This window comes from Enterobacter sp. 18A13 (assembly GCF_007035975.1).
Taxonomy (GTDB): Bacteria; Pseudomonadota; Gammaproteobacteria; order Enterobacterales; family Enterobacteriaceae; genus Enterobacter; species Enterobacter vonholyi.
The window spans coordinates 1,261,823-1,377,165 of sequence record NZ_AP019634.1 but is presented as its reverse complement, the minus strand read 5'-3'; the positions used below and the strand labels follow the sequence as shown (position 1 = coordinate 1,377,165).

Genomic DNA, 115,343 nt, shown 5'->3' with positions numbered 1-115,343 from the left:
CGGTAATGCAACAAAAGTTAGAGCTTTTAAACTTCGCTACTATACGCGCGGGAAAGAGGGTTGGGAATGGGGGAAAGTAAACGGAGAGTAAATTTTTATGGGCTCGGGTAAGCCCATAACGTTAACGGACATTTCTTATTCAGAAGAAGAAGAAAATCAAACCGGCGAGAAGCACCAGATCGGCAATCAGCGGGCAGAAAATTCCCTGCCAGTGAACGGCTTTCGGACGAAAGCCCACGCCGTGGATCACACCTGCGCACACCGCCCACATAATAAGGAAGCCGTGCCAGATTTCAAGCTCGCTGGTTTTCGCTGCAAAGCGCGAAGGGTCCCAGAAGATACAGCCTGCCAGCAGTAATGCCATCACTAAAGAAAGCGCCCGTAACGGGCGCTTATCCATTACCGCGTAAAGTTTCGCGATAATATTCATCAGTGTTTTTCTTCACCCGCTTTGGTCGCTTCAACGTGCTCAAGCGCCAGGGCAGTGATGACACCAAATGCACAGGCAAGAAGCGTCCCTAAAATCCATGCGAAATACCACATATTCAGCTCCTTACTTAGTACATAGAGTGGGTGTTGCTTTCGATATGTTCTTTCGTGATGCGACCGAACATTTTCCAGTAGCACCAGATGGTGTAGGCCAGAACGATCGGAACGAACACACAAGCAACATATGTCATCAGGTTCAGCGTCATATGGCTGGACGTTGCATCCCACATGGTCAGGCTAGCATTCAGCATGGTGCTGGATGGCATGACGAACGGGAACATCGCAATACCCGCCGTCAGGATGATGCACGCCAGGGTCAGTGATGAGAACACGAACGCCAGAGCGCCTTTCTCCAGACGAGACGTCAACACGGTCAGCAGCGGCAACAGCACGCCCAGAGCCGGGATCGCCCACAGCACAGGGGTATTGTTGAAGTTCACCAGCCATGCGCCAGCCTGACGAGCCACTTCTTTGGTCAGCGGGTTAGACGGTGCAGTGTGGTTGATTGCAGAGGTCACCACGTAGCCATCAATGCCGTACACCACCCACACGCCGGCCAGCGCGAAGCAAACCAGCGTTACCAGCGCAGCAACCTGAGCCGTCGCGCGAGAACGCAGGTGCAACTCGCCCACGGTACGCATCTGCAGATAGGTTGCGCCCTGAGTGATGATCATCGCCACGCTCACTACGCCGGCCAGCAGACCAAACGGATTCAGCAGCTGGAAGAAGTTACCGGTGTAGTAAAGACGCATGTATTCGTCCAGGTGGAACGGTACGCCCTGCAGCAGGTTACCAAACGCCACGCCGATCACCAGCGGTGGAACGAAGCTACCGATGAAGATGCCCCAGTCCCACATGTTGCGCCAGCGGGTATCTTCAATCTTCGAACGGTAGTCGAAACCGACCGGACGGAAGAATAAAGAGGCCAGCACCAGAATCATCGCCACATAGAAACCGGAGAACGCAGCCGCGTAGACCATCGGCCAGGCAGCGAACAGCGCGCCGCCTGCGGTGATCAGCCACACCTGGTTACCGTCCCAGTGCGGGGCGATGGAGTTGATCATGATTCGACGCTCGGTGTCATTACGACCGAGGAAACGGGTGAGCATCCCCACCCCCATGTCGAAACCATCCGTGACGGCGAAACCGATCAGCAGAACGCCGACCAGCAGCCACCAGATAAAACGCAATACTTCATAATCGATCATTTGATGACTCCTGTCTTAGCGTGCCGGCTGAGTAGTCGCAGTGGACTGCTCGTAGTGATAGCGACCGGTTTTCAGGCTGCTTGGGCCAAGGCGCGCGAACTTGAACATCAGGAACAGTTCAGCCACCAGGAACAGGGTGTACAGACCACAAATCAGCAGCATGGAGAAGATCAGGTCGCCTGCGGTCAGGGACGAGTTCGCCACCGCCGTTGGCAGTACCTCACCGATCGCCCATGGCTGACGGCCATACTCCGCAACAAACCAGCCGGACTCAATTGCGATCCACGGCAGTGGAATACCGTAAAGCGCGGTGCGCAGCAGCCATTTTTTCTCGCCGATGCGGTTGCGAATCACAGACCAGAAGGACGCCGCAATGATCAGCAGCATGATGATGCCGCAGCCCACCATGATACGGAATGCGAAGTACAGAGGCGCAACGCGTGGAATCGAGTCTTTGGTTGCCATCTGGATCTGCGCTTCCGTCGCATCAGAAACGTTCGGGGTATAACGCTTCAGCAACAGGCCATAACCCAGATCTTTCTTCACGTCGTTAAACTGGTCGCGGACGGTCTGGTCTGTAGAGCCAGCACGCAGCTGTTCCAGCAGCGAGTAGGCTTTCATACCGTTACGAATACGCTCTTCGTGCTGAACCATCAGCTCTTTCAGACCCGTCACCTGCTTATCAACAGAACGAGTGGCAATGATACCCAGCGCGTAAGGAATCTGAATGGCAAAGCGGTTTTCCTGCGCGTCCTGATCGGGAATACCGAACAGCGTAAAGGCAGCAGGCGCCGGCTGGGTTTCCCATTCGGCTTCGATGGCGGCCAGTTTGGTTTTTTGCACGTCACCCATTTCGTAACCGGATTCATCACCCAGAACGATAACAGAGAGGATGGCAGCCATACCGAAGCTTGCAGCGATAGCAAAGGAGCGCTTAGCAAACGCGAAGTCACGACCACGCAGCATATAGTAAGAACTGATGCCCAGCACAAACATCGCGCCGCACACGTAGCCAGAAGCGACGGTGTGAACGAATTTAACCTGAGCAACCGGGTTCAGGACCAGCTCGGCAAAGCTGACCATCTCCATACGCATGGTTTCGAAGTTGAAATCAGACGCGATAGGGTTCTGCATCCAGCCGTTCGCAACCAGGATCCACAGCGCGGACAGGTTCGAACCTAATGCCACAAGCCAGGTCACCGCCATATGCTGGACTTTACCCAGACGGTCCCAACCGAAGAAGAACAGACCTACAAAGGTGGATTCGAGGAAGAATGCCATCAGACCTTCAATGGCCAGCGGCGCACCGAAGATATCCCCTACATAGTGGGAATAGTAAGACCAGTTAGTCCCGAACTGGAACTCCATGGTCAAACCGGTTGCCACGCCCAGTGCGAAGTTGATACCAAACAACTTGCCCCAGAACTTGGTCATATCTTTATAAATCTGTTTGCCGGAGAGAACGTATACCGTTTCCATAATGGCCAGCAGGAACGCCATACCGAGCGTCAGTGGCACAAACAGGAAGTGGTACATCGCGGTCAAGGCAAACTGTAAGCGCGACAGTTCGACTATATCTAACATCATGACTCCTTGCTCATCGCATGAAGACTCCGAGAGTGGACCCCGTCAGAAAGAGATCCACACGCATGCCCCAATACAAATTATTCGCATCCTTGTCGTCGTTATTACCCTGAGGGAGGATAAAAACGATGACGTGAGGTTACAAATACGTTAATAAAAAACTCAAATTGATCCCGCAAATATAATACGCTGCAAAACCCTTACAATAAACAGGTTTTTATTGAATCACATTTACGTTTTTCGACGGCGATCAATTTATAGCAAAATTACCACTTTTCGGCCATTTTGATCGGGAACAATTTAGCGCTTTTCAGCGCCTTTTTCCAAGGATTAAACATTGATTTAAATCAAAAACAATTCTTAATGTTAATTGTGTTTTGATGTGGTGAACATGGTAAAAACCATGTTAAAGATATGTATATGAAATACAATTAAGGTTATCGAATCGACGGATGAATATAAACAGAAGTGATTTTTATTAACTCAGTTACGCTTAATGACTGATTTATTCAGGACATAAATTTTAGTGCGTTTTTTATTTTTTTCCATCTGCTCTCTTAAAGGCAAATAAATAACAATTATTTTACTTTTACATCCTCTCTAATTAACACCCAATTGTGACTATTGCATGACGCCCGGCAGGCAATAAAAAAGGCCGCTTTACAGCGGCCAACCATGTCGAAACGGACATTTTTATACTGCAACGCCCCCCTTTCGGGGAGCAGAGAGGACTTACTTAATGATGGATTTCAGTGCTTCGCCGATATCCGCCAGGCTGCGAACGGTTTTCACGCCTGCGGCTTCCAGCGCTGCGAATTTCTCATCAGCCGTACCCTTACCACCGGCGATGATCGCGCCTGCGTGACCCATACGCTTGCCTTTCGGCGCAGTCACACCCGCGATGTAGCCCACAACTGGCTTGGTCACGTGTTCTTTGATGTAAGCAGCCGCTTCTTCTTCCGCGCTACCACCGATCTCACCGATCATCACGATCGCTTCGGTCTGTGGATCTTCCTGGAACAGCTTCAGGATGTCGATGAAGTTAGAGCCCGGAATCGGGTCACCGCCGATGCCCACGCAGGTGGACTGGCCGAAACCGTAGTCGGTGGTCTGCTTAACCGCTTCATAGGTCAGGGTACCGGAACGGGACACGATGCCCACTTTACCCGGTTTGTGAATGTGGCCCGGCATGATGCCGATTTTGCATTCGCCCGGGGTGATAACGCCTGGGCAGTTCGGGCCAATCATACGCACGCCAGCTTCATCCAGCTTCACCTTCACGGTCAGCATATCCAGCGTCGGGATGCCTTCGGTGATGGTGATGATCAGTTTGATGCCTGCGTCGATCGCTTCCAGAATAGAGTCTTTGCAGAACGGTGCCGGAACGTAGATCACGGTCGCGGTGGCGCCCGTCGCTTCTACGGCTTCACGCACGGTGTTAAACACCGGCAGGCCCAGGTGGGTGGTGCCGCCTTTACCTGGCGTAACACCGCCAACCATCTGCGTACCGTAGGCAATTGCCTGTTCGGAGTGGAAAGTCCCCTGGCTACCGGTGAAGCCCTGGCAGATAACCTTGGTATCTTTATTAATTAAAACTGACATTATTTCCCCTCCACTGCGGCAACAACCTGCTGAGCTGCATCCGTCAGACTTTTCGCTGCAATAATATTCAGGCCGCTGTCAGCCAGTTTTTTCGCGCCGAGTTCAGCGTTGTTACCTTCCAGACGCACAACCACCGGAACGTTAACACCCACTTCTTCTACCGCACCGATGATACCGTCGGCGATCAGGTCGCAACGTACGATGCCGCCGAAGATGTTAACCAGAACGGCCTTCACGTTGTCGTCAGAGAGAATGATTTTGAACGCTTCGGTTACGCGCTCTTTGGTTGCGCCACCGCCTACGTCGAGGAAGTTTGCTGGCTCACCGCCGTGCAGCTTAACGATGTCCATGGTGCCCATTGCCAGGCCCGCACCGTTAACCATGCAGCCGATGTTGCCGTCCAGCGCCACGTAGTTCAGTTCCCACTGCGCAGCCTGTGCTTCACGCGGATCTTCCTGAGACTGGTCGCGCATTTCGCGCAGATCCGGCTGGCGGAACAGCGCGTTGCCGTCAGCGCCCAGCTTGCCGTCGAGGCAGATCAGATCGCCCTGGGTGGTGATCACCAGTGGGTTGATCTCGATCAGCGCCAGATCGCGCTCCAGGAAGATAGTTGCCAGACCCATGAAGATCTTGGTGAACTGCTGAACCAGTTTACCTTCCAGGCCCAGCTTGAACGCCAGCTCGCGACCCTGGTAAGGCATTGGGCCTGCCAGCGGATCGATAGCCACTTTGTGGATCAGGTGCGGGGTTTCTTCCGCCACTTTTTCGATTTCCACGCCGCCTTCGGTAGACGCCATGAACACCACGCGACGGGAGCTACGGTCAACAACCGCGCCCAGATAAAGTTCTTTCGCGATATCGGTCGCCGCTTCCACCAGGATCTGGTTAACCGGCTGGCCGTTCGCATCTGTCTGGTACGTTACCAGACGCTTGCCGAGCCAATGTTCAGCAAACGCACGAATCTCTTCTTTGCTCTTAACAACCTTCACACCGCCCGCTTTACCACGGCCACCAGCGTGAACCTGACACTTAACTACCCAAGGGCCGGAACCGATTTTAGATGCGGCTTCTTCTGCTTCACGCGGGGTAGTACAGGCATAACCCACCGGAGCCGGTAAGCCATACCGGGCAAACAGCTGTTTGGCCTGATATTCATGTAAGTTCATGTGTTCTATCCATCCTTCAGGTAATCGTTAGGTCGTGCTTTTATTGGCCCGGCAGCCATACGCCGCCGGGCAAGACTGCAAAACTAGACGTCCAGCAGCAGACGGGTTGGATCTTCCAGCAGCTCTTTAATCGCAACCAGGAAGCCCACGGACTCGCGGCCGTCGATCAGGCGGTGATCGTAAGAGAGCGCCAGGTACATCATTGGCAGGATCTCAACTTTACCGTCTACCGCCATAGGGCGATCTTTGATGGCATGCATACCCAGGATCGCGCTCTGCGGCGGGTTAATGATCGGGGTAGACATCAGCGAGCCGAATACGCCGCCGTTGGTAATGGTGAAGTTACCGCCGGTCAGGTCATCTACGGTCAGCTTGCCGTCGCGGCCTTTCACGGCCAGCTCTTTAATGTTCTTCTCGATGTCAGCCATACCCAGGGTATCCACATCACGCAGAACCGGCGTTACCAGGCCGCGTGGAGTAGAAACCGCCATGCTGACGTCGAAGTAGTTGTGGTAAACCACGTCATCGCCATCGATGGACGCGTTCACTTCCGGATAGCGTTTCAGCGCTTCAACTACCGCCTTCACGTAGAAGGACATAAAGCCCAGACGGATACCGTGACGTTTTTCAAACGCATCACCGTACTGCTTGCGCAGGTCCATGATTGGCTTCATGTTCACTTCGTTGAAGGTGGTCAGCATCGCGGTAGAGTTTTTCGCTTCCAGCAGACGCTCGGCTACGCGTTTACGCAGGCGAGTCATCGGCACGCGTTTTTCGCTGCGGGCACCCAGTGCAGGCTGCGCTGCTGGCGCCGCCGCAGGGGCTTTCGCTTCGGCCTGAGCAGGCGCTTTCGCCAGATGCTTGTCGATGTCTTCACGGGTCAGACGGCCGCCCACACCGGTGCCTTTAATGGCTGCCGGGTCGAGGCTGTGTTCCGCCAGCAAGCGACGGATCGCCGGGCTGAGAGCGTCGTTAGACTGCTCTTCCAGAGAAGCCTGCTGGCGCTGCGCTGGCGTAGAGGCTTTCTCTTCAGATTTTGCGCTGGACTCTTTGCCCGCGCTGTTGCCTTCACGCAGGCGACCCAGGATCTGACGAGAGGTGACGGTAGTACCTTCATCTTCCAGCACCGCGTCCAGAACGCCATCCGCCGAAGCCGGTACTTCCAGTACCACTTTGTCAGTTTCGATTTCTACCAGCACTTCATCGCGCTTAACGGCATCGCCTGGTTTTTTGTGCCAGGTAGCGACGGTCGCATCTGCTACGGATTCAGGCAGGTCGGGAACAAGAATATCTACGCTACTCATTATGTATCCTTTAATTAATCGACGTTCAGCGCGTCATTGACCAGATCTTGTTGCTGCTTCTGGTGAACGGACATATACCCTACCGCCGGAGAGGCGGAGGCCGGGCGACCTGCATAACGCAGGGCTGACCCAAATGGAATCACTTCACGGAAATGATGCTGGCTGCAGTACCATGCGCCCTGGTTAAGCGGCTCTTCCTGGCACCAGACAAAATCATGAACGTGAGCGTACGGTTTCAGCGCTTCCTGCACCGCCTGGTGCGGGAACGGATAAAGCTGTTCGATACGCACGATGGCGACATCTTTCTGATCGTTCTTACGGCGCTGTTCCAGCAGGTCGTAATAAACCTTACCAGAACACATCACCACACGCTTCACGGCCTGCGGATCCAGCTCGTCAATTTCACCGATGGCCGGCAGGAAGGTGCCATTTGCCAGTTCATCCAGGCTCGACACAGCCAGCGGGTGACGCAGCAGGGACTTCGGCGACATCACCACCAGCGGACGACGCATACCGCGCAGCGCCTGACGACGCAGCATGTGGTAGACCTGCGCCGGGGTGGACGGCACGCAGACCTGCATGTTCTGCTCGGCGCAGAGCTGCAGATAACGTTCCAGACGCGCGGAGGAGTGCTCCGGCCCCTGACCTTCATAACCGTGCGGCAGCAGCATTACCAGACCACACATACGGCCCCACTTCTGCTCGCCGGAGGAGATGAACTGGTCGATAACCACCTGCGCACCGTTAGCGAAGTCACCGAACTGCGCTTCCCAGATGGTCAGGGTGCGTGGTTCAGCGGTGGCATAACCGTATTCGAAGGCCAGTACCGCTTCTTCAGACAGCACGGAGTCCCAGACCTTGAACTGGCCTTGACCGTTGTGCACGTGCTGCAGCGGGGTGTAGGTTGAACCGTTGGACTGGTTGTGAACAACCGCGTGACGGTGGAAGAAGGTCCCACGGCCCGCATCTTCGCCGGACAGACGAACAGGAATGCCTTCGTCAACCAGCGTTGCGTAGGCCAGCGTTTCCGCGCCGCCCCAGTCGAACAGCTTCTCGCCTGCCGCCATGGCCTGACGGTCAGCATAAATTTTCGCCACGCGAGACTGCATCTCGATAGCGTCCGGCACGGTGCTGATGCGTTTAGCCAGCTCCTGCAGGCGCTTCATCTCAACCTTATTCGGGTAGCTCTCATCCCACTCGTGGTTGAGGTACGGCGACCAGGTAAAGGAGTGCATGTTCATCGGACGCAGCTCTTTCACTACGCATTCGCCCGCATCCAGCGCGTCGCGGTAGAGGTTGACCATTTCGGTCGCATCTTCCAGCGTCGCCACTTTGTCGCCTTCCAGCTTGTCAGCATAGATTTTGCGCGGAGTCGGGTGTTTTTTGATTTTCTGATACATCAGCGGCTGGGTTGCACTTGGCTCATCCGCTTCGTTGTGGCCGTGACGGCGGTAGCAGAAGAGGTCAATGAACACATCGCGTTTGAAGGTATTACGGAAGTCCAGAGCCAGACGGGTCACGAAAGCCACGGCTTCCGGGTCATCCGCGTTAACGTGGAAGATCGGCGCCTGCACCATCTTACCGATGTCGGTGCAGTACGGGGTAGAACGCGCGTCCAGCGGGTTAGAGGTGGTGAAGCCCACCTGGTTGTTGATCACGATGCGAACGGTACCGCCCACTTCATAACCACGCGCTTTGGACATGTTCAGGGTTTCCTGCACCACGCCCTGCCCTGTTACCGCCGCATCACCGTGGATGGTAATTGGCAGAACTTTATTGCTGCTTGGCTCGTCCAGACGATCCAGACGCGCGCGCACGGAACCGATAACCACCGGGCTGACGATTTCCAGGTGTGACGGGTTAAACGCCAGCGCCAGGTGAACCAGACCGCCTTCGGTTTCGATATCCGACGAGAAGCCCATGTGGTACTTCACGTCGCCGGTGCCGAGGTGTTCTTTATGTTTGCCCGCGAATTCGTCGAACAGGTCCTGCGGTTTTTTACCCAGCACGTTGACCAGCACGTTCAGACGACCACGGTGCGCCATGCCCAGCACCACTTCACGGGTGCCGCTCTTGCCTGCATGACGAATCAGCTCTTTCAGCATCGGCACCAGGGCGTCACCGCCTTCCAGCGAGAAGCGTTTTGCGCCCGGGAACTTCGCGCCCAGATAGCGCTCAAGGCCTTCCGCTGCGGTCAGTTCGCTGAGGAAGCGTTTTTTCTCGTCAGCCGAGAAGGTCGCGTGGCCCGCTACGGATTCGATGCGCTGCTGGATCCAGCGCTTCTCTTCGGTAGAGGTAATGTGCATGTATTCCGCGCCGATGGAGCCGCAGTAGGTTTGCTTGAGCGCGTCAATCAGATCGCCCAGCTTCATCGTGTCTTTGCCGATGGCAAAGGAACCTACGTTAAAGCTTTCCTGGAAATCGGCCTCGGTCAGATCGTGATACGCCGGATCGAGATCGGCCACACGGTCTTGTTTCCACAGTCCCAGCGGATCGAGATTCGCATGCTGGTGACCACGGAAGCGATAAGCGTTGATAAGCTGCAGGACTTTAACCTGCTTCGCATTGGTGTCAGGGTCGGAAATCGCAGAAGAGTAACGTGAGGCATCCTTCGCCAGACGACGGAAATAATCACGTGTTTTGGAATGGAATTGATCCGGTTTGACCCCTGTACCAGGCAACTGCTGGAACATGGAACGCCAGTTTGCGTCCACTGAGTCAGGATCGGTTAAGAAGTCTTCATAGAGCTGTTCTATCCAGCTCTGGTTGGCACCAGAGAGGTAAGAAGAGTCCAGCCAGGCTTTCATTGCGCCGTTCTGCATCGTGATCCCTTAAGCATTTTTATGCTTACTTTCGCCGTAGAAACTACCACGCACACCACGTGTACGTGCCGGGGTTCACCTGCGAGCTCTTTGTGGCCCGCGAAGGAACCTTTAGAAACTGTCTAGACTTCAGGGCAGTTTTTAAAGGTTTCTGCAATCTATGCCCTCTCCCTGTGGGAGAGGGGTAAGGCGAGGGGAACAGCGCTCCCCTCTCACTACTTACGCACTGCGCTGCAGCAGCATCGACTTAATATGGCCGATGGCGCGCGTCGGGTTCAGACCCTTCGGACACACACTGACGCAGTTCATGATGCTATGGCAGCGGAATACGCTGAAAGCGTCGCTCAGTCCTTCCAGACGGCTGTCGGTTTCGGTGTCGCGGCTGTCGATCAGGAAGCGATAGGCAGCCAGCAGACCGGCCGGACCGATAAACTTGTCCGGGTTCCACCAGAACGACGGGCAGGACGTTGAACAACATGCGCAGAGAATACACTCGTACAGACCATCGAGTTTTTCACGCTGCTCAGGAGACTGTAAGTGCTCACGAGCCGGTGGATTTTGCCCATTATTCAATAAGTAAGGCTTAATCTTCTCATATTGTGCATAGAATTGCCCCATGTCTACCACCAAATCACGCACGACCGGCAGGCCTGGCAGAGGACGGATAACAATTTTCTGACCAGGACGCTGCAACGCCGATATTGGCGTGATGCAGGCCAGGCCATTTTTGCCGTTCATGTTCACACCGTCAGAGCCACAAACCCCTTCACGGCAGGAGCGGCGGAACGACAGCGTTGGATCTTTTTCTTTCAGCTGGATTAAGGCATCCAGCAGCATCATGTCGCGACCTTCTTCCGCTTCCAGGGTGTAGTCCTGCATGCGCGGAGCGTCATCAACATCCGGGTTATAACGATAAACTGAGAATTCGAGTTTCATTATCCTGTCTCCGCATTAGTAAGTACGAATCTTCGGCGGGAACGCCGGACGCAGTTTCGGTTCCATGTTGACGCTACGACGCGTCATGGTTTCCGACTCTGGCAGATACAGGGAATGACACAGCCAGTTTTCGTCATCACGCTCCGGGAAGTCAAAGCGGCTATGGGCGCCACGGCTTTCGGTACGGAAGTTTGCCGACATCGCGGTCGCGAACGCGGTTTCCATCAGGTTATCCAGCTCCAGGCACTCAACGCGCTGGGTGTTGAACTCGCTGGAGGTGTCGTCCAGACGGGCATTTTTCAGACGCTCGCGGATCGCTTTCAGCTGCTCAAGACCTTTGGCCATCGCGTCGCCTTCACGGAATACCGAGAAGTTGTGCTGCATGCATTCCTGCAGCGCTTTGCGGATTTCCACCGGATCTTCGCCGTTACGGTTGCCGTTCCAGCGGTTGAGGCGCTCAAGAGAGGCATCAATTTCGTCGTCGGTTGCGTCACGCAGCGCGCCCTGCTCGGCAATGGATTCCTGCAGATGCAGACCCACTGCGCGACCAAACACCACCAGATCCAGCAGGGAGTTGCCGCCCAGACGGTTAGCGCCGTGTACGGATACGCAGGCAATTTCGCCCACCGCGAACAGGCCAGGAATGACCACGTCTTCGCCCTGCTCGTTCACGGTCAGCGCCTGACCGGTCACTTTGGTCGGAATACCACCCATCATGTAGTGGCAGGTTGGGATAACCGGAATCGGCTCTTTCACCGGATCGACGTGCGCGAAGGTGCGGGAAAGTTCCAGGATGCCCGGCAGACGGGACTCCAGAACTTCTTTACCCAGATGGTCGAGTTTCAGCTTCGCGTGCGGACCCCATGGGCCGTCGCAGCCGCGGCCTTCACGGATTTCGATCATGATGGAACGCGCCACCACGTCACGACCCGCAAGGTCTTTCGCATTCGGGGCATAACGCTCCATGAAGCGTTCGCCGTGTTTGTTCAGCAGGTAGCCACCTTCACCGCGGCAGCCTTCTGTTACCAGAACGCCTGCACCGGCGATACCGGTTGGGTGGAACTGCCACATCTCCATATCCTGCACCGGCACGCCCGCTCGGATAGCCATACCGACACCGTCACCGGTGTTGATGTGGGCGTTGGTGGTGGACTGATAGATACGGCCTGCACCGCCGGTCGCCAGCACGGTAGCGCGCGCTTTGAAGTAAACCACTTCACCGGTTTCGATGCACAGCGCGGTACAGCCAACAATCGCGCCATCGGCGTTTTTCACCAGATCCAGCGCATACCACTCGGAGAAGATGGTGGTGTGATTTTTCAGGTTCTGCTGATACAGGGTGTGCAGCAGCGCGTGACCGGTACGGTCAGCCGCCGCCGCGGTGCGTGCCGCTTGCTCGCCGCCGAAGTTTTTCGACTGGCCGCCAAATGGACGCTGATAGATAGTGCCATTTTCCAGACGGGAGAACGGCAGACCCATGTGGTCCAGCTCCAGAATCGCTTCCGGACCGGTTTTACACATATATTCGATGGCATCCTGGTCGCCGATGTAATCGGAACCTTTTACCGTGTCATACATGTGCCATTCCCAGTTATCTTCATGGGAGTTACCCAGCGCAACGGTAATACCGCCCTGCGCGGACACAGTATGGGAACGGGTCGGGAAAACTTTAGAGAGCAGCGCACAGGTTTGGCCGCTCTGGGAAATTTGCAGTGCGGCACGCATACCTGCGCCACCGGCACCAATTACAACAGCATCAAATTCTCTGACTGGCAGTTTCATTACACACCCCACACCACAACGAATCCATAAATAACGTAAACCACCAGTGCAACCACAATGGCCAGCTGCAGTGGGAGGCGAATCGCCAGCGGTTTAACGTAATCGGTCAACACCTGCCACATGCCAATCCATGCATGAATAAGGATAGAGAACAGGGCCAGCAGGGTGAACACTTTGGTGAAGGCGGATCCGAAGAACCCACTCCAGATTTCCCACGTCAGCGTGCCGCTGGTCGCGAAGAAACCGATCATATAGATGATGTAAAGAGTGAGAACGATGGCGGTAGCACGGACCAGAATGAAGTCATGTACGCCGTTGCGTCCTAATGCGGAGGCGTTGCTTACCATACGAGAACTCCTGCGAGAAGTGAAAGCACGACAGTAATCACAAATGAAATGTTAGCGGAGCGTTTCCCGGCTTCGAAAGTCTCTTCCAGGTAGCCAAAGTCCATCAGCATATGGCGAACACCCACGACGACGTGGTACGCCAGCGCGGTCAGAATGCCCCACATGATGAATTTCACGAAGAAGCTGTTCATGATGGCAGAGGCCTGGAGGAATCCTTCAGGGGAAGAGAGGCTGGTGCCCAGTAACCACAGCAGAATACCGACCGCCACAAACGTAATCACACCAGAAACACGGTGCAGAATGGACGCTATTGCTGTTACGGGGAACCGGATCGTTTTGAGATCCAGATTGACAGGTCTTTGTTTTTTCACATTTCTTATCATGAATAACGCCCACATGCTGTTCTTATTGTTTCCTTCCTCCGGACTGCGATGCGGGTCAAGCAGCGTTCCTTTTCTATAACTGCGCGTCATGCAAAACACTGCTTCCAGATGCTTAAACGACACGTTACAACGCTGGGTGGCTCGGGATTGCAGGGTGTTCCGGAGACCTGGCGGCAGTATAGGCCGTTCACAAAATCATTACAATTAACCTACATACAGTTTGTCGGGTTTTCTCTGGAACAGTGATCAGGGTCACGATAACAACATCTTTTTAATTTTTAATCATCTGATTTGACAAATGTTAAACAATATTGTTACAAACGTCATCAGAAAAGGCATATAATGCGCAAAAGTTATGAGGTCTCTCTTTCACCTGACAAATAGTTATGTAACAGTGTGATGGTATTGACCGAAGTTATCAGGACAGTTATTAGTGATATACAGGTTTGAATAATTCGGACTGCAAAAACGCTGATTTGCTGTTGTTTCACTGATATTTCATTCGTTTACCTGCAAGGCGCCATAGCTCTGTACCCTGGTTTGTCCTCGTGAGCTGAGCGGTAAGCCAAATAACAATCTGGTAACGGTGATTAACAGCTGAAAGCAAATCCGGTAAAGCGCAGTCTTAAGCATAAGGCGCTAAGGAGACCGTAAATGGCTGATACAAAGGCAACGCTCACCCTAAATGGTGACACTGCTATTGAACTGGATGTGCTAAAAGGCACGCTCGGTCAGGATGTTATTGATATCCGTACGCTGGGTTCCAAAGGGATGTTCACCTTTGACCCTGGATTTACCTCTACCGCATCTTGCGAATCCAAAATCACCTTCATTGACGGTGACGAAGGTATCCTGCTCCATCGCGGCTTCCCTATCGATCAGTTAGCCACCGAATCCAACTACCTGGAAGTGTGCTACATCCTGCTGAACGGCGAAAAACCGACGCAGGCCCAGTTCGATGAATTTAAAACCACCGTGACCCGTCACACCATGATCCATGAGCAGATTACCCGTCTGTTCCATGCGTTCCGTCGTGACTCTCACCCAATGGCGGTGATGTGCGGTATTACCGGTGCGCTTGCAGCGTTCTACCACGACTCCCTTGACGTGAATAACCCGCGTCACCGTGAAATCGCCGCTTACCGTCTGCTGTCCAAAATGCCTACCATGGCGGCGATGTGCTACAAATACTCCATCGGCCAGCCGTTTGTGTATCCGCGCAACGACCTCTCCTACGCGGGTAACTTCCTGCGCATGATGTTCTCCACGCCGTGCGAAGAGTACGAAGTGAACCCGGTTCTGGAACGCGCGATGGACCGTATTCTGATCCTGCACGCTGACCACGAACAGAACGCCTCTACCTCTACCGTCCGTACCGCGGGCTCTTCAGGCGCGAACCCGTTCGCCTGTATCGCTGCGGGCATCGCCTCCCTGTGGGGACCGGCGCACGGCGGCGCGAACGAAGCGGCACTGAAGATGCTGGAAGAGATCAGCACCGTTGAGCACATTCCTGAGTTCGTGCGTCGCGCGAAAGACAAGAATGACTCCTTCCGCCTGATGGGCTTCGGTCACCGTGTTTACAAAAACTACGACCCGCGCGCCACCGTGATGCGTGAGACCTGCCACGAAGTGCTGAAAGAGCTGGGTACCAAAGATGATCTGCTGGAAGTGGCGATGGAGCTGGAACACATCGCGCTGAACGACCCGTACTTCATCGAGAAGAAACTCTACCCGAACGTCGATTTCTACTCTGGCATTATTCTGAAAGCGATGGGCATTCCGTCTTCCATGTTCACCGTGATCTTCGCTATGGCGCGTACCGTAGGCTGGATTGCGCACTGGAACGAAATGCACAGCGAAGGTATGAAGATCGCGCGTCCTCGTCAGCTGTATACCGGCTACGAGCAGCGTGATTTTAAGTCTGACCTGGAGCGCTAAAAGATGTTGGGTGCGGCCTGATGCCATCACCCCGGCCCTCTCCCACAGGGAGAGGGTGAAAACATTAAAAACGGTAACCCAAGGGTTACCGTTTTACTTTTATTTCTGGCAGTGCGGGCACCAGTAAAAGGGTCTTGAAGAGAGCATCATCCTGTCGATAATCCCGCCGCACCGCTCGCACTTTTTCCCCGCCCGATGAAACACCTTAAAGCGGAACAGCGCCCCGTGATGCTTGTTTTCATCCACTACGCCACGCGTGTTGTACGACAGCCGCGGGATGTCCAGCAGCGCGTGGGACAGCGCCTCCAGCTGTTCATCGCTCAGCTGAGAGGCTTTATGCTGCGGCGCCAGCCCGACTTCCCAGAGGATTTCCACCCGCAGGTAGTTGCCAAGCCCGGCCAGAAAGGCCTGGTCAAGAAACAGGCCGGAAAACTGCCGGTTGCGGAATGCAGGCGATAACAGCCGGGCCTTCACATCGCTCGCCGTCAGGCGCATATCCAGCACGTCCGGCCCAACCCGCTGTAAGAACGGGTGCGTGAGCACCTGCTCAGGCGTTAACATTTCGATATCAGAGGCGCTATAGAGCAGGATCGCCTTATCGGCCGTTTGCAGCCTGACGCGCAGCACGCGGGTAGTCTGCGGCTGTTCACCCGCCTCCACCACGCGCCAGACGCCGTAAAGCTGGTTATGGCTGTATAACGTCAGGTTATGGGAAAAATGCGTGAGCAATGCTTTGCCGCGCGTTTCAATATGCGTTACCGACTGCCCCACCAGCTGTGATTCAAACGGTTTCAGTTGAGGAAAAGCAAACCAGGCCTCCGTCAGCGGTTTGCCCTTTATCGCCGCCTCGAGGCTATCCGCCGCGCGGCGGATCTCCGGGCCTTCTGGCATTTTTCTATCCTTTTATGATTAATCTGCGCTGACAAGAATGCCCTCTTCAGCGAACGCGGCCCGCAGGCGGCGCGCGAACTGGAGCGCATGCTCGCCATCGCCGTGCAAACATACCGTATCAGCCTGAACGTGCGCCGTTGTGCCATCCACGGCGGTCACTCGCCCGTAGCGCACCATCTCCAGCGTCTGGGCCAGCGCTTTCGCTTCATCGGTAATCAGCGCACCGGCCTGCGTACGCGGTACAAGGCTGCCATCAGGCATGTATCCCCGATCGGCAAACACCTCCTGCCGCGTGGTCAGCCCCAGCCGTTCTCCGGCACGAATAAGCTCGCTGCCCGCCAGGCCGATCAGAATCAGCTGCGGATTAGAGTCCCGCACCGCACGGGCTATAGCGTCCGCCAGCGCCGGATCTTTTGCCGCCTGGTTATAGAGCATGCCGTGCGGCTTCACGTGGCGCAGCACACCGTTCTCAGCGCGCACCATCGCCTCCAGTGCGCCGATCTGGTAGAGCACCTGAGCGTAGACCGTCTCAGGCGGCAGGTCCATCACGGTGCGGCCAAAGTTTTCCCGGTCAGGGAAACTCGGGTGAGCGCCAATCGCGACGCCGTTTTTGATGGCGTTACGCACGCTCTCCAGCATGGTTTGCGCATCGCCCGCGTGAAAGCCGCAGGCGATATTGATCGAGGAGACCAGCGTCATCAGCGCCGCATCGGCGCTGCCGCCCTCGCCCAGATCGGCATTCAAATCAATCTTTACCATCGAGCCTCCACACCAGCTGTTCGAGATAGCGCTGCTGATCCTGCCGCGCCTTTAGCGCCTCCTCCAGCGAACATTGAACGAAGTGAATCGGCTGTCCGAGGGGAATTTGCGCCAGATGGTAGCGATCGGCTTCAATGATGCAGGCAATTCGCGGGTAGCCCCCCGTCGTCTGCGCGTCGTTCATTAAGACGATCGGTTGCCCGTTGCCCGGAACCTGAATAACCCCTGGCAATAAACCGTGGGAGAGCAGTTCTCTGTCGGTCGTCCGGATCAGCGGCTGCCCCTGCAGACGATAACCCATACGGTTACTCTGCGGACTGAGCTTCCACGGCGAGCGCCAGAAGGACTCTTTTGAGGCCTCGTCGAACTCATGATATTCCGGCCCCGGTAAGGCGCGGATCTGGTTTCCCCAGAGGAGTTGTTTTACCCCCTGAGCCGTCGAGAAGTGACGCGAAGAGGGCTTAATCGCCAGGCGATCGCCATCGCGCAACAACCGTCCTTCGTGACCGCCAATCCCGGCTTTCTGATCGGTACTGGATGAGCCCAGCACGTCAGGCACATCAATGCCGCCAGCCACCGCAAGATAGCTACGCACGCCGTGCAGAGGACGCTTTAAGGTCAGACGCTGTCCAGCTTTCGCCCGCAGACGCCAGCCGGTCCACACCGCTTTGCCGTCCAGCGTGGCATCACAGCCTGCGCCGGTGAGCGCGAACCAGGTCTCCTGACCAAACTCAATGACACACTGGCCGAGCGTAATTTCGAGCGCCGCCGTGCTGCCGGGGTTGCCCACCAGCACGTTAGCGATTTCCAGCGCTGGACGGTCCAGCGCGCCACAATAGCTCACGCCGGACTGACGCATGCCAAAGCGCCCGGCATCCTGTACGGAGGTGTAAAGCCCGGCGCGAATAAGCGTTAACATACCCCCTCCTTCTGCGGGATAAAGCGAAGGGTGTCGCCGGGCCGCAGGAGTATCGGCGTCTCCAGCCCGGGTTCAAATAACGGGGTGGCGGTATGCCCGATAAGCTGCCATCCACCGGGCGATGTCAGCGGATAAACGCCGGTCTGCTCGCCACCAATCGCGACCGTCCCCGCCGGTACGCTCAGGCGCGGCTCAGCGCGGCGCGGCGTATGCAACCGGGGAGATAATCCCCCCAGATACGGGAATCCGGGCTGGAATCCCAGGAACCAGACGACGTAATCAACCGAGCTGTGCAGCTCAACAACCTGCTTTTCTGTGAGTCCGCAGTGGTCTGCGACCACACCAAGATCCGGTCCCCCCGTACCGCCATAAACGACCGGGATCTCAATGGCACGCGATTCCGGCTCCAGCGCCTCGCTCTCTTCCCACCAGCGCTGTAAACGTTCAATGGCATCCAGCGCCAGCGTATGCGGACTACGCAGCACCACCGTGATGTTATTCATCCCCGGAATGGCTTCAACCACATCCGGCAGATCGACCAGACGCTGGGTTAGCCGCCAGATACGCTTTTGCGTGGCAAGGGTCACCGGCGGCTCGAGTTCCAGAACCACTGCCGTTTCTCCCAGAAGATAACAACGCGCTCGCTGCACTCAGGCACCTCTCATCAGGCCGGGTTAGGAATATCAATAAAGGTCACATCCAGATCGGTATTTTCCGTCAGCCACTCGCTGAGGGCGCGAATGCCGCCGCGCTCGGTGGCATGATGCCCGGCCGCGTAGAAATGCAGCCCCTGTTCACGCGCCGAATGAATGGTCTGCTCGGAAACCTCGCCGGTGATAAAGGCATCGACACCGAAGCGCGCGGCGCTGTCGATAAAGCCCTGCCCGCCTCCGGTGCACCAGGCAACACGCTTCACCGTATCCGGACCGGTATCGCCGCTCCACAGCGGACGACGCCCCAGGCGCGCTTCAATCCAGGAAGCCAGTTCCAGCCCCGGAACCGGCATCGCCAGCTCGCCCCACGGCACCAGCGGCTCGATTTCGCCCATTACGGTAATCCCCAACAGTCGGGCAAGCTGAACGTTGTTACCAAGCTCCGGATGTGCGTCCAGCGGCAGGTGGTAACCGTACAGGTTGATGTCATTTGCCAGCAACGTTTTCAGGCGGTTGCGCTTCATGCCGCGAATAATCGGTGATTCGTTTTTCCAGAAGTAACCGTGATGGACAATCACCGCATCGGCCTCCTGACGGACAGCCTCGTCCAGCAGCGCCTGGCTTGCCGTGACGCCGGTGATAATTTTCTGCACCGTTTCGCGCCCTTCTACCTGCAGGCCATTAGGACCGTAGTCGCTAAAGGAGGCGGTATTGAGTTTTTCGTTAATCAGGCGTTCCAGTTCGCTGTTTTTCATCTTTATGCTCTCAAACTTTTCTGGCGGCTTCGTACGCTTCCAGCGTGGCGACACGCGCCTGTTTATGGTCAACAATCGGGCGGGGATAATCGAGCTTTACGCCCTGTTTATCCGCCCATGCCCACGGGTCGTGGATCGCTTTCGCAGGAACGTTCCTGAGCGCGGGCAACCAGCGGCGGATAAAGTCGCCGTTGGCATCAAATTTTTGTCCCTGAGTGGTTGGATTAAAAATCCGGAAATAGGGAGCCGCATCGGTGCCCGTAGAGGCAGCCCACTGCCAGCCGCCGTTATTCGCGGCGAGATCGCCATCGATCAGCTGAGAGATAAAATAGCGCTCTCCGATACGCCAGTCGATAAGCAGATCCTTCACCAGAAAGCTGGCGGTAATCATTCGCAGGCGGTTGTGCATCCACCCGGTTTCATTCAGCTGGCGCATGGCAGCATCAACAATCGGATAGCCCGTCTCCCCTTTTTGCCAGGCCTGTAAAAGTGCCTCATCGTGCTGCCATTTTACGTTGTCGGTCCAGGGAATGAACGGACGATGCTTACAGAGATCGGGATGATACGTCATCAGATGCCGATAAAATTCACGCCAGATAAGTTCGTTCAGCCACACCGACCCCGCTCCACCGTCCATTGCCTGCGGCTGCTCGGCCAGAAGACGGTGTAGACACTGACGAGGAGAGAGCACGCCCAGCGCCAGGCTTGCCGATAAGCGGCTTGTCCCTTCAATCGCCGGGAAATCCCTGCGCGCCTCGTACTCTCCCGCGCCCTGTTTGCAAAACTGGCGCAGCTTCGCAATAGCGGCCTTCTCGTTTGCGGGGAACAGAAGCTCATCGAATGCCTGTTGGGGATAGTTAAACGTTAATTCAGGCAGCGTGGTTATGGCTTCCCCTCTGGCTGCGGGTGCGGGTACGCACTCCGGCAGCGCCTCTTTCAGACGTTTAACAAAAGCATTTTTAAACGGCGTGAACACTTTATACATTTCGTGGCCGCCGGTCATGACGCTGCCCGGTGCCAGCATTACGCTGTCATCAAATCCTTCACAAACCACCTCGCCCAGAATGTTCTCCAGTTGGCGATCCCGCAGCCGTTCGTTCAGCTCGTACTGGTAGTTATAAAAAAGATGCGTGACGCCGTTCTGCTGACATACCTCCCGCAACATCTTAAGCTGCGCGGCAAAGTCACTGACCTCTTTGTAGATCAGGGGGATACCTTTTTCAGCAAGTGAGTGTTGCAGATCGTTCAGATGCGATTTGAGGTAAGCGGCCTGCCGCGGGGCCATATCATGCTGCTGCCACTGTTCGGGCGTAGCGATAAACAGCGCCAGCACGCTGGCGTCATCGGAACGGCAGGCTGCCGCGAGTGCGAAGTTGTCATGTACGCGCAGGTCCGCGCGAAACCAAACCAGATGGGTGGGCATAAAACTCCAGGCAAATATACATTATGTCCGTAAGGGCACGCCGTAAAAGGAAAAAGCATGCATTGAACTACTTTGCCATGAAGTGTAGACCGGATGAAATAAAAAAGGCCGCCCGAGGCGGCCTTAACGCTACTTGTCCTGCGCTATCGTGGTAAATGCAACAAACCCGATCGGTTCATCACTTTTGACAACGAGTACGCTGGCGACAATGAACGCGATGCAAAAATAGCGTTTCATTATGCGGTCCCAGCTGCTAACCGCTCCACCGTTCACCACCGGTGATAAGTCGGTGGACACAAGCCCGGGTAGGCGGACTGCTTTACGGCTGTAAAAATACCTTTCCCAGGACCGATGCCCATTTGCGAGATGGCGGAAAGGGACGCCGCATCATAATGAACATCCGCTGCAAAGGTAAGATACTCGAAGAAAATTAGGATTTTATAAAGGCTTACAGGGATTGCCATCTGCTTACAGGAGGGTATGATAAAAATCCCGGGTAGGGGCTGCAAGACCACCCAACGGACCGCGAATCCGGAGGGACAAAAAAACCGCCACATTGCTGTTGGCGGTTTTTTTTTATTGCTGTGTGTAATCTTAGTAGAAGTCGCAGGTCGCTTTCTCGGCCTGATCCATCCACACCGGCTTCTCGCTGGTTTTCGCCCAGACGCGGTGCAGATAGCTATAAAAACGCGCACGATCTTTCCAGAACAGCATCACCGGCAGAGCCAGCACGCCAGCCACTACGGCGAAAGCGCGGCGCATGAACACGATATGAGCCGGAAACTCTTTATAAAGATCCATATTTTTCTCCCCTATAGTTGGCCGGAAACGTTATCCGGAAAATTCAAAATCTGTGACCTGGCTAAAATAATATCGCTTTGTTTGTAATTTTACTACTCATCCGACCACTTATTTTCGTCCGTTTAGCGAAAATTTACATTCACGCCGTAATTAAGTTACAAAAAAGTTAACGATTTACTTATCAATAGTTAAATTGTGGGCTTTGCCATTTTTATACTTTTTTTACACCCGCCCTTCTCATTTTTGCGAAATCTTTGCGCCAGAAATCCTACCGTTAGCACAACAACAAAAGTCACCCGGAGGTGGATTGTGAGTGCAGGTCTTATTGCCGGCATCGTGCTGGTGTTCCTGTTATTGGGTTATCTGGTTTATGCCCTGATTAATGCGGAGGCATTCTGATGGCTGCTCAGGCGTTTTTGCTTATTGCCAGTTTCTTAGTGGTGTTGTTCTTTCTGGCAAGGCCACTGGGCTCGGGGCTGGCACGGCTAATCAATAACGTTCCCCTGCCCGGCACGGGAGGCGTTGAAAAAGGGATCTGGCGCGTACTGGGTATAGACGATCGGGAAATGAACTGGCGTGACTATCTGATCGCCATTCTGCTGCTGAACATCGTCGGGCTCATTGCGCTTTTTGCCATGCTGATGCTGCAGGGTATCCTGCCTTTGAATCCGCAACAGTTGCCGGGCCTGTCCTGGCATCTCGCGCTGAACACGGCAGTCAGTTTTGTCACTAACACCAACTGGCAGTCCTATGCTAGTGAAACCACGCTCAGCTACTTCAGCCAGATGGTCGGGCTAACCGTGCAGAACTTCCTCTCTGCCGCCAGCGGTATTGCGGTGATCTTCGCGCTGACGCGTGCGTTTGCGCGTCAGAAAGTGAGTACGCTGGGTAACGCGTGGGTAGACCTGACGCGCATTACGCTGTGGCTCCTGCTGCCGATTGCGCTGCTGATCGCGCTGTTCTTCATTCAGCAGGGCAGCCTGCAAAACCTGCTGCCTTACGCGCCATATACCTCGCTGGAAGGCGCAAAACAGCTCCTGCCGATGGGGCCAGTGGCGTCGCAGGAAGCCATCAAAATGCTCGGAACGAACGGCGGGGGCTTCTTCAACGCCAACTCCTCGCACCCGTTTGAAAACCCGACCGCCCTGACTAATTTTGTGCAGATGCTGGCAATTTTCCTGATCCCCGCCGCGCTCTGCTTTGCCTTTGGTGACGTAGTTAACGATCGCCGTCAGGGCCGTACCCTGCTCTGGACCATGTCGCTGATCTTTGTGGTCTGTGTTGCGCTGGTGATGTGGGCCGAATGGCAGGGTAACCCGCACTTCCTCTCACTCGGTGCCGATAGCGCGATCAACATGGAAGGTAAAGAGAGCCGCTTTGGCATTCTCGCCAGCAGCCTGTATGCGGTGGTCACCACGGCAGCTTCGTGCGGGGCCGTCAATGCCATGCATGATTCCTTTACGGCGCTGGGCGGCATGATCCCGATGTGGCTGATGCAGATTGGCGAGGTGGTGTTTGGCGGCGTGGGCTCCGGTCTTTACGGCATGCTGCTGTTCGTGCTGCTGGCGGTGTTTATTGCCGGTCTGATGATTGGCCGCACGCCGGAATATCTGGGTAAAAAAATCGACGTTCGCGAGATGAAATTAACCGCGCTGGCGATTCTGGTCACCCCGGCTCTCGTGCTGCTCGGCACCGCGCTGGCGCTGATGACCGAGGCCGGACGCAGCGGCATCTTTAACCCCGGCATTCACGGTTTTAGTGAAGTGCTGTATGCCGTCTCCTCGGCCGCCAACAACAACGGTAGCGCCTTTGCGGGCCTAAGCGCCAACTCACCGTTCTGGAACTGCCTGCTGGCGTTCTGCATGTTTGTGGGCCGCTTCGGGATCATTGTGCCGGTTATGGCGATTGCCGGATCGCTGGTGAATAAAAAAATCCAACCGACCACCACCGGGACGTTACCGACCCACGGCGCGCTGTTTATCGGCCTGCTGACGGGCACCGTGTTGCTGGTCGGCGCCCTGACCTTTATCCCCGCCCTCGCGTTAGGCCCGGTCGCGGAATACCTCTCTTTACGCTGATTTTGCGGAGAAATTGTCATGAGTCGTAAACAACTGGCCCTGTTCGAACCGTCATTAGTTCGCCAGGCGCTCATGGATGCGGTGAAAAAGCTGAGCCCGCGCGTGCAGTGGCACAACCCGGTGATGTTTATCGTCTGGGCGGGAAGCGTCCTGACCACCGCCCTGGCGATTGCCATGGGAACGGGCCATATGCCGGGAAATGCGATGTTTACCGGCGCCATCAGCCTGTGGCTGTGGTTTACCGTGCTGTTCGCCAACTTTGCGGAAGCGCTGGCGGAAGGCCGGAGTAAAGCCCAGGCCAATAGCCTGAAAGGGGTGAAAAAAACCGCCTTCGCGCGCAAGTTACGTGAACCGAAATACGGTTCCCAGATGGACCACGTTCCGGCAGATGAACTGCGTAAAGGCGATGTGGTGCTGGTTGAAGCCGGTGACATCATCCCTTGCGACGGCGAAGTCATTGAAGGGGGCGCATCGGTGGATGAAAGCGCCATCACCGGGGAATCCGCGCCGGTTATCCGTGAATCCGGCGGCGATTTCGCCTCCGTGACGGGCGGGACGCGCATTCTCTCCGACTGGCTGGTGATCCAGTGCAGCGTTAACCCGGGTGAAACCTTCCTCGACCGGATGATCGCCATGGTGGAAGGCGCACAGCGCCGTAAAACGCCAAACGAGATTGCCCTGACCATCCTGCTGGTGGCCCTGACCATTGTCTTCCTGCTGGCAACCGCGACGCTGTGGCCGTTCTCTGCGTATGGCGGTACCGCGGTCACCGTCACGGTACTGGTGGCGCTGCTGGTTTGTCTGATCCCCACCACCATCGGCGGCCTGCTGTCGGCCATCGGCGTGGCCGGCATGAGCCGTATGCTCGGTGCCAACGTCATCGCCACCAGCGGGCGTGCTGTAGAAGCCGCCGGTGACGTGGATGTCTTGCTGCTGGATAAAACCGGCACCATTACCCTTGGTAACCGTCAGGCGTCAGATTTCCTACCCGCCCCGGGCGTGGATGAAAAAACGCTGGCGGATGCCGCGCAGCTCTCCTCGCTTGCTGATGAAACCCCGGAAGGCCGCAGCATTGTGATCCTCGCCAAGCAGCGCTTTAACCTGCGCCAGCGCGACGTTCAGAGCCTGCACGCCACGTTCGTACCCTTCACGGCGCAAACCCGCATGAGCGGCATCAACATCCAGGATCGCATGATCCGTAAAGGCTCGGTTGACGCGATCCGCCGCCACATCGAGGCCAACAACGGTCACTTCCCACCGGAAGTGGACAACCTGGTTGAAAGCGTGGCCCGTCAGGGGGCAACGCCGCTGGTGGTGGCCGAAGGCGCGCGCGTACTCGGGGTGATTGCGCTGAAGGATATCGTCAAAGGCGGCATCAAGGAGCGCTTTGCCCAGCTGCGTAAGATGGGGATCAAAACGGTGATGATCACCGGGGATAACCGTCTTACCGCCGCGGCGATTGCCGCCGAAGCGGGCGTGGATGATTTCCTTTCCGAAGCCACACCGGAAGCCAAGCTGGCACTGATTCGTCAGTATCAGGCGGAAGGCCGTCTGGTGGCGATGACCGGTGACGGGACCAACGATGCTCCTGCCCTCGCGCAGGCCGACGTGGCGGTGGCGATGAACTCCGGTACCCAGGCAGCCAAAGAGGCGGGCAACATGGTCGACCTCGACTCTAACCCGACCAAACTGATTGAAGTGGTACACATCGGCAAGCAGATGCTGATGACGCGCGGCTCGCTGACCACGTTCAGTATCGCTAACGACGTGGCGAAGTATTTCGCCATCATTCCGGCCGCGTTTGCTGCGACCTATCCGCAATTAAACGCCCTGAACGTAATGCACCTACATTCTCCGGCCTCGGCCATTCTGAGCGCAGTGATCTTTAACGCCCTGATTATTGTCTTCCTGATCCCGCTGGCGCTGAAGGGCGTGAGCTATAAGCCGCTCACGGCGGCCGCCATGCTGCGCCGCAACCTGTGGATTTACGGCCTGGGCGGGCTGGTGGTGCCCTTCGTCGGTATCAAGGTTATCGACCTGCTGTTGACGCTGTTCGACCTGGTTTAAAAGGTGAATCAAATGACGATGTTACGCCCCGCTATACTTCTGTTTATTCTGCTGTCTCTCATTACCGGCGGGCTGTACCCGCTGGTGACCACCGCGCTGGGCCAGTGGTGGTTTAAGGATCAGGCTAACGGCTCGCTGATTATGCAAAACGGTGAAAACCGCGGGTCTCGCCTGATTGGTCAGAACTTTACGGATGCCCGCTACTTCCAGGGACGCCCTTCCGCCACTGCCGAAAGCCCGTATAATCCGATGGCATCCGGCGGCAGTAACCTGGCGGGCAGCAACCCCGAGCTTGATAAAGCCGTTACTGAGCGCGTGGCTGCCCTGCGTGCCGCGAATCCACAGGCCAGCCGTGACGTTCCCCTGGAGCTGGTGACCACCTCGGCCAGCGGGCTGGACTACAGCCTGACGCCAGCAGCCGTGGCATGGCAGATCCCGCGCGTCGCCGCCGCCCGTCAGCTGACCGTCGAACAGGTGAGCCAGCTGGTTGCCGAGCACACGCAAAAGCCGCTGGTCAGCTTCATCGGCATGCCCGTGGTAAATATTGTTGAGCTGAATCTGGCGCTGGACGCGCTAAGGAAAAACTAAATGACCGACGAGCCCATGCGCCCGGATCCGGACAGGCTGCTTGAACAGACGGCTGAAGCCCATCGCGGCAAACTGAAAATTTTCTTCGGCGCCTGCGCGGGCGTCGGGAAAACCTTCGCCATGCTGACGGAAGCCCAGCGGCTTCGGGCGCAGGGGCTCGATATTCTGATCGGCGTGGTTGAAACCCACGGACGTAAAGAGACGGCATCACTGCTGAAGGGGCTGGCAACCCAGCCGCCCCGCCGCATCAGCCATCGCGGTCGGTTAGTCACGGAATTCGATCTCGATGCCGCCCTCGCCCGCCGTCCTGCCCTTATCCTGATGGACGAACTGGCGCACAGCAATGCGCCAGGCTCGCGCCACCCTAAACGCTGGCAGGACGTTGAAGAATTACTGGAAGCCGGCATCGATGTGTTCACGACGGTTAACGTTCAGCATCTCGAAAGCCTGAACGACGTGGTCAGCGGCGTGACCGGCATTCAGGTGCGCGAAACGGTGCCCGATCCCTTCTTCGATTCCGCAGACGAGGTGGTGCTGGTCGACCTGCCGCCCGATGATTTGCGCCAGCGCCTGCACGAAGGCAAAGTCTATATCGCCGGTCAGGCCGAGCGCGCCATCGAACATTTCTTCCGTAAAGGCAACCTGATAGCCCTGCGCGAGCTGGCCCTGCGCCGAACCGCCGACCGGGTGGACGATCAGATGCGCGCCTGGCGCGACCTGCAGGGCCAGGAACGCGTCTGGCACACGCGGGATGCCATCCTGCTGTGCGTGGGCCACGGCAGCGGCAATGAAAAGCTTGTCCGCACCGCCGCGCGCCTGGCTGCCAAATTTGGCAGCGTCTGGCATGCGGTGTATGTCGAAACGCCGCAGCTGCACGCGCTGCCCGAAAACCAGCGTCGCGCGATCCTGAGTTCGCTGCGCCTTGCGCAGGAGCTGGGTGCGGAAACCGCCACCCTTTCCGATCCTCAGGAAGATAAAGCCATTCTGCGCTACGCGCGCGAGCATAACCTGGGGAAAATCGTCATTGGCCGTCGTCAGCATCGCCGCTGGTTTAGCCGCGAATCCTTTGCCGACAAGCTGGCCCGTCGCGCGCCGGATCTGGATCTGGTGATCGTGGCGCTGGACGACAAACCTACACCCTTACCCAATCGTGCGCCAGACAGCCGCACCTTCAGCGATAAATGGCGCATTCAGCTTCGCGGCTGTCTTGTCGCCGTCGTGCTCTGTGCCCTGATTACCGTGATTGCCAGCCAGTGGCTGATTGCGTTTGACGCCGCCAACCTGGTGATGATCTACCTTCTCGGCGTGGTGGTGGTGGCGCTCTTTTACGGGCGCTGGCCGTCGGTCCTGGCGACGGTGATTAACGTCATCAGCTTCGATCTGTTCTTTATTGCTCCCCGCGGGACGCTCGCCGTCTCGGACGTGCAGTACATCCTCACCTTTGCCGTGATGCTCACCGTCGGGCTGGTGATCGGCAATCTGACGGCGGGCGTGCGCTATCAGGCGCGTATCGCCCGCTATCGCGAACAGCGCACGCGCCATCTCTATGAGATGTCGAAATCGCTGGCGGTGGGCCGCACGCCGCTGGATATCGTACAGACCAGCGAGCAGTTTATCCGCTCGACGTTTCATGCCAGCAACCTGATTTTACTTCCGGACGAACACGGCAAGCTGCGCCCGCTGACGTCGGCCTCAGGCATGACGCCCTGGGACGAAGCCATCGCGCGCTGGAGCTTTGACAAAGGCTTACCGGCGGGCGCAGGGACCGACACCCTCCCCGGCGTTCCCTATCAAATTCTGCCGCTGCGCAGCGCCGATAAAAATCAGGGGCTGGTCATCGTGGAGCCTTCCAACCTGCGCCAGCTGATGATCCCCGAACAGCAGAGACTGCTGGAGACCTTTACCCTACTGGTGGCCAGCGCGCTGGAGAGGCTGGCCCTCACCGCCAGCGAGGAACAGGCCCGTCTGGCGAGCGAGCGTGAAAGCATTCGTAACTCGCTGCTGGCGGCGCTGTCTCACGATCTGCGTACCCCGCTCACCGTCCTGTTCGGCCAGTCAGAAATTCTGACGCTGGACCTGGCGGCGGAAGGCTCTAAACATGCCCTTCAGGCCAGCGAGATCCGCCAGCACGTGCTGAATACCACGCGCCTGGTGAATAACCTGCTCGACATGGCGCGTATCCAGTCGGGCGGTTTTAACCTCAAAAAAGAGTGGCTCACGCTGGAAGAGGTGGTGGGCAGCGCGCTGAAAATGCTCGAACCCGGTCTGGGCGGGCGACATATCGCGCTGAACATGCCCGAGCCCCTGACCTTAATTCATGTCGATGGTCCGCTGTTTGAACGGGTGCTGATCAACCTGCTGGAAAATGCCGGCAAATATGCGGGCGCCAGTGCTCAAATTGGCGTTGATGCGACAGTGGAAGATGGCGCGCTTCGCCTTAACGTCTGGGATACAGGCCCCGGCATTCCAGCCGGGCAGGAGTTGGCTATTTTCGAGAAATTCGCACGCGGCAATAAGGAGTCGGCCATTCCGGGCGTGGGGCTGGGGCTGGCAATATGCCAGGCGATCATTGACGTCCACGGCGGGTCCATTTCCGCAGTGAATCGTCCCGAAGGCGGCGCGCGGTTTTGTGTTACACTTCCTCTGGAAACCCCGCCAGAACTTAATGAATTACCAGAGGATTTGTGATCAACGTTCTGATTGTTGAAGATGAGATCGCCATTAGCCGTTTTCTGCGCGCTGCGCTGGAAGGAGACGGTCTGCGCGTTCATGATGCGGGTACGCTTCAGCGGGGTTTAATTGAGGCCGCCACCCGCAAGCCGGACCTGGTGATCCTCGATCTTGGACTCCCGGACGGCGACGGCATCGATTTTATTCGTGAAGTCCGCCAGTGGAGCCAGATGCCGATCCTCGTGCTCTCCGCCCGTACTGAAGAGACGGATAAAATCGCCGCGCTGGATGCCGGGGCGGATGACTATCTGATTAAACCGTTTGGTATCGGCGAGCTTCAGGCTCGCCTTCGCGTGGCGCTGCGTCGCCACAGCGCCACCACGCCTGCCGATCCAACCTACGCGTTTGGGGATATCCGGGTTGACCTGGCCGCGCGGCGCATTTTGCGCGGCGAAGAGGAAATTCATCTTACGCCCATTGAGTTTCGCCTGCTCGCCGTGCTGCTCAACAACCACGGCAAGGTTCTCACCCAGCGCCAGTTGTTAAGTCAGGTGTGGGGACCCAACGCCGTGGAGCATAGTCACTATTTACGCATATATATGGGACATCTTCGTCAGAAACTCGAAGTCGACCCCGCTCGCCCTCGCCATTTATTAACTGAAACCGGTATCGGTTATCGGTTTATGCTTTGAATAACTATTCATTTTATTTTTAAATAAAACCGAAATACCTCAGACAATATTTCATAAATAACCCATACGTTATTTTTACGGGCTATTTTTGCTCATTTAAAACATTGATAATACAACCTGTTAACGCAACACCAACAAATCAGAGTTTTGATCTGCGATATTCATCCAAAACGAATATTTATTTCTGATTTGATCGGTTAACGGTGATCTTGTTCACAGTTAATCGCTTTTTCCTGGATAAAATGACCATGCTTTCAATTACTGAAAGGAAAATGAAACATGGAAAACAACAATCGCTTAATGCCCCATATAAGGCGGACAACGCATATCATGATGTTTGCCCACCGAAACTGCTTTGACTTTCATCTCTTTAATGCCCGGTAGTCCTTCGACTTCTGGCGCACTCGCTTACAGGTTATCCTGAAACATCTTATTTTACAGGTATTTGCCTGTGAACTCGTGCGCTCATTCATCTTGATTCAGACTCATCCGCACCGGGCGGACTGAATTTCAATCTTCAAAAAAGCAATGTACTGATTTTAATCAGCGGCCACCCTTTGCTTTTTTTCCGGAAAATTATCGATTTCTTTCTTGCAAGAAATCGAGGGACGCTTATTACCTAAAATAAAGAGAGAAAGATGAAAAGTTTAAAAATCGCAGCCAGCCGCGCTTGTCCTGATTGCTTTACCACCCAGCGTGAACTGGTAGATATCCGCGCCTCTGATTATATTGATGTTGCCGCCATTGTTCTGGCGGTCACAGATATTGCCAGCGGCATACTGGACGAAATAGAAGCCACCGGTTTTGGCATTCCCGTATTTGTCGCGACGCAGAAAGAAGAGTTCATTCCGGCAGACTATTTATCGCGCATTCATGGCGTATTTGAGTATTCAGACACCAGCAACGACTTTTATGGACGCCAGCTGGAAGCAGCGGCCCAAAAGTATGAAACCCAGCTGCGCCCGCCGTTTTTCCGCGCCCTGGTCGACTACGTGAAGCAGGGCAACAGCGCGTTTGACTGCCCGGGCCATCAGGGCGGCCAGTTCTTCCGCCGCCATCCTGCCGGCAATCAGTTCGTTGATTTCTTTGGCGAGACGCTTTTCCGCTCCGACCTGTGTAACGCCGACGTGGCGATGGGCGATCTGCTGATTCACGAAGGCGCGCCGTGCATTGCGCAGCAACATGCGGCGAAGGTCTTTAATGCCGATAAGACCTACTTCGTGCTGAATGGCACCTCGTCATCCAACAAAGTGGTGCTTAACGCCCTGCTCACCCCGGGCGACCTGGTGCTGTTCGACCGTAACAACCACAAATCTAACCATCACGGTGCCCTCCTCCAGGCCGGTGCAACGCCGGTCTATCTGGAAACCGCGCGCAACCCGTACGGCTTTATCGGCGGCATTGACGCCCACTGTTTTGAAGAAAGTTATCTGCGCGAGCTGGTGGCGGAGGTGGCGCCGAGCCGTGCACGCGATGCGCGTCCGTTCCGCCTGGCGGTGATCCAGCTGGGTACCTACGATGGCACCATCTATAACGCCCGTCAGGTGGTGGATAAGATTGGGCATCTGTGTGATTACATCCTGTTTGACTCCGCCTGGGTGGGTTACGAGCAGTTTATCCCGATGATGGCCGACTGCTCTCCGCTGCTGCTGGAGCTGAACGAAAACGACCCGGGGATTTTGGTTACCCAGTCCGTGCATAAACAGCAGGCGGGCTTCTCCCAGACCTCGCAAATCCACAAGAAAGATAGCCACATCAAAGGACAGCAGCGCTATGTCCCGCACAAGCGGCTGAATAATGCCTTTATGATGCACGCCTCCACCAGCCCGTTTTATCCGCTGTTCGCTGCGCTGGACATTAACGCCCGTATGCATGAAGGCCAGAGCGGCCGCAACATGTGGATGGACTGCGTGGTGAACGGTATCGAAGCGCGCAAGCTGATTCTGGAAAACTGCCATTATCTGCGCCCCTTCGTGCCGGAGACGGTGGATGGCCGTCCGTGGGAAAGCTGGGACACGGCGGAAATTGCGACCGATCTGCGCTTCTTCCACTTCGTACCGGGTGAAAACTGGCACGCCTTTGAAGGCTACGCCGAGCATCAGTACTTTATCGACCCGTGCAAGCTCCTGCTAACCACGCCGGGCATTAACGCCCGCACCGGGGAGTATGACGACTTCGGCGTGCCCGCCACTATCCTCGCTAACTTCCTGCGTGAAAACGGCATCGTGCCGGAAAAATGCGATCTCAACTCGATCCTGTTCCTGCTCACGCCTGCGGAAGATATGGGCAAACTGCAGCAGCTGGTGGCGCAGCTGGTGCGCTTCGAAAAACTGCTCGAGAGCGATGTTCCGCTGAAAGACGTCCTGCCTTCTCTCTACAAACAGCATCCGGAACGTTACGCGGATTACACCCTGCGCCAGATCTGCCAGGAGATGCATGACCTGTATGCCCGCCACAACGTGAAGCAGCTGCAGAAAGAGATGTTCCGCAAGTCCCATTTCCCACGCGTGATGATGAGCCCGCAGGACGCCAACTACGCCTATCTGCGCGGTGAAGTTGAACTGGTTTCACTGCGCGACGCGGAAGGCCGCATCGCCGCGGAAGGCGCCCTTCCTTATCCGCCGGGGGTATTGTGCGTGGTCCCTGGGGAGGTCTGGGGCGGCTCCGTGCTGCGCTACTTCGCGGCGCTGGAAGAAGGCATCAACCTGCTGCCGGGCTTCGCGCCGGAGCTGCAGGGTGTGTACGTCGAAGAGTGCGAGGGCCGCAAACAGGTTCGCTGTAACGTCATCAAACAACCCGCCACTCAGCCCGCGCTGCTGAAAGGAGAGAAATTATGAGTAAGTCCAATAAGATGGGCGTGGTGCAGCTAACTATCCTCACCATGGTGAACATGATGGGCTCCGGGATTATCATGCTGCCAACCAAACTGGCTGAGGTGGGTACCATCTCTATCATCTCCTGGCTGGTGACCGCCGTAGGCTCAATGGCGCTGGCGTGGGCGTTTGCCAAGTGCGGGATGTTCAGCCGCAAGTCAGGCGGCATGGGGGGCTACGCCGAGTATGCCTTTGGTAAGTCTGGCAACTTTATGGCCAACTATACCTACGGGGTGTCACTGCTGATCGCCAACGTGGCGATTGCCATCTCCGCCGTGGGCTACGGTACGGAGCTGTTTGGCGTGACGCTCAGCCCGGTACAGATTGGCCTGGCCACAATCGGCGTGCTGTGGATCTGCACCGTGGCTAACTTTGGCGGGGCGCGTATCACCGGACAGCTCTCCAGCATCACCGTCTGGGGGGTAATTATTCCCGTTGTCGGCCTGTGCATCATCGGCTGGTTCTGGTTCAGCCCGACCCTGTACGCCAACTCCTGGAACCCGCACCATGTGCCGTTCTTCAGCGCAGTCTGCTCTTCTATCGCCATGACGCTCTGGGCCTTCCTCGGTCTGGAATCCGCCTGCGCGAACGCAGAAGTGGTTGATAATCCGGAAAAGAACGTCCCGATTGCGGTCCTCGGCGGTACGCTGGGCGCGGCGGTGATCTATATCGTCTCGACTAACGTGATTGCCGGGATTGTGCCAAACATGGATCTTGCTAACTCTACGGCGCCGTTCGGACTGGCCTTCGCGCAGATGTTCACGCCGGAAGTCGGGAAAGTGATTATGGGTCTGATGGTCATGTCGTGCTGCGGTTCACTCCTTGGCTGGCAGTTCACCATCGCGCAGGTGTTTAAATCCTCGGCTGATGAAGGGTACTTCCCAAAAATCTTCTCCCGCGTGACCAAAGCCGATGCGCCGGTGCAGGGCATGCTGGCGATTGTCATCTTCCAGAGTGGATTGTCGCTGATGACCATTAGCCCGTCGCTGAACAGCCAGTTTAACGTGCTGGTCAACCTGGCTGTCGTGACGAATATCATTCCGTATATTCTGTCGATGGCGGCGCTGGTGATCATTCAGAAAGTGGCGAAGGTGGATCCGCGCAAAGCGCGCGCGGCCAATATCGTGGCGCTGATTGGCGCGATTTACAGCTTCTATGCGCTCTACTCATCGGGCCAGGAAGCGATGCTCTACGGGGCAATGGTAACCTTTATGGGCTGGACGCTGTACGGTCTGGTGTCACCACGGTTTGAATTGAAGAACAAGCACAGTTAGGTCAAAGCAAAACGGCAACCCAAGGGTTGCCGTTTTATTGTTTTCTCCCTCTCCCTTCGGGAGAGGGTCAGGATGAGGGCATCAGCCCGCACCCAAACCGCACTTACGCGTTTTTCAGCACTTCGCTGACAATCTCTACCGCTTCTTTCTCAATCTGCTGACGATGCTCAGCGCCGAGGAAACTTTCGCAATAGATTTTATACGCATCTTCCGTGCCGGATGGACGCGCGGCGAACCAGCCGTTTTCGGTCATCACTTTCAGTCCACCAATGGAGGCGCCGTTACCCGGTGCCGCCGTCAGACGTGCGGTGATCGGGTCGCCCGCCAGGGTGCTTGCGCTGACCATCTCCGGTGAGAGTTTGGAGAGGGCCGCTTTCTGGGCTGACGTCGCGCTGGCCTGAATACGGTTATAGCTTGGTGCACCAAAGCGTGCCGCCAGCTCGTTGTAATGTTCCTGCGGGTTCTTACCGGTGACCGCGGTGATTTCCGCCGCCAGCAGGCACATGATGATGCCGTCTTTATCGGTTGACCATGGCGTGCCGTCGAAACGCAGGAAAGATGCGCCCGCACTCTCTTCACCGCCGAAGCCGAAGCTGCCGTCGTGCAGACCGTCAACAAACCATTTGAAGCCCACCGGCACTTCCACCAGCTTGCGGCCCAGCGCCTCAACCACGCGGTCGATCATCGCCGAGGAAACCAGCGTTTTACCGACAGCCACCTCTTTGCCCCACTGCGGACGGTGCTGGAACAGATAGTTAATTGCGACCGCAAGATAGTGATTCGGGTTCATCAGCCCGGCTGGGGTGACGATACCGTGACGGTCATAATCGGGGTCGTTAGCAAACGCCAGATCGAATTTATCACGCAGCGCCAGCAGGCCCGCCATCGCGCACTCGGAGGAGCAGTCCATACGGATCGCGCCGTCTTTGTCCAGATGCATAAAGCGGAAGGTCTGATCGACGTGATCGTTCACGATGGTCAGATCCAGCTTGTAGTGCTCGGCGATACGTTTCCAGTATTCGATACCGGAGCCGCCCAGCGGATCCACGCCCAGCTTGAGGCCGGCTTTCTGGATGGCCGCCATATCGACGATATCCGCCAGGCCTTCCACGAACGGCTGAACCAGATCCAGCTCTTTCACGTGGCCGGACGCCATGGCCGCATCCAGAGAGATGCGCTTCACGCCTTTCAGGTCATCAGCCAGCAGCGCGTTCGCGCGATCCTCCACCACTTTGGTGACGTTGGTATCTGCCGGGCCACCGTTAGGCGGGTTATATTTGATACCACCGTCTTCCGGCGGGTTGTGGGATGGCGTGATAACGATACCGTCAGCCAGCGCGCCACCTTTTTTGTTGTGCACCAGGATGGCGTTAGAGACCGCAGGCGTTGGGGTGAAGCCGTTGTTCTCCTGAACAATCACATCGACACCGTTTGCCGCCAGCACTTCCACAACAGAGATGAACGCCGGTTCAGACAGGGCATGGGTATCTTTCCCCACGTAGCACGGACCGGTAACGCCGTTTTTAGCGCGCTCTTCCGCAATGGCCTGAGCAATGGCCAGAATGTGCGGTTCGTTAAAGCTGTGGCGCGCCGCGCTGCCGCGGTGACCAGATGTACCAAACTTCACTGCGTGTTCTGCGTTGCCCACGACCGGCTTCAGCACGTAATACTGCGCGGTCAGCTGAGCGACGTTAATCAAATCGCTTTGTTGTGCAGGTTGGCCTGCACGGCTGTGATTTGCCATTACCGGGTCCTTCTGATGCAAGGGTTAAATTGTACCGCAAACCTTTTCAATCAATTCCGCCGGGAACTGCATGGACTGCATGATGTGTTCAATCATGCTGCACTTGCGGCCCGTATTGGTATTGGTGATCACCCAGTACGGGGTGCCAGGAACATGTTTGGGTTTGGTTTGATTGCCATTTTGCAGCAGCGTCTGCTCGTCGCCCGCGAAATAGACGCGAGTACGACCGTGCAGCGACTCGGTCGCTTCAGCAAACGCTTTGTTATCCAGTGAGTAAAGTGTAGACAGCACCAGCATAAAGCGGTTAACCGCCTTTTTCTGCTCCGCGTATTCATCGGAAAGGAGCAGCTCGCGCATCGCGCGCACTTTATCTTTTGCCGGCGTCACGGCAGGTTTTGCTTGTGCAACAACGCTTGGCTGAGACACGACATCTTTGGTGACTGGGGTAGCAGGCTGTGAAGCGGCGGAAATTTTAAGCATGCGCCGTAAAATGTCGGACGCGCTCTCCCCGATATGCCGCGTCTGGCTGGCAATATACTGATAGAGTTCGTCATCAACTTCGATTGTTTTCATCTTAATCCAGTGCGATATCTTATCTGAATACAAGTCATTGGGATTATAAGGTCAAATCCCAACAGCGGATAGCGTCAAACCAGGTTGGCGGCAAAAGTCAGATTAAACTGGAACCTTGCAGCCGGGCGGCAGAATGGTCAACATGATACCCTAACCTGACATACGTAAAAAAAGAACTTTGCCATGAAATTGAATACCCGAGCGCAAACTGCACAATCGCCGAACAATAATTCTCCCATCGTACTGGTTCACGGGCTTTTTGGCAGCCTGGATAACCTGGGCGTGCTGGCGCGCGATCTGGTTACTGACCACGATATTTTACAGGTCGATATGCGCAATCACGGTCTTTCCGGCCGTTCCGACGAGATGACCTACGCGGCAATGGCGCAGGATCTGCTGGATACGCTGGATGCCAACGACCTGCAAAAGGTGACCCTCATCGGGCATTCAATGGGTGGCAAAGCAGTGATGGCCCTGACGGCACTGGCCCCGGAGCGTATTAACGGCCTGATTGTAATTGATGTTGCGCCCGTGGATTACGACGTCCGCCGCCACGACGAAATTTTTGCCGCCATCAATGCGGTCACCGAAGCGGGCGTCGCGACTCGCCAACAGGCGGCTGCCGTCATGCGTGAGCATCTTGATGAAGAAGGCGTAGTCCAGTTCCTGCTGAAGTCGTTTGTTGACGGCCAATGGCGTTTTAACGTGCCGGTGCTCTGGAACCAGTACAACAACATCGTGGGCTGGGAAACCGTCCCCGCCTGGCCGCACCCTACCCTCTTTATTCGCGGCGGTAACTCTCCTTACGTTACCGACGCGTACCGCGACACGCTGCTGGCCCAATTCCCGCAGGCTCGCGCCCACGTGATTGCCGGTGCCGGACACTGGGTGCACGCAGAAAAACCCGATGCCGTGCTGCGCGCCATTCGCCGCTATCTCGCTGATACGACAAATTGATTAAAAAGAAAGCGACTGGAAGGCTGCGGGCTTCCAGTCGTTGGCGTGCCGTTTTTGGTGATGTATGATGGCGCGCTTATCGCCCGGGCATTAGCAGGGCGGCGTGTTTCCCCCGAAGTCTCAGAATCATGGCCAAAGAACAAACGGACCGTACGACACTAGATCTGTTCGCGAATGAGCGTCGCCCGGGACGACCGAAGACGAATCCGCTTTCGCGCGATGAACAGCTGCGTATCAATAAACGCAATCAGCTTAAACGCGATAAAAATCGCGGGCTTAAGCGTGTCGAACTGAAGCTTAACGCCGACGCCGTCGATGCGCTGAACGAGCTGGCTGACGCGCGAAATATCAGCCGCAGCGAGCTCATTGAAGAGATGTTAATCGCCCAGCTTGAGACGTTGCGCAGCCAGGCATAAGTCTGAAAATCCCCTTTATTACCCTTTTCATGTAGCACAGAGTGCAGTCCTGCGCGATAGCTGTTTCCGCAGGGTTGCCAGTTCTGCTATTATTGCCCTTATCCGTGGCCGAATTGCGCCACCATACTATTAAGTTTCAAGAGGTTATTTTACTCATGGCAATCATCGGCATTTTCTTTGGCAGTGATACCGGCAATACCGAAAATATCGCAAAAAACATTCAAAAACAGCTCGGTAAAGACGTTGCTGATGTGCATGACATTGCCAAGAGCAGCAAAGAAGATCTGGAAGGCTATGATATTCTGCTGCTGGGTATCCCAACCTGGTACTACGGTGAAGCCCAGTGCGACTGGGATGATTTCTTCCCGACGCTGGAAGAAGTGGACTTCAACGGTAAGCTAGTTGCCCTGTTTGGCTGCGGTGACCAGGAAGACTACGCTGAGTATTTCTGTGACGCGCTGGGTACCATCCGCGACATCATTGAGCCGAATGGCGCGGTTATCGTAGGCCACTGGCCGACCGCTGGTTACCACTTCGAAGCGTCTAAAGGCCTGGCCGATGACGATCATTTCGTGGGTCTGGCCATCGACGAAGACCGTCAGCCAGAACTGACCGCAGAGCGCGTTGAGAAATGGGTTAAGCAGATCCGTGAAGAGCTGCACCTGGACGATATTCTTAACGCCTGATTTTTCTCGCGGCGCAACGGCGGTTGCGCCCGTGCACCAGGTCAAACCGATTAAATTAATTGCTACAATCTTTTAACTTTTTCGCCCAGACCTGTACAATGTCTCCCTGATAAAATGTGGTTTTCCATCGAGCAAGTTTGTTGGTGATACCCCATTTTTATAAGCATATTTTGCCTGAGACTTGCAGTTTTCATTTAGCCATGGCAGTTCTATAATGAGACGCATTATCCCAGGTGCATTTTCTGTCACTTCCTACAGAAGTGAATCGTTTAGCAACAGGACAGATTCCGCATGACTGACAACAATACCGCATTAAAGAAGGCTGGCCTGAAAGTTACGCTTCCTCGGTTAAAAATCCTCGAAGTGCTTCAGGGTCCAGACAATCACCATGTCAGTGCGGAAGACCTTTATAAACGTCTTATCGACATGGGTGAAGAGATTGGGCTGGCTACCGTCTATCGCGTGCTGAACCAGTTTGATGACGCGGGCATTGTCACCCGTCATAATTTCGAAGGCGGTAAATCTGTTTTCGAACTGACCCAGCAGCAGCACCACGATCATTTGATCTGCCTCGACTGCGGCAAGGTCATTGAATTCAGCGATGATTCCATCGAAGCGCGCCAGCGTGAAATCGCCGCGCGTCACGGTATCCGCCTGACCAACCACAGCCTGTATCTTTACGGTCACTGCGCTGAAGGCGACTGCCGCGAAGATGACCACGCGCACGACGCAAAATAATCAAGTGTTCATACTCTGAGCCAGCCGAAAGGTTGGCTTTTTTTTGCCAGAAAAAAGCCCGGTAAGCGCAGCGCCACCGGGCGTAAAGCAACTTATTTATTATTGTTGCGTATCTCGTTCCAGATCTTATCGCAACGCTTGGTCACTTCCTGATCGTTACCGGTTTTACGCGCCTGGATACAGGCCTGGTAATCCATCACGCGGACATTCTCCCGCGTCGCAAACTGCTCATGCGCTTTCTCTTTCTTCAGCACGTTCAGCACGCTCTGACAGGCGTCAATTTTCTCCGGCGATCCTTCTGCTGTATTAATACAGGCGCTATAGGCCTCCTTCAGCCGGGAATCTTCTTTCGGTGCCTCACTCTGAGCACACGCCACCAGCCCTGATGCCAGTAACGCGACGATTACGATTTTTTTCATCATATGCAGTCTCCGGTCCGGCGGGATCTAACCCGCCGGAAGATTCATCAGAAGATAGTGAACGGTGCGATAACCATGAATTTCACGTCACGTTCATCCTGGAAGATGTTGCCGTAACCGCCCGCGTAGCTCGGGATATCGGAGTGGTTGTCATATTGAGTGAAGTGCAGTTTGAACATTGTGCCTTTCGCGCGGCCATCCTGCAGGGTATAGATAGCATCGAGGCTGTAAGAAGACTCTTTCAGGCGATAGTTGGGATCGTAGTATGCGTCCGGAGTTGCCATATCGGCAGGTTTTGCATCCCAGGCGTAAGCGTAAGAAGCGCCCACCGCCCAGCCAGGCAGGTTCCAGTTTTTCAGGTCGTACATTGCGCCGAAGAAGACCGCTTTCTCGCCGTCGGCGTTGAAGTCTGAGCGGTTATCCCACCAGATATCAAGACGACCGTTGGATGAGGCATAGGTCGGGGTCATACGCTGCAGGAAGTAGCCCTGCTGCCCTTCCGCCTTCACCCATGTTCCTTCCAGACGTAAATCAACCTGACCGACCTTATAGCCGAAGGTTAGCGCCTGCAGCCACGCGGTGCCATCATAAATGTCATTGACGCCACCGTTGCTGACTTTGTCGCGCGTACCGTAGAACTGATAGCTGGTACTCAGCGGGCTACCCGCGACATCAAACTTATAGCTGGCCTTGGCAAAGTACTGATCGATATACCCTTGCGCCTGGCCAAATGCTGCTTCGAGAACCAGATCGTTTTTGAAGTCGTATTTCGCCCCCAGCGAGTGGAGATAATCGACTTTGGTTTTCTTATCGTTCTGGTAGAACTTGTCCATCTCGATGTGCCAGGGTGCTTTGTACTCGTTGGTCCACATATAGGAGAAGCTCAACGCACCCGCATCACCGTAGTCAAAGTTCGCCCCGGCTTCCGCACCCTGATAGGTACCCGGCATAAAACTCCAGTGCGGTGCTAACAGGGTCTGGCCAGTTGGCTGAATATAACCACCGCGCGCCCATACCGGACCGTATTTAAATTTTGCAGCGGCTTTGTACAGGCTGATGCCGCTCTTATCCCCGGACCAGTCTTCTTTATACGCTTTATTGCTGGAGGAGAAGGCAATTTCGTTCGGGTGGGCGCTGTCGCCGTTTTCCGCCATTTCAATCGCGGTAAACGCAGCAATATCCAGACCGAACATATCCGCGGCATAGCCTGACTGGAAGTCCAGGTTGGCGTTCCAGGTGGAATGAGAAAGGTTGGTTTTGTATTTGTCTTCGGTGACGTCTTTACGGTCACGTTCACGCTGCCAGTAATAGATACCGCCCGTGAGGGTAGAATCGTCGATGAAGCCCGCCGCTTTCGCCTCTGGTGTCACCACCAGGCCCGACATTGCTGTCACACCGGCAATAGCCAGCGCCAGCGCACTACGTTTGCCACTGAACGTACGCATAGATTATTCCTCTTTGACGAATTAAAACGCCTGAAACGGCGTAAATAAAAAAGACCAAATGGTCAGGGGTAGTTTTAAATACCCTCGAATTAACTACCGTCGTTAGATTATTTTTCGCGACGCGAATTATCAATGCTTTTTAGCGGACAAAAGTCAGGATTATGACGAAGTGCACATAATCAGTAGTGCTTTGTAACATTTGCAGGGAGGCGAGGAATGGCGGGGAATTTTCAATTATTTCAGTGGCTAGACGAGAAACATCTTCCCTTTCTTATAACCTTTTTGTTTTTCCTAATGACACAAACTTTTTTTTGAAAAATAAGTAGCACCTCATTGACCTGATATTTTTATCACACCTTTTTAGGCCCTGGCTTAATACCCTGATCGTTAAATAAAAAAACGCCGCATAGTGCGGCGTTTGTCTCTCATTGACCAGACCAGCAATATTATTCGCCGATCTTCGTCCAGGTATCACGCAGACCTACGGTACGGTTAAATACCGGTTTTTCTGCCGTGCTGTGACGGCTGTCCAGGCAGAAGTAACCTTCACGTTCGAACTGGAACGCTTTGCCTGCTTCAGCGTTTTTCAGAGAAGGCTCCGCATAACCCTGCTTAATCACCAAAGATTCCGGGTTGATGGTCGCCAGGAAGTCTTCCGCAGCACCAGGGTTAGGCACGCTGAACAGACGATCGTACAGACGAATTTCTACCGGCAGCGCGTGGGATGCGCTCACCCAGTGGATAACGCCTTTCACCTTGCGGCCATCCGCAGGATCTTTGCTCAACGTTTCAGCATCATAAGAACAGAAGATGGTGGTGATATTCCCTTCTGCATCTTTCTCAACGCGCTCGGCTTTGATGACGTAGGCATTACGCAGACGCACTTCTTTACCCAGCACCAGACGCTTGTACTGCTTGTTGGCTTCTTCGCGGAAGTCAGCGCGGTCAATCCAGATCTCGCCGCTGAACGGCACGTCACGGCTTCCCATTTCCGGCTTGTTCGGATGGTTAGGCATGGAGACCAGCTCGCTTTCACCCTGCGGATAGTTTTCGATAACCAGTTTCACCGGATCGATAACCGCCATCGCGCGCGGAGCGTTTTCGTTGAGATCTTCGCGAATGCATGATTCAAGAGACGCCATCTCGATGGTGTTGTCCTGCTTGGTCACGCCGATACGTTTGCAGAACTCACGAATAGAGGCGGCAGTGTAACCACGACGACGCAGACCAGAAATGGTAGGCATACGTGGATCATCCCAGCCCTCAACGTGCTTGTCGGTCACCAGCAGGTTCAGCTTACGCTTGGACATCACGGTGTATTCCAGGTTCAGGCGAGAGAACTCGTACTGGCGCGGATGCACAGGAATGGTGATGTTATCCAGAACCCAGTCGTACAGACGACGGTTGTCCTGGAACTCCAGCGTACACAGGGAGTGCGTAATGCCTTCCAGCGCATCGCTGATGCAGTGGGTAAAGTCGTACATCGGGTAGATGCACCACTTGTTGCCGGTCTGGTGGTGTTCCGCAAACTTAATGCGGTACAGCACCGGATCGCGCATCACGATAAACGGAGACGCCATGTCGATTTTGGCACGCAGGCACGCTTTGCCTTCTTCGAAGCCACCGGCACGCATTTTTTCAAACAGCGCCAGGTTCTCTTCCACGCTGCGGTCGCGGAACGGGCTGTTTTTGCCCGGTGCGGTCAGCGTACCGCGATACTCACGGATCTCGTCAGCAGACAGCTCGTCGACATACGCCAGACCCTTGTTGATAAGCTCTACCGCATAGGTGTACAGCTGATCAAAATAGTCAGAGGAGTAGCAGATATCGCCAGACCAGTTGAAGCCCAGCCATTGCACGTCGTTCTTAATGGACTCAACGTATTCGATGTCTTCTTTTACTGGGTTGGTGTCATCGAAACGCAGGTTGCACTGTCCCTGGTAGTCTTGCGCAATGCCAAAGTTCAGGCAGATGGACTTCGCATGCCCGATATGCAGGTAGCCGTTCGGCTCCGGCGGAAAGCGGGTATGAATTGTGGTGTGCTTACCACTGGCCAGATCTTCATCGATGATCTGACGAATAAAGTTACTCGGGCGGGCTTCAGCCTCACTCATCGTGGATTCCTCAAAGCGTAAACAACGTATAACGGCATATGATCTTATAAGCCGGACGTAGTGACAACCCTTAAAACGTCTCTGAAGAAAATAATGGGGGCATTTGCTGCAAAAAAAAGCGGCGGAGGATCTCCCCCGCCGCTTAAGGCATGACTCTACTCAGGAGCGATTACTTGCCTTTAATCTCGTACAGCGGTGTTTGACCCGCAACAACCTGACCTTTCGCCTGAATGACCAGGCCGCTGAAGTCGTCGATGTTGCTGCAAACGACCGGACTTATCATGGAGCGCGCGTTGGCGTTCAGGAAGTCCAGATCCATTACCAGAATCGGCTGCCCAGCCACCACTTCAGCGCCCTCTTCCACCAGACGAGTAAAGCCCTGGCCGTTCAGCGCAACGGTATCGATACCCATATGGACAACGATCTCCGCGCCATTTTCGGTTTCGAGGCAGAACGCATGGTTGGTGTTGAAGATTTTCACGATGGTACCGGCAGCCGGAGACACAACGGTTTTGTCCGTTGGTTTCACCGCCACACCGTCACCGACCGCTTTGCTGGCGAAGGCTTCGTCAGGCACCTGCTCAATCGCAACGACTTCACCGGTTACCGGTGAAACCAGCGCGGCTATCGTTTTGGCGTTGGGTACCGCCTGCGGTTTTGCAGCCGCTGGCGCGGCGGCAGGTGCGACAGAAGCTTCTGCTGCGGCTACCGGGCCGGTAGTTTTCATGGCATTAGCAATTTTCTCTGCCACAAAGCCAACGATAATCTGCACGCTGGTTTTGTTCAGGCGGATAACACCGGACGCGCCCAGACGTTTGGCCAGCGCTTCGTTCACCAGGGAAGAGTCTTTGACGTTCAGACGCAGACGAGTGATACAGGCATCGATACCGGTCAGGTTGTCAGAACCGCCTACTGCGGCGATGTACTGACGCGCCAGACCTGAAACGTCCTGGTCCTGAGCACCGCTCACGTTCACATCCTGACCATCCGCTTCGCTACCGGCCACGGCCAGTTCACGACCCGGTGTCATGAGGTTAAATTTGGTGATAGTGAAACGGAACACTACGTAGTAGATCGCGAAGAACACCAGACCTTGCGGGATCAGCATCCACCAGTGGGTCGCCAGCGGGTTACGGGACGAAAGCACCATATCCACCAGACCGGCGCTGAAGCCGAAACCGGCAATCCACTGCATGCTGGCAGCGATGAACACGGAGATACCGGTCAGCACGGCGTGGATCACATACAGAACCGGCGCCACGAACATGAAGGAGAACTCCAGCGGCTCGGTGATACCGGTGAAGAAGGCCGCGAACGCGCCCGCCATCATGATACCCAGCACTTTCGCTTTATTCTCTGGACGCGCGCAGTGGTAGATAGCCAGCGCAGCACCCGGTAGACCAAACATCATGATCGGGAAGAAGCCCGCCTGGTAACGACCGGTGATACCGACAACCGCTTTACCTGCTTCGATGGACTGTGCGCCACCCAGGAAGTTAGGGATATCGTTAATACCGGCAACGTCGAACCAGAACACGGAGTTCAGCGCGTGGTGCAGACCAACCGGGATCAGCAGACGGTTGAAGAACGCGTACACGCCCGCACCGACAGAACCCAGTTTCTGGATGTGCTCACCGAAGTTCACCAGACCGTCGAAAATCATCGGCCAGACGTACATCATGATGAACGCGACAACGATCATCACAAACGAGGTCAGGATAGGGACCAGACGGCGGCCGCTAAAGAAGGAGAGCGCTTTTGGCAGCTCTACGCTGCTGAAGCGGTTATACAGTTCGGCAGAGATGATACCCACAAGGATACCGACAAACTGGTTGCTGATCTTACCGAATGCCGCCGGAACCTGGTCCGCCGGAATTTTTTGGATCATGGCCACTGCTGCAGGTGAGCAGAGAGTGGTTAAGACGAGGAAACCGACAAAACCGGTCAGCGCAGCGGCACCGTCTTTGTCTTTGGACATACCGTAAGCCACACCAATCGCGAACAACACGGACATATTGTCGATAATGGCGGAACCTGACTTGATAAAGAACGCCGCCAGCGCGCTGGTATTACCCCAGCCGTTGGGGTCGATCCAGTAGCCGACACCCATCAGGATGGCTGCGGCAGGCAGCGTGGCGACCGGCACCATAAGTGCGCGGCCAACCTTTTGTAAATAACCTAGAATACTCACTTTCTTCCCCCTATGAGACCCCGTTTAAGGCATGTTCTCAGCTCTGTTTTTTATTGTGTCACGAACTATAGATACAGTTGATGCTTCACTGGCATTGTGAGTGTGTGAAAAATTAATTCGTATCGCAAATTAAACGCGTACTTTTTGTGATTTTTGTCACCAAATATCGTTATTAACCCTCCCTTGCACTGGCTAACAGTGAAAACTTATTTTATCATTCAAAAAATCAAGACGGATTGATCCGGCCTGAAAGTTTCCAGGTTACGCTTAAGTATCAGGTTCCGATAGCTATCCGCCCACTCTTCTACTTTAACTCTTGAGGTGAACAATGAGACTGATTCCCCTGGCAACTGCTGAACAAGTTGGTAAATGGGCCGCTCGCCATATCGTTAACCGTATCAACGCCTTTAAACCAACTGCCGATCGTCCTTTCGTTCTTGGACTTCCGACAGGCGGCACACCGCTGACTGCCTACAAGGCGCTGGTTGAGATGCATAAAGCAGGCCAGGTTAGCTTCAAGCATGTTGTGACATTCAACATGGATGAATACGTTGGCTTACCGAAAGACCACCCGGAAAGCTACCATAGCTTTATGCACCGTAATTTCTTTGATCACGTTGATATTCCAGCTGAAAATATTAACCTGCTGAATGGAAACGCGCCTGATATTGACGCAGAATGCCGTCAGTATGAAGAAAAAATCCGTTCTTACGGTAAGATCCACCTGTTTATGGGTGGTGTAGGTAATGATGGTCACATCGCGTTTAACGAACCGGCGTCATCTCTGGCTTCCCGCACCCGTATTAAAACGCTGACCCATGACACGCGCGTGGCAAACTCCCGCTTCTTTGACGGCGATGTTAACCAGGTTCCAAAATACGCCCTGACCGTAGGCGTAGGCACCCTGCTGGATGCTGAAGAAGTGATGATTCTGGTGCTGGGCAGCGTGAAAGCCCAGGCGCTCCAGGCTGCCGTTGAAGGCAACGTAAACCATATGTGGACCATAAGCTGCCTGCAGCTGCATCCGAAATCAGTCATCGTCTGCGACGAACCATCCACGATGGAGCTGAAGGTTAAAACGCTGAAGTACTTCAACGAGTTAGAAGCTGAGAACATCAAAGGTCTGTAATTGAATAACCGCCTCTTCATCAAGAGGCGGCCGCTTTTTTTAACCGGGGGTAGTTATGTACGCTTTAACCCACGGTCGGATTTATACCGGCCATGAAATTCTGGATGACCATGCGATTGTTATCGCTGATGGCCTGATTGAACGTGTTTGCCCGCTGGCAGAACTGCCGCCGGAGATTGAACAGCGCTCACTCAATGGAGCAGTAATCTCCCCCGGTTTCATCGACGTGCAGCTCAACGGCTGCGGCGGTGTGCAATTCAATGACACCGCGGATGCGGTGACGGTAGAAACTCTGGAGATCATGCAGAAAGCCAACGAGAAATCGGGCTGCACCAGCTATCTGCCAACGCTCATCACCAGCAGTGATGACCTTATGAAGCAGGGTATCCGCGTGATGCGAGAATACCTGGCCAAACATCCTAACCAGGCGCTGGGTCTGCACCTTGAAGGGCCATGGCTGAATATGGTCAAGAAAGGAACGCATAACCCGGACTACGTGCGTAAACCTGATGCAGAGCTGGTTGACTACATGTGTGCCAACGCCGATGTGATCACCAAAGTGACGCTGGCGCCTGAAATGACGGGTACGGATGTAATCAGCAAGCTGGCCGCCGCCGGGATTATCGTTTCAGCAGGCCACTCAAACGCAACGCTGAAAGAAGCGAAAGCCGGTTTCCGCGCGGGAATTACTTTCGCAACTCACCTTTACAACGCCATGCCGTATATCACAGGCCGTGAACCGGGTCTGGTCGGGGCGATTCTGGATGAGCCAGACGTCTACTGCGGCATTATTGCTGACGGCTTACACGTCGATTACACCAACATTCGCAACGCTAAGCGGCTGAAAGGTGACAAGCTTTGTCTGGTGACGGATGCCACCGCACCGGCAGGTGCAAATATTGAGCAGTTCATTTTTGCCGGTAAAACAATATACTACCGCAATGGACTGTGTGTGGATGAAAACGGTACGCTGAGCGGTTCCTCTTTGACCATGATTGAAGGGGTGCGTAACCTGGTAGAACATTGCGGGATTGCGCTTGATGAAGTCCTGCGTATGGCAACCCTGTATCCGGCTCGCGCAATGGGCGTGGATAAACAGCTCGGCGGAATTGCACCAGGTATGGTTGCAAACCTGACGGCATTCACACACGATTATAAAATTATTAAGACCATCGTTAATGGTAACGAGGTCGTCACTGAGTAAGTAAAAGTATGACACCTGGCGGACAAGCTCAAATCGGTAATGTCGATCTCGTTAAACAACTTAACAGTGCGGCGGTATACCGCCTGATTGACCAGCACGGCCCCATCTCGCGGATTCAGATAGCCGAACAAAGCCAGCTTGCTCCCGCCAGCGTGACAAAAATTACCCGCCAGCTCATTGAGCGCGGTCTGATCAAAGAAGTCGATCAGCAGGCCTCCACCGGGGGCCGCCGCGCCATCTCTATTATTACCGAAACCCGCAATTTTCAGGCTATTGGCGTCCGTCTGGGCCGCCATGACACTACCCTCACGCTGTACGATCTGAGCAGTAAAGCCATTGCGGAAGAACACTACCCTCTTCCGGAACGCACCCAAGAGACGCTGGAACATGCGCTGCTCAATACCATCGCGCAGTTTATTGAAAGCTGTCAGCGCAAGATCCGCGAACTCATCGCCATCTCCGTGATCCTGCCCGGCCTGGTCGACCCGGAAAGCGGCGTGATCCGCTATATGCCGCACATTCAGGTTGAAAACTGGGGGCTGGTCGACGCGCTGGAAAAGCGTTTTAAAGTGACCTGCTTTGTGGGTCACGACATCCGCTCTCTGGCGCTGGCAGAGCACTACTTTGGTGCGAGCCAGGACTGTGAAGACTCTATTCTGGTGCGCGTCCACCGCGGTACGGGTGCAGGCATTATCTCTAACGGCCGGATTTTTATTGGGCGCAACGGTAACGTCGGAGAGATCGGCCACATTCAGGTTGAACCCCTCGGGGAGCGCTGCCACTGCGGCAACTTTGGCTGCCTTGAAACGATCGCCGCCAACACGGCCATCGAGCAGCGCGTTCGCCATCTGCTTGAACAGGGTTATCAAAGCCGCGTCACGCTGGACGACTGCAAGATAGGCACCATCTGCAAAGCCGCTAATAAAGGCGACGCGCTGGCCTGCGAAGTGATCGAGCAGGTTGGACGTCATCTGGGGAAAACCATCGCCATCGCCATTAACCTGTTTAACCCACAAAAAGTGGTGATCGCCGGTGAAATTGTGGAAGCGGAAAAGGTTCTGCTCCCTGCGATTGAAGGCTGTATTAACACCCAGGCGCTGAAAGCATTCCGCCAGAATCTTCCGGTGGTTCGTTCAAAGCTTGACCATCGCTCGGCGATTGGCGCGTTCGCGCTGGTCAAACGCGCCATGCTCAACGGAATTCTGCTCCAGCATTTGCTGGAAAGCTGATCGAACCTTATAGTAACGCCTTCTTTTTTTGATGTCGGAATATCCATGACCATTAAGAACGTAATTTGTGATATCGACGGTGTGCTGATGCACGACAACGTTGCCGTGCCGGGTGCTGCGGAGTTTCTTCACCGTATCATCGACAAAGGAATGCCACTGGTTCTGCTCACGAACTACCCTTCTCAAACCGGTCAGGATCTGGCAAACCGCTTTGCCACGGCGGGCGTCGACGTCCCGGACAGCGTGTTTTATACCTCGGCGATGGCCACGGCGGATTTTCTGAAGCGTCAGGAAGGAAAGAAAGCCTACGTGGTGGGTGAAGGTGCGCTGATACACGAGCTCTACAAAGCAGGCTTTACCATCACTGACGTGAACCCGGACTTTGTGATTGTCGGCGAGACGCGTTCCTTTAACTGGGAGATGATGCATAAAGCAGCATACTTTGTCGCCAGCGGTGCGCGCTTTATCGCCACCAACCCGGATACGCATGGCCGTGGTTTTTATCCGGCCTGCGGCGCGCTCTGCGCCGGTATCGAGAAAATCTCAGGGCGTCAGCCGTTCGTGGTCGGTAAACCGAGCCCGTGGATCATTCGTGCCGCGCTCAACAAGATGCAGGCCCACTCTGAAGAAACCGTTATTGTCGGCGACAACCTGCGCACCGATATTCTGGCCGGTTTCCAGGCGGGTCTGGAGACGATTCTGGTCCTGTCCGGCGTCTCTCAACTTGATGACATTGATTCGATGCCGTTCCGGCCGAGTTGGATTTACCCCTCCGTCGATGAAATTGACATCATCTGATACCGAACCACGCCTCAGGGCGTGGTTTTTCATTTATGGCCTTCACAAATAAAACTCCATCTAACAAAAAGCACATTTCATTGCATAATCATCAATAAAAGAACTCATGGCGTACTCTTTTTTCACTATTCCGCAATCACTATTGCACTATTTCCGTTTTCACCCGTAAAACGCTTGCGCGCCCTGCCCCTTTGCGGCATTTTCATAAGCAAGCAACATTACAAAGCAACAGGGTTAACGGAGAAGGTTATGTGTTCAATTTTTGGCGTACTGGATATTAAAACTGACGCGGGCGAACTGCGTAAAAAGGCACTCGAACTGTCCCGCCTGATGCGCCATCGCGGCCCGGACTGGTCAGGCGTTTACGCCAGTGACAAAGCAATTCTGGCTCACGAACGTCTGTCTATTGTTGACGTCAACGCCGGTGCACAGCCGCTGTATAACGAGAAAAAAACGCATGCGCTGGCTGTCAACGGTGAGATCTACAACCACCAGGCGCTGCGCGCCGAATACGGCGACCGCTACGCATTCCAGACCGGTTCTGACTGTGAAGTGATCCTGGCGCTGTATCAGGAGAAAGGTCCCGAGTTCCTGGACGACCTGCAGGGTATGTTTGCTTTTGCCCTGTACGACAGCGAAAAAGACGCTTATCTGATTGGCCGTGACCATATCGGTATTATCCCGCTGTACATGGGTCACGATGAGCACGGCAACTTCTACGTGGCCTCTGAGATGAAAGCCCTGGTGCCGGTCTGCCGCACCATTAAAGAGTTCCCGGCAGGCAGCTATCTGTGGAGCAAAGACGGCGAGATCCGTCAGTATTACCAGCGTGACTGGTTCGACTACGACGCGGTAAAAGACAACGTCACGGACAAAGCCGAGCTGCGTCAGGCGCTGGAAGATTCCGTGAAAAGCCACCTGATGTCAGACGTACCTTACGGCGTGCTGCTCTCCGGCGGCCTGGACTCCTCCGTGATCTCGGCCATTACCAAGAAATTTGCGGCTCGTCGCGTGGAGGATCAGGAGCGCTCAGAAGCCTGGTGGCCACAGCTGCACTCTTTTGCCGTGGGTCTGGAAGGGGCACCGGATCTAAAAGCCGCGCAGGAAGTGGCAAACCACCTCGGCACCGTGCACCACGAAATTCATTTCACCGTGCAGGAAGGTCTGGATGCGATCCGCGATGTGATCTATCACATTGAAACCTATGACGTGACCACCATCCGAGCCTCAACGCCGATGTACCTGATGTCGCGTAAGATCAAGGCGATGGGCATCAAGATGGTGCTCTCCGGTGAAGGTTCTGACGAAGTGTTTGGCGGCTACCTGTACTTCCACAAAGCGCCAAACGCTAAAGAGCTGCATGAAGAGACCGTGCGTAAGCTGCAGGCGTTGCACATGTTCGACTGCGCGCGTGCCAACAAAGCAATGTCTGCCTGGGGCGTAGAAGCGCGCGTGCCGTTCCTGGATAAGAAATTCCTCGACGTGGCAATGCGCATCAACCCGCAGGACAAGATGTGTGGCAACGGCAAAATGGAAAAACATATCCTGCGTGAATGTTTTGAATCCTACCTGCCGGCGAGCGTGGCATGGCGTCAGAAAGAGCAGTTCTCCGATGGTGTAGGTTATAGCTGGATCGACACCCTGAAAGAGGTCGCTGCGAAACAGGTTTCTGACCAACAGCTGGAAACCGCAAGCTTCCGCTTCCCGTACAACACGCCGGGCTCGAAAGAAGCGTATCTCTACCGTGAAATTTTTGAAGAATTGTTCCCGGTGCCGAGTGCTGCGGAGTGCGTACCGGGTGGCCCTTCCGTCGCCTGCTCTTCTGCCAAAGCGATTGAATGGGATGAATCGTTCAAATCCATGAACGATCCATCAGGACGCGCGGTAGGCGTTCACCAGTCAGCCTACAAATAATCACCTAGATCGCAATCAGGCCCCTCAGGGGCCTGTTTTTTTTGCCTCACATTTCACCGCCTAAATCTGATTAATAACCAATAATTGCCGAATATTCGGTCACGCTGTTCGCAACCTAACCAAACAGTCACATTCCGGCTATTTTCGTTGAAAAAGGTGTTGACGCTGCAAGGGTCTATACGCATAATGCGCCCCGCAACGCCGATAAGGTAACGCGAAAAAAGATGGCTACGTAGCTCAGTTGGTTAGAGCACATCACTCATAATGATGGGGTCACAGGTTCGAATCCCGTCGTAGCCACCATCTTTTTTGCGGGAGTGGCGAAATTGGTAGACGCACCAGATTTAGGTTCTGGCGCCGCAAGGTGTGCGAGTTCAAGTCTCGCCTCCCGCACCATTCCCGGGTAAGCGTTGCACGGATGGGGTATCGCCAAGCGGTAAGGCACCGGTTTTTGATACCGGCATTCCCTGGTTCGAATCCAGGTACCCCAGCCATATTTCTTCGATTTTGCGGTTCTCTGCGGTATTGGGGTATCGCCAAGCGGTAAGGCACCGGTTTTTGATACCGGCATTCCCTGGTTCGAATCCAGGTACCCCAGCCATCGAAGATTGCAGTACTGGCTACGTAGCTCAGTTGGTTAGAGCACATCACTCATAATGATGGGGTCACAGGTTCGAATCCCGTCGTAGCCACCAAATTAAGATTGTCGATTTTTCGGTAATCAAGACAAATTGTTGGGGTATCGCCAAGCGGTAAGGCACCGGATTCTGATTCCGGCATTCCGAGGTTCGAATCCTCGTACCCCAGCCAATTTAAAAAGTCGTTAAGCAGTTTGTTTAACGCAATTGGGGTGTCGCCAAGCGGTAAGGCTCTGGTTTCTGATACCAGCATTCCGGGGTTCGAATCCCTGCACCCCAGCCACTTAGTAACAAACAAGCCCGCTCTGCGGGCTTTTTTGTTTTTGTTGTTCAGAATCGAGTAGCCTGATGCCCTCTCCCACGGGGAGAGGGCATAAATATTAAAGTCCCAGGGCGTATTTCAGCGCCTGACGCTTCAGACCACCGGCACGCTCCGCTGCCATTAACCCAATATTACGCAGAATGCGCACCGGGGCTAAATCATTGCTGAACCCGGCATAGAACAGATCCATTCCCGACTGCATGATAAAGTTATCCGCCATGCGTCGCGTCTGATAACGCTTCAGGACCTGATGGCTGGCCCAGTTTTCCGCGTGTTCGCGGGCGCTGCCCAGCACATCCAGTAACGCATCGACGTCACGATATCCCAGGTTCACGCCCTGCCCGGCCAGCGGATGAATGGTGTGTGCCGCATCGCCCACCAGCGCCAGCCCTTCACGGGCATACTGCAACGCATGACGACGCGTGAGCGGGAATGCCCCTGCGGCGACCGGCGTGACGTTGCCCAGACGGCTCGGGAAATGCAGCAGAATTTCCCGCTGCAATTGTTCCATTGAAAGCCCCTGCAGCTGGCGAATGCGCGCCGGTTTGTCGTACCACACCAGCGACGCCCAGTTATCGAACAGCGGTAAAAAGGCGTGCGGGCCGTTCGGGGTAAAGTGCTGCCAGGTACTCTCGCCCGGCGCATTCTCGCACTGGACGGTAATCAGCATGCAGGACTGCTCGTACTGCCAGGCATGCCCCCCGATACCCGCCATCTGTCTGACCTGCGAGTTGGCGCCGTCCGCCCCGATAACCAGCTTCACGGCCAGCTCATCGCCGCTATCGAGCGTCAGTAGATAGCCACTCTCGTGAGGATGCAGCGCCTTAAGCGACGCAGGCACGCGCAGCGTCACCTGCGGATGCGCCTCCAGCGACTGCCAGAGCGCCCGCTGGAGCACGTTGTTTTCCACCATATAGCCCAGGCGCGGCAGCTTCAGCTCAGCGGCATCAAACGCGACGTGGGCATTTTCCCACTCCCAGGTTTCAAGACGGCTATAGGGGTGCGCTCGCATTTCCAGCACCGCCTCCCAGACGCCCAGCCCGCGCAGCAGATCGACGGACGCCGCGCTGATCGCAGATATGCGCACATCCGGTTTGCTGGCGGGATCGAAGGCCGGGGGAGCAGCCTGTTCAATTATCGTTACCTCAAATCCCTGCTTCGCCAGCCCCAGCGCCAGCGCGCCGCCGACCATACCGCCGCCGACAACGGCAACTTCGGTGTGTAGGAGTGTCATGGTCAATTTTCCTTATTGGAGAATCCCTTAAGTTTACCGGATTTTTGCGGTCCTGAGACACACAACCTTCATACTGGTCACAACCCCACCAAAGCATTACAATACGCGGCTTGCAATCCTGAGCTGAGCAAGTCGATGACTAAAAAACTCCATATAAAAACCTGGGGCTGTCAGATGAACGAATACGATTCATCCAAGATGGCCGATCTGCTGGATACCACCCACGGATACCAGCTGACTGAAAATGCGAAAGAAGCGGACGTGCTGCTGCTGAACACCTGTTCGATTCGTGAAAAAGCGCAGGAAAAAGTCTTTCACGTATTAGGACGCTGGAAACTTCTCAAACGAAAAAATCCGGACCTGATCATTGGGGTGGGCGGCTGCGTCGCGTCGCAGGAAGGCAAGCTGATCCGCCAGAGAGCCCCGTATGTGGATATTGTCTTTGGTCCTCAGACCCTCCACCGCCTGCCGGAGATGATCAATCAGGTTCGCGGTAACCGTAGCCCGGTCGTTGACGTCAGCTTCCCGGAAATCGAAAAATTCGACCGCCTGCCTGAGCCGCGTGCCGATGGCCCGACCGCCTTCGTCTCCATCATGGAGGGCTGCAACAAATACTGCACGTACTGCGTGGTGCCGTACACCCGTGGTGAAGAGGTCAGCCGCCCGGCAGATGACATTCTGTTTGAAATCGCGCAGCTTGCCGCGCAGGGTGTGCGCGAAGTGAACCTGCTGGGCCAGAACGTTAACGCCTGGCGCGGTGAGAACTACGACGGCACGACCGGCAGCTTTGCCGAGCTGCTGCGCCTGGTGGCCGCGATTGACGGCATCGACCGCATTCGCTTTACCACCAGCCATCCGATGGAGTTTACCGACGACATCATTGACGTCTATCGCGATACGCCAGAACTGGTGAGCTTCCTGCACCTGCCGATTCAGTGCGGCTCTGACCGCGTGCTGAACCTGATGGGCCGCCCGCATACGGTGCTGGAATATAAGTCCACCATTCGCAAGCTGCGTGAAGCGCGTCCGGATATCCAGATTAGCTCTGACTTTATCGTCGGCTTCCCTGGCGAAACCGCTGATGACTTCGAGCGCACCATGAAGCTCATCGGTGAAGTGAATTTTGACGTCAGCTACAGCTTCATCTTCTCTGCGCGTCCAGGGACACCGGCGGCCGATATGGTTGACGATGTGCCGGAAGAAGAGAAAAAGCAGCGTCTGTATATTCTGCAGGAGCGTATTAACCAGCAGGCCAACGCCTGGAGCCGCCGCATGCTCGGCACCGTTCAGCGCATTCTGGTGGAAGGCACCTCCCGCAAGAGCATTATGGAACTCTCTGGTCGTACCGAAAATAATCGCGTGGTGAACTTTGAAGGCACCCCGGATATGATCGGTAAGTTTGTGGACGTCGAGATTATCGAAGTGCTGACCAACTCGCTGCGCGCGAAAGTGGTCCGCACCGAGGACGAAATGGGCCTGCGTATTGCCGAGTCACCGGAATCCGTCATCTCTCGTACTCGCAAAGAAAATGATTCTGGCGTTGGGATTTACCAGCCATAATCCTTCTGGCCTGCCCTTCCGGCAGGCCTTGTATTTCCTCTCATCGTCCCCAATATCTTCCGCAACGCTTGCGCCTTTATTCTGTGGCGTGAATAATTTCGGTAATGACCGTTTTATTACGCCGTGTGGCAGCGGGTCAGTTAACCAATTAAAGAGGAACAGTTTGAACATAGATACGCGTGAAATTAGCCTTGAGCCAGCAGACAACGCTCGCCTGCTGAGCCTGTGCGGGCCGTTTGATGACAACATCAAACAACTGGAGCGACGTCTCGGTATCGAAATCAATCGTCGCGATAATCATTTCAAACTTACCGGGCGCCCTATCTGCGTCAACGCCGCTGCGGACATTCTGCGTAGCCTGTATGTGGATACATCCCCCATGCGCGGCGAAATTCAGGATATCGAACCGGAACAAATTCACCTCGCCATTAAAGAGGCGCGCGTGCTTGAGCAAAGCGCGGAAAGCGTTCCGGACTACGGTAAGGCAATCAATATCAAGACGAAACGTGGCGTCATTAAGCCGCGTACGCCAAACCAGGCACAGTACATCGCCAATATCCTCGACCACGACATCACCTTCGGGGTGGGGCCGGCGGGCACGGGTAAAACCTATCTGGCCGTTGCCGCGGCGGTCGATGCGCTGGAACGCCAGGAGATCCGTCGAATTCTGCTGACCCGTCCGGCCGTTGAAGCGGGCGAAAAGCTGGGCTTCCTGCCGGGCGATCTGAGCCAGAAGGTCGACCCGTATCTGCGTCCTTTATACGATGCGCTGTTCGAAATGCTGGGCTTTGAGAGGGTCGAGAAGCTCATTGAGCGTAACGTTATCGAAGTTGCCCCGCTCGCCTACATGCGCGGCCGTACGCTGAACGATGCGTTCATCATTCTTGATGAAAGCCAGAACACCACCATCGAACAGATGAAAATGTTCCTGACGCGTATCGGCTTTAACTCGAAAGCGGTCATCACCGGTGACGTCACCCAGATCGACCTGCCGCGCAGCACCAAATCAGGCCTGCGCCACGCCATTGAAGTGCTGGCCGAGGTCGACGAAATCAGCTTTAACTTCTTCCATAGTGAAGACGTGGTACGCCACCCGGTGGTCGCGCGTATCGTTAACGCCTATGAAGCCTGGGAAGAGGCGGATCAGAAGCGTAAGGCCGAACTGGCCGCAGAACGTAAGCGCGAAGCGCAGGAGCAAGAACAGAAATGAGTCAGGTGATCCTCGATTTACAGCTGGCCTGTGAAGACAATTCCGGCATGCCAGATGAGGCACAGTTTCAGAAATGGCTGGATGCCGTTATTCCTCAGTTTCAGGAAGAATCAGAAGTTACGATTCGCCTGGTGGATGAAGCGGAAAGCCATGAGCTTAACCTGACCTATCGCGGGAAAGATAAGCCGACCAACGTGCTCTCTTTCCCGTTCGAAGCGCCTCCGGGCATTGAGATGCCGCTGCTGGGCGATCTGATCATCTGCCGTCAGGTGGTTGAACAGGAAGCCAAAGAGCAGCAAAAGCCGCTTGAGGCCCACTGGGCGCATATGGTGGTACACGGCAGTCTGCATCTGCTCGGCTACGATCACATTGAAGATGACGAAGCGGAAGAGATGGAGTCCCTCGAGACAGAGATAATGCTTGCTCTGGGCTATGAGGATCCGTACATTGCCGAGAAAGAATAGTCCGTCACCTGACTGACTCCCCTGCCGCCACGAAAGGATATCGCGTGGCTGTATACGTTGAACTAACAAGAGAACCCTTAACAAACGCCATGAGCGACGACAATTCACACAGTAGCGACACGACAACCAGTAAAAAGGGATTTTTCTCCCTCATTCTGAACCAGCTTTTCCACGGCGAACCCAAAAACCGTGATGAACTGCTGGAGCTGATTCGTGATTCCGGGCAGAACGACCTTATCGATGAAGATACGCGCGAAATGCTCGAAGGGGTTATGGACATCGCCGACCAGCGCGTTCGCGATATCATGATCCCCCGCTCGCAGATGATCACCCTGAAACGTAACCAGACCCTGGACGAGTGCCTCGATGTCATCATCGAATCCGCCCACTCGCGTTTCCCGGTCATCAGCGAAGACAAAGATCACATCGAAGGGATTTTGATGGCGAAAGATCTGCTGCCGTTTATGCGCAGCGATGCCGAAGCCTTCAGCATGGAAAAAGTGTTACGCCAGGCCGTGGTTGTGCCGGAAAGTAAACGTGTGGATCGGATGCTGAAAGAGTTTCGCTCTCAGCGTTACCACATGGCGATTGTTATTGATGAATTTGGTGGCGTCTCCGGTCTGGTCACGATCGAGGATATCCTTGAGCTGATCGTGGGCGAAATCGAAGACGAGTACGACGAAGAAGAGGATATCGACTTCCGTCAGCTCAGCCGCCACACCTGGACCGTGCGCGCGCTGGCCTCCATTGAGGACTTCAACGACGCCTTCGGGACCCACTTCAGCGATGAAGAGGTCGATACCATTGGCGGGCTGGTGATGCAGGCCTTTGGTCATCTCCCGGCGCGCGGTGAGACCGTTGACATCGACGGTTACCAGTTCAAAGTAGCCATGGCCGACAGCCGACGTATTATACAGGTTCACGTCAGAACGCCGGACGACTCACCGGTGCCAAAACTGGAAGATTAATGTAAATGGCATTTGCCCCATTGCTTGAACGCCAGCGCGTCCGTTTGCTGCTGGCGCTGTTACTCGGAGCCAGCGGTACGCTGGCTTTTTCTCCTTACGATATCTGGCCCGCGGCCATACTCTCCCTGATGGGGCTTCAGGGTCTGACCCTGAACCGTCGTCCGGTACAGGCTGCCGCTATCGGCTACTTCTGGGGACTGGGGCTGTTTGGCTCAGGTATTAACTGGGTCTACGTCAGCATCGCCCAGTTTGGCGGTATGCCTGGCCCGGTAAACGTCTTCCTGGTGGTACTGCTCGCCGCGTATCTCTCGCTTTATACCGGCCTGTTCGCCGGCATCCTTTCTCGCCTGTGGCCCAAAACCACTTGGCTGCGCGTCGCCATTGCCGCACCGGTGGTCTGGCAAATCACGGAGTTCCTGCGCGGCTGGGTGCTGACCGGCTTCCCGTGGCTGCAGTTCGGCTACAGTCAGATTGACGGCCCGCTCAAGGGCCTGGCGCCGGTCATGGGCGTTGAGGCCATTAACTTCCTGCTGATGGTGGTCAGCGGCCTGCTGGTCCTGGCGCTGGTCACGCGCGGCTGGAAGCCGCTGGTTGTGGCGCTGGTGCTGTTCGCCCTGCCCTTCCCGCTGCGCTATATCCAGTGGTTCACGCCTGAGCCCGCGCGCGCCATGCAGGTTTCCATGGTTCAGGGGAACATCCCGCAGTCCATGAAGTGGGACGAGAAAGAGCTGCTGAACACGCTGAAGATCTACGCCAACGCCACCGAAGAGGTGATGGGCAAATCGCAGCTGATTATCTGGCCGGAGTCTGCCATTCCCGATCTGGAGATCAACCAGCAGCCGTTCCTCAGCATGATGAACGACCTGCTGCTCTCGCGTGGCAGCACGCTAATCACCGGGATTGTCGATGCACGTCTGAATCAGCAGAACCGCTACGACACCTACAACACCATCATTACGCTCGGAAAAGACAGCGAATACAGCTACCACTCCACTGACCGGTACAACAAGAACCATCTGGTGCCGTTCGGTGAATTTGTCCCGCTGGAGTCGATTCTGCGCCCGCTGGCCCCGTTCTTCGACCTGCCGATGTCCTCCTTCAGCCGCGGCCCGTACGTACAGCCTCAGCTGCACGCGCACGGCGCAGCCCTGACGGCGGCTATCTGCTACGAAATCATCCTCGGCGAGCAGGTGCGTGATAACTTCCGCCCTGATACAGACTATCTGCTGACCATCTCCAACGATGCCTGGTTTGGTAAGTCTATCGGCCCGTGGCAGCACTTCCAGATGGCACGTATGCGCTCTCTGGAGCTGGCGCGTCCGCTGCTGCGCAGCACCAACAACGGCATCACCGCCGTGATTGGTCCGCAGGGTGAAATCCAGGCGATGATCCCGCAGTTTACCCGAGAGGTGCTGACCACGAATGTCACGCCAACCACAGGCCTGACTCCATATGCGCGCACCGGCAACTGGCCGCTGTGGATCCTGACCGCGCTATTCGGCTTTGGCGCGGTGCTGATGAGCCTGCGCCAGCGTCGTAAATAACCTTCCCTTCTGTTGCCGGGTGGCGGCTACGCCTTACCCGGCAATCCCTCCCAAATCTTAAAACTGGCACGCCTATTGCTTTGTTTATTCAGGTAAACGCAGTTTGGCTTAACGTGCAACTTTGTCGCACCAGCGTAGATCACCGGCAGCACCGTAACGGTGCAACGGGAGATATTTGCCTCTGAATGGTGCGGCGCGCTTCGCAAAAATAAACAATAACGCAGCAAAATCTTTACATTAAGCCAGACTAAATGTTAACAAGCTTGCATAACACTGCACTCGCATTGCGCGAGATATAACAACATCACAATGGGTATCAATGCGTCGCTGGCGCTGATAAAAAAGGAGTTGGGTATGCAATTACGTAAACTGGCCACAGCAATGCTGGTTATGGGAATGTCTGCAGGCGTGGTTCACGCTGAAGATGCGCCTGCAGCAGGCAGTACTCTCGACAAGATTGCCAAAAACGGCGTTATCGTGGTCGGCCACCGTGAATCTTCTGTCCCGTTCTCTTACTACGACAACACGCAAAAAGTCGTGGGCTATTCACAGGATTACTCCAACGCCATCGTTGAAGCCGTGAAGAAAAAGCTGAACAAACCTGACCTGCAGGTGAAGCTGATCCCAATCACTTCACAGAACCGTATTCCACTGCTGCAAAACGGCACCTTTGACTTCGAGTGTGGCTCCACCACTAACAACCTGGAGCGTCAGAAACAGGCTGCTTTCTCTGACACCATCTTTGTCGTGGGTACCCGCCTGCTGACGAAGAAAGGCGGTGAGATCAAAGACTTCGCTGACCTGAAAGGTAAAGCGGTTGTCGTGACCTCCGGTACCACGTCAGAAGTGCTGCTCCACAAGCTGAACGACGAGAAGAAAATGGACATGCGCATCATCAGCGCGAAAGACCATGGCGACTCCTTCCGTACCCTGGAAAGCGGTCGTGCCGTCGCATTTATGATGGATGACGCCCTGCTGGCGGGCGAGCGTGCGAAAGCGAAAAAACCAGACAACTGGGATATCGTCGGTACCGCGCAGTCGAAAGAAGCCTACGGCTGTATGCTGCGTAAAGACGATCCGCAGTTTAAAAAGCTGATCGATGACACCATCGCTCAGGTGCAGACCTCCGGCGAAGCGGAAAAATGGTTCGACAAATGGTTCAAGAACCCGATTCCACCGAAAAACCTGAACATGAATTTTGAACTGTCTGACGACATGAAAGCGCTGTTCAAATCTCCAAATGACAAGGCTCTTAACTAATTAGAACAACAGGGGCGGGATCTCCTGCCCTCTCGATTGTCGGGAAGCATGGACAGACTATACGTTGAGTGGTCGTTCCCCACTCAGCGCGAAAAATGAGCTTCTCACCAATCTTCGAGGGTAGCGCTGCTACCCTTTTTTTTCTGGAGTTTATTATGTCAATCGACTGGAACTGGGGCATATTCCTGCAACAAGCCCCGTTCGGCAACACCACCTATCTTGGCTGGCTGTGGAGCGGCTTTCAGGTCACCGTGGCATTATCGATAACGGCGTGGATTATCGCGTTTCTTGTCGGTTCTTTGTTCGGTATTCTGCGCACCGTCCCTAACCGCTTTCTTTCAACACTTGGCACCCTGTATGTGGAACTGTTCCGTAACGTTCCGCTGATCGTGCAATTCTTTACCTGGTATCTGGTTATCCCGGAACTGCTGCCGGAAAATATTGGCATGTGGTTCAAGTCGGAACTGGATCCGAACGTGCAGTTTTTTGTCTCCTCCATGATGTGTCTGGGGCTGTTTACCGCTGCGCGCGTTTGCGAGCAGGTGCGTGCCGCCATTCAGTCATTGCCGCGCGGACAAAAAAATGCGGGCCTGGCGATGGGCCTGACGCTGCCCCAAACCTACCGCTACGTGCTGCTGCCAAACGCCTACCGCGTTATCGTTCCACCGATGACCTCAGAGATGATGAACCTGGTGAAAAACTCGGCCATCGCCTCGACTATCGGCCTGGTCGATATGGCCGCGCAGGCGGGCAAACTGCTGGATTACTCCGCTCACGCGTGGGAATCCTTCACCGCGATCACGCTCGCGTATGTTCTGATTAACGCTTTCATCATGCTGGTGATGAACCTGGTTGAACGCAAAATTCGCCTGCCGGGCAACATGGGGGGCAAATAATGTACGAATTTGACTGGAGTTCTGTCGTTCCATCCATGCCTTACCTGCTTGATGGACTGATGATTACCTTAAAAATCACCGTCATTGCCATCATCGTCGGTATCGTCTGGGGCACCCTGCTGGCCGTCATGCGCCTGTCGAGCTTTAAGCCGCTCGCATGGTTTGCAACCGCCTACGTTAACGTGTTCCGTTCCATCCCGCTGGTGATGGTGCTGTTGTGGTTTTACCTGATTGTGCCCGGCTTCCTGCAAAACGTGCTGGGGCTGTCGCCGAAAACCGATATCCGTCTGATCTCCGCCATGGTGGCGTTCTCAATGTTTGAGGCCGCTTACTACTCTGAGATTATCCGAGCGGGCATTCAGAGTATCTCCCGTGGGCAATCCAGCGCCGCGCTGGCCCTGGGGATGACGCACTGGCAGTCCATGCAGCTCATTATTCTGCCGCAGGCGTTTCGCGCCATGGTTCCGCTCCTGCTTACCCAGGGTATCGTGTTGTTCCAGGATACCTCGCTGGTCTACGTTCTGAGTCTGGCAGACTTTTTCCGTACCGCGTCAACCATCGGCGAACGTGATGGTACGCAGGTTGAGATGGTGCTCTTTGCGGGTGCGGTCTATTTTGTGATTAGTTTAAGCGCGTCGCTGTTGGTCAGCTGGCTGAAGAAAAGGACGGTATAATGATTTCCCTGAAAAATGTTTCTAAATGGTATGGGCACTTTCAGGTGCTGACCGACTGCTCCACCGAGGTAAAAAAAGGTGATGTGGTAGTGGTGTGCGGGCCGTCCGGTTCCGGTAAATCGACGCTGATCAAAACTGTTAACGGACTGGAGCCGGTCCAGCAGGGTGAGATCGTCGTCAACGGCACCAAAGTCAACGACAAGAAAACCAACCTCGCCCAGCTTCGCTCTCACGTTGGCATGGTGTTCCAGCATTTTGAGCTGTTCCCACACCTCTCCATTATTGAGAACCTGACGCTGGCGCAGGTAAAAGTGCTTAAGCGTGATAAAAAAGCGTCGCGCGAGAAAGGCCTTAAGCTCCTGGAACGCGTTGGGCTCTCGGCGCATGCCGATAAGTTCCCGGCGCAGCTTTCTGGCGGCCAGCAGCAGCGTGTGGCGATCGCCCGCGCGCTGTGCATGGATCCAGTGGCGATGCTGTTTGATGAGCCAACGTCGGCGCTCGATCCAGAGATGATCAACGAAGTGCTGGACGTGATGGTCGAGCTGGCGCACGAAGGGATGACCATGATGGTTGTGACCCACGAAATGGGCTTCGCACGTAAGGTGGCCAACCGCGTGATCTTTATGGACGAAGGGAAAATTGTCGAAGATTCTCCGAAAGAGGAGTTCTTCGCCAACCCGAAATCTGAACGTGCGAAAGATTTCCTCGCCAAAATCCTGCACTAATCTTCCCGGTGCGCAATCTGCGGATTGCGCACTGCTTCACGCTTTAACTCTCTTTATCTATTCGGCGTCACATTGCAGCGTTAACCTTGTCACAAAATAACGCTATAAATGGAGAACGCTATGGCACAACCCATCATTTTCGATTGCGATCCGGGTCATGATGACGCGATCGCGCTCGTTCTTGCACTTGCCTCCCCTGAACTCGACGTCAAAGCCGTCACCTCTTCCGCCGGAAACCAGACGCCGGATAAAACCCTGCGTAACGTTTTGCGCATGCTGACGCTGCTTGGGCGCACCGATATTCCCGTCGCCGGTGGCGCCCTCAAGCCCCTGATGCGTGAATTAATTATCGCGGATAACGTGCATGGTGAAAGCGGGCTGGACGGTCCGGCACTGCCGGAGCCGGGCTTTACGCCGCAAAACTGTACCGCCGTGGTGCTGATGGCGAAGGTGCTGCGCGAGAGCGCGGAGCCCGTCACGCTGGTGGCAACGGGACCGCAAACCAACGTCGCGCTGCTGCTGAACTGCCATCCTGAACTGCACGGTAAAATCGCCCGTATCGTCATCATGGGCGGAGCCATGGGGCTGGGAAACTGGACGCCGTCTGCAGAATTCAACATTTTTGTCGACCCGGAAGCGGCGGAGATTGTGTTCCAGTCAGGCTTGCCAGTTGTGATGGCAGGGCTGGACGTGACCCATCGCGCACAGATTATGGCAGACGACATTGAGCGCTTCCGTGCCGTGGGTAATCCGGTCGCGACAACCGTGGCTGAGCTGCTCGACTTCTTTATGGAGTATCACAAAGCCGAGAAGTGGGGCTTCCACGGCGCGCCGCTGCACGATCCGTGTACCATTGCCTGGCTGTTAAAACCGGAGATGTTTACTACGGTTCACAGATGGGTTGGCGTCGAAACGCAGGGGAAATACACCCAGGGCATGACGGTGGTGGACTACTACTCACTGACGGGAAATAAGCCGAATACTACGGTGATGGTGGATATTGACCGGGAGGCGTTTGTGGATTTGCTGGCGGAGAGGCTGGCTTACTATAGTGCGTAGTGCGGCCTGATGCCCTCACCCCGGCCCTCTCCCACAGGGAGAGGGCGCAAACCTGCGCTTTACCTAGGGCTCAAACGGCCGACGCTGGAACTGATCGTGGCCGCATTTCGGACACAGCGGCAGCACGTCCGGCGTATAGACCGCAATATGGTGGTGGCAATTCTCGCACACCAGATTTCCCAGCCCGACCACCTCACCGCTGTGGTACACACCGTGGTGGTTCAAATCCTGAAAGACTTCACGCCACTCCAGCTGCGTTTTATCCGTGATGTCGGCCAGCTCCTGCCACAGGCTCTCTTTGATCACCCGCATGAAAACGCTGTCCGTGACCTCCTCCTGGCTCTCCTGGTAGCTGCGAGCAAACTCTTCCAGATCGCGACGCACGGCACGCGTCACCTCTTCCACTTCGGTTCGCGTTAACTCACCCGTTTGCGACACACGGGCACGCGCCTGCTCCACCAGCGCGTCGATATCGCGCTCGCCGTTACGCAGCCGCTCCGTCAGTGTCGCCACCAGTTCGCGGTAAAATTGAGCAACCTTGTTCATCATTTTGCCTCCCGGGTAAGTAACTATTTCTAATAATAGACCTTATTTCACCGCCGCTTTGTCAGGTGAAGCACAGACCCGGTAAATTCCTGCAAAGCGCATTTGTGCGAAAGGCTGTTTTGACGCGGGCGTTTGGGCTATGCTATGCGGATCTGAATTACCACATCCATTGGCTACATTTGTAGCTGTATTGAAAACAGGACCACTGGCTGCCATGCAAGAGCAATACCGCCCGGAAGAGATAGAATCAAAAGTCCAGCAACACTGGGACGAGAAGCGCACCTTTGAAGTAACCGAAGACGAGAGCAAAGAGAAGTATTACTGCCTGTCGATGCTTCCCTATCCTTCTGGTCGACTACACATGGGCCACGTGCGTAACTACACCATCGGCGATGTGATTGCGCGTTACCAGCGCATGCTCGGCAAAAACGTGCTCCAGCCTATCGGCTGGGATGCGTTCGGTCTTCCTGCGGAAGGCGCAGCGGTCAAAAACAACACCGCACCGGCACCGTGGACGTACGACAACATCGCGTACATGAAAAACCAGCTCAAAATGCTGGGCTTTGGCTATGACTGGAGCCGCGAGCTGGCAACCTGTACCCCAGAATACTATCGCTGGGAGCAGAAGTTCTTCACCGAGCTGTACAAAAAAGGGCTGGTGTATAAGAAGACCTCTGCCGTTAACTGGTGCCCGAACGACCAGACCGTTCTCGCGAACGAACAGGTTATTGATGGCTGCTGCTGGCGCTGTGACACCAAAGTTGAGCGTAAAGAGATCCCTCAGTGGTTTATCAAAATCACCGCTTACGCTGATGAGCTGCTGAACGATCTGGATAATCTGGACCACTGGCCAGATACCGTTAAGACCATGCAGCGCAACTGGATCGGCCGTTCCGAAGGCGTGGAAATCACCTTCAACGTTGAGAACTACGACCAGACCCTGACCGTCTACACCACCCGTCCGGACACCTTCATGGGCGCGACCTACCTGGCCGTGGCCGCAGGTCACCCGCTGGCGCAGAAAGCGGCAGAAAACAATCCGGAACTGTCTACCTTCATCGACGAATGCCGCAACACCAAAGTGGCCGAAGCCGATATGGCAACGATGGAGAAAAAAGGCGTTGATACCGGCTTTAAAGCCATTCACCCGCTGACTGGCGAAGCGATCCCTGTCTGGGCCGCCAACTTCGTACTGATGGAATACGGCACGGGCGCCGTGATGGCCGTTCCGGGTCACGATCAGCGCGACTACGAATTTGCCACCAAATATGGCCTGACCATCAAGCCTGTTATCCTGGCGGCTGACGGTTCAGAACCAGACCTGTCTGAACAAGCGCTGACCGAAAAAGGGACCTTGTTCAACTCCGGCGAGTTCAGCGGTCTGAGCTTCGAAGAGGGCTTCAACGCCATCGCCGATAAGCTGGCCTCTCTGGGCGTGGGTGAGCGTAAGGTTAACTTCCGTCTGCGCGACTGGGGTGTTTCCCGTCAGCGTTACTGGGGTGCACCAATCCCAATGGTGACGCTGGAAGATGGCACCGTGATGCCAACGCCGGAAGATCAGCTCCCGGTGATCCTGCCGGAAGACGTCGTCATGGACGGCATCACCAGCCCGATCAAAGCCGATCCTGAGTGGGCAAAAACCACCGTCAACGGTCAGCCTGCGCTGCGCGAAACAGACACCTTTGACACCTTTATGGAGTCATCCTGGTACTATGCTCGCTACACCTGTCCGCAGTATCAGGAAGGCATGCTGGATTCCAAAGCGGCAAACTACTGGCTGCCGGTAGATATCTACATCGGCGGCATTGAACACGCCATCATGCACCTGCTTTACTTCCGCTTCTTCCACAAGCTGATGCGCGATGCGGGCATGGTGAACTCTGACGAACCGGCCAAACAGCTGCTGTGTCAGGGCATGGTGCTGGCAGATGCATTCTATTACGTCGGTGCCAACGGCGAGCGTAACTGGGTTTCTCCGGTTGACGCCATCGTCGAGCGCGACGAGAAAGGCCGTATCGTGAAGGCGAAAGACGCCGAAGGCCATGAACTGGTTTATACCGGCATGAGCAAGATGTCCAAGTCGAAAAACAACGGTATCGACCCACAGGTGATGGTTGAGCGCTACGGTGCGGACACCGTTCGTCTGTTCATGATGTTTGCCTCTCCGGCTGATATGACTCTGGAGTGGCAGGAATCTGGCGTTGAAGGCGCTAACCGTTTCCTGAAACGCGTCTGGAAACTGGTTTATGAACATACTGCTCTGGGTGATGCCCCGGCGCTGAACGCCGCCGCACTGACTGAAGATCAGCAGGCGCTGCGTCGCGATGTTCATAAAACGATTGCGAAAGTGACCGATGATATTGGTCGTCGTCAGACCTTCAATACCGCAATTGCGGCTATTATGGAACTGATGAACAAGCTGGCGAAAGCCCCGCAGGACGGTGAGCAGGATCGCGCCTTAATGCGTGAAGCACTGCTGGCTGTTGTTCGCATGCTGAACCCGTTCACTCCACACGTTAGCTTCACCCTGTGGCAGGAGCTGAAAGGCGAAGGCGATATCGACAACGCGCCGTGGCCGCAGGCTGACGAAGCCGCGATGGTGGAAAACACGACGCTGGTAGTGGTTCAGGTGAACGGTAAAGTCCGCGGTAAAATTACCGTGGCGGTCGATGCAACCGAAGAACAGGTTCGCGAGCGCGCGGGTCAGGAACCTCTGGTCGCAAAATATCTTGAGGGCGTTACCGTACGTAAAGTGATCTACGTACCGGGTAAACTGCTCAATCTGGTCGTTGGCTAAGCGCGGGAGGAAACGTGCGACAACTGGCAACAATACTCTTATCACTGGCGGTGCTTGTCACCGCTGGCTGCGGATGGCACCTGCGCAATACCACGGCGGTGCCTGCTGAGATGAAAACGATGATTTTCGACTCATCAGATCCGAATGGCCCACTCAGCCGGGCAATTCGTAATCAGCTGCGTCTGAACGGCGTTGAGCTTGTTGAGAAACAAACGCTGCGCCAGGATGTACCGTCTCTGCGTATTATAGGAGGAGGTCTGTCGAGAGATACCGCTTCTATCTTCCAGGATGGCCGTACAGCTGAATATCAGATGGTGCTGACGGTCAGCGCAGCGGTCCTGATCCCGGGTAAAGACATCTATCCGATCAGCACGAAAGTGTACCGTTCGTTCTTCGATAACCCGCAGACGGCGCTGGCAAAAGATGCCGAACAGCAGATTATCATCAACGAAATGTACGACAAGGCGGCGGAACAGCTAATCCGTAAACTGCCAAGTATTGCAGCGTCTACCAAACAAGGCTCTGACATTGTTGAAAAACCGGTTGCTGGCACGCTTCCTGCTGCTAACTCTCTGGGTAAATGATGATCAGGCTGTATCCTGAACAACTCCGCGCGCAGCTCAAAGAAGGGCTGCGCGCGGCGTATCTGCTTCTTGGAAACGATCCGTTATTACTTCAGGAAAGCCTGGATGCCGTGCGGCATGAGGCCGCTTCTCAGGGCTTCGATGAACACCACACCGTCCAGCTGGATAACAGCACCGACTGGAATGCCCTCTTCTCACTCTGTCAGGCGATGAGCCTTTTTGCGTCGCGCCAGACTATTCAGATCCTGCTGCCGGAGAACGGCCCTAACGCGGCCATCAATGAACAGCTGGCCACGCTGGTCAGCCTGCTTCACAGCGATCTGCTGCTGATTGTGCGCGGTAACAAACTCACCAAAGCGCAGGAAAACGCGGCGTGGTTCACCCAACTCGCAGCCCACGCGGTACAGGTCACCTGTCAGACGCCTGAACAGGCGCATCTGCCAAAATGGGTCGCAGCGAGAGCGAAGCAGAACAACCTTGAGCTGGATGATGCGGCGAACCAACTGCTCTGCTACTGCTATGAAGGCAATCTGCTTGCACTGGCACAGGCGCTGGACAGACTCTCCCTGCTCTGGCCGGATGGCAAGCTGACCTTGCCGCGCGTCGAGCAGGCCGTTAACGACGCGGCACACTTCACGCCGTTCCACTGGGTGGACGCGCTGCTGTCGGCGAAAAGCAAACGCGCCCTGCATATTCTGCAACAGCTGCGTCTCGAAGGGAGCGAACCCGTTATTCTGCTGCGTACGCTGCAGCGCGAATTACTGCTGCTGATTACGCTCAAGCGTCAGTCTGCCCATACGCCGCTGCGTTCGCTGTTTGATAAACACCGCGTGTGGCAAAATCGCCGGGCTTTGACCACCGAGGCCGTCAACCGCCTGAGTCATGAACAGCTTCGTCAGGCTGTACAGCTTCTGATGCGCGCAGAGCTCACGTTAAAACAAGATTACGGCCAGTCGGTGTGGGCGGAGCTGGAAAGCCTTTCTCTGCTGCTCTGCCACAAGGCGCTGGCAGACGTTTTTATTGATGGATAGCATGCATTCTTTACAGGCCTTATATGGCGGCACCTTCGACCCGGTACATTACGGGCATCTGAAGCCGGTTGAAATTCTGGCGAATCTGATCGGCCTTCAGCGCGTCACCATTATGCCCAACAATGTCCCGCCCCATCGTCCACAGCCCGAGGCGACCAGCGAGCAGCGAAAAGAGATGCTTGCCCTTGCCATTGCGGATAAACCCCTCTTCCGACTTGACGAGCGTGAGCTGCGTCGCGACACCCCCTCCTGGACATCTCAGACGCTTCAGGAGTGGCGCGCCGAACAAGGGCCAGACCAGCCGCTGGCGTTTATGATCGGCCAGGATTCCCTGCTGAATTTCCCCACATGGCATCAGTATGAAACTATTCTGGAGAACAGCCACCTGCTGGTCTGCCGCCGTCCGGGCTATCCGCTGACCATGCGCGAAGCGCAGTACCAGCAGTGGCTGGAAGACCATCTCACCGATAATGTTGAAGATCTTCATAATCAGCCTGCCGGGAAGATCTATCTGGCGGAAACGCCGTGGTTCGATATCTCTGCGACCCTCATTCGTGAGCGTTTACAGCAGGGTTTAGCCTGTGACGATCTGCTCCCCGCACCGGTGTTAGCCTATATCCATGCGCACGGTTTGTATCAGAAAAGCGCAGATGAATAGCCGGAAGGCATAAAAAGCGGCTTATTGTTTATCCTGCCTTGACAGGGTAAGCCATACTGTTATTCTCCGCTGCCAGACTTTCCCGCCGATAATTGCTTTACAGAAATTGTTTTACAAAAATGGCGATGCAATCTCAGGCGGAGGGTGGGATGATACCCGCCTTCTGAAGCCCGACCGGAGACATTTGTCCCGACACAGGCGTGAGTTCAGGTATACTGTCTGGCTACGAATTCAAAGTTTTACAATCTCATTCACCCCAGGGGGAAAACTTGCAGGGTAAAGCACTCCAGGATTTTGTTATTGACAAAATTGATGACCTGAAAGGTCAGGACATCATCGCTATCGACGTTAAGGGTAAATCCAGTATTACCGACTGCATGATCATCTGCACCGGTACATCGACGCGTCATGTTGTTTCGATTGCCGATCACGTGGTTCAGGAATCGCGTGCAGCAGGGCTGTTGCCGCTGGGCGTTGAAGGTGAAGCGACGGCTGACTGGGTGGTGGTCGACCTCGGCGATGTGATTGTCCACGTCATGCAGGACGAGAGCCGTCGCCTGTATGAGCTGGAAAAACTCTGGGGTTAATGCGTGAAGTTGCAGCTGGTCGCTGTCGGCACCAAAATGCCGGACTGGGTACAAACCGGTTTTACTGAATATCTGCGTCGTTTTCCAAAAGACATGCCGTTCGAGCTGGTGGAAATTCCCGCCGGTAAGCGCGGCAAGAACGCTGATATCAAACGTATTCTCGATAAAGAGGGCGAACTGATGCTGGCTGCCGCAGGCAAGAACCGCATCGTCACCCTCGATATTCCAGGTAAGCCCTGGGATACGCCGCAGCTGGCGCATGAACTGGAGCGCTGGAAGCAGGATGGCCGTGACGTCAGTCTGTTGATTGGCGGGCCAGAAGGGTTATCCCCTGCCTGCAAAGCGGCGGCTGAACAAAGTTGGTCCCTCTCCGCGCTGACGCTTCCCCACCCGCTCGTTCGGGTACTGGTGGCTGAAAGCCTGTATCGCGCGTGGAGCATTACTACCAACCACCCCTATCACCGCGAGTAATGACTGACCAGGGTAGATTAAGCAGCGGATGAAACTACAGAATTCTTTTCGCGACTATACGGCTGAGTCCGCGCTGTTTGTGCGCCGGGCGCTGGTCGCCTTTACCGGGATTTTGCTGCTTACCGGCGTGCTGATCGCCAACCTTTATAATCTGCAAATTGTCCGCTTTACCGACTACCAGACGCGTTCAAACGAAAACCGTATTAAGCTGGTGCCTATCGCACCCAGCCGCGGCATTATTTACGATCGTAACGGCACCCCGCTGGCGCTAAACCGCACCATCTATCAAATCGAGATGATGCCGGAAAAAGTCGATAATGTTCAGGATACGCTGGAAGCGCTGAAGAGCGTTGTTGATCTTAACGATGACGATATCGCCGCCTTCAAAAAAGAGCGCGCCCGCTCTCACCGTTTTACCTCCATTCCGGTTAAAACCAATCTGACGGAAGTTCAGGTGGCCCGCTTTGCGGTGAACCAGTACCGTTTCCCCGGCGTGGAAGTGAAGGGCTATAAGCGTCGCTACTATCCCTACGGCTCCGCCCTGACGCATGTAATTGGCTACGTCTCCAAAATTAACGACAAAGACGTTGACCGTCTTGATAAAGACGGCAAGCTGGCCAACTACGCCGCAACGCACGATATCGGTAAGCTGGGGATCGAACGTTACTACGAAGACGTTCTGCACGGGCAAACCGGCTATGAAGAGGTTGAGGTTAACAACCGTGGCCGCGTGATCCGCCAGCTGAAAGAAGTGCCGCCTCAGGCGGGGCATGACGTCTATCTGACGCTCGACCTCAAGCTTCAGCAGTATATTGAAACCCTGCTGGCGGGCAGTCGTGCAGCCGTTGTGGTCACCGATCCTCGTACCGGCGGCATCCTGGCGATGGTCTCCATGCCTAGCTATGACCCGAACCTCTTCGTTGACGGCATATCCAGTAAAGACTATTCCGGTCTGCTGAACGATCCGAACACGCCGCTGGTGAACCGTGCAACGCAAGGGGTTTACCCGCCGGCATCAACGGTTAAACCGTACGTCGCGGTTTCTGCGCTGAGTGCCGGCGTCATCAACCGTAATACCAGCCTGTTTGACCCAGGCTGGTGGCAGCTGCCTGGCTCAGATAAGCGCTATCGTGACTGGAAAAAATGGGGCCACGGTCATCTGAACGTCACCAAATCGCTGGAGGAGTCTGCGGATACCTTCTTCTATCAGGTGGCGTATGACATGGGGATCGACCGCCTGTCAGAATGGATGAGCAAATTCGGCTACGGACACTATACCGGCGTTGACCTTGCAGAAGAACGCTCCGGCAACATGCCGACGCGCGAATGGAAGCTGAAGCGTTTTAAAAAACCGTGGTATCAGGGCGACACCATTCCGGTGGGTATCGGTCAGGGCTACTGGACGGCAACGCCGCTTCAGATGAACAAAGCCATGATGATCCTCATCAATGACGGCGTGGTGAAAGTGCCGCATCTGCTGCAGAGTACGGTTGAAGACGGCAAAAAAGTGCCGTGGAACCAGCCGCATGAAGCCCCGGTGGGTGACATACATTCAGGCTTCTGGGAAATTGCGAAAGACGGTATGTACGGCGTGGCAAACCGCCCGAACGGTACCGCACACAAGTATTTCGCCGGGACGCCGTACAAAGTGGCGGCGAAGTCCGGTACTGCGCAGGTGTTTGGTCTTAAGGCCAATGAAACCTATAACGCGCACCGCATTGCTGAACGTCTGCGTGACCATAAGCTGATGACGGCGTTTGCTCCTTATGACAACCCGCAGGTCGCGGTGGCAATGATTCTCGAGAACGGCGGTGCCGGGCCTGCAGTAGGGACCATCATGCGCCAGATCCTTGACCACATCATGCTGGGTGATAACAACACCGAACTGCCGGCTGAAAACCCGGCCGCCGCTGCGGCGGAGGACCAATAATCATGACGGATAATCCAAATAAAAAATCGCTGTGGGACAAAATCCACATCGACCCAGCCATGCTGCTGATCCTGCTGGCTCTGCTGGTTTACAGCGCGCTGGTTATCTGGAGCGCCAGCGGCCAGGACATCGGGATGATGGAGCGCAAAATCGGCCAGATCGCCATGGGTCTAATTATCATGGTGGTGATGGCGCAGATCCCGCCGCGCGTCTACGAAGGCTGGGCGCCCTATCTCTACATCTTCTGTATTATTCTGCTGGTTGCGGTCGATGCGTTTGGCGCCATTTCAAAAGGGGCGCAGCGCTGGCTGGATCTGGGCGTTGTCCGCTTCCAGCCCTCTGAAATTGCCAAAATCGCCGTTCCACTGATGGTGGCACGCTTTATCAACCGCGACGTCTGTCCGCCGTCTCTGAAGAATACCGCTATCGCGCTGGTGCTGATTTTCCTGCCAACGCTGCTGGTTGCGGCACAGCCTGACCTGGGGACCTCAATCCTTATTGCCCTCTCCGGCCTGTTTGTCCTGTTCCTGTCGGGACTGAGCTGGCGCCTGATTGGTATCGCGGTGGTGCTGATTGCGGCTTTCATTCCTATCCTGTGGTTCTTCCTGATGCATGACTACCAGCGCCAGCGCGTTATGATGCTGCTCGATCCGGAAACCGATCCGCTGGGCGCGGGCTATCATATTATTCAGTCAAAGATTGCGATTGGCTCCGGCGGGCTGCGCGGTAAAGGCTGGCTGCACGGCACGCAGTCTCAGCTGGAATTTTTACCGGAACGCCACACCGACTTTATCTTTGCCGTACTGGCGGAAGAACTGGGACTGGTTGGCATCTTAATATTGCTGGCGCTTTATGTACTGCTGATCATGCGTGGATTGTGGATTGCAGCACGCGCGCAAACCACCTTTGGTCGCGTCATGGCTGGCGGGTTGATGCTGATTTTATTCGTTTATGTCTTCGTAAATATTGGTATGGTGAGTGGTATTCTGCCGGTGGTAGGCGTACCGCTGCCGCTGGTGAGTTACGGAGGCTCGGCACTGATCGTGTTGATGGCCGGGTTTGGTATCGTGATGTCGATCCATACCCACAGAAAAATGTTGTCAAAAAGCGTATAAAAATAAGGGGATCGGAATGCGTAAGCAGTGGCTGGGGATCTGCATTGCGGCAAGTTTACTTGCGGCCTGCACAAGTGATGATGGTCAGCAACAGGCAACCGTCGCGCCGCCGCAGCCTGCGGTGTGTAATGGCCCGATCGTTGAAATCAGCGGTGCCGATCCCGTTTATGAACCGCTGAATGCCAGTGCCAATCAGGATTACGAGCGCGACGGCAAAAGCTATAAAATTGTTCAGGACCCTTCCCGTTTCAGTCAGGCGGGCTTTGCCGCCATTTATGATGCCGAGCCAGGCAGTAACCTGACGGCATCCGGGGAAGCGTTCGACCCAATGCAGCTGACGGCAGCACATCCGACGCTGCCTATCCCGAGCTACGCCCGTATCACCAACCTGGCGAACGGCCGTATGATCGTCGTGCGCATCAACGACCGCGGCCCGTACGGGAATGACCGGGTGATTTCCCTGTCGCGCGCGTCTGCCGATCGCCTGAACACCTCGAACAACACCAAGGTCCGTATTGACCCGATTATCGTCGCGCAGGATGGTTCGCTCTCCGGGCCGGGAACCGCGTGTACGACGGTCGCAAAACAGACCTATGCCCTTCCTGACCGCCCAAATCTTGACGGCGGAATGGGAAGCGTCTCGTCTCCGGCAGAGCCTGCTCAGCCGGGGGGAGAAATCCGCCCGATCAGTAATGATACGCTGCAAAGCGAAGATTCTACCGGCGCGCCGGTAAAGAGTAGCGGTTTTCTTGGCGCCCCAACGACCTTAGCCTCGGGCGTGCTGGAAGGCAGTGAGCCTACTCCAGCCCCTGCTCCCGTTGCCGCGCCAGCAACCCAGCCGGCTCCCGTAACGGCGCCCGCGGCCACGCAAAGTGCGGCGGTGGCGGCTCCAACAGCAGCCAGCGGCAGCTATGTGGTTCAGGTCGGTGCAGTGAGCGATCAGGCCCGGGCCAAACAGTATCAGCAGCGTCTGAGCCAGCAGTTTGGCGTACCAGGACGCGTTGAGCAGAACGGTGCGGTCTGGCGCATTCAGATGGGGCCGTTTGCCAGCAAATCGCAGGCCGCCTCCCTGCAGCAGCGTTTGCAGAATGAAGCTCAGCTTCAGTCATTTATCGCTGTTGCAAAATAATTAACCGGCGGTATCCGAATTGTCAGTTTGTGTAAAACGCATTCACAAACTCATGCTTAAAGTCGGATGCCTGCCTGAATAGCATTTGCTATAGTAAGGCACTTTTTTTAATTCCATCACGGATGTCGTAGTTCTGACCATGAAGACCACTTTTTCTGCTCGTTTTGTGCAGCGCATGGCGCTGACCACGGCCCTTTGCGCGGCTGCGCTCTCTGCAGCTCACGCCGATGACCTGAATATCAAGACCATGATCCCTGGCGTTCCGCAAATCGACGCGGAATCCTACATCCTGATCGATTACAACTCTGGCAAAGTGCTGGCAGAACAGAATGCCGATGCCCGCCGTGACCCGGCCAGCCTGACCAAAATGATGACCAGCTACGTTATCGGCCAGGCGATGAAGGCGGGTAAATTCAAAGAATCGGATCTGGTCACCATCGGTAACGATGCGTGGGCAACCGGGAACCCTGTTTTCAAAGGTTCCTCTCTGATGTTCCTGAAGCCGGGTATGCAGGTTCCTGTTTCCCAGCTGATTCGCGGTATCAACCTGCAGTCGGGTAACGACGCCTGCGTGGCAATGGCCGATTTCGCCGCCGGTAGCCAGGACGCCTTCGTGGGCCTGATGAACAGCTACGTGAACGCGCTGGGTCTGAAAAATAGCCATTTCCAGACCGTACACGGCCTGGATGCAGACGGCCAGTACAGCTCCGCGCGTGACATGGCTCTGATTGGTCAGGCGCTGATCCGCGATGTCCCCAATGAATACTCTATCTATAAAGAGAAAGAGTTCACCTTCAACGGTATTCGTCAGACCAACCGTAACGGTCTGCTGTGGGATAACAGCCTGAACGTTGACGGCATCAAAACTGGCCACACCGACAAAGCGGGCTACAACCTGGTGGCCTCTGCCACTGAAGGTCAGATGCGTCTGATCTCTGCCGTGATGGGCGGCCGCACCTTCAAAGGTCGTGAAACAGAAAGCAAGAAGCTGCTGACCTGGGGCTTCCGTTTCTTCGAAACCGTGAACCCACTGAAAGCAGGCAAAGAGTTTGCGTCTGAACCCGTCTGGTTCGGCGACAACGACCGTGCTTCACTCGGTGTTGATAAAGATCTCTATCTGACCATTCCGCGTGGTCGTATGAAGGATCTGAAAGCCAGCTACGTACTGAACAGCACCGAGCTGCACGCCCCGCTGCAGAAAAACCAGGTTGTGGGCACGATCAACTTCCAGCTGGATGGCAAAACGATCGATCAGCGTCCGCTGGTGGTCCTGCAAGAAATTCCTGAAGGCAATTTCTTCGGCAAAATCATTGATTACATTAAATTGATGTTCCACCACTGGTTTGGTTAAAAATTGAACACTTGAAAGTGTGATTTTGATCCCCATATACTAAGTATCCTGATAACTCCCACCTGACGTGGGAGTTATTATTTTTTGACGTTACGCCGGAGCTGACATGAAAACCAAACTTAACGAACTGCTTGAATTCCCTACCTCATTTACCTACAAAGTAATGGGTCTGGCGAAACCTGAGCTGGTTGATCAGGTGGTTGAAGTGGTACAGCGCCATGCGCCCGGTGACTACTCTCCGTCAGTAAAACCAAGCAGCAAGGGCAACTACCACTCGGTTTCTATTACCATCACTGCGACACATATTGAGCAGGTTGAAACGCTTTACGAAGAACTCGGCAATATCGAAATTGTTCGTATGGTGCTGTAGCCCCTTTGCGGTTACCCGGTTTGCCGGGTAACCCCTCTCCCCGCTGTGATATAATCCCGCACACCTTTTGTCCCTCGTCTTCGGAGACGCAGTTTTGTATCAGGATAAAATTCTGGTCCGTCACCTCGGGCTGCAACCTTATGAGCCTGTCTCCCAGGCTATGCATGACTTCACCGATTCACGCGATGACAGCACCCCGGATGAGATCTGGCTTGTCGAACACCTGCCGGTATTTACTCAGGGTCAGGCGGGTAAAGCAGAACATTTGTTAATGACGGGAGATATCCCGGTTATTCAGAGCGATCGCGGCGGTCAGGTCACTTACCATGGACCCGGGCAGCAGGTGATGTACGTCCTGCTCAACCTGAAGCGCAGAAAGCTGGGCGTCCGCGAACTGGTTACCTTACTGGAACAAACTGTCGTCAACACGCTGGCGGAATATGGTATTGATGCGCATCCGCGAGCCGATGCGCCTGGGGTGTACGTTGGGGAAATGAAAATCTGCTCTCTGGGGCTGCGTATTCGTAAAGGCTGTTCGTTCCACGGCCTGGCATTGAACATTAATATGGATCTCGCCCCTTTCCAGCGCATAAACCCCTGCGGCTACGCCGGCATGGAAATGACGCAAGTGCGTCAGTGGGTTGAAACCGCTACGCCAGACAGTATTCGTCCCGTGCTTTTGAAGAATGTTTTAGCACTACTTAACAATCCCCCACACGAATATATCGCTGCTTAATATATCATACAACATGGCTCGCTAATTTGGCGGGCCACCGTTTATTTACCGTTTTTGCGCTTTACAATATTCCACAGATTCTATATTTTCGAAGCGCCCGAATATTACCGCTACATATTATTTAGCCTCCAGCAAGTACGGCAAACACGGCATAAGTAACGTGAGCAATTATCACACAAGTGTTTGCTTTTGATAAACAAGTGAAACAAAACCAACACTTTACGAATCTCTACAAGCATAATAAATAAATTCAACTATCATTCATATTGTGAATGTATACGGAGTGAAAGCGTGGAGTATAATAATTTACCAGCCAAACGACTGAATGAACCTGGTGGCGAAGACAAGCCGCAAATTTTTCGGACTTTACGTAATATTGATCTCAATTTATTGACTATTTTTGAGGCAGTATATGTCCATAAGGGTATCGTTAACGCTGCGAAAATTCTTAATCTCACGCCTTCAGCAATAAGCCAGTCAATCCAAAAGCTGCGCGCTATATTTCCTGACCCGTTATTTATCCGTAAGGGCCAGGGGGTAACGCCGACGGCTTACGCCACGCATCTGCATGAGTATATCAGCCAGGGTCTGGAGTCGATTCTGGGCGCACTGGATTTAACCGGGAGCTATGATAAGCAAAGAACCATCACCATCGGCTGTTCCCCTTCTGTGGGTGTACTGGTCATGCCTGCGATCTTTCAGGCCGTGAAAGAGCATGCTCCGCAGCTCCTGCTTCGCAATGTGCCTCTCAATGAACCTGACATTCAACTTGCCCAGTTCCAGACGGACCTGATTATAGAAAGCGGCAGCTTCAGTGCCAGAGCGCTCGGTCAAAATGTGCTCTATGCAGATAATCTGGTGCTGGTTTGCCGCCAGCAGCATCCTGCTCTTAGCGAGCCGTTGACCATCGAAAACCTTCGCAACTACGACCATTCGTCTTTCATGACCGAAGGGCAGTCTAACCATGCACTTCGTCAGCGCATTGATGAAATTTTCCCTGAACGACAGATCAGCTTCAGCAGCTACAATATGTTTACCACCGCATCCCTGATCGGTAGCAGCGACATGCTGTGCGTTATGCCATCACGCCTGTACAGTCTGCTACGAAAATGCTGGCCGCTGGAAAGCATTCCGCTCAGCCAGCTTAATGCGGAATCTATCGAGATTTCACTTCATTATAACAAGCTGAGTTTGCGCGATCCGGTCCTGGAAAACGTCATCCGCATTATCCGTCAGGCCTTCTGACAGGTTTAGCCAGCACAAGTCCCTGCAACCCGCAGGGCAAAAGGCACAAAACAACAACTATTTTACAAATTGGCGATCTGGCAGGCTGCTTTAACGACCGTTTCAATGATATACTGCCTGTCGTTCGTTCAAAAATAGTTGATAAATACAACATTCCCTTGAAATGAAACGCTTTCCTTCGATATTCGCAACTGGAACACGCACGCTATGAGTAAACCCATTGTGATGGAACGCGGTGTTAAATACCGCGATGCCGATAAAATGGCCCTTATCCCGGTTAAAAACGTGGCTACAGAGCGCGAGGCGCTGTTAAGAAAACCGGAATGGATGAAAATCAAACTTCCGGCCGACTCTTCGCGTATCCAGGGGATCAAAGCGGCGATGCGCAAGAATGGCCTTCACTCCGTTTGTGAAGAAGCCTCTTGCCCGAACCTTGCTGAATGTTTCAATCACGGTACCGCGACGTTTATGATTCTGGGTGCTATCTGTACCCGCCGCTGCCCGTTCTGCGATGTTGCTCATGGCCGTCCAGTCGCGCCTGATGCTAACGAACCCCAGAAACTGGCGCAGACCATCGCCGACATGGCGCTGCGTTATGTGGTTATCACGTCGGTTGACCGTGACGACCTGCGTGACGGTGGTGCTCAGCACTTCGCCGACTGTATTACGGCCATTCGCGAGAAAAGTCCAAACATCAAAATCGAGACGCTGGTGCCTGACTTCCGTGGCCGTATGGACCGCGCGCTGGATATCCTCACCGCTACGCCGCCAGATGTGTTTAACCACAATCTGGAGAACGTGCCGCGTATCTACCGTCAGGTACGCCCGGGTGCTGACTATAACTGGTCTCTGAAACTGCTGGAGCGTTTCAAAGAAGCGCATCCACATATTCCGACTAAGTCTGGTCTGATGGTGGGTCTGGGTGAAACTAACGACGAAATCATCGAGGTGATGCGCGATCTTCGCCGCCACGGTGTGACCATGTTGACCCTGGGACAGTATCTCCAGCCAAGCCGTCACCACCTGCCGGTACAGCGCTACGTGAGCCCGGACGAGTTCGATGAAATGAAAGCCGAAGCGATGGCGATGGGCTTCACCCACGCAGCATGCGGCCCATTTGTTCGCTCTTCATACCATGCCGATATGCAGGCTAAAGGCGAAGAAGTGAAATAATGCTGTAATATTCATTTACAGTAATACGAAAAAACCGGCCACATGAGCCGGTTTTTTTTCGCAAGCCCTTGGGCGATGCTGTCACTCTTTGTGAGAAAGCTTATCTGCCGGGACGTCATCCTCGGCGCTTTTCTTCGCCGCTGCATCATCATCGTTCATCGCTTTCTTAAAGCCTTTGATGGCAGCCCCCAGGTCACCACCCAGCGTGCGTAACTTCTTGGTACCAAACAGCAGGACGACCAGTGCGGCAACCACCAGCAGTTTGGTAATACTAATCTCACCCATAGATACCTTCTTTACTTATAACAGGCTGCATTCAGCGCCAAAACCTGATTGTATTAACGGTCATTTAGCGCGTGCACACAATAGCAATCTGTAACAAGGTGAATCAAGCATTGTTGAAAAAAACATCACAATAATTGCGGTGGCGCAAACCGACGATTAAGAAGAACGGGTAATTGCTGACGCGCAAGCGCAATTCTCTCTGGTTTTATCTCCGCAACCAGCAGGTCCGGGGCTTCAGCGGCGGCGGCTATCGTCACCCCCAGCGGATCAACCACCCTGCTTTGCCCGATGTTTTTCGTGCCACATTCTCCTGCGGCAACGACATAGCAGGTGGTATCCAGCGCGCGTGCCGCAAGCAACGTTGCCCAGTGGTGCTCTTTTAACGGCCCTTTGACCCACGCGGCAGGCAGCACCAGCATGTCCGCACCCTGCAGCGCCAGATGCAGCGCCAGCTCGGGAAAACGCAGGTCATAGCAGGTCATCAGCCCGATCCTGAATCCGTCAATCTCCAGCAGCGGTGGGATATTGTCTCCGGGGTCAACGAGCCTCGACTCCTGGATGCTGAACGCGTCATAGAGATGAAGCTTGGCGTAATGTGCGACTATGGCCCCGTCACGAATCGCCACCAGCGTATTCACTGCACGGCCCTGCGTGGAGGGAACATGGATCGTTAAGATTGTCGTCATCGTATTGCCCGCGCTCTGGGCGAGCAAATGTTGTAAAAATTCGCCGTCCAGCGGCTGCGCGGACTTCACGGATAAATCCGGGTCATTATCATCCCTGGCCAGCAGCGCCTCGGGGAGAACCAGCAGCGACGCCCCTTTCTGCCCGGCCTGCTTCATCAGGTTGACGCACGTGAGCGCATTTTTATGCCACTCAGGCGTGACCACAAACTGCCCTACCGCAACATACATATTTGTCCCCTTATCATAAACGGCGTTAAACTCGCTTCTCTTACACATCAAATAGCAGGTATTTAGCGTGTTACAACTACTTTTAGCCGTTTTTATTGGTGGGGGAACGGGTAGCGTTGCGCGGTGGTTTCTGAGTATGCGGTTTAATCCCCTGCATCAGGCGATTCCCATGGGGACGCTTGCCGCTAACCTGATTGGTGCTTTTATCATTGGCATGGGGCTGGCCTGGTTTAACCGAATGACGCATATCGACCCAATGTGGAAGGTATTGATTACCACCGGATTTTGCGGCGGTTTGACCACCTTCTCAACCTTTTCTGCGGAGACAGTTTTTCTCTTTCAGGAAGGCCGTATCGGCTGGGCGCTGATGAATATGGCGATCAATATGCTCGGCTCTTTTGCGATGACTGGGATCGCATTTTGGCTATTTTCTTCCGCAAGCGCGCATTAACAGCCGAACCGTTAATGTTGGCTTAATTTTTCTCTGTCACTCTGAATGCAGTACTGAACGAGGGTGACAGAATGAAACAGAGTCTGATGAGCGCAGGAATGGTGTTATTGAGCGTGCTGATCGTTGCCAGCTTCCTGAAAATGTATCTGCTTGGCTGATTCAACACGAAAAAAACCCGCTCGTTGAGCGGGTTTTGAAATTCTTGCTGACGCGTCTGAATTACAGAGCGATTACGTTAGCAGCAGAAGGGCCTTTGGCACCGTTAGTGATTTCGAACTCTACACGCTGACCTTCAGCCAGAGTTTTGAAACCATTAGACTGGATTGCAGAGAAGTGTACGAACACGTCTTTGCTGCCATCTTCAGGAGTAATGAAACCGAATCCTTTGGACTCATTAAACCACTTAACGTTACCTTTAATCTTAGACATCAAAATTACCTTTACATTAAAAAACGACACAAATGCTGTGTCGGTTATCAGTACATCAATTGTGAGACCTTTTGTCCAGCGGTTCTTTGATAAAAAGTGACTAAAGTCGCGTTAATTTTCACTGACAGATTTTTATCGCTTATGAATCAACGTCTGCACGTTTTTTCACCAGCATGTAACGTTTTGTCAGTTAAAACTGAAAACGCATCCAGGCGAAGTAAACGTTACCGTTGTTGTACGTACCCGGAATGTAGGTCATCTGGAACGTTGCGGGGCCATAGCCAATAGAGGCCAAAGGCAGCAGCACTGGGATCGGGATGTAGTTCCAGTTGTCACGTGCAGTGACCCCGGCGGTATAGCCCAAACCGACGTGGAAGTTTTCGTCCGCTAGCGGGCGCCAGGTTTTCTCCCAACCATAACCCCCAATAGGCTCCCATTTATTAAACGAGTCTTTGAAGGCCATCAGATAGATGCCATGCCAGTTTCCCTTTTCATCCCAGCGCGACTGACCAAAACCCGCACCCCATGGACGCTCGTTGTATTTATCGGTTTTCTCTTTGTCATAAGCAAACCGCGCATGCCACGTTATTGCCGGAACATAGAGATCATAATGTTCAGGTGCAGTCCATGTCTGGGAAACATTATCCGTAAAGGTTGAGAACCAGCCTTTATCCGCCTCTTTGCCTTCTGCCTGTGCAACAGAAGAAAACGTTAACTGCCCCAAAATAAACAACAAAATAGAGAAAAATGTATTACGTACGATCACAATGCAATTACCATTCTTAGTATTCGAAGCAAAGTTTACCATAAGGTAGTTGAATCAAGTCTTAACGACATCGGCGTTATTCCTAATTATTCGGCCTCTTTCCGGGAATATTCTTAAAGAAAGCATGCAGCACGCTCAAATAAACCCATTCGGAGTGTGGGCTTATACTTTAACCTTCTTAATCAGTGACATGCAAAACCACACAAAGCATTAACAATTTGTTATCATTATTGGGACATGTTGCGCTATTTCTGACGGTCAAGGGCCTCATGACATAAATGTATGAACCATGGCAAAAACACGGTTGTTCTGTTCTCTAGTCGTCTGTTTATTGATTTTAATCAGCAAGAACAGGCCAATTATTCGGCACATTTTCATCCTTCTTTTTTTTATTGATTTTTTGTGCTTCATTGCAGCAGAGATACAGGGGAAATCATGCTTACGCTATTCGAACTCCTTATTGGAGTCGTCGTCATTGTCGGCGTCGCACGCTACATCATTAAAGGCTACTCGGCCACGGGCGTATTATTTGTCGGCGGTTTAACGCTGCTGATTATCAGCGCAATAATGGGGCACCAGGTGTTACCTGCCAGCGCGACCAGCACCGGTTACAGCGCTACAGATATTGTTGAATACATTAAAATATTGCTCATGAGCCGCGGCGGCGATCTGGGCATGATGATCATGATGCTGTGTGGTTTTGCGGCCTATATGACCCACATCGGCGCTAACGATATGGTCGTTAAGCTAGCCTCCAAACCTCTGCAATACATCAATTCGCCATATCTGCTGATGGTCGCGGCCTATTTCCTCGCCTGCCTGATGTCGCTGGCCGTTTCGTCGGCTACCGGACTTGGCGTACTGCTGATGGCCACGCTGTTCCCGGTTATGGTGAACGTGGGCATTAGCCGTGGCGCGGCCGCGGCAATTTGTGCGTCTCCGGCAGCCATTATTCTCTCCCCAACATCCGGCGACGTTGTGCTGGCGGCAAAGGCGGCGGAGATGTCACTCATCGACTTCGCCTTTAAAACCACGTTACCGATCTCAATCGTTGCCATAGTGGGCATGGGGATCGCGCATTTCTTCTGGCAACGCTATCTCGACAAGAAAGAAAACATCAGCCATGAAATGATGGATGTGAGTGAAATCACCACCACCGCTCCCGCGCTCTATGCCATTCTGCCGTTCACTCCGATCGTCGGAGTGCTGATTTTTGACGGCAAATGGGGTCCACAGCTGCACATCATCACCATTCTGGTTATCTGTATGCTGCTGGCCGCCGCGCTGGAGTTTGTGCGCGGTTTTAACACGCAAAAAGTCTTCTCGGGTCTGGAAGTAGCGTATCGCGGTATGGCGGATGCCTTTGCTGGCGTGGTGATGCTGCTGGTTGCAGCGGGCGTTTTTGCCCAGGGTCTGAGCACAATCGGCTTTATCCAGAGCCTGATCTCTATCGCCACCTCGTTCGGCTCGGCCAGTATTATCCTGATGCTGGTTCTGGTGGTGCTAACCATGCTGGCGGCGATGACCACCGGTTCCGGTAATGCCCCTTTCTACGCTTTCGTTGAGATGATCCCGAAACTGGCTCACTCCTCCGGCATTAATCCGGCCTATCTCTCCATTCCCATGCTGCAGGCGTCAAACCTGGGCCGTACCATTTCGCCGGTGTCGGGCGTGGTCGTTGCCGTTGCCGGAATGGCGAAAATCTCGCCATTTGAAGTCGTCAAGCGCACCTCAGTACCCGTTTTGGTTGGTCTGATTATCGTGATTATCGCCACGGAAGTGCTGGTTCCCGGCGCGGCCTAAGCTAAATTACTGATATCCAAAAAGCGCCTGCGGGCGCTTTTTGTGCTTTAATAACTTCCAGAAATTAATCGTGCTCATTCGATCAGGAAATCATATGTTCAGGAAGGATATCGTCGTCCCGTCTGGCGCAATGGCGCTTGCTCTCTGTATCTTCTCCGCACAGGCGGAACCGCTGAAGGCAACACAGTACGGCGATTTCGATCGCTATGTGTTGGCTCTGTCCTGGCAAACCGGGTTTTGCCAGAGCATGGTCGAACGCAACCGCAATGAACCTGACGAATGTCGCCTGCAAAAAGAGCGTGATAATAAAGCCGATTTTCTGACCGTTCACGGACTATGGCCCGGCCTGCCAAAATCCATCGCCGCACGCGGGGTGGATGAGCGTCGATGGATGCGTTTTGGCTGCGCCACGCGCCCCATTCCAAACATGCCGGAAGTGAAGGCCAGCCGCAAATGCGATGCCGCCGAAACCGGGCTGTCGCTTTCCGCTGCCGCAAAGCTCAACGACGTGATGCCGGGTGCAGGCGGTAATTCCTGCCTGGAACGCTACGAATACGCCAAACATGGCGTCTGCTTTGGTTTCGATCCGGATGCCTATTTCGGCACGATGGTGCGGATGAATCAGGAAGTTAAAAACAGCGCGGTTGGTAAATTCCTCGCAGATAATTACGGGAAAACTGTCAATCGCAGCGACTTTGACATTGCCGTTGCCAAAAGCTGGGGCAAAGAAAACATCAAAGCGATCAAGCTGACCTGCAACGGCAATCCGGCGTATCTGACCGAGATGCAGGTTTCGCTTAAGGCGGACACCATTAACAACCCGCTTTCTGCGGCGTCATTTGCCCCGCAGCCACATCCGGGTAACTGCGGAAAACAGTTCGTGATTGATAAAGCCGGCTACTGAGCCGCGCCCGGGCGCACCATATCAAACCGGTTTTCATCACTGATGCCATAATACGCCGTCGGCCCACCCGCACGCAGGATGGGCTGCGCTTTCGCCGTCTGGTAAATCCCCTCTTCCAGCAGCGTTTCGGCAATATGGATACCGACCACCTCCCCCAGCACCAGCCAGGTATCGACCGGTGTGCCGTCGGCACCGGTAAGCTGAATGCACTGCGACAGGCGGCACTCAAAGTTCACCGGGCTTTCCGCGACGCGGGGCGCGTTAACCAGCTGGCTCGTCGCCGGCGTGAGTCCGGCAAAGCTAAATTCATCCCGATCGTGAGGAAGCATGGCAGAGGTTTGGTTCATGGCTTCGGCAAGATCGCGGGTTGCGAGGTTCCAGACAAACTCTTTTGTTTCGTTAATATTACGCACGCTGTCCTTCCAGCCGTTGCTGGAAAAACCGATGATCGGCGGGCGATAGTTAAAGCAGTTAAAGAAGCTGTACGGTGCGAGGTTGAGCTGACCTGCCTTATCGCAGGAGGAGATCCAGCCAATCGGACGTGGACCAATAATGGCGTTTAGCGGGTCATGCGGCAGGCCGTGCCCCTGGGACGGTTGATAGAAGTACATAGTGCTCTCTCGTTGGTGGGCAACGCCCGGATACAGGACACTCAGCGTAACGTATTCCGCCGGGAATGAAGACTGAATAAATTTCAGCGAAAATTCATATGGGCCATGAATGTGACCTTCATCACTTCAAACTTGCGCGCTCAGCCAGTATCATCGGGAGAGTTAAACCCTCGCTGCCAGACGGCGAGGGTTTTCTTTTGGATCAGTTTCTGCGTTAGACGCAGCATTAACGACATGGAGTAAAAATGTTCAGACCTACCATTATCATCAATGAGCTCGACGCAGAACGTATCGACAGGCTGCTGGAAAAAGCGGAGTTCGCCTCGCTCCCCGTGGCCGACGCCCTTAATGAGGAGCTCGACCGGGCACAGATGTGCACGCCTGAGACGATGCCGCATGACGTGGTCACTATGAACAGCCAGGTGAAATTCCGCAACCTGACCACCGGTGAAGAGCTGACCCGTACGCTGGTTTATCCGGCTCAGATGACCGACAGCAGCACACAGCTTTCTGTTCTGGCCCCTGTGGGTGCCGCACTGCTGGGGCTGCGTACGGGGGATACGATCCACTGGGAATTGCCGGGCGGCGCCTCTGCCCATCTGGAAGTACTGGCGTTGCTCTACCAGCCAGAAGCTGCGGGCGATTACCTGCGTTAAACACTTCTGAACAAGCGCCCACCCGCTTTGCACAGAGGATGCAGCCGCATCCTCTTTCCGTAAATTCACCCCATTTTCTTATATCGCGCAAAAGACCCTTAACCCAGGCTTAATCTGTTTTGGTGCCGCGGGGACGGTCATGAGTGAGATACTGGCTATCACACTTATTTTTCTCATTATTGTGGCGATTATCGTCGCGGCCGTGCTTTATCTTGAACGCCACAGTTAAGCGAGAACTCATGCAACCCCACCCGGGAAAGCATTTACCAGGCCCTTAACTTTCTGCTCTGCGGCCTCGGGCGTTTCCGCACCAGGGACCAGAATCACCTTCCGGCACTCTTCCTCCCGTTTTTCGAATACCTTATAGGCGCGTTCCGCATCCGCAAGGGGAAGATAATGGGTCACGATCTCTTCCGGGGTAAGCAGCCCTTTTTCGATCAGCGGTAACAGTTCACCCAGCCAGGCATGGACGTGCGTCTGGCCCATCTTAAACGTCAGCCCCTTATCGAAGGCATCGCCAAACAGGAAGCCATGAATAAACCCAGCGTACACGCCGGGTACGCTGACCACCCCACCGCGCCGTACGGCAGCAATGCACTGACGCAACGCTTTGCCGCTACTGCCTTCAATTTTAAGATTGCTGAGGATCGTTTCAGTGGTGCTACCTTTCGCTTCAAACCCGACTGCATCAATCACGGCGTCAACGCCGCGATGGCCCGCGGTCTGTTCGATGATTTTTTCCGCCGCGTCGTTATCATCATCAAAGTTGATAGGGATTGCGCCGTAACGCGCCTCTGCAAATCGCAACCGGTACGGATGATGATCGATAACAAAGATCTGCTCAGCCCCCAGCAGTCGCGCGCAGGCAATGGTCAGTAGCCCCACCGGCCCAGCACCGAAAACCGCTACGCTTGAGCCTTTTTCAATCTGCGCATTTTTTGCCGCCTGCCAGGCCGTGGGCAAAATATCGGAAAGGAATAACGCTTTATCATCGGAAAGAAGCTGCGGGACCTTAAACGGCCCGACGTTGCCTTTTGGCACGCGGACATATTCCGCCTGCCCCCCCCGGCACGCCGCCGTAGAGATGGCTATAGCCAAACAGCGCGGCCGGTGCGGGAATTTGCTTTTTGTTCAGCGCGGCACCCTGCCCGGCATTGGTATTCTCACAGGCCGCGTATTGCTGCAGACGACAGAAGAAACAGTCTCCGCAGGCGATGACAAAGGGGATCACCACGCGATCGCCTTTTTGCAAATTCTTCACCTCTGCGCCGCACTCGACGATTTCCCCCATAAACTCATGGCCAAAAATGTCGCCGTGCTGCACCTTCGGGATCTTTCCGCGATAAAGATGCAAATCGGAGCCGCATATAGCCGTGGCCGTAACGCGCAGAATGATATCGTCAGGCTGTTCGATGATGGGATCGGGGACATTCTCGACGCGAACATGGTGCGGACCGTGATACGTAAGTGCTTTCATGCGACCTCCGAAAGGCTTCAGGTAAGTGTATAAGGGTAGCTACCCCTGAAGGTCTGCCCTGGAATACGGGGCTTTTGAGATTTATCCTGGTGAGATAAGAAAACTGACGGAGCGCTTACAGAAACCATTAATATTTTATGGTTGAATGAGTACAGCATTTATAAACTAGGAGAAACGGGTATGTATCAGAGAATTATTATGCCGGTTGATGTTTTTGAGATGGAGCTAAGCGACAAGGCCGTTCGCCATGCGGAGTTCCTGGCGCAGCAGGACGGTGTTATCCATCTTTTACACGTACTGCCAGGCTCCGCCAGCCTGAGCCTGCACCGCTTTGCCGCCGACGTGCGTCGCTTCGAAGAGCATCTGCAGCATGAAGCGGAAACGCGCCTGCAAACCATGGTCAGCCACTTCAGCATCGACCCTTCACGAATCAAAACGCACGTCAGATTCGGCAGCGTACGCGATGCGGTAAACGAACTGGCGAACGAACTGAAGGCAGACGTGGTGGTCATCGGTTCGCGTAACCCGTCAATAACCACGCATCTGCTGGGCTCTAACGCCTCCAGCGTCATCCGCCACACCCATATACCGGTGATGGTCGTCAGATAAAAAAAGAGGCCACCTTTCGGTGGCCTCTCGCTATTGCAGGTGTAGCCTTACTTTCTTTTCTTATGCGGTTTTGGTGCGAATCAGATAGTCAAATGAACTCAGAGACGCCTTCGCCCCTTCGCCCGTGGCGATAATGATCTGTTTGTACGGCACGGTGGTGCAGTCGCCCGCCGCAAACACGCCTTTCACGCTGGTTTCACACTTCGCATCAATGATGATTTCACCCATGCGGTTGCGCTCAATCGCGCCTTCCAGCCAGGTGGTGTTTGGCAGCAGACCAATCTGCACAAAGATCCCTGACAGCTGAACGCTATGCACGTCGCCGCTCACGCGGTCGCGATATTCCAGACCGGTCACTTTGCTGCCGTCGCCCTTCACTTCCGTCGTCTGCGCGTTCAGTACGATGTCGACGTTTTTCAGGCTGCGAACTTTATCCTGCAGAACCTGGTCGGCCTTCATCTCTGGAGCGAACTCCAGAAGGGTAACGTGCTCAACAATCCCCGCCAGGTCGATAGCCGCTTCCACGCCGGAGTTACCGCCGCCGATCACCGCCACGCGTTTACCTTTAAACAGCGGGCCGTCGCAGTGCGGACAGTAGGTCACGCCTTTGGTGCGGTACTGATCTTCGCCCGGGACGTTCATGTTGCGCCATTTCGCACCGGTGGCAATGATAATGCTGCGCGCTTTCAGCACCGCGCCGGACGCGGTTTCAATCTGGTGTAAACCACCCTCTACTGCGGCCGGAACCAGCTTGCTGGCGCTCTGGCTGTCGATCACGTCCACGTCATAGTCGCTGACGTGCGCCTTCAGCGCACCCGCCAGCTTCTGGCCTTCGGTCTTCGGCACGGAGATGTAGTTTTCGATGTCCACGGTATCGAGCACCTGGCCACCAAAGCGTTCGCCCATCAGGCCGGTACGAATACCTTTACGCGCGGAGTACACCGCTGCCGCCGCGCCGGCAGGGCCAGAACCGACGATCAGCACGTCGTAGGCATCGCGTTTGTTCAGCGCTTCCGCCGCACGTTTTTCAGCACCGGTATCCACTTTAGCAACGATTTCGGTCAGCGTCATGCGCCCCTGGCCGAACTCTTTGCCGTTCATGTAGACCGCCGGAACGCCCATCACGTTGCGATCGGTGATTTCATTCTGGAAGGTACCGCCGTCAATTGCCGTGTGCTTGATGCGCGAATTCAGGACCGACATCAGGTTCAGCGCCTGCACCACGTCCGGGCAGTTGTGGCAGGAGAGCGAGTAATAGGTTTCAAACTCAAAATCGCCGTCGATATCGCGGATCTGCTCCAGCAGCGCCTGCGCTTCTTTTGACGGATGACCACCGGTCCACAGCAGCGCCAGCACCAGTGAAGTAAATTCGTGGCCCAGCGGCGAGCCTGCAAAGCGCGGTCCCTGGTCGGAGCCTGGGTTGGTAATCAGGAAAGAGGGCTTACGGACCGGCAGCGCGTTGTCTTCTTTGAAGGTCACTTTCGGCGACAGCTCGGCGATCTCCGCCAGCAGTTCCTTGATCTCTGCCGATTTGGCGCTGTCGTCAAGCGTAGCAATCAGCTCAACGGGTTTGGTCAGTTTCTCAAGGTAGGCCTTGAGCTGGGTTTTCATGTTTGTGTCGAGCATTGTTCTTCCCTCTCTTAAGACGTCATCATGCAAGCTGCCTTATACGGGCGGCCTGAATGCAACTTGCATCATGGTGCTGGAATGAAATGGGCGCGGTGCGCCCATTGATTACTGAATGGGCAAAACTTAGATTTTACCAACCAGATCTAAGGATGGAGCCAGCGTTGCTTCGCCTTCTTTCCATTTTGCCGGGCACACTTCGCCTGGGTGAGAAGCCACGTACTGAGCGGCTTTCACTTTACGCAGCAGGTCAGAAGCATCACGGCCGATACCTTCAGCGGTAACTTCGATAGCCTGGATAATGCCCTGCGGATCAACAACGAAGGTGGCGCGGTCAGCCAGGCCTTCATCTTCACGCATGTTGTCGAAGTTACGGGTCAGGGCGCCAGTCGGGTCGCCAATCATCGCGTATTTGATTTTCGCGATGGTTTCAGAGCTGCTGTGCCATGCTTTGTGGGTGAAGTGGGTATCGGTAGAGACAGAGTAAACGTCTACGCCCAGCTTCTGCAGTTCTTCGTAATGGTCTGCCACGTCGCCCAGTTCAGTCGGGCAAACGAAGGTAAAGTCAGCCGGATAGAAGAAGAAGACGCTCCAGCGGCCTTCGGTATCTTTCTCGGTAACTTCGATGAACTCACCGTTTTTGAACGCCTGGTTTTTGAAAGGTTTAATTTTGGTATTAATCAAAGACATCTGTACTTCCTCCGTGTTTTCGTTGAGATGTAATGTAACCAACTTTATTCATCGGGGCTAATGCGTATGCTTTATCAAATCAATCAGCCAAACCTTACAACGTCGACAAGACAACAAGGTGAACCTTTTACAGGAAAGCCTGAAAGTAAAAAGGCCGCCTCAACGGGCGGCCCTGATACCTGAATTCCCCGCAGGTACATTCAGTGCCAGCCGAAACTGGCGTTGCGTTGCGCTCTACAACCCTTTATATCAAGGCGGTAACAGCCGTTTGATTACACCATCCGCGCAGGGATTGAGCAATCCATAAGAGAGGCATTCCTGCCTATGGCTGTGATAGGCTATGTCGAACATCATTGCGGAGCGTTATAAATTTATTTTTATTATAAAACCATCACAATATATAAGTGACAATTGTCATTTAATACGTTTACTCCCTACTCGAGGATAAAATTATCCTAATCGCCTTCGAAGCGCTATTTCAATAATCTGGCACCGTGATATATTAAGATGATTTTAATTTAAAACTACGAAAGTTAACCGAACGGATTGTTAATGGTTAGCTTCAAACTATTGTTATCAGTTATATGATAACCAAAGCAAACGCAGCATCTCAGGACGGAACATGGCAAACCTCTATGATCTTAAAAAATTCGATCTTAATCTGTTAGTCATTTTTGAGTGTATTTACCAACACCTTAGTATCAGTAAAGCCGCCGAGACGCTGTATATCACGCCCTCTGCCGTGAGCCAGTCACTGCAACGCCTGAGAGGACAACTTAACGATCCTCTGTTTATCCGTTCCGGAAAAGGGATCACGCCCACGACCGTCGGCGTCAATTTGCATCATCATCTGGAACAGAACCTGAACCAGCTAGAGCAGACTATCAATATCATGCACAGCAGCGGGTTGAAGAAGAATTTTGTCATTTATTGCCCGCATTTTATGAGTACGAAAGCAACCCTTGATCCTATAAAACTGCTCATGAACAACCATAACTATTCGATTGAATTACATGATGTTTTTCTTTCTCCTGATTCAGCGGAAGATCTCCTGGCCTACAGAAGGGCGGACTTGATATTCTCGTATTCCTCTTCTAACAGTCATTCTGTCGCCTGTAGCCTCTACCATAAACTTCCTTTCGTTCTCGTTTGTCGGGAGGGTCACCCCCGTCTCGGTGAAAATCCTACACGTGAAGAAATTCTGAATGAAAACTTCACCGCCTGCCTGAACGGTGAGAACAGCTTCAAAGGCTATCAGAACAAGGTCGATAACCTGTTATTCGAAAGAAATATCGTCTATCGTAGCGACTCTTTTATATCCCTTCTGTCGATGATCGGTTCATCCGATCTCTTAGGTTTAGTACCCACGTCGGCCTTCGAACAATATGGGCCAGCCCTCAACCTGCGCAAAGTGGAAACAGACATTCATTTCCCCAGCATTGATATTTACATGATGTATAATCGTTCTGCACTCAATAGCTCGGCATTCGCCAGTTTTATTGAAGAAATATCATTACCGTGAGATATTGATGGGGTTTTCGCACCAAATGGGAAACATACTGTTAAAACATACACCACCGTTATAGAACTACGAAACATAACCGTCATATATTCAATTAATTATTGATTAATATAACCCTCTCTTTAGTATTGAAGCTACAGTCTGGTATTTATTCCTCAGGATGAGAATAAGCATGTCAATTTATAAATACCCTTTAAACCAGGATGTTCTTACTGCTGCTCGGGAGCGAATAAAATGGACTCTCGAAAATTTTCCCAGAACCTGTGTTTCTTTTTCAGGTGGAAAAGACTCCACCGTCATGCTGCATCTGGTTGCCCAACAGGCGCGACAGATGAAAGTCAAAATAGATGTGCTCTTTATTGACTGGGAGGCGCAGTTTTCCCATACCATTAACCATGTGCAACATATGCGTGAATTGTACAGCGATGTCATTAACCATTTCTGGTGGGTCGCGCTTCCCCTGACAACGCAAAATTCACTGTCGCAATTCCAGCCGGAATGGCAATGCTGGGAACCCGGTACCCAATGGGTCCGCCAGCCTCCTGACGATGCGATAACCGATCCCGCTTATTTTCCTTTCTACCAGCCTGGCATGACGTTTGAAACCTTTGTCCGCAGTTTCTGCGACTGGTTCTCTCTCAATCGCCCGGCGGCGGTACTGATTGGCATCCGCGCCGATGAGTCTTACAACCGTTTCCTGGCTATCGCATCGGCGCGTAAGCAGCGGTTTGCCGACGATAAGCCCTGGACTACCGTCGCACCAGGAGGACATGCCTGGTATATCTATCCTCTCTACGACTGGAAAACCGCCGATATATGGACCTGGTTCGCCAAATCAGGTTGTTGCTATAACCCACTTTATGACCTGATGTTTCAGGCTGGCGTGCCGCTACGCTACATGCGTATTTGTGAACCCTTTGGCCCGGAACAGCGCCAGGGACTATGGCTCTACCACGTTGTTGAGCCCGATCGCTGGGCGGCCATGTGCGAGCGCGTGAGCGGTGCACGCAGCGGAGGAATGTACGCCGGACACGATAATCATTTTTATGGTCACCGAAAAATTTTGAAACCCGAACACCTCTGCTGGCGCGAATATGCCATGTTGCTCCTCGAAAGCATGCCGCAAAATACGGCTGAGCATTACCGCAATAAAATCGCCATTTATCTGCACTGGTATCAGAAGAGAGGCATGGAGGATATTCCCGATACTCAGGACGGTGATATCGGAGCCAAAGACATTCCCTCATGGCGCCGTATTTGCAAAGTTCTCCTGAATAACGACTACTGGTGCAGGGCGCTATCGTTCAGCCCGAACAAACCCAAACATTATCAGCGCTACAGCGACAGAGTGAAGGCTAAACGCAAGGAGTGGGGCATATTATGCGACAAAGACTAATCACCGAGATGGAAACGTACCTTCAGTCACTTTCAGAAGAGGACCGCATTAACGCAATAAATGCTTTTCGTGAGGCGATCCATAAACACAGTCCGTTTCGCGAGCAACCGATAGACTGCGTCCTCTGGATAAGACAGGACGCTATTACCGCTAACGATTACAACCCCAATAACGTTGCTCCACCAGAAAAACGGCTGCTCAGTAAGTCGCTGGAACTCGATGGATTCACCCAACCTATCGTTGTGACAGAAAGTGAACCGCAACACTACGAAATTGTGGATGGTTTTCATCGCCATGAAATCGGTAAAAATCGGGCGGCGTTGAAGCATCAGCTCAAGGGGTATCTCCCCGTCACCTTCCTGCGCCAGGACCGACAGGATAAACATGACCGTATGGCTGCCACTATTCGTCACAACCGGGCGCGGGGTCGACACCAGATTAACGCCATGTCGGAGATCGTTCGCGAGCTGGTGCAGCTTGGCTGGAATGACGAGAGAATAAGCAAGGAGCTGGGAATGGACGGCGATGAAGTCTTGCGCCTCAAGCAAATCAACGGTCTGCTGGAGCTGTTTGCAGACCGCCGTTACTCAGAAGCCTGGACGGTGAAATAATCAGAGCGTGTTAAGACGCTCTGCCGCCGCCAGCAGCGTCGATTCCTGCTTCGCAAAGCAAAGACGGATCAGCTTATGCGGGAAGGGATCGGCGCAGAACACCGACAGCGGAATGGCGGCCACGCCCACCTCTTTCGTCAGCCACTGGCAGAAACTCACGTCGTCCAGATCGGAAATCGCGCTGTAATCGGCGAGCAGGAAATAGGTCCCTTCTGAGGGCAAAATTTCCAGACGGCTTTTGCTTAATGCCGTCACAAACAGATCCCGACGTTCACGATAGAAGTGCGGCAGCTCGCGGTAATGCGCGGGCTCAGCGCGCAGCATATCCGCCAGCGCCAGCTGAGCCGGCGTGTTCACGGCAAACGTCAGGTACTGATGCACTTTGCGCAGCTCAGCGCTGATGGCCGCCGGGGCCACGCAGTACCCTACCTTCCAGCCGGTCATATGGTAGGTCTTACCAAACGAAGAGACGGCGATAGCACGCTCGCGAAGCTGCGGATGGGCCAGCACGCTGGCATGCCCTTCCTCAGCAAAGCAGATGTGCTCGTAGACTTCATCGCTCAGGACGTAAATTTCCCGTTCGGCGATAGCCTGCCACAGCGCGGCAAAATCGGCTTTTTGCCACACCGTCGCCGACGGATTGTGCGGGGTATTCAGGATCACCAGGCGGGTTTTGTCGCTCAGCAGCGCAGCAAACGCCTGCCAGTCAGGGCGAAAATGCGGCGGCTGGAGCGCCACGCGCTTCACCACGCCGCCGGAGAGTTCAACCGCAGGCGCATAGCTGTCGTAGCTCGGATCAAAGCAGATGACTTCATCGCCCGTACGCACCAGCGCGGTGATGGCCGCATACAGCGCTTCGGTCGCCCCTGCCGTCACCGTAATGTCGCTGTTCGCATCGGGCTTATGGCCATACAGTTCCGCCGTTTTATCCGCAATGGCTTCCCGCAGCGCCTGCACACCCGTCATCGGCGCATACTGATTCGCCCCCTGCGCCACGTGGTACGCCAGGCGCTCCTGCAGATAGGGCGGGCCGTCGAAATCCGGAAAGCCCTGAGAAAGGTTAATGGCGTTGTGCTGCTGCGCCAGAGCGCTCATCTGCGTAAAGATGGTGGTACCGAGATTGGGAAGTTTACTCTGCGGAATCAATGCGTTATTGCTCATTGTGTTGTGCCTGCTTGTAATACTTATGTTGCTGCCACTATAACACGATGTTAGTCTTTGGCAATCAAGACGCTTAGACGTCTAAACCATATGAATATTCCTGGCCGCGAGGGTAAAAGGAAATGACAGACAACCTGCAACTTACACATCTTGTCGACGCCTGCCGCTGGATTGGCGCCAAAGGCTGGGCGCCCGCCACCGGCGGCAATATGTCGGTGCGTCAGGACGAACATCTGTGCTGGCTCAGCGAATCCGGAAAGGACAAAGGCAGCCTCACCACCGATGACTTCCTGCAGGTCGAGATTGCCACCAATCGCGCCCCGTCCGGTCGTAAACCGTCGGCGGAGACCGGGCTGCACACCCTTATCTATCGTCTGTTTCCTGAAGCCAACGCCGTCCTTCACGTTCACACGGTTAACGCCACGGTGCTGTCCCGTCTGGTCAAAGAAGCCGAGCTCAACATCAGCGGCTTTGAGATGCAAAAATCCCTCACCGGGCAGACCACGCATATGGACACGGTGGCTATCCCGATCTTTGATAACGACCAGGATATCGACGCCCTCGCCTCCCGAATCGCCCATTACGCAGAGGAACGCCCGCTTAATTATGGTTTTCTTCTGCGCGGTCATGGCTTAACCTGCTGGGGACGCGACGTGGCCGAGGCCCGCCGTCATCTGGAAGGGCTAGAATTCTTATTTGAATGCGAAATGCGTTTACGACAACTGGAGAGAATATGATTCGCGCGATTGTGACGGATATTGAAGGGACCACCAGCGATATTCGTTTTGTCCATGACGTTTTGTTCCCCTACGCGCGTGAGCGGCTGGCGGCCTTCGTGACCGCGCAGCAGTACGCCGAGCCGGTCAAATCCATTCTGGACAACCTGCGTGATGAAATCGATAACCCGCACGCCAGCGTCGGCGAACTTATCGACGCTCTGTTTGCCTTTATGGACGAAGACCGCAAATCGACCGCGCTCAAAGCCCTGCAGGGGATCATCTGGCACGACGGCTACGTTAACGGCGACTTTACCGGACACCTCTACCCCGACGTGCTGCCTGCGCTGGAAAAGTGGAAAGCGCAAGGGATTGATCTCTATGTTTATTCCTCTGGCTCCGTCGCCGCGCAGAAACTGTTATTTGGCTACAGCGACGAAGGTGATATTACTCATCTGTTCAGCGGCTATTTCGATACCCACATCGGCGCCAAGCGCGAGGTGCAGTCTTATCAGAACATCGCGGCGCAAACGGGCATTGCCCCGTCGCAGATCCTGTTCCTGTCCGATATTCATCAGGAGCTGGATGCGGCTGAACAGGCAGGTTTTCGTACCCTGCAGCTGATTCGCGGTGATGATGACGGCGCAAGCCACCACCATCAGGTCCACCAGTTTGACGAGATTAACCCGGAGCAGATCCCTTCATGAGCGCATTGACCATTTATTCCGACAAAGACGCCAGTCAACACCAGTGGCACAGTACCGACGCCGCCGAGATTGCCCAACAGCTCAACGCCAAAGGCGTGCGGTTTGAACGCTGGGCTGCGGATCGCGATTTAGGACACGATCCCGCGCCTGAAGCCGTGATCGAGGCGTATCAACATGCGATCGACAAACTGGTGGCAGAGAAGGGTTACCAGAGCTGGGACGTGATCAGCCTGCGCGCCGACAATCCGCAGAAAGATGCGCTACGCGCGAAGTTCCTGAACGAACACACCCACGGCGAAGATGAGGTACGCTTTTTCGTGGAAGGCGCGGGGCTGTTCTGCCTGCACATTGGCGATGAGGTGTATCAGGTGCTGTGCGAGAAAAACGACCTGATCTCCGTCCCCGCGGGCACGCCGCACTGGTTTGATATGGGCTCAGAGCCGAACTTTACCGCCATTCGTATTTTCGATAACCCGGAAGGCTGGGTGGCCCAGTTTACCGGTGATGCGATTGCGGATGCGTATCCACGCCTGGCATGATCTTTTCTCCCTCTCCCTGTGGGAGAGGGTAAGGGTGAGGGCATCCGAGCGCGTTACACCTTCAATCCCTTCACATATCCCACCAGCTGATCCAGCACAATCCCCCATCCTTCGTGGAAGCCCATCTGATCATGCTGCTCGCGGATCTCCTTCGTCGGATGACGCGCAATCGCCGTATAGCGGGTTTTCCCCTCCCCGACATCTTCCAGCAATAAAATCGCCGTCATAAACGGCTTCTCGGCCGGTTTCCAGCCTTCGGTATAGCCGTCGGTAAAGACCAGCTTTTTACCGGGATCGATTTCCAGGAAGACGCCCCGGTTATCCATCCGCTGACCGTCCACCTCAAACACGGTGTTGAACCGCCCGCCCACGCGCAGGTCGAGATCGCATTCGGTCACCTTATGGGGAGCAGGAATGAAGAAGTTTTTGATGTGTTCCGGCGTAGTCCAGCAGAGCCAAAGCAGGTCGCGCGGTGCATCCACCACGCGCTCCAGTTTTAAGTCAGTTTCAGGATCGAGCGTCACGATGTTGTCCTCTTAAGGGAGCCCCTTAAAGGATAGCCGGACTCAGGCAAATTTCCCTTCCGCAACCTCTTCCGGCGTGACCACGCCCGTATCCAGCACCCAGCCGCTAATCAGCGAGGCTGGCGTAACGTCAAACGCCGGGTTGTAGACCTGCGCGTTTTCCGGCGCCCACTGAACCGCGCCAAAGCTTCCGGCGACGCCCGTCACCTCGCTGGCGGCACGCTGCTCAATCGGGATCGCGTCGCCGTTCGGGCATTCCGGGTCGAGGGTCGTTTGCGGCGCGGCCACATAGAACGGAATGCCGTGGAATTTTGCCAGCACCGCCAGGGAGTAGGTGCCGATTTTGTTCGCCACGTCGCCGTTAGCCGCAATGCGGTCTGCGCCCACCCACACGGCGTCTACCTGCCCTTTCGCCATCAGGCTGGCGGCCATGGAATCGGTAATCAGCTGATACGGCACACCCAGCTCGCCAAGCTCCCACGCGGTCAATCTACCGCCCTGCAGCAGCGGGCGGGTTTCATCGACCCAGACGTTGCTGACGTTGCCTTCCTGGTGCGCGCGAGCAATGACCCCAAGCGCCGTACCGACCCCCGCCGTTGCCAGTCCGCCGGTGTTGCAGTGGGTCAGCAGGCGGCTGCCGGGCTTCACCAGCGCGCTGCCCGCTTTCGCAATGGCATCACAGAGTCGTTTATCTTCATCAATCAGGCGCAGCGCCTCCGACACCAGCGCCGGAACATACTCTTCCTGCCACAGCGCAATCTTCATGCGGTCGAGATTGTTCATCAGGTTCACCGCCGTCGGGCGGGACGCGCGCAGGGTTTCCAGCGCAATCGCCAGCTCGTCACGGTTTTTGCCGTTTTCCGCCAGCAGCGCCAGCAGCAGGCTTGCAGAGAGACCAATCAGCGGCGCGCCGCGCACGCGCAGGGCGTGGATATGCCCAACCAGCGCCTCTACGGTCGAGGCATCCAGCCAGCGTTTCTCCTGCGGGAGGGCCTGCTGGTCGAGAATAAAGAGCTGATTATTCGCCACCCGCAGGCTGGTCGTCTGTAATGTCTGCATGTCGTTAATTCCCTGTTGCGTTGTTGTAGCACATTGTGTCAGGATGAAATCCAGATGTATAGACGTCTACATGTCTTAATTTAAAAACTCGTGAGGAGCAGGCCATGTCGCAATACCGTACCTTTACCGCTCAGGATGCCGTGGAGTATGCCAGGCAGTTTGGCGGACTTGACGATCCTTCATCGCTGGTAGAGGCGCAGGAGATTGGCGACGGCAACCTCAATCTGGTCTTTAAAATTTTCGACAGCGCGGGCGTGAGCCGCATCGTCGTTAAGCAGGCGCTACCCTACGTGCGCTGCGTCGGCGAGTCCTGGCCGCTGACGCTGGACCGCGCCCGTCTGGAGGCGCAAACCCTGGTCGAGCACTACCGGCACAGCCCGCAGCACACCGTGAAAATCCACCACTTCGATCCGGAGCTGGCAGTGATGGTGATGGAAGATCTCTCCAGCCATCGCATCTGGCGCGGCGAGCTGATCAAAAATAATTATTACCCGCTGGCGGCGCGTCAGCTGGGTGAATACCTCGCGCACGCGCTGTTCTACACCAGCGATTTCTACCTGCACCCGCACGAGAAGAAAGCGCAGGTGGCGAAATTCATCAACCCGGAGATGTGCGAGATCACCGAAGATCTGTTCTTCAACGATCCGTACCAGATCCACGAGCGCAACAGCTACCCGGCCGAGCTGGAAAATGACGTCGCGGCGCTGCGCAACGACGCTCAGCTGAAAATGGCCGTGGCCTCCCTGAAGCACCGCTTCTTCTCGCACGCCGAAGCGCTCCTGCACGGCGATATTCACAGCGGGTCGATTTTTGTGGCGGACGGCAGCCTGAAGGCCATCGACGCCGAGTTTGGCTACTTTGGCCCGATTGGCTTTGACGTCGGTACCGCCATCGGCAACCTGCTGCTGAACTTCTGCGGCCTGCCGGGGCATCTGGGCATTCGCGATGCCGCCGCCGCGCGCGAGCAGCGCCTGACCGATATTCAGGAGCTGTGGAACACCTTCGCGGAACGCTTCCAGGCGCTGGCACACGAGAAAACGCGCGACGCCGCGCTCGGCGCGCCGGGTTACGCCTCCGCGTTCCTGAAAAAAGTCTGGCATGACGCCATCGGCTTCTGCGGCACCGAACTCGTTCGCCGCAGCGTCGGGCTTTCCCACGTCGCGGATATCGACACCATTCAGGACGAGGCCATGCGACACGAATGCCTGCGCCACGCGATAACGCTCGGTAAAGCGCTGATTGTGATTGCCGACCGCATCGACAGTGCGGAAGATCTGGTGGCGCGGGTGCGGCAGTATAGTTGATTTTCTCCCTCTCCCTGCGGGAGAGGGCCGGGGTGAGGGCATCAAACTGCGCTTACCCCAAATACTCAATCACCGACAGCCCGCCGTTATAGTCCGTGCTGTAGATAATTCCCTGCGCATCCACAAACACATCACACGACTGGATCACCTGCGGGCGATTCGGTCGAGTATCCATCATTTTCTCCGGTGCCGCAGGCACCAGCGCACCGGTTTCAACCGGTCGATACGGATTGGAAATGTCATACGCGCGCACGCCCGCGTTCTGATACGTCGCAAAAATCAGCGTCGAGCTGACGAAGCTCCCCGGCCGGTTCTCGTGCAGGTTGTGCGGCCCGAAATGCGCCCCTTTCGCCACGTAGTCGATTTCATCCGGCTGGGGGAAGGTAGAAATACTGACCGGATTCGACGGCTCGCGGATATCAAACAGCCAGATCAGCTTCTCGCCGTCTTCCTGGTTATCGAGCACCGCTTCGTCCAGCACCACCAGCAGATCGCGGTCGGGCAGCGGCAGCGCGGTGTGCGTGCCGCCGCCAAACGGCGGGCTCCAGTTACGGTGGCTAATGAGCTTAGGACGGGTACGATCCTTCACGTCCAGCAGCGTCAGGCCGCCGTCGCGCCAGCTGCCGTACGCGGTATCGCCGGCAATAATCGCATGGTGGAGCGCGTAGCGTTTCCCTTCCGGCCAGTTCGGCTGTTCACCTTCAGCCTGGTTCATCCCCGGCAGCCACCAGCGCCCTGCCACCTCAGGCTTACGCGGGTCGGCCAGGTCGATCGTCAAAAAGATGTAGTCGGTAAAGCCGTCGATCAGCGCCGACACGTACGCCCAGCGTCCGCCGACGTACCAGATGCGGTGGATGCCGATACCGCTCAGCGACAGAAAACCGATTTCGCGCGGCCTGTCCGGCGTGGAGATATCAAACACGCGCAGCCCGGCGCTCCAGCCTTTGTCCTGCACGTCGCGGACAGTCTCGCCCACCTGCCGGGTGTAGTAGACCTTCTCGTCGGCAAAGCGGGCATCGGCAAACAGATCCCGGGCGTTGATGACCAGCAGCAGGTCATCATGCGCCTGCAGATGCACGTTCCAGGTGCCGGGCGGCGCGGGCACGTAGCCTGCCGCTTTCGGGTTTTTCGGGTCGCGCACGTCGACAATCGAAAAGCCCTGCGACACCATATGGCCGATATAGGCGAAACCGCGATGCACCATCAGCTGCACGCCGTCCGGGCGCCCCCCCTGATCGCTATGGCCAATCAGCCGCATATTGCGGCTGTATTCGGGCGTAGGGAGCTCGCTCATTTATTTTTCGCTTCCAGCGTCGCAAACCACGGCGCGATAAAATCTTCCGTCTGGCCCCAGCCCGGAATGATTTTGCCCAGCGACGCCACGTTCACCGCGCCCGGCTGGGCGGTCAGCAGCGCCTGAGGAATGGCGGCTGCCTTAAAATCGTAGGTCGCTGGCGTCGCTTCCCCGGCAATCTTGTTCGCCACCAGACGCACGTTGGTCGCGCCAATCAGCTTCGGATCCACCGCCACGCTCACCTTCCACGGGCTGCCCGGCTCGCGCATCAGCTGCAGATCCTGGTTAGAGATGTCGATGCTGTAGAGCTTAATCTCGGTGCGGCCGTTCTCTTTCAGCGCCTTATACGCGCCCTGGCTGAAGGCGTCCCAGGTTCCCCAGATGGCATCGATTTTGCCTTTCGGGTATTTCGCGAGGATTGCACCCACCTTGTTGGCGGTGTCGCCCTGCACGTCGGAAGAGACCGCACCGATAGACTCCAGCTCTTTAATGTCCGGATACTGTTTTTGCAGCTCTTTATAGGCCGCCTGGCGACGCTCCATCGGCGGGAAGCCCGCCACCCACAGCTTGACGATATTGGCCTTGCCGTTGAAATCTTTCGCCAGCTGGCCGAAGGAGAGGTTCGTCAGGGAGGCATCATCCTGCTGGGTAACGGTCACGCCCGGGATCTCGCCGTTGACGGCGGTATCAAATACCGCGACCTTAATCCCGGCGTCCACCGCCTTCTTCACCAGCGCGGTGGAGTACGGATCGCGGCCCTGAGACAGGATAATCCCGTCGTACTTCTGGCTGATGGCCTGGTTCACGAAGTCCTGGAATTTGGCGTCGTCCCCGTTGCTTAAAAAGGTGCTGACCTTAAAGCCAAGCTTCTTCCCTTCCTGAATGGCCCCGGCAATAAACTGTGTGGTGTTGTCGTCTGAGCCGAGGTTACGGATCACCGCGATGCGGATCGGGCCGTCATGGTTGGCAATGGCCGCCGGAAGCGGTGCAGGCGTGGCCGCGAAGCCAGGCAGAGCGGTGAATAACCCTAATGCCACCAAAGAGAGTGCAATCTTTTTCATTTTTTATCCCGTTGTGTTGTCAGCGTTTTTGTATGTAGGTAATCGCCAGCGCTACCGCGAGCACCAGCCCTTTTATAATGTCCATGGCGTAATACGGCACGGAGAGCATCACCAGCCCGTTCGACAGCACGCCGAGAATAACCGCCCCGACCAGGGTCCCCAGCGCGTTCGGCTTGCCGGACCCGGCCAGCGAGAAGCCAATCCACGCCGCCGCCACCGCATCCATCAGATATCCGCCGCCTGCGTTCACCTGCGACGAGCCAATGCGCGAGGCCAGCAAAATCCCGCCCAGGCCCGCCAGCAGCGAGGCAATCACGTAGGCCGCCACCTTGTAGCGGGTGGTGCGAATGCCGGAGAGACGCGCCGCTTCCGGGTTACCGCCAATGGCGTACATCCGGCGTCCATGAGTGGTGAGCGACAGCCCCAGCTGTGCCAGCACGGTCACCACCAGCATGACGATCACGATGGTCGGCACCTGTCCCAGCAGGCTGAACGTCGCCGGAATAGTCCCTTCCGCCATATCGCCGCTCGGCAGCACCATGTTTTCGGTAATCGACCCGCCGTAGCTGTAGGTCATCGCCACGCCCTGGATCACAAACAGGCTGGCCAGCGTCGCGAGCATGTCCGGAATGCGCAGGATGACGATCAGAAAGGCGTTAAACAGCCCCACCAGCGTGCAGAGCGCGAGGGTAATCAGAATCGACTCGGTGGTGCCGAAGCCGTGCCAGACGAAAAGGGAAATCACCAGCGCGTTCGCCAGCGACGCGGTAGACCCCACGGAGAGATCGAATCCGCCGATGGTCAGCGAGATCGACACGCCAATGGCAATCACCGTCACGATGGCAATCGAGCGCAGAATGTTGATGATGTTGTTCGGATCGAGGAAGCTGTCCGACGCCAGGCCAAAGACGGCCACCAGCGCGACGACGGTCAGCAACATGCCCCACCTGTAGAGAAAATCGAAAATCTGCTGACGGCCAGACGCCGTCGCGTTTACTGAAAGGACCTTGCTCACGACGCCGTTCCTCCGGTTGAATAATAAAGTAATGTCTCTTCACGGGCCTCGGTCCCGGCGATTTCCGCCACGATGCGCCCGTCCCACAGCACGCAGATGCGGTCGCACAGCCCGACCAGCTCGGCAAATTCGCCGGAGGCGTAAATTACCCCTTTGCCCTCGCGCGCCAGGCCGTCAATCAGCTGGAAAAGATCGGTTTTGGCCTTCACGTCCACGCCTTTGGTCGGCTCGTCGAAGATCAGCACGCTCGCGTCATTGCGCAGCCACTTGCCGATAGCCACCTTCTGCTGGTTACCGCCGGAGAGACGTCGCAAAACCTGCCCGGGACCGCGGGCGCGAACGCCGACGCGGGCGATCACCTCCTCCGCCCAGCGCCACGCCTGACGATGACCGAACACGCTCCAGCGCGAGAAGCTGTTATCGGCGCACACGGCAAGGTTCATGCTTACCGGCTCGTCGATAAAAATACCCTCTTTGCGCCGCTCTTCCGGCACCAGCGCCAGCCCGCGCAGCACCGAGTCCGCCGGGTCGCGCGGCTGCCAGGGCTGTTGATTCAGCTCACCGCGCGCCACGCGGCTTTTGCTGGCGCCAAACAGCGCCTTACAGAGTTCGGTTTTTCCCGCCCCCGCCAGCCCGGCAATACCAAGAATTTCGCCCTTGCGCAGGTGCAGGGAGATATCTTTCAGCAGCGCGTCGTCGTGCAGACCTTCTACCCGCAGGAGCGTCTCTTCGCCGTGCGGTGGCCGCGCGGGCGGATAGATATCGCTCAGCACGTGGCCGAGCATCTTCTCGACGATCGCTTCTCCGCTAAGATCGGCCATCGGTCCGGACTCAATCAGCTTGCCGTCGCGCAGCACCGTCAGGGTGTCGCAGATGGCCTTCAGCTCGTGAATGCGGTGGGAGATAAACACCACGCCGATGCCCTGCTGCTTTAAGCGTCTGACTACCGCAAACAGGCGCTCGCTCTCGTGCGCGTCCAGCGGCGCGGTGGGCTCATCAAGAATCAAAAAACGGCAGTGGTGGGATAGCGCCCGCGCCAGCAAAATCTGCTGCTTTTCGGCAAGCGTGCAGCTGTCGATGGAACGGCGTACGTCCAGAGAAACATCCAGCTGCGCCAGCGCCTGTCTCGCCTGCTGACGGATCGCGCGCCAGCTGAAGCGATGCCCCGGCTGCGCCAGCTGGTCGAGCATGATGTTCTCGGCGATGCTTAACCCCGGGATCAGGGCCACGTCCACTTCCTGCTGCACAAGGTGGATCCCCAGCCGTTTGGCATCGAGCGGTTCGCGGATGTTTACCGGCTGGTTGTTAATGCTGATCTCGCCCTCATAGTGGTCGTGCGTCCCGCACAGCACCGCCATCAGCGTCGATTTTCCCGCGCCGTTGGCGCCGGTCAGCGCGTGTACGGAGCCGCCGGATAAGGTGAAATTCACGCGCGACAGCGCCTGAAAGCCGGAAAAGGCCAGGCTGATACCGCGCATTTCAAGGCGACTGGAAACCATCCGCGTAAATCCTTCATTACTCTTCTGATTTATCGAATTTTTCACAGCTCCGGTTGACTGACAACGACGGAAAAGGCATAAGTTAAAGCGAAATATTATTAGCCATCCGGATGTCCAGACATAACATCGGGTTAGCGCTTCCCAAAAAGGACACCATCATGAGCAACACCGATATCCGCGTCGTGCCTGGCCCGGCGAACTACTTCTCTCATTCCGGAAGCCTTGCGCATCTGAATGACTTCTTTACCCCTGAACAGCTTTCCCGCGCGGTGTGGATCTACGGCGAGCGCGCGATCGAAGGCGCGCGCCCTTTCCTGCCGGAGAGCTTTAATGCGCCGGGGGCGAAACACCTGCTGTTTAAAGGCCACTGCAGCGAGCGCGACGTCACCGATCTGGTGAATGAATCCGGCAGCGACGCCAGCGTGGTGATTGGCGTTGGCGGCGGCGCGGTGCTCGATGCCGTCAAGGCCGTGGCGCGCCGCTTAGGAGTGCCGTTCGTGGGCATCCCCACTATTGCCGCCACCTGCGCGGCGTGGACCCCGCTCTCCGTCTGGTACAACGATGCCGGTCAGGCGCTGCATTTTGAGATCTTCGACGACGCCAACTTCCTGGTGCTGGTGGAGCCGCAGATCGTCCTTAACGCCCCGGCGGAGTATCTGCTGGCGGGCATCGGCGATACGCTGGCGAAGTGGTACGAAGCGGTAGTGCTCGCCCCGCAGCCTGAAAAGCTGCCGCTGACCGTGCGGCTGGGCATCAACGGCGCGCTGGCTATCCGCGACGTGCTGCTGGAGCACAGTGAGGAAGCCCTGGCTGACCAGCAGCGCGGTGAACAGACGCAGGCGTTCCGGGACGTGGTGGATGCGATTATTGCAGGCGGCGGGATGGTCGGCGGTCTGGGCGAACGCTATACCCGCGTGGCGGCGGCGCATGCGGTGCACAACGGTTTGACCGTGCTGCCGCAGACGGAAAAATACCTCCACGGCACCAAGGTGGCCTACGGCATTCTGGTGCAGAGCGCCCTGCTCGGCCAGGACGACGTGCTGGCACAGCTGGTCTCGGCGTATCGGCGTTTTAACCTGCCGACCACGCTTCGCGCGCTGGAGGTCGATATTAACAGCCGAGAGGAGCTGGATAAGGTGATTGCCCACACCCTGCGTCCGGTGGAGTCAATTCATTATCTGCCGGTGACGTTAACGCCCGACGTTCTGCGCGCGGCGTTTGAGAAGGTGGAATACTTCAGCCGTTAATCTCCCTGACCGTCTATACCTAATGATGATTCTTACCACTCTCGTAACGAGGTCATCATGCAGATCGATTTAACAGGTAAAAAGGCGCTGGTTACCGGTGCCAGCCGCGGGTTGGGTCGGGCTATTGCACTGTCGCTGGCGCGCGCCGGTGCGGATGTGATTATTACGTATGAAAAATCTGCCGATAAAGCCCAGGCGGTCGCCGATGAGATTAAGGCGCTGGGACGACACAGCGAAGCCGTGCAGGCCGACAGCGCCAGCGCGCAGGCGATTCAGGATGCCGTCACCCATGCGGCACGTTCCCTTGGCGGGCTGGACATTCTGGTCAACAACGCGGGTATCGCGCGCGGCGGCCCGCTGGAGTCCATGACCCTGGCGGACATTGACGCGCTCATCAACGTCAACATTCGCGGCGTGGTGATCGCCATTCAGGAAGCGCTGGTGCACATGTCTGACGGCGGGCGCATTATCAACATCGGCAGCTGTCTGGCTAACCGCGTGGCGATGCCGGGTATTGCCGTTTACTCGATGACCAAGTCTGCCCTAAACTCCCTCACCCGCGGCCTGGCGCGCGATCTGGGGCCGCGCGGTATTACCGTTAACCTTGTCCACCCCGGCCCCACCAACAGCGATATGAATCCGGAAGACGGCGAACAGGCGGAGGCCCAGCGCCAGATGATCGCCGTCGGCCACTACGGCCAGCCGGAAGACATCGCGGCGGCGGTCACGTTTCTTGCCAGCCCAGCCGCCGGGCAGATCTCCGGTACCGGCCTGGATGTGGACGGCGGGTTGAACGCCTGATCGCACCTTTTCTGCAAGCCTCTGCTGCCCGGCAGAGGCCTTCTCGAGCCGCCTCGACGGTTTGCGTTTTGCCTCTTACCTGTATTTTTTCTCCGCTCTACAGTACCCCATAAGAAATTCGGAATTTATCTAATAGTCTTATTATTTCCTTATATTTTGTGTGGGCGTACAGTGGAGGTACGGATGAAGATTGTCTGGTCAAAGAATGCAAAGAAAGAGTTTTCCAAAATCGATGGCCGATATCAGCGAAGAATCAAAGCAAAACTTGCTGAGCTGGACGATCGCTCAGCTCCCCGGCCCGATATCAAAAAAATATCGGCAACAGAAAATAATTTTCGGCTACGCGTTGGCGATTACCGCACTCTGATTACACTTCGGGACGATCCCGATAACCATTGTTATGTTTTGGCCGTCAAGCGCAGAACATCAACGACCTACCTTCACGAGGAGAAAGCCCCCTATGGCTGTTCAGCTAATTAAGGACGATGACGGAAAAGCGCAGTACGTCGTTATTCCCTATGATGAATACTTTCGTATGTGCTTACAGATGGCAGAAATTGACGACGAAACCGATGATGATCTAGAGGATATTGAAGTCGAACACGATTGTTATGATGACGTAGGATTACCTGGTGAAGTATGCGACGTCATGCATAACGAGAACGTCAGCCTGCAGGCCGCGTGGCGTATCCTGCGCGGGCTATCCCAGCAGGAGGTGGCGGAGAAACTCGGCATCAGCCAGTCCGCCGTGTCACAGCTGGAAGCGCTGGACTCCCGTCCGCAAAAGCGCACCCGCGAAAAGCTGGCGGCGATCTACGGCTGTAAGCAGGAGCAGATCAGCCTCTATTTACCGAAAGAGGGTTAACAGCACTTCGCTCCGCCCTTGCCGCCGTAGCGGGCATCCTGGCGGTCGCGGAAAAATTCTTCGTAGGTCATGGGCGTCTGGTCCGGATGGTTGACGCGCATATGCTCGACGTAGTTGTCGTAGTCCGGCACGCCAATCATCATTTTTGCGGCCTGGCCCAGGTACTTACCGGCTTTGGAAAGGGTGTCGAACATAGTTCTGATCTCACAGGGAATGTAGGCCGGGTAAGGCGAAGCCGCCACCCGGCACACGGGTTAATGCGCCCCTTTCGCCTGGGTCACAATCTCTTCCAGGTTTTCAGGCATTGGCTCATACGGCGTCTCTTTCGCCGTTGGCGCGTCGACTTTCAACGCCGCCAGCGCGGTCCTGAGAGAATACAACGCCAGCACCACGACCACCACCATAAAGAAGATGGTTAGCCCGGCGTCCAGACGGTTGTTAAACACCAGCTGCGACAGCTGTGATTCGGTGTACTGTGCCGGGATCTTGCCGCTGTCGATCATCGTCTGGAACTTGTTGGCAATCGCCAGGAAGCCCACCTTATTATCCGGGCTGAAGGCTTTCTGCCAGCCCGCCGTCAGGGTACAGATAAGCAGCCACGCGGTTGGCACCAGCGCCACCCAGGCGTAACGCTGGCGCTTCATCTTGAACAGCACCACCGCGCAGAGCATCAGCGCCATGCCCGCCAGCATCTGGTTGGCGATACCGAACAGCGGCCACAGGGTGTTAATCCCGCCCAGCGGATCGACCACGCCCTGATGCAGGAAATACCCCCACGCCAGCACGCACAGCGCTGTCGCCAGCAGGTTAGCCGGGAGCGAATCGGTCCGCTTCAGGTTCGGGGAGATGACGCCCAGCAGATCCTGCAGCATAAAGCGCGCCGCACGGGTTCCCGCATCCACCGCCGTCAGGATAAACAGCGCTTCAAACAGGATAGCGAAGTGATACCAGAACGACACGTCCATCAGCCCGCCCAGCGCGCCGTGAAGAATATACGCCATGCCGACCGCCAGCGTCGGCGCGCCGCCTGCACGGGAGATAATCGACTGCTCGCCCACTTCGCTGGCGATGCTCGTCAACGTATCAGGGGTAATCGCAAAGCCCCAGCCGCTCACCACCTGCGCGGCAGACGCTACCACGTCAACGGTGCCGGCCGGGGCCAGGACCGCCATCGGGCTGTTCATTGCGAAATACACGCCCGGGTCGATAATGCAGGCGGAGACCAGCGCCATAATGGCCACGAAGGACTCCATCAGCATACCGCCGTAGCCGATCAGGCAGGCCTGATTTTCATTCGCCAGCATCTTCGGCGTGGTACCGGAGGCAATCAGCGCGTGGAAGCCCGACACCGCACCGCAGGCGATGGTGATAAACAGGAACGGGAAGAGATTGCCGGTCCAGACCGGGCCGGTACCGTCGATGAATTTGGTTAATGCCGGCATGGTCAGGGTCGGACGCATAATCAGAATGCCGATCGCCAGCCCGACAATAGTGCCGATTTTCAGGAACGTTGAGAGATAGTCACGCGGCGCCAGCAGCAGCCATACCGGCAGCACCGCCGCCACAAAGCCATAGCCCACCAGCATCCAGGTCAGCTGTACGCCGGTAAAGTCGAAGAACGGCGCCCAGGTCGGGCTTTCCGCCACCCAGCCGCCGGAGATAATGGCGAACACCAGAAACACCAGGCCAATCACCGACACTTCACCAATCCGACCCGGACGCAGGTAGCGGATGTAGATCCCCATGAACAGCGCCAGCGGAATGGTAAAGGCAACGGTATACGTTCCCCACGGGCTGTGGGTCAGCGCTTTCACCACGATCATCGCCAGCACCGCGAGGATGATCACCATGATCATAAAGGTCGCCACCAGCGCAATCACCCCGGCGGTTGCCCCCATCTCCTCTTTCACCAGCTCACCCAGCGAACGTCCGTCGCGGCGGGTAGAGACGAACAGCACCATAAAGTCCTGCACCGCGCCTGCCAGCACCACGCCCGCCAGGATCCAGATCATCCCCGGCAGGTAGCCCATTTGCGCCGCCAGCACCGGCCCCACCAGCGGGCCTGCCCCGGCAATCGCCGCAAAATGGTGACCGAACAGCACTTTCTTATCGGTCGGCACGTAGTCCAGACCGTCGTTATGGCGAACGGCAGGCGTCATGCGCGTTGCGTCAACGCCCAGGACGTTCTTCGCGATATAGCGGCCATAAAAACGATAGGCGATCAGGTAAACGCAGACCGAGGCGACGACGATCCAGAGCGCATTGATCTGTTCCCCCCGGTTGAGGGCGATATAGCCCAGGGCAAAGGCTCCCACAACGGAGAGCCCTGCCCATGTAAGGTATTTCCCTGAGTTGTTCATAGTTGTTGTCCGTTGTTGTGAAACAGTGAGATGTTACATTTTGTTTCTAGAACAACCGGAAAAATTTAACAACTTTGAAACGCAATAATGCGTGGTCAAACCAGAGATTTACACCACAGTGTTAAGCCGATCACTTTGATCTGCCTGGGCTAGCCCAGCACCATCGTACTCAACCGGCAGGTGCAGCACCGCCGCCCCTGCTCGTCGAAGACCACAATCTCCCAGCTCTGGCTCGAACGCCCAAGATGCAGCGGCTGACACACGCCGCGAACCTTGCCGTGGGAAACTGCCCGATGATGCGTGGCGTTCAGCTCCGTTCCCACCACGCTCTGCCCGTCGCGGGTCATCAGAAATCCGGCCATTGAGCCGAGCGTTTCCGCCAGCGCCGCCGAGGCACCGCCGTGGAGCAGGCCAAACGGCTGATGGGTTCGTGCATCCACCGGCATCTCCGCTTCCAGCGTGTCATCCCCGAGGCGGGTATAGACGATGCCCAGGTTCGCCACCAGGGTATTCACGCTGGTGGCGTTCAGTTCTTCAAGCGATAAATGACGTTTCCAGATCATTTATGCCCCCAGCGTGGAGCCGCCGTCCACCACGATATCCTGCAGGGTGATGTGGCTGGCGGCATCGGAGGCAAGGAACAGCACGGTCGCAGCTATCTCCTGCGGGCGGGCAATTTTGCCCAGCGGAATGCCGAGCTTAAACTGCTCGCCGAAGCCGCGGATGCGCTGCTGTTCCGCATCGTCGCTTTTCCACAGGGTGCGCTGCATATCGGTGTCCGTTGAGCCCGGCGACACCAGATTGCAGCGCACGCCGCTGCCCGCCAGCTCCAGCCCGACGGTCAGGGCCAGGCTTTTCAGCGCCGCTTTCGATGCGCCGTAGGCGCTCATGCCGATGCGCGGCGCGTGCGCCGCGTCGGACGCCACGGTGACCATCGCCCCGCCCTGCTGGCGGCGAAACTGGCCCATCGTCTGCTGGAAAAGGTTGAACGCTCCGCCGACGTTGACCGCGAAGGTATGCTGCCAGTCCTCCTGCGAGAGCTGGTCCGTCGCCCCCATGCGCAGAATGCCCGCGGCGTTGACCAGCACGTCCAGCCGTTCGAGCGAAGCCAGCGCGCGCCCGCAAACCTCATGTACCTGTGCGGCATCCGCCACGTCCAGCGTTTCGGTGGCAAACGGATAGTCATCCTGCGGGAAGGCCAGATCGAACCCGGTCACCTGTGCGCCTGCTTCGGCAAACGCCAGTGCGGTCGCGTAGCCAATCCCCTTCCCCGCGCCCGTCACCCAGACGGTTTTGCCGGTAAAATCGAATCCCGCCATTACTTCACCTCGCGGGAAAGCAGCGCCCACCAGGCGTCGAGAGTGGGATTTTTTGCCAGCATCACGAAGTCGATATCGCCGTGCACTTTGCGCCAGCGGGCGGCCAGCGCCATCATGCGCACTGAATCCAGGCCGTAGTCGATCAGGTTTTCGTCATCCATCGGCTCGTCGGACTCGTCCAGCAGCGGAAGGATCAGCTCGCGCAGCGCGGCTTTCGAGGCCGGAACGGACGGCAGCAGCTCGTCGGTCATCACCACGCGGCCAGAACGCCCGGCCACGTAGTTCAGGGACATCAGGTGCTCGTCACGGGTGAAATCTGCCAGCGCGTCGGCAATAAAGAACGGCTTAATGTCGCGCATAAAGGCGTCGGTGGCGGTGGTCATGCAGCCGATGTGAGCGTACACGCCGGTAATTAGCAGCTGGTTGCGGCCCGTCTCTTTCAGCATCTGCTCCAGCGGCGAGCGGTGAAACGCGCTGTAGCGCCACTTCACCAGCACCGTGTCCGCTTCGTCCGGGGTCAGCTCAGCGACGATGCGCTGCTGCTCCGGCGAGCGGGTCAGGCCAGGCCCCCACATGTCGTTCAGCAGGGCGCGGTCTTCATCGCTTTGCTCTTTTGGCTGCGCGGTGTAGTAAACCGGGATATTGTGTTCTTTGCAGTATGCGCGCAGTTTAGCGATGTTCGCTACTACCTGCTGCATCATCGCGCTATTTTCGCCCCAGAAGTTCAGGAAATACTCCTGCATATCGTGGATCAGCAGCGCCGCGCGCTCGGGCTCAAACGCCCAGTTCACCTTGTTGGTCGGCAACTCTGCGGCGGTTGGCAGCGCGTAAGCGGTTAATTTTGGAATGGCCATACTCTGTTCCTCAGCCCCGGGCGCGTTCAGCAAGCCACAGGCGCAACTGTTTCTTATCGACTTTGCCGACCGGCGTCAGCGGGAGCGCATCCACGCTCTCCACGCGGTCCGGCAGCTTGAATTCGGCAACGCCCTGCTCGCGCAGGAAGCGACGCACCTCGACCGCGCGCAGGGGCTGTTTCACCACCAGATACGCGCAGCTCTTCTCGCCCAGCAGGCTGTCCTCCATGCTCACCAGAGCGGCGTGGATCACCGACTCATGGCGCAGCAGCAGGTTCTCGATCTCTTCGGCGGCGATCTTCTCCCCGCCGCGGTTGATCTGATCTTTCTCTCGACCCTGCACGGTGATATAGCCCTGCTCGTCGATGGCGATCAGATCCCCGGAGCAATAAAAGCCGTCGGCGTCAAAGGCGCTGGCATTGTGTTCCGGGCTGTTGAAATAACCGCGGAAGGTATACGGCCCCCGCGTCATCAGGCGTCCGACTTCCCCGCGCGGCAGCGGGTTGCCGTGCTCGTCGGCCACCCACACTTCGTCGTCCGGGCACATCGGGCGGCCCTGGGTGTTGATGATGCGCTCCGGCGCGTCGTCGAGCGCGGTGTAGTTCACCAGCCCTTCCGCCATGCCGAACACCTGCTGAAGCTGGCAGCCGATTTCAAGCGGAATGCGCGCCGCGAGCGTGGCGGAGAGGCGCGCGCCGCCCACCTGCAACAGCTTCAGAGAGTTGAGCTGCGCGCTGCCCGCGCCGTCGGCAATCGCCTGCAGCCAGAGGCTCACCGCCGGCGGAACCAGCGAGGTGACGTTAATCTGATGCCGTTCAATCAGCGGGAAGCAGAGCGTAGCGCTCGGATCGTTCGCCAGCACCACGCAGCCGCCCGCGGTGAAGACGCCCAGCGATCCCGGCGAGCTCATGGCGTAGTTATGCGCGGCGGGGAGCGCATTCAGGTAACGGGTTTCGGCGGTAATGCCGCAGATCTCGTTGCTGCGGCGGATGCTGTAGTCGTAGTCGTTGTGCGTCCGCGGGATCAGCTTCGGCGTGCCGGTGCTGCCGCCGGAGAGCTGGAAGAAGGCCACTTCGTCGGCGGGCGTCGGGTTCGGGATGAAGTTGTCGGCCGGACGGGCCATCGCCGCTTCCAGGGCATGTTCACCCTTATCGCCGCGCAGGAGCACGACGCGTACCGAACGGTGTTCATCCACGAAAGCGTTGAGGAAGTCATCGCCCGCAAACAGCGCATGGTCGCGATCGGCGATCAGCACGGCGGGTTTGATCTGCGCCGCGTAGGCGTTCAGCTCGCTGCGCTGGTGGCTAAAGAGCGCGTTAACCGGCGCGACGCCGATTTGCAGCAGCGCGAAGAAGGTGATGTGGAACTCGGCCACGTTGCCAAGCTGCACCAGCGCGGTCTCGCCGCGATGCAGCCCACGCCCCTGAAGGGCTGAGGCCAGGTTGTTTACGGCCTGATTCAGCGCGCGGTAGGTGATGTGCCGCTCGCCGTCAATTATCGCCACGGCATCGCTGTCCGCGCGATCCGTCAGGATGTGGGTCAACGGCAGATCCTGCCAGTAGCCTTTTTCACGGTAGCGGCGGGCAAATGCCTCAGGCCAGCGGGTAAAGGGAATGGTCATGAGTCTTCCTTAGTGCAAACCAAATACGTTGAGCATGGTGGAGAGCTTCACGCCCGTTTCGCGCCACTCGCCCACCGGCGAGGAGGCAGGCACAATGCCCGCGCCGGCAAACAGGCGAACGGTATTTTTATGCAGACGCGCGCAGCGGATGGTCACCACCCACTCGCCGTTGCCTTCGCTGTCGCACCAGCCGACGATGCCGCCGAACAGCTCGCGGTCGAACGGCTCTAGCTCGGCAATCAGCTCTTTTGCCGCCTGATGCGGGAAGCCGCTCAGCGCCGGGGTCGGGTGCAGCAGGCAGGCCAGGGTCAGGGCGTTTTCGTTTTCACGCGCCTCGCCTTCTACCGGCGTCGCCAGATGCCACAGCGTGGGCGTGGTAATCAACTGAGGAGAATCTGGCATGCTGAGATGGTGGCTGCGCGGTGCCAGAATAGCCTTCATCGCCTGGGTCACGAGGTCGTGCTCGTGCCGATCCTTTTCAGAGGCCAGCAGCTTATTGCCCGCTTCGCGATCTAATACATCATCGGGCTGACGACGCGCCGAGCCTGCCAGCGGCAGCGAACTAAAGTGCGCGCCCTCTTTGCGCAGCAGCAGTTCAGGGCTGGCGCCGAGGAGCACGCCGCCGTCTTCCAGCGGCACGTGGAAGTTGAAGCTCGCCGGGTTCTGGGCGATCAGGCGCTCCATCAGAGCACCGCTGTCCATGTTTTTGTCGGTCGCGATATCAATCAGGCGCGACAGCACCACCTTGTTCACCTGCGGCGTGGCGGTGAGCGACGCGGCGCGAGCCACCATCTCTTCGAAAACGGGCT

At 55.6% G+C, this 115,343-nt stretch carries 108 protein-coding genes, 7 tRNA genes and 1 pseudogene (1 of these 116 cut by a window edge); 67 read left to right on the top strand and 49 right to left on the bottom strand.

The genetic code is table 11. The features are described from left to right. Nucleotides 1–139: 139 nt before the first annotated feature. From ybgE to sdhC, 12 genes are all read right to left on the bottom strand, one after another. The gene (gene ybgE, locus FOY93_RS06690; protein ID WP_008501100.1) at nt 140–430 is read right to left on the bottom strand and encodes a cyd operon protein YbgE; all 291 of its coding nucleotides are present in this window, start codon (nt 428–430) and stop codon (nt 140–142) included. Continuing rightward, entirely contained in the window at nt 430–543 is a 114-nt protein-coding gene (cydX, locus tag FOY93_RS06685) for a cytochrome bd-I oxidase subunit CydX (protein ID WP_003858598.1), read from the bottom strand. Before cydX ends, ybgE begins: the two co-directional genes overlap by 1 nt. A gap of 14 nt (nt 544–557) precedes the next feature. After that, a complete protein-coding gene (gene cydB, locus FOY93_RS06680; RefSeq protein ID WP_048226125.1) occupies nt 558–1,697 on the bottom strand; it encodes a cytochrome d ubiquinol oxidase subunit II in 1,140 nt (379 codons plus the stop codon). Between the two features lie 15 nt (nt 1,698–1,712). Next, a complete protein-coding gene (gene cydA / locus FOY93_RS06675; protein ID WP_032638923.1) occupies nt 1,713–3,281 on the bottom strand; it encodes a cytochrome ubiquinol oxidase subunit I in 1,569 nt (522 codons plus the stop codon). A 732-nt stretch (nt 3,282–4,013) separates the two neighbouring features. Continuing rightward, nucleotides 4,014–4,883, bottom strand: a complete 870-nt coding sequence (sucD, locus tag FOY93_RS06670; RefSeq protein WP_008501094.1) for a succinate--CoA ligase subunit alpha — start codon at nt 4,881–4,883, stop codon at nt 4,014–4,016. After that, nucleotides 4,883–6,049 (bottom strand): ADP-forming succinate--CoA ligase subunit beta, encoded by a 1,167-nt coding sequence (gene sucC, locus FOY93_RS06665; RefSeq protein ID WP_006809579.1) that lies wholly within the window; start codon nt 6,047–6,049, stop codon nt 4,883–4,885. The genes sucD and sucC overlap by 1 nt, the downstream gene beginning before the upstream one ends. Before the next feature lie 83 nt (nt 6,050–6,132). Further along, complete coding sequence (gene odhB / locus FOY93_RS06660; RefSeq protein WP_008501093.1) at nt 6,133–7,353, bottom strand: 2-oxoglutarate dehydrogenase complex dihydrolipoyllysine-residue succinyltransferase; 1,221 nt, start codon at nt 7,351–7,353, stop codon at nt 6,133–6,135. 14 nt (nt 7,354–7,367) lie between these two features. Next, on the bottom strand, nt 7,368–10,175 hold the full coding sequence (sucA, locus tag FOY93_RS06655) for a 2-oxoglutarate dehydrogenase E1 component (protein WP_133294003.1): 2,808 nt from the start codon (nt 10,173–10,175) through the stop codon (nt 7,368–7,370). A gap of 219 nt (nt 10,176–10,394) precedes the next feature. After that, complete coding sequence (gene sdhB, locus FOY93_RS06650; RefSeq protein ID WP_008501090.1) at nt 10,395–11,111, bottom strand: succinate dehydrogenase iron-sulfur subunit SdhB; 717 nt, start codon at nt 11,109–11,111, stop codon at nt 10,395–10,397. A gap of 15 nt (nt 11,112–11,126) precedes the next feature. Continuing rightward, on the bottom strand, nt 11,127–12,893 hold the full coding sequence (gene sdhA / locus FOY93_RS06645; protein WP_024908800.1) for a succinate dehydrogenase flavoprotein subunit: 1,767 nt from the start codon (nt 12,891–12,893) through the stop codon (nt 11,127–11,129). Next, nucleotides 12,893–13,240 carry a succinate dehydrogenase membrane anchor subunit gene (sdhD, locus tag FOY93_RS06640; RefSeq protein WP_008501088.1) on the bottom strand — a complete coding sequence of 116 codons (348 nt, stop codon included), beginning with the start codon at nt 13,238–13,240 and terminating at the stop codon, nt 12,893–12,895. The genes sdhA and sdhD overlap by 1 nt, the downstream gene beginning before the upstream one ends. Next, entirely contained in the window at nt 13,234–13,638 is a 405-nt protein-coding gene (gene sdhC, locus FOY93_RS06635; RefSeq protein WP_020684965.1) for a succinate dehydrogenase cytochrome b556 subunit, read from the bottom strand. The genes sdhD and sdhC overlap by 7 nt, the downstream gene beginning before the upstream one ends. A gap of 639 nt (nt 13,639–14,277) precedes the next feature. Between sdhC and FOY93_RS06630 the strand changes: the two genes are divergently transcribed. After that, nucleotides 14,278–15,561, top strand: a complete 1,284-nt coding sequence (locus FOY93_RS06630) for a citrate synthase (RefSeq protein ID WP_133294002.1) — start codon at nt 14,278–14,280, stop codon at nt 15,559–15,561. Nucleotides 15,562–15,660: 99 nt separating this feature from the next. Here the strand turns inward: FOY93_RS06630 and nei are convergent, their stop codons facing one another. The 7 genes from nei to FOY93_RS06595 all read right to left on the bottom strand — a co-directional run bounded on the left by nei (nt 15,661) and on the right by FOY93_RS06595 (nt 21,762). Beyond that, nucleotides 15,661–16,452: an endonuclease VIII gene (nei, locus tag FOY93_RS06625; protein ID WP_115874511.1), complete on the bottom strand. Its 792-nt coding sequence runs from the start codon at nt 16,450–16,452 to the stop codon at nt 15,661–15,663. Between the two features lie 18 nt (nt 16,453–16,470). Then, the gene (gene pxpA / locus FOY93_RS06620) at nt 16,471–17,211 is read right to left on the bottom strand and encodes a 5-oxoprolinase subunit PxpA (RefSeq protein WP_143344840.1); all 741 of its coding nucleotides are present in this window, start codon (nt 17,209–17,211) and stop codon (nt 16,471–16,473) included. After that, nucleotides 17,198–18,130 carry a 5-oxoprolinase subunit PxpC gene (gene pxpC, locus FOY93_RS06615; RefSeq protein WP_136195359.1) on the bottom strand — a complete coding sequence of 311 codons (933 nt, stop codon included), beginning with the start codon at nt 18,128–18,130 and terminating at the stop codon, nt 17,198–17,200. Before pxpC ends, pxpA begins: the two co-directional genes overlap by 14 nt. Next, nucleotides 18,124–18,780 carry a 5-oxoprolinase subunit PxpB gene (pxpB, locus tag FOY93_RS06610; RefSeq protein WP_115874510.1) on the bottom strand — a complete coding sequence of 219 codons (657 nt, stop codon included), beginning with the start codon at nt 18,778–18,780 and terminating at the stop codon, nt 18,124–18,126. Before pxpB ends, pxpC begins: the two co-directional genes overlap by 7 nt. Nucleotides 18,781–18,794: 14 nt before the next feature. Then, the gene (locus tag FOY93_RS06605; RefSeq protein WP_045909572.1) at nt 18,795–19,538 is read right to left on the bottom strand and encodes a type 2 GTP cyclohydrolase I; all 744 of its coding nucleotides are present in this window, start codon (nt 19,536–19,538) and stop codon (nt 18,795–18,797) included. Nucleotides 19,539–19,548: 10 nt separating this feature from the next. Further along, a complete protein-coding gene (gene phrB / locus FOY93_RS06600; RefSeq protein WP_143344839.1) occupies nt 19,549–20,961 on the bottom strand; it encodes a deoxyribodipyrimidine photo-lyase in 1,413 nt (470 codons plus the stop codon). A gap of 594 nt (nt 20,962–21,555) precedes the next feature. Further along, complete coding sequence (locus FOY93_RS06595) at nt 21,556–21,762, bottom strand: YbfA family protein (protein ID WP_008501079.1); 207 nt, start codon at nt 21,760–21,762, stop codon at nt 21,556–21,558. 309 nt (nt 21,763–22,071) lie between these two features. Here FOY93_RS06595 and kdpF point away from each other — a divergent pair, with 309 nt between their 5' ends. The 9 genes from kdpF to potE all read left to right on the top strand — a co-directional run bounded on the left by kdpF (nt 22,072) and on the right by potE (nt 34,004). Then, nucleotides 22,072–22,161, top strand: coding sequence for a K(+)-transporting ATPase subunit F (kdpF, locus tag FOY93_RS06590; protein ID WP_014069365.1), 90 nt, complete (start codon nt 22,072–22,074; stop codon nt 22,159–22,161). Beyond that, nucleotides 22,161–23,840 carry a potassium-transporting ATPase subunit KdpA gene (gene kdpA, locus FOY93_RS06585; protein WP_143344838.1) on the top strand — a complete coding sequence of 560 codons (1,680 nt, stop codon included), beginning with the start codon at nt 22,161–22,163 and terminating at the stop codon, nt 23,838–23,840. The genes kdpF and kdpA overlap by 1 nt, the downstream gene beginning before the upstream one ends. 18 nt (nt 23,841–23,858) lie before the next feature. Continuing rightward, on the top strand, nt 23,859–25,907 hold the full coding sequence (gene kdpB / locus FOY93_RS06580; protein WP_143344837.1) for a potassium-transporting ATPase subunit KdpB: 2,049 nt from the start codon (nt 23,859–23,861) through the stop codon (nt 25,905–25,907). A 12-nt stretch (nt 25,908–25,919) separates the two neighbouring features. Then, the gene (gene kdpC / locus FOY93_RS06575) at nt 25,920–26,495 is read left to right on the top strand and encodes a potassium-transporting ATPase subunit KdpC (RefSeq protein ID WP_143344836.1); all 576 of its coding nucleotides are present in this window, start codon (nt 25,920–25,922) and stop codon (nt 26,493–26,495) included. After that, entirely contained in the window at nt 26,496–29,183 is a 2,688-nt protein-coding gene (gene kdpD, locus FOY93_RS06570; RefSeq protein WP_136195354.1) for a two-component system sensor histidine kinase KdpD, read from the top strand. Next, a complete protein-coding gene (kdpE, locus tag FOY93_RS06565) occupies nt 29,180–29,857 on the top strand; it encodes a two-component system response regulator KdpE (RefSeq protein ID WP_111964377.1) in 678 nt (225 codons plus the stop codon). The genes kdpD and kdpE overlap by 4 nt, the downstream gene beginning before the upstream one ends. 279 nt (nt 29,858–30,136) lie before the next feature. After that, on the top strand, nt 30,137–30,241 hold the full coding sequence (gene speFL, locus FOY93_RS06560; protein ID WP_003858645.1) for a leader peptide SpeFL: 105 nt from the start codon (nt 30,137–30,139) through the stop codon (nt 30,239–30,241). 254 nt (nt 30,242–30,495) lie between these two features. Next, the gene (speF, locus tag FOY93_RS06555) at nt 30,496–32,694 is read left to right on the top strand and encodes an ornithine decarboxylase SpeF (protein ID WP_143344835.1); all 2,199 of its coding nucleotides are present in this window, start codon (nt 30,496–30,498) and stop codon (nt 32,692–32,694) included. After that, nucleotides 32,691–34,004 (top strand): putrescine-ornithine antiporter, encoded by a 1,314-nt coding sequence (gene potE, locus FOY93_RS06550; RefSeq protein ID WP_143344834.1) that lies wholly within the window; start codon nt 32,691–32,693, stop codon nt 34,002–34,004. Before speF ends, potE begins: the two co-directional genes overlap by 4 nt. A gap of 103 nt (nt 34,005–34,107) precedes the next feature. Here potE and pgm read toward each other — a convergent pair whose 3' ends face one another. Both pgm and seqA read right to left on the bottom strand, forming a co-directional pair. Continuing rightward, nucleotides 34,108–35,748 (bottom strand): phosphoglucomutase (alpha-D-glucose-1,6-bisphosphate-dependent), encoded by a 1,641-nt coding sequence (gene pgm / locus FOY93_RS06545; protein ID WP_111964379.1) that lies wholly within the window; start codon nt 35,746–35,748, stop codon nt 34,108–34,110. A gap of 24 nt (nt 35,749–35,772) precedes the next feature. Next, nucleotides 35,773–36,321, bottom strand: coding sequence for a replication initiation negative regulator SeqA (gene seqA / locus FOY93_RS06540; RefSeq protein ID WP_008501070.1), 549 nt, complete (start codon nt 36,319–36,321; stop codon nt 35,773–35,775). Between the two features lie 183 nt (nt 36,322–36,504). Here seqA and ybfF point away from each other — a divergent pair, with 183 nt between their 5' ends. From ybfF to fur, 4 genes are all read left to right on the top strand, one after another. Continuing rightward, complete coding sequence (gene ybfF / locus FOY93_RS06535) at nt 36,505–37,278, top strand: esterase (protein WP_115874502.1); 774 nt, start codon at nt 36,505–36,507, stop codon at nt 37,276–37,278. 128 nt (nt 37,279–37,406) lie between these two features. Further along, a complete protein-coding gene (gene ybfE / locus FOY93_RS06530) occupies nt 37,407–37,694 on the top strand; it encodes a LexA regulated protein (RefSeq protein ID WP_023334913.1) in 288 nt (95 codons plus the stop codon). A gap of 155 nt (nt 37,695–37,849) precedes the next feature. Further along, nucleotides 37,850–38,380 carry a flavodoxin FldA gene (gene fldA / locus FOY93_RS06525; RefSeq protein WP_008501067.1) on the top strand — a complete coding sequence of 177 codons (531 nt, stop codon included), beginning with the start codon at nt 37,850–37,852 and terminating at the stop codon, nt 38,378–38,380. A 291-nt stretch (nt 38,381–38,671) separates the two neighbouring features. After that, nucleotides 38,672–39,118 carry a ferric iron uptake transcriptional regulator gene (gene fur / locus FOY93_RS06520; RefSeq protein ID WP_014169146.1) on the top strand — a complete coding sequence of 149 codons (447 nt, stop codon included), beginning with the start codon at nt 38,672–38,674 and terminating at the stop codon, nt 39,116–39,118. 92 nt (nt 39,119–39,210) lie between these two features. On the opposite strand, the gene chiQ is transcribed toward fur, so the two are convergent. From chiQ to nagE, 4 genes are all read right to left on the bottom strand, one after another. Next, nucleotides 39,211–39,537, bottom strand: a complete 327-nt coding sequence (chiQ, locus tag FOY93_RS06515; RefSeq protein ID WP_133295410.1) for a ChiQ/YbfN family lipoprotein — start codon at nt 39,535–39,537, stop codon at nt 39,211–39,213. A gap of 47 nt (nt 39,538–39,584) precedes the next feature. Then, a complete protein-coding gene (gene chiP / locus FOY93_RS06510; RefSeq protein WP_032661118.1) occupies nt 39,585–40,982 on the bottom strand; it encodes a chitoporin ChiP in 1,398 nt (465 codons plus the stop codon). 446 nt (nt 40,983–41,428) lie between these two features. Continuing rightward, the gene (gene glnS, locus FOY93_RS06505; protein WP_143344833.1) at nt 41,429–43,096 is read right to left on the bottom strand and encodes a glutamine--tRNA ligase; all 1,668 of its coding nucleotides are present in this window, start codon (nt 43,094–43,096) and stop codon (nt 41,429–41,431) included. A gap of 169 nt (nt 43,097–43,265) precedes the next feature. Beyond that, nucleotides 43,266–45,287, bottom strand: a complete 2,022-nt coding sequence (gene nagE, locus FOY93_RS06500; RefSeq protein WP_143344832.1) for an N-acetylglucosamine-specific PTS transporter subunit IIBC — start codon at nt 45,285–45,287, stop codon at nt 43,266–43,268. Nucleotides 45,288–45,615: 328 nt separating this feature from the next. On the opposite strand from nagE, the gene nagB reads away from it, so the two are divergent. The 12 genes from nagB to FOY93_RS06440 all read left to right on the top strand — a co-directional run bounded on the left by nagB (nt 45,616) and on the right by FOY93_RS06440 (nt 52,482). Then, a complete protein-coding gene (gene nagB, locus FOY93_RS06495) occupies nt 45,616–46,416 on the top strand; it encodes a glucosamine-6-phosphate deaminase (protein WP_013097568.1) in 801 nt (266 codons plus the stop codon). 55 nt (nt 46,417–46,471) lie between these two features. After that, complete coding sequence (gene nagA / locus FOY93_RS06490) at nt 46,472–47,620, top strand: N-acetylglucosamine-6-phosphate deacetylase (protein WP_111964385.1); 1,149 nt, start codon at nt 46,472–46,474, stop codon at nt 47,618–47,620. Nucleotides 47,621–47,628: 8 nt separating this feature from the next. Then, nucleotides 47,629–48,849, top strand: a complete 1,221-nt coding sequence (gene nagC / locus FOY93_RS06485; protein WP_021242995.1) for a DNA-binding transcriptional regulator NagC — start codon at nt 47,629–47,631, stop codon at nt 48,847–48,849. A gap of 45 nt (nt 48,850–48,894) precedes the next feature. Next, entirely contained in the window at nt 48,895–49,647 is a 753-nt protein-coding gene (gene nagD / locus FOY93_RS06480; protein WP_023310763.1) for a ribonucleotide monophosphatase NagD, read from the top strand. Between the two features lie 249 nt (nt 49,648–49,896). After that, nucleotides 49,897–51,561, top strand: coding sequence for an asparagine synthase B (asnB, locus tag FOY93_RS06475; RefSeq protein WP_010428626.1), 1,665 nt, complete (start codon nt 49,897–49,899; stop codon nt 51,559–51,561). Nucleotides 51,562–51,787: 226 nt separating this feature from the next. Beyond that, a tRNA-Met gene (locus FOY93_RS06470) sits at nt 51,788–51,864 on the top strand. Between the two features lie 8 nt (nt 51,865–51,872). Next, nucleotides 51,873–51,957 (top strand) — tRNA-Leu (locus FOY93_RS06465). Nucleotides 51,958–51,980: 23 nt separating this feature from the next. Then, nucleotides 51,981–52,055: transfer RNA gene (locus tag FOY93_RS06460), tRNA-Gln, on the top strand. A 32-nt stretch (nt 52,056–52,087) separates the two neighbouring features. Continuing rightward, nucleotides 52,088–52,162, top strand: a tRNA-Gln gene (locus FOY93_RS06455). A gap of 17 nt (nt 52,163–52,179) precedes the next feature. Then, a tRNA-Met gene (locus FOY93_RS06450) sits at nt 52,180–52,256 on the top strand. A gap of 40 nt (nt 52,257–52,296) precedes the next feature. Beyond that, a tRNA-Gln gene (locus FOY93_RS06445) sits at nt 52,297–52,371 on the top strand. A 36-nt stretch (nt 52,372–52,407) separates the two neighbouring features. Further along, a tRNA-Gln gene (locus FOY93_RS06440) sits at nt 52,408–52,482 on the top strand. 97 nt (nt 52,483–52,579) lie between these two features. Here FOY93_RS06440 and ubiF read toward each other — a convergent pair. Beyond that, nucleotides 52,580–53,755: a 3-demethoxyubiquinol 3-hydroxylase gene (gene ubiF, locus FOY93_RS06435; RefSeq protein ID WP_136195350.1), complete on the bottom strand. Its 1,176-nt coding sequence runs from the start codon at nt 53,753–53,755 to the stop codon at nt 52,580–52,582. 135 nt (nt 53,756–53,890) lie between these two features. On the opposite strand from ubiF, the gene miaB reads away from it, so the two are divergent. From miaB to rihA, 10 genes are all read left to right on the top strand, one after another. Beyond that, entirely contained in the window at nt 53,891–55,315 is a 1,425-nt protein-coding gene (gene miaB / locus FOY93_RS06430) for a tRNA (N6-isopentenyl adenosine(37)-C2)-methylthiotransferase MiaB (RefSeq protein WP_111964387.1), read from the top strand. Between the two features lie 163 nt (nt 55,316–55,478). Beyond that, the gene (locus FOY93_RS06425; protein WP_136195349.1) at nt 55,479–56,525 is read left to right on the top strand and encodes a PhoH family protein; all 1,047 of its coding nucleotides are present in this window, start codon (nt 55,479–55,481) and stop codon (nt 56,523–56,525) included. Continuing rightward, the gene (gene ybeY, locus FOY93_RS06420) at nt 56,522–56,989 is read left to right on the top strand and encodes an rRNA maturation RNase YbeY (RefSeq protein ID WP_008501052.1); all 468 of its coding nucleotides are present in this window, start codon (nt 56,522–56,524) and stop codon (nt 56,987–56,989) included. The genes FOY93_RS06425 and ybeY overlap by 4 nt, the downstream gene beginning before the upstream one ends. An 89-nt stretch (nt 56,990–57,078) precedes the next feature. Then, the gene (gene corC / locus FOY93_RS06415) at nt 57,079–57,957 is read left to right on the top strand and encodes a CNNM family magnesium/cobalt transport protein CorC (protein ID WP_021242574.1); all 879 of its coding nucleotides are present in this window, start codon (nt 57,079–57,081) and stop codon (nt 57,955–57,957) included. A 5-nt stretch (nt 57,958–57,962) separates the two neighbouring features. After that, on the top strand, nt 57,963–59,501 hold the full coding sequence (gene lnt, locus FOY93_RS06410; protein WP_143344831.1) for an apolipoprotein N-acyltransferase: 1,539 nt from the start codon (nt 57,963–57,965) through the stop codon (nt 59,499–59,501). Between the two features lie 354 nt (nt 59,502–59,855). After that, a complete protein-coding gene (locus FOY93_RS06400) occupies nt 59,856–60,761 on the top strand; it encodes an amino acid ABC transporter substrate-binding protein (protein WP_008501049.1) in 906 nt (301 codons plus the stop codon). A 155-nt stretch (nt 60,762–60,916) separates the two neighbouring features. Then, entirely contained in the window at nt 60,917–61,657 is a 741-nt protein-coding gene (gene gltJ / locus FOY93_RS06395; RefSeq protein WP_008501048.1) for a glutamate/aspartate ABC transporter permease GltJ, read from the top strand. Next, nucleotides 61,657–62,331: a glutamate/aspartate ABC transporter permease GltK gene (gltK, locus tag FOY93_RS06390; protein WP_111964391.1), complete on the top strand. Its 675-nt coding sequence runs from the start codon at nt 61,657–61,659 to the stop codon at nt 62,329–62,331. Before gltJ ends, gltK begins: the two co-directional genes overlap by 1 nt. Then, nucleotides 62,331–63,056 (top strand): amino acid ABC transporter ATP-binding protein, encoded by a 726-nt coding sequence (locus tag FOY93_RS06385; RefSeq protein ID WP_014883001.1) that lies wholly within the window; start codon nt 62,331–62,333, stop codon nt 63,054–63,056. Before gltK ends, FOY93_RS06385 begins: the two co-directional genes overlap by 1 nt. A 120-nt stretch (nt 63,057–63,176) precedes the next feature. Further along, nucleotides 63,177–64,115: a pyrimidine-specific ribonucleoside hydrolase RihA gene (gene rihA, locus FOY93_RS06380; RefSeq protein WP_143344830.1), complete on the top strand. Its 939-nt coding sequence runs from the start codon at nt 63,177–63,179 to the stop codon at nt 64,113–64,115. Between the two features lie 63 nt (nt 64,116–64,178). Here rihA and FOY93_RS06375 read toward each other — a convergent pair whose 3' ends face one another. Beyond that, nucleotides 64,179–64,661, bottom strand: a complete 483-nt coding sequence (locus FOY93_RS06375; RefSeq protein ID WP_111964474.1) for a zinc ribbon-containing protein — start codon at nt 64,659–64,661, stop codon at nt 64,179–64,181. Nucleotides 64,662–64,875: 214 nt separating this feature from the next. On the opposite strand from FOY93_RS06375, the gene leuS reads away from it, so the two are divergent. From leuS to lipA, 14 genes are all read left to right on the top strand, one after another. Then, nucleotides 64,876–67,458: a leucine--tRNA ligase gene (leuS, locus tag FOY93_RS06370; protein WP_143344829.1), complete on the top strand. Its 2,583-nt coding sequence runs from the start codon at nt 64,876–64,878 to the stop codon at nt 67,456–67,458. A gap of 14 nt (nt 67,459–67,472) precedes the next feature. Continuing rightward, the gene (lptE, locus tag FOY93_RS06365; RefSeq protein WP_111964394.1) at nt 67,473–68,042 is read left to right on the top strand and encodes an LPS assembly lipoprotein LptE; all 570 of its coding nucleotides are present in this window, start codon (nt 67,473–67,475) and stop codon (nt 68,040–68,042) included. Continuing rightward, nucleotides 68,042–69,073, top strand: coding sequence for a DNA polymerase III subunit delta (holA, locus tag FOY93_RS06360; protein WP_115874492.1), 1,032 nt, complete (start codon nt 68,042–68,044; stop codon nt 69,071–69,073). Before lptE ends, holA begins: the two co-directional genes overlap by 1 nt. Continuing rightward, a complete protein-coding gene (nadD, locus tag FOY93_RS06355) occupies nt 69,066–69,731 on the top strand; it encodes a nicotinate-nucleotide adenylyltransferase (protein ID WP_143344828.1) in 666 nt (221 codons plus the stop codon). The genes holA and nadD overlap by 8 nt, the downstream gene beginning before the upstream one ends. A 269-nt stretch (nt 69,732–70,000) precedes the next feature. Beyond that, nucleotides 70,001–70,318 carry a ribosome silencing factor gene (gene rsfS, locus FOY93_RS06350; RefSeq protein WP_023334893.1) on the top strand — a complete coding sequence of 106 codons (318 nt, stop codon included), beginning with the start codon at nt 70,001–70,003 and terminating at the stop codon, nt 70,316–70,318. 3 nt (nt 70,319–70,321) lie between these two features. Beyond that, a complete protein-coding gene (rlmH, locus tag FOY93_RS06345; RefSeq protein WP_003858701.1) occupies nt 70,322–70,789 on the top strand; it encodes a 23S rRNA (pseudouridine(1915)-N(3))-methyltransferase RlmH in 468 nt (155 codons plus the stop codon). A gap of 28 nt (nt 70,790–70,817) precedes the next feature. After that, nucleotides 70,818–72,719, top strand: coding sequence for a peptidoglycan DD-transpeptidase MrdA (gene mrdA, locus FOY93_RS06340; RefSeq protein ID WP_008501038.1), 1,902 nt, complete (start codon nt 70,818–70,820; stop codon nt 72,717–72,719). A gap of 2 nt (nt 72,720–72,721) precedes the next feature. Further along, nucleotides 72,722–73,834, top strand: a complete 1,113-nt coding sequence (mrdB, locus tag FOY93_RS06335) for a peptidoglycan glycosyltransferase MrdB (protein WP_023310746.1) — start codon at nt 72,722–72,724, stop codon at nt 73,832–73,834. A gap of 16 nt (nt 73,835–73,850) precedes the next feature. Then, the gene (rlpA, locus tag FOY93_RS06330) at nt 73,851–74,963 is read left to right on the top strand and encodes an endolytic peptidoglycan transglycosylase RlpA (protein ID WP_111964397.1); all 1,113 of its coding nucleotides are present in this window, start codon (nt 73,851–73,853) and stop codon (nt 74,961–74,963) included. A gap of 139 nt (nt 74,964–75,102) precedes the next feature. Beyond that, nucleotides 75,103–76,314: a D-alanyl-D-alanine carboxypeptidase DacA gene (gene dacA, locus FOY93_RS06325; protein WP_032638844.1), complete on the top strand. Its 1,212-nt coding sequence runs from the start codon at nt 75,103–75,105 to the stop codon at nt 76,312–76,314. Nucleotides 76,315–76,420: 106 nt separating this feature from the next. After that, a complete protein-coding gene (gene ybeD / locus FOY93_RS06320) occupies nt 76,421–76,684 on the top strand; it encodes a DUF493 family protein YbeD (protein ID WP_006177135.1) in 264 nt (87 codons plus the stop codon). 94 nt (nt 76,685–76,778) lie between these two features. Then, nucleotides 76,779–77,420, top strand: coding sequence for a lipoyl(octanoyl) transferase LipB (lipB, locus tag FOY93_RS06315; protein WP_111964398.1), 642 nt, complete (start codon nt 76,779–76,781; stop codon nt 77,418–77,420). Between the two features lie 291 nt (nt 77,421–77,711). After that, complete coding sequence (locus tag FOY93_RS06310) at nt 77,712–78,665, top strand: YbeF family transcriptional regulator (RefSeq protein ID WP_115874489.1); 954 nt, start codon at nt 77,712–77,714, stop codon at nt 78,663–78,665. Nucleotides 78,666–78,872: 207 nt separating this feature from the next. After that, nucleotides 78,873–79,838 (top strand): lipoyl synthase, encoded by a 966-nt coding sequence (lipA, locus tag FOY93_RS06305; protein WP_028019480.1) that lies wholly within the window; start codon nt 78,873–78,875, stop codon nt 79,836–79,838. An 81-nt stretch (nt 79,839–79,919) separates the two neighbouring features. Here lipA and tatE read toward each other — a convergent pair whose 3' ends face one another. Together tatE and FOY93_RS06295 are read right to left on the bottom strand one after the other, a co-directional pair. Then, the gene (gene tatE / locus FOY93_RS06300; protein WP_023310742.1) at nt 79,920–80,123 is read right to left on the bottom strand and encodes a twin-arginine translocase subunit TatE; all 204 of its coding nucleotides are present in this window, start codon (nt 80,121–80,123) and stop codon (nt 79,920–79,922) included. Nucleotides 80,124–80,248: 125 nt separating this feature from the next. After that, on the bottom strand, nt 80,249–81,037 hold the full coding sequence (locus tag FOY93_RS06295) for a deaminated glutathione amidase (protein ID WP_133293988.1): 789 nt from the start codon (nt 81,035–81,037) through the stop codon (nt 80,249–80,251). Nucleotides 81,038–81,104: 67 nt separating this feature from the next. On the opposite strand from FOY93_RS06295, the gene crcB reads away from it, so the two are divergent. Next, nucleotides 81,105–81,488: a fluoride efflux transporter CrcB gene (gene crcB, locus FOY93_RS06290; protein ID WP_008501029.1), complete on the top strand. Its 384-nt coding sequence runs from the start codon at nt 81,105–81,107 to the stop codon at nt 81,486–81,488. Between the two features lie 219 nt (nt 81,489–81,707). Here the strand turns inward: crcB and cspE are convergent, their stop codons facing one another. Together cspE and pagP are read right to left on the bottom strand one after the other, a co-directional pair. Then, on the bottom strand, nt 81,708–81,917 hold the full coding sequence (cspE, locus tag FOY93_RS06285) for a transcription antiterminator/RNA stability regulator CspE (protein ID WP_002439184.1): 210 nt from the start codon (nt 81,915–81,917) through the stop codon (nt 81,708–81,710). A 190-nt stretch (nt 81,918–82,107) separates the two neighbouring features. Continuing rightward, nucleotides 82,108–82,725, bottom strand: coding sequence for a lipid IV(A) palmitoyltransferase PagP (pagP, locus tag FOY93_RS06280; protein WP_232057379.1), 618 nt, complete (start codon nt 82,723–82,725; stop codon nt 82,108–82,110). A 393-nt stretch (nt 82,726–83,118) separates the two neighbouring features. Here pagP and dcuC point away from each other — a divergent pair, with 393 nt between their 5' ends. Beyond that, the gene (dcuC, locus tag FOY93_RS06275) at nt 83,119–84,486 is read left to right on the top strand and encodes an anaerobic C4-dicarboxylate transporter DcuC (RefSeq protein ID WP_111964403.1); all 1,368 of its coding nucleotides are present in this window, start codon (nt 83,119–83,121) and stop codon (nt 84,484–84,486) included. A gap of 130 nt (nt 84,487–84,616) precedes the next feature. Further along, entirely contained in the window at nt 84,617–85,390 is a 774-nt protein-coding gene (gene rna, locus FOY93_RS06270; protein ID WP_411813723.1) for a ribonuclease I, read from the top strand. On the opposite strand, the gene FOY93_RS06265 is transcribed toward rna, so the two are convergent. Continuing rightward, entirely contained in the window at nt 85,384–86,001 is a 618-nt protein-coding gene (locus FOY93_RS06265; RefSeq protein ID WP_133293986.1) for a flavin reductase family protein, read from the bottom strand. The two genes, rna and FOY93_RS06265, sit on opposite strands and share 7 nt — an antisense overlap. Before the next feature lie 245 nt (nt 86,002–86,246). Between FOY93_RS06265 and rnk the strand changes: the two genes are divergently transcribed. Then, nucleotides 86,247–86,657, top strand: a complete 411-nt coding sequence (gene rnk, locus FOY93_RS06260; RefSeq protein ID WP_143344826.1) for a nucleoside diphosphate kinase regulator — start codon at nt 86,247–86,249, stop codon at nt 86,655–86,657. Between the two features lie 139 nt (nt 86,658–86,796). Further along, on the top strand, nt 86,797–86,886 hold the full coding sequence (gene yldA / locus FOY93_RS23945; protein ID WP_271367125.1) for a small membrane protein YldA: 90 nt from the start codon (nt 86,797–86,799) through the stop codon (nt 86,884–86,886). Nucleotides 86,887–86,894: 8 nt separating this feature from the next. Here the strand turns inward: yldA and FOY93_RS06255 are convergent. Continuing rightward, nucleotides 86,895–88,134 (bottom strand): annotated as a pseudogene (locus FOY93_RS06255) (zinc-dependent alcohol dehydrogenase). A gap of 180 nt (nt 88,135–88,314) precedes the next feature. On the opposite strand from FOY93_RS06255, the gene uspG reads away from it, so the two are divergent. Beyond that, nucleotides 88,315–88,743 carry a universal stress protein UspG gene (uspG, locus tag FOY93_RS06250; RefSeq protein ID WP_023310731.1) on the top strand — a complete coding sequence of 143 codons (429 nt, stop codon included), beginning with the start codon at nt 88,315–88,317 and terminating at the stop codon, nt 88,741–88,743. A 60-nt stretch (nt 88,744–88,803) separates the two neighbouring features. Here the strand turns inward: uspG and ahpF are convergent, their stop codons facing one another. Beyond that, nucleotides 88,804–90,369: an alkyl hydroperoxide reductase subunit F gene (ahpF, locus tag FOY93_RS06245; protein ID WP_143344825.1), complete on the bottom strand. Its 1,566-nt coding sequence runs from the start codon at nt 90,367–90,369 to the stop codon at nt 88,804–88,806. A 126-nt stretch (nt 90,370–90,495) separates the two neighbouring features. Next, a complete protein-coding gene (gene ahpC / locus FOY93_RS06240) occupies nt 90,496–91,059 on the bottom strand; it encodes an alkyl hydroperoxide reductase subunit C (protein WP_014882974.1) in 564 nt (187 codons plus the stop codon). A gap of 622 nt (nt 91,060–91,681) precedes the next feature. On the opposite strand from ahpC, the gene citR reads away from it, so the two are divergent. From citR to FOY93_RS06225, 3 genes are all read left to right on the top strand, one after another. Further along, the gene (gene citR / locus FOY93_RS06235) at nt 91,682–92,581 is read left to right on the top strand and encodes a DNA-binding transcriptional repressor CitR (protein WP_143344824.1); all 900 of its coding nucleotides are present in this window, start codon (nt 91,682–91,684) and stop codon (nt 92,579–92,581) included. A 172-nt stretch (nt 92,582–92,753) separates the two neighbouring features. Beyond that, the gene (locus FOY93_RS06230; RefSeq protein ID WP_143344823.1) at nt 92,754–93,977 is read left to right on the top strand and encodes a phosphoadenosine phosphosulfate reductase; all 1,224 of its coding nucleotides are present in this window, start codon (nt 92,754–92,756) and stop codon (nt 93,975–93,977) included. Beyond that, nucleotides 93,962–94,588, top strand: a complete 627-nt coding sequence (locus tag FOY93_RS06225; RefSeq protein ID WP_133293982.1) for an IbrB-like domain-containing protein — start codon at nt 93,962–93,964, stop codon at nt 94,586–94,588. The genes FOY93_RS06230 and FOY93_RS06225 overlap by 16 nt, the downstream gene beginning before the upstream one ends. On the opposite strand, the gene FOY93_RS06220 is transcribed toward FOY93_RS06225, so the two are convergent. Further along, nucleotides 94,589–95,749, bottom strand: coding sequence for a pyridoxal phosphate-dependent aminotransferase (locus FOY93_RS06220; RefSeq protein ID WP_136195342.1), 1,161 nt, complete (start codon nt 95,747–95,749; stop codon nt 94,589–94,591). A 122-nt stretch (nt 95,750–95,871) separates the two neighbouring features. Here FOY93_RS06220 and FOY93_RS06215 point away from each other — a divergent pair, with 122 nt between their 5' ends. Genes FOY93_RS06215 through FOY93_RS06205 form a run of 3 tightly spaced genes read left to right on the top strand, consistent with a single transcriptional unit; the run spans nt 95,872 to nt 97,711 of the window. After that, entirely contained in the window at nt 95,872–96,486 is a 615-nt protein-coding gene (locus FOY93_RS06215; RefSeq protein ID WP_133293980.1) for a methylthioribulose 1-phosphate dehydratase, read from the top strand. After that, nucleotides 96,483–97,172, top strand: a complete 690-nt coding sequence (gene mtnC / locus FOY93_RS06210; RefSeq protein ID WP_127730004.1) for an acireductone synthase — start codon at nt 96,483–96,485, stop codon at nt 97,170–97,172. The genes FOY93_RS06215 and mtnC overlap by 4 nt, the downstream gene beginning before the upstream one ends. Continuing rightward, nucleotides 97,169–97,711: a 1,2-dihydroxy-3-keto-5-methylthiopentene dioxygenase gene (locus FOY93_RS06205; RefSeq protein ID WP_023293046.1), complete on the top strand. Its 543-nt coding sequence runs from the start codon at nt 97,169–97,171 to the stop codon at nt 97,709–97,711. The genes mtnC and FOY93_RS06205 overlap by 4 nt, the downstream gene beginning before the upstream one ends. Before the next feature lie 53 nt (nt 97,712–97,764). Here FOY93_RS06205 and FOY93_RS06200 read toward each other — a convergent pair whose 3' ends face one another. Next, nucleotides 97,765–98,235: an SRPBCC family protein gene (locus FOY93_RS06200; RefSeq protein WP_143344822.1), complete on the bottom strand. Its 471-nt coding sequence runs from the start codon at nt 98,233–98,235 to the stop codon at nt 97,765–97,767. A gap of 42 nt (nt 98,236–98,277) precedes the next feature. Beyond that, complete coding sequence (gene mtnA / locus FOY93_RS06195) at nt 98,278–99,294, bottom strand: S-methyl-5-thioribose-1-phosphate isomerase (protein ID WP_047173405.1); 1,017 nt, start codon at nt 99,292–99,294, stop codon at nt 98,278–98,280. Nucleotides 99,295–99,398: 104 nt separating this feature from the next. On the opposite strand from mtnA, the gene mtnK reads away from it, so the two are divergent. Further along, nucleotides 99,399–100,598, top strand: coding sequence for an S-methyl-5-thioribose kinase (gene mtnK / locus FOY93_RS06190; RefSeq protein ID WP_143344821.1), 1,200 nt, complete (start codon nt 99,399–99,401; stop codon nt 100,596–100,598). 52 nt (nt 100,599–100,650) lie between these two features. Here mtnK and FOY93_RS06185 read toward each other — a convergent pair whose 3' ends face one another. From FOY93_RS06185 to FOY93_RS06170, 4 genes are read right to left on the bottom strand one after another with little or no spacing between them, the layout of a single operon-like run. Further along, nucleotides 100,651–101,892: an LVIVD repeat-containing protein gene (locus tag FOY93_RS06185; protein ID WP_143344820.1), complete on the bottom strand. Its 1,242-nt coding sequence runs from the start codon at nt 101,890–101,892 to the stop codon at nt 100,651–100,653. Next, on the bottom strand, nt 101,889–102,953 hold the full coding sequence (locus tag FOY93_RS06180; RefSeq protein ID WP_048026943.1) for a sugar ABC transporter substrate-binding protein: 1,065 nt from the start codon (nt 102,951–102,953) through the stop codon (nt 101,889–101,891). The genes FOY93_RS06185 and FOY93_RS06180 overlap by 4 nt, the downstream gene beginning before the upstream one ends. A 19-nt stretch (nt 102,954–102,972) precedes the next feature. Next, the gene (locus FOY93_RS06175) at nt 102,973–103,968 is read right to left on the bottom strand and encodes an ABC transporter permease (protein WP_143344819.1); all 996 of its coding nucleotides are present in this window, start codon (nt 103,966–103,968) and stop codon (nt 102,973–102,975) included. Beyond that, nucleotides 103,965–105,467 carry a sugar ABC transporter ATP-binding protein gene (locus FOY93_RS06170; protein ID WP_143344818.1) on the bottom strand — a complete coding sequence of 501 codons (1,503 nt, stop codon included), beginning with the start codon at nt 105,465–105,467 and terminating at the stop codon, nt 103,965–103,967. Before FOY93_RS06170 ends, FOY93_RS06175 begins: the two co-directional genes overlap by 4 nt. 158 nt (nt 105,468–105,625) lie before the next feature. On the opposite strand from FOY93_RS06170, the gene FOY93_RS06165 reads away from it, so the two are divergent. The 4 genes from FOY93_RS06165 (at nt 105,626) to FOY93_RS06150 (ending at nt 108,380) form a co-directional block, all read left to right on the top strand. Further along, the gene (locus tag FOY93_RS06165) at nt 105,626–106,714 is read left to right on the top strand and encodes an oxidoreductase (RefSeq protein ID WP_143344817.1); all 1,089 of its coding nucleotides are present in this window, start codon (nt 105,626–105,628) and stop codon (nt 106,712–106,714) included. Between the two features lie 57 nt (nt 106,715–106,771). Beyond that, on the top strand, nt 106,772–107,515 hold the full coding sequence (locus tag FOY93_RS06160; RefSeq protein ID WP_024906989.1) for an SDR family NAD(P)-dependent oxidoreductase: 744 nt from the start codon (nt 106,772–106,774) through the stop codon (nt 107,513–107,515). Nucleotides 107,516–107,698: 183 nt separating this feature from the next. Continuing rightward, nucleotides 107,699–107,995 (top strand): type II toxin-antitoxin system RelE family toxin, encoded by a 297-nt coding sequence (locus FOY93_RS06155; RefSeq protein ID WP_143344816.1) that lies wholly within the window; start codon nt 107,699–107,701, stop codon nt 107,993–107,995. Further along, on the top strand, nt 107,976–108,380 hold the full coding sequence (locus FOY93_RS06150; protein ID WP_127729982.1) for a helix-turn-helix domain-containing protein: 405 nt from the start codon (nt 107,976–107,978) through the stop codon (nt 108,378–108,380). The genes FOY93_RS06155 and FOY93_RS06150 overlap by 20 nt, the downstream gene beginning before the upstream one ends. Here FOY93_RS06150 and FOY93_RS06145 read toward each other — a convergent pair. From FOY93_RS06145 to entC, 7 genes are all read right to left on the bottom strand, one after another. Next, the gene (locus tag FOY93_RS06145; RefSeq protein WP_006809671.1) at nt 108,377–108,574 is read right to left on the bottom strand and encodes a YbdD/YjiX family protein; all 198 of its coding nucleotides are present in this window, start codon (nt 108,572–108,574) and stop codon (nt 108,377–108,379) included. The genes FOY93_RS06150 and FOY93_RS06145 overlap by 4 nt on opposite strands. Before the next feature lie 60 nt (nt 108,575–108,634). After that, entirely contained in the window at nt 108,635–110,740 is a 2,106-nt protein-coding gene (gene cstA / locus FOY93_RS06140) for a pyruvate/proton symporter CstA (protein WP_143344815.1), read from the bottom strand. Between the two features lie 149 nt (nt 110,741–110,889). Further along, nucleotides 110,890–111,303 carry a proofreading thioesterase EntH gene (gene entH, locus FOY93_RS06135; protein WP_136195332.1) on the bottom strand — a complete coding sequence of 138 codons (414 nt, stop codon included), beginning with the start codon at nt 111,301–111,303 and terminating at the stop codon, nt 110,890–110,892. Beyond that, entirely contained in the window at nt 111,304–112,059 is a 756-nt protein-coding gene (gene entA, locus FOY93_RS06130) for a 2,3-dihydro-2,3-dihydroxybenzoate dehydrogenase EntA (RefSeq protein ID WP_127729975.1), read from the bottom strand. Continuing rightward, complete coding sequence (locus FOY93_RS06125) at nt 112,059–112,913, bottom strand: isochorismatase (RefSeq protein WP_133293972.1); 855 nt, start codon at nt 112,911–112,913, stop codon at nt 112,059–112,061. Before FOY93_RS06125 ends, entA begins: the two co-directional genes overlap by 1 nt. A 10-nt stretch (nt 112,914–112,923) precedes the next feature. Beyond that, a complete protein-coding gene (gene entE / locus FOY93_RS06120) occupies nt 112,924–114,534 on the bottom strand; it encodes a (2,3-dihydroxybenzoyl)adenylate synthase EntE (protein ID WP_143344814.1) in 1,611 nt (536 codons plus the stop codon). A gap of 9 nt (nt 114,535–114,543) precedes the next feature. Beyond that, nucleotides 114,544–115,343, bottom strand: partial view of an isochorismate synthase EntC gene (gene entC / locus FOY93_RS06115; protein ID WP_143344813.1) — the 3' portion only. 376 nt of this gene lie beyond the right edge of the window; the window shows 800 of its 1,176 coding nt (coding positions 377–1,176); its start codon lies beyond the right edge, outside the window; the stop codon is at nt 114,544–114,546.

Bases quoted from the DNA above. Each gene is read 5' to 3' on its own strand.
- ybgE (WP_008501100.1), bottom strand. From the start codon at position 430: ATGAATATTATCGCGAAACTTTACGCGGTAATGGATAAGCGCCCGTTA.
- cydX (WP_003858598.1), bottom strand. From the start codon at position 543: ATGTGGTATTTCGCATGGATTTTAGGGACGCTTCTTGCCTGTGCATTT.
- cydB (WP_048226125.1), bottom strand. From the start codon at position 1,697: ATGATCGATTATGAAGTATTGCGTTTTATCTGGTGGCTGCTGGTCGGC.
- cydA (WP_032638923.1), bottom strand. From the start codon at position 3,281: ATGTTAGATATAGTCGAACTGTCGCGCTTACAGTTTGCCTTGACCGCG.
- sucD (WP_008501094.1), bottom strand. From the start codon at position 4,883: ATGTCAGTTTTAATTAATAAAGATACCAAGGTTATCTGCCAGGGCTTC.
- sucC (WP_006809579.1), bottom strand. From the start codon at position 6,049: ATGAACTTACATGAATATCAGGCCAAACAGCTGTTTGCCCGGTATGGC.
- odhB (WP_008501093.1), bottom strand. From the start codon at position 7,353: ATGAGTAGCGTAGATATTCTTGTTCCCGACCTGCCTGAATCCGTAGCA.
- sucA (WP_133294003.1), bottom strand. From the start codon at position 10,175: ATGCAGAACGGCGCAATGAAAGCCTGGCTGGACTCTTCTTACCTCTCT.
- sdhB (WP_008501090.1), bottom strand. From the start codon at position 11,111: ATGAAACTCGAATTCTCAGTTTATCGTTATAACCCGGATGTTGATGAC.
- sdhA (WP_024908800.1), bottom strand. From the start codon at position 12,893: ATGAAACTGCCAGTCAGAGAATTTGATGCTGTTGTAATTGGTGCCGGT.
- sdhD (WP_008501088.1), bottom strand. From the start codon at position 13,240: ATGGTAAGCAACGCCTCCGCATTAGGACGCAACGGCGTACATGACTTC.
- sdhC (WP_020684965.1), bottom strand. From the start codon at position 13,638: ATGTGGGCGTTATTCATGATAAGAAATGTGAAAAAACAAAGACCTGTC.
- FOY93_RS06630 (WP_133294002.1), top strand. From the start codon at position 14,278: ATGGCTGATACAAAGGCAACGCTCACCCTAAATGGTGACACTGCTATT.
- nei (WP_115874511.1), bottom strand. From the start codon at position 16,452: ATGCCAGAAGGCCCGGAGATCCGCCGCGCGGCGGATAGCCTCGAGGCG.
- pxpA (WP_143344840.1), bottom strand. From the start codon at position 17,211: ATGGTAAAGATTGATTTGAATGCCGATCTGGGCGAGGGCGGCAGCGCC.
- pxpC (WP_136195359.1), bottom strand. From the start codon at position 18,130: ATGTTAACGCTTATTCGCGCCGGGCTTTACACCTCCGTACAGGATGCC.
- FOY93_RS06605 (WP_045909572.1), bottom strand. From the start codon at position 19,538: ATGAAAAACAGCGAACTGGAACGCCTGATTAACGAAAAACTCAATACC.
- phrB (WP_143344839.1), bottom strand. From the start codon at position 20,961: ATGCCCACCCATCTGGTTTGGTTTCGCGCGGACCTGCGCGTACATGAC.
- FOY93_RS06595 (WP_008501079.1), bottom strand. From the start codon at position 21,762: ATGGATCTTTATAAAGAGTTTCCGGCTCATATCGTGTTCATGCGCCGC.
- kdpA (WP_143344838.1), top strand. From the start codon at position 22,161: ATGGCTGCTCAGGCGTTTTTGCTTATTGCCAGTTTCTTAGTGGTGTTG.
- kdpB (WP_143344837.1), top strand. From the start codon at position 23,859: ATGAGTCGTAAACAACTGGCCCTGTTCGAACCGTCATTAGTTCGCCAG.
- kdpC (WP_143344836.1), top strand. From the start codon at position 25,920: ATGACGATGTTACGCCCCGCTATACTTCTGTTTATTCTGCTGTCTCTC.
- kdpD (WP_136195354.1), top strand. From the start codon at position 26,496: ATGACCGACGAGCCCATGCGCCCGGATCCGGACAGGCTGCTTGAACAG.
- speFL (WP_003858645.1), top strand. From the start codon at position 30,137: ATGGAAAACAACAATCGCTTAATGCCCCATATAAGGCGGACAACGCAT.
- speF (WP_143344835.1), top strand. From the start codon at position 30,496: ATGAAAAGTTTAAAAATCGCAGCCAGCCGCGCTTGTCCTGATTGCTTT.
- potE (WP_143344834.1), top strand. From the start codon at position 32,691: ATGAGTAAGTCCAATAAGATGGGCGTGGTGCAGCTAACTATCCTCACC.
- pgm (WP_111964379.1), bottom strand. From the start codon at position 35,748: ATGGCAAATCACAGCCGTGCAGGCCAACCTGCACAACAAAGCGATTTG.
- seqA (WP_008501070.1), bottom strand. From the start codon at position 36,321: ATGAAAACAATCGAAGTTGATGACGAACTCTATCAGTATATTGCCAGC.
- ybfF (WP_115874502.1), top strand. From the start codon at position 36,505: ATGAAATTGAATACCCGAGCGCAAACTGCACAATCGCCGAACAATAAT.
- ybfE (WP_023334913.1), top strand. From the start codon at position 37,407: ATGGCCAAAGAACAAACGGACCGTACGACACTAGATCTGTTCGCGAAT.
- fldA (WP_008501067.1), top strand. From the start codon at position 37,850: ATGGCAATCATCGGCATTTTCTTTGGCAGTGATACCGGCAATACCGAA.
- fur (WP_014169146.1), top strand. From the start codon at position 38,672: ATGACTGACAACAATACCGCATTAAAGAAGGCTGGCCTGAAAGTTACG.
- chiQ (WP_133295410.1), bottom strand. From the start codon at position 39,537: ATGAAAAAAATCGTAATCGTCGCGTTACTGGCATCAGGGCTGGTGGCG.
- chiP (WP_032661118.1), bottom strand. From the start codon at position 40,982: ATGCGTACGTTCAGTGGCAAACGTAGTGCGCTGGCGCTGGCTATTGCC.
- glnS (WP_143344833.1), bottom strand. From the start codon at position 43,096: ATGAGTGAGGCTGAAGCCCGCCCGAGTAACTTTATTCGTCAGATCATC.
- nagB (WP_013097568.1), top strand. From the start codon at position 45,616: ATGAGACTGATTCCCCTGGCAACTGCTGAACAAGTTGGTAAATGGGCC.
- nagA (WP_111964385.1), top strand. From the start codon at position 46,472: ATGTACGCTTTAACCCACGGTCGGATTTATACCGGCCATGAAATTCTG.
- nagC (WP_021242995.1), top strand. From the start codon at position 47,629: ATGACACCTGGCGGACAAGCTCAAATCGGTAATGTCGATCTCGTTAAA.
- nagD (WP_023310763.1), top strand. From the start codon at position 48,895: ATGACCATTAAGAACGTAATTTGTGATATCGACGGTGTGCTGATGCAC.
- asnB (WP_010428626.1), top strand. From the start codon at position 49,897: ATGTGTTCAATTTTTGGCGTACTGGATATTAAAACTGACGCGGGCGAA.
- ubiF (WP_136195350.1), bottom strand. From the start codon at position 53,755: ATGACACTCCTACACACCGAAGTTGCCGTTGTCGGCGGCGGTATGGTC.
- miaB (WP_111964387.1), top strand. From the start codon at position 53,891: ATGACTAAAAAACTCCATATAAAAACCTGGGGCTGTCAGATGAACGAA.
- ybeY (WP_008501052.1), top strand. From the start codon at position 56,522: ATGAGTCAGGTGATCCTCGATTTACAGCTGGCCTGTGAAGACAATTCC.
- corC (WP_021242574.1), top strand. From the start codon at position 57,079: ATGAGCGACGACAATTCACACAGTAGCGACACGACAACCAGTAAAAAG.
- lnt (WP_143344831.1), top strand. From the start codon at position 57,963: ATGGCATTTGCCCCATTGCTTGAACGCCAGCGCGTCCGTTTGCTGCTG.
- FOY93_RS06400 (WP_008501049.1), top strand. From the start codon at position 59,856: ATGCAATTACGTAAACTGGCCACAGCAATGCTGGTTATGGGAATGTCT.
- gltJ (WP_008501048.1), top strand. From the start codon at position 60,917: ATGTCAATCGACTGGAACTGGGGCATATTCCTGCAACAAGCCCCGTTC.
- gltK (WP_111964391.1), top strand. From the start codon at position 61,657: ATGTACGAATTTGACTGGAGTTCTGTCGTTCCATCCATGCCTTACCTG.
- FOY93_RS06385 (WP_014883001.1), top strand. From the start codon at position 62,331: ATGATTTCCCTGAAAAATGTTTCTAAATGGTATGGGCACTTTCAGGTG.
- rihA (WP_143344830.1), top strand. From the start codon at position 63,177: ATGGCACAACCCATCATTTTCGATTGCGATCCGGGTCATGATGACGCG.
- FOY93_RS06375 (WP_111964474.1), bottom strand. From the start codon at position 64,661: ATGAACAAGGTTGCTCAATTTTACCGCGAACTGGTGGCGACACTGACG.
- leuS (WP_143344829.1), top strand. From the start codon at position 64,876: ATGCAAGAGCAATACCGCCCGGAAGAGATAGAATCAAAAGTCCAGCAA.
- holA (WP_115874492.1), top strand. From the start codon at position 68,042: ATGATCAGGCTGTATCCTGAACAACTCCGCGCGCAGCTCAAAGAAGGG.
- nadD (WP_143344828.1), top strand. From the start codon at position 69,066: ATGGATAGCATGCATTCTTTACAGGCCTTATATGGCGGCACCTTCGAC.
- mrdA (WP_008501038.1), top strand. From the start codon at position 70,818: ATGAAACTACAGAATTCTTTTCGCGACTATACGGCTGAGTCCGCGCTG.
- mrdB (WP_023310746.1), top strand. From the start codon at position 72,722: ATGACGGATAATCCAAATAAAAAATCGCTGTGGGACAAAATCCACATC.
- rlpA (WP_111964397.1), top strand. From the start codon at position 73,851: ATGCGTAAGCAGTGGCTGGGGATCTGCATTGCGGCAAGTTTACTTGCG.
- dacA (WP_032638844.1), top strand. From the start codon at position 75,103: ATGAAGACCACTTTTTCTGCTCGTTTTGTGCAGCGCATGGCGCTGACC.
- ybeD (WP_006177135.1), top strand. From the start codon at position 76,421: ATGAAAACCAAACTTAACGAACTGCTTGAATTCCCTACCTCATTTACC.
- lipA (WP_028019480.1), top strand. From the start codon at position 78,873: ATGAGTAAACCCATTGTGATGGAACGCGGTGTTAAATACCGCGATGCC.
- tatE (WP_023310742.1), bottom strand. From the start codon at position 80,123: ATGGGTGAGATTAGTATTACCAAACTGCTGGTGGTTGCCGCACTGGTC.
- FOY93_RS06295 (WP_133293988.1), bottom strand. From the start codon at position 81,037: ATGTATGTTGCGGTAGGGCAGTTTGTGGTCACGCCTGAGTGGCATAAA.
- cspE (WP_002439184.1), bottom strand. From the start codon at position 81,917: ATGTCTAAGATTAAAGGTAACGTTAAGTGGTTTAATGAGTCCAAAGGA.
- pagP (WP_232057379.1), bottom strand. From the start codon at position 82,725: ATGGTAAACTTTGCTTCGAATACTAAGAATGGTAATTGCATTGTGATC.
- dcuC (WP_111964403.1), top strand. From the start codon at position 83,119: ATGCTTACGCTATTCGAACTCCTTATTGGAGTCGTCGTCATTGTCGGC.
- rna (WP_411813723.1), top strand. From the start codon at position 84,617: ATGGCGCTTGCTCTCTGTATCTTCTCCGCACAGGCGGAACCGCTGAAG.
- FOY93_RS06265 (WP_133293986.1), bottom strand. From the start codon at position 86,001: ATGTACTTCTATCAACCGTCCCAGGGGCACGGCCTGCCGCATGACCCG.
- rnk (WP_143344826.1), top strand. From the start codon at position 86,247: ATGTTCAGACCTACCATTATCATCAATGAGCTCGACGCAGAACGTATC.
- yldA (WP_271367125.1), top strand. From the start codon at position 86,797: ATGAGTGAGATACTGGCTATCACACTTATTTTTCTCATTATTGTGGCG.
- uspG (WP_023310731.1), top strand. From the start codon at position 88,315: ATGTATCAGAGAATTATTATGCCGGTTGATGTTTTTGAGATGGAGCTA.
- ahpF (WP_143344825.1), bottom strand. From the start codon at position 90,369: ATGCTCGACACAAACATGAAAACCCAGCTCAAGGCCTACCTTGAGAAA.
- ahpC (WP_014882974.1), bottom strand. From the start codon at position 91,059: ATGTCTTTGATTAATACCAAAATTAAACCTTTCAAAAACCAGGCGTTC.
- citR (WP_143344824.1), top strand. From the start codon at position 91,682: ATGGCAAACCTCTATGATCTTAAAAAATTCGATCTTAATCTGTTAGTC.
- FOY93_RS06230 (WP_143344823.1), top strand. From the start codon at position 92,754: ATGTCAATTTATAAATACCCTTTAAACCAGGATGTTCTTACTGCTGCT.
- FOY93_RS06225 (WP_133293982.1), top strand. From the start codon at position 93,962: ATGCGACAAAGACTAATCACCGAGATGGAAACGTACCTTCAGTCACTT.
- FOY93_RS06220 (WP_136195342.1), bottom strand. From the start codon at position 95,749: ATGAGCAATAACGCATTGATTCCGCAGAGTAAACTTCCCAATCTCGGT.
- FOY93_RS06215 (WP_133293980.1), top strand. From the start codon at position 95,872: ATGACAGACAACCTGCAACTTACACATCTTGTCGACGCCTGCCGCTGG.
- mtnC (WP_127730004.1), top strand. From the start codon at position 96,483: ATGATTCGCGCGATTGTGACGGATATTGAAGGGACCACCAGCGATATT.
- FOY93_RS06205 (WP_023293046.1), top strand. From the start codon at position 97,169: ATGAGCGCATTGACCATTTATTCCGACAAAGACGCCAGTCAACACCAG.
- mtnA (WP_047173405.1), bottom strand. From the start codon at position 99,294: ATGCAGACATTACAGACGACCAGCCTGCGGGTGGCGAATAATCAGCTC.
- mtnK (WP_143344821.1), top strand. From the start codon at position 99,399: ATGTCGCAATACCGTACCTTTACCGCTCAGGATGCCGTGGAGTATGCC.
- FOY93_RS06185 (WP_143344820.1), bottom strand. From the start codon at position 101,892: ATGAGCGAGCTCCCTACGCCCGAATACAGCCGCAATATGCGGCTGATT.
- FOY93_RS06180 (WP_048026943.1), bottom strand. From the start codon at position 102,953: ATGAAAAAGATTGCACTCTCTTTGGTGGCATTAGGGTTATTCACCGCT.
- FOY93_RS06170 (WP_143344818.1), bottom strand. From the start codon at position 105,467: ATGGTTTCCAGTCGCCTTGAAATGCGCGGTATCAGCCTGGCCTTTTCC.
- FOY93_RS06165 (WP_143344817.1), top strand. From the start codon at position 105,626: ATGAGCAACACCGATATCCGCGTCGTGCCTGGCCCGGCGAACTACTTC.
- FOY93_RS06160 (WP_024906989.1), top strand. From the start codon at position 106,772: ATGCAGATCGATTTAACAGGTAAAAAGGCGCTGGTTACCGGTGCCAGC.
- FOY93_RS06155 (WP_143344816.1), top strand. From the start codon at position 107,699: ATGAAGATTGTCTGGTCAAAGAATGCAAAGAAAGAGTTTTCCAAAATC.
- FOY93_RS06150 (WP_127729982.1), top strand. From the start codon at position 107,976: ATGGCTGTTCAGCTAATTAAGGACGATGACGGAAAAGCGCAGTACGTC.
- FOY93_RS06145 (WP_006809671.1), bottom strand. From the start codon at position 108,574: ATGTTCGACACCCTTTCCAAAGCCGGTAAGTACCTGGGCCAGGCCGCA.
- cstA (WP_143344815.1), bottom strand. From the start codon at position 110,740: ATGAACAACTCAGGGAAATACCTTACATGGGCAGGGCTCTCCGTTGTG.
- entH (WP_136195332.1), bottom strand. From the start codon at position 111,303: ATGATCTGGAAACGTCATTTATCGCTTGAAGAACTGAACGCCACCAGC.
- entA (WP_127729975.1), bottom strand. From the start codon at position 112,059: ATGGCGGGATTCGATTTTACCGGCAAAACCGTCTGGGTGACGGGCGCG.
- FOY93_RS06125 (WP_133293972.1), bottom strand. From the start codon at position 112,913: ATGGCCATTCCAAAATTAACCGCTTACGCGCTGCCAACCGCCGCAGAG.
- entE (WP_143344814.1), bottom strand. From the start codon at position 114,534: ATGACCATTCCCTTTACCCGCTGGCCTGAGGCATTTGCCCGCCGCTAC.